Raw genomic sequence first — 108,716 nt, 5'->3', positions numbered from 1 at the left:
CTTTTTTTCGGCAACGAGGCAACAAGGCCATTATGTTAAGCTTGACTCCTTCTCAAATCGAACAACTCATCACCCACGCCCAGACCTGCTATCCGGAGGAGTGTTGTGGTCTGTTACTGGGGCAAAATAAAATAGTCCGGGAAATCTGGCCCACGGAAAATACTTGGACGCTGGCGTTCAGCCAAGCAATGCCGGAATTGCTCCCCCCAAATCCCCAGTCCCAGTCCCAGTCGCGCCATGACCGGTTTGCGATCGCCCCTGCCGCAATTCTCAAAGCCCAGAAATACGCCCGCGCCCAAGACCTAGCAATCATCGGCATCTACCATTCTCACCCTGACCATGCCGCAATTCCCTCTGAATATGACCGGGCGATCGCCTGGGACATTTACTCTTACCTCATTCTCTCTGTCCACCAGCGGCGTGTCGCTGACTATCGCAGTTGGCAACTCGATGGCGATCGCCAATTTCAAGAAGAACCGATCCAGATTCAGCATTTAGATTCTGAATTCTTACAATAGAGCTAACTTTCCCCAGAGGCTTTCCCATGAGACACCAGCGTTGGTCACGTTTTGTGGTTCCCATCTTGTTTTATTTCGGTGCCCGTTTCGTCTTTCAGCAGACAGAACGACCAACCATTTCCTCGACAGCGAATCAGCCGGTCGCCCAACAGGAACAACCCGTCACCCCCCAACCCGTCAAAAATCCCAATACCGAAACCATCGAACGGCAGATTCATACCCAAATCAACGCCTATCGAGCCAGTCTGGGCCTAGAACCTTTAACGTTGGACTACCGGATTACGAATGAGTCCCGCAAATACAGTGCCAAAATGGCCTCCGGTGAAGCTAGCTTTTCCCATGATGGTTTTGACGAACGGGCCGCTAGCCTTGAAAAACAAGCTTTAAAATATGCCAGTGTTGCCGAAAATCTCGCGCTTCTCCAAGGCTATGATGACCTTGCCACCGTTGCCGTAGAAGGTTGGATCGACAGCCCTGGCCACCACAAAAATATTATTGGCGACTTCGATCTCACAGGCATTGGTGTCGTTAAAAATGAAGAAGGTGTCTACTACTTCACGCAGCTGTTCCTCAAGCGCCGCTGAACAATCCCGTTGGAGTGGCTAATTACTGCTGACTTCTATCGATTGATCCTGGACATGGTGCGGGTTGTCGAGCAACTGTAATTCCGGCGTCCCTTGGGCAACGTTCAGCTCAAACCAAAACGTGGTACCAATGCCCACTTCACTGATGAGGTGAATCCGACTATTGTGTTTATCAATAATATTTTTCACAATTGATAACCCAAGCCCCGTGCCTTCGAGGGTATGCACACGATTTTCCACCCGAAAGAAACGGTCAAAAATTGCCTCTTGATCCTCTGGATCAATCCCAATCCCTGTATCTGAAATTTCAATGCGCACCCGCTCTGGATCGTGGGGAACAGGATAGGCTCTCACACTGACACAGCCCCCTGCTTGGGTGAATTTGAGTGCATTCCCCACGAGATTTGTTAGTACCTGTAACAACAAATCATAATGACCCAAAATCATCGGTAGATCAGTTGCTAACTCATGGGTCAGGGTAATTTCTTTATCCCGGGCGTTAAGTTGGTGGGTTCTCAGGGTTTGCTCAATGGGCTGGGAAATATCCACTTCATCAAGGCGATAAACACGGGAAGATTCAAGGCGCGATAAATCTAAAACATCATTCACTAGACGAGTGAGGCGATCGGTCTCGTTATTGGCGGTTTCGAGGAAATCTTGCCGCTGCTGTTCCGTCAAATCATCCCCATATTCATGGAGGGTCTCAATAAAAGACTTGATGTTAAAGAGTGGGGTGCGCAATTCATGGGAAACGTTACTGATAAATTGGCTTTTGGCCTTATTGAGCTCCGCTTCTTTGGTGATGTCTTGGACGGTAATCGCAATGCCCCGCACATTGATTTTGCTCTTATCCAGCACTTCAGTCAGCAAAATCCGAATCGTTGTGGCTTCTGCCACATTGTCCACCATATCTTCGAGGGTGATTTTAAATTCATTTCCCCGAATAATTTCTTCGGCATTGCCTTGGACAGCATGGTGCTCAATCAGGAAGTCTGAATCTAGGTTTTCACCTGCGGCAATTTGGTGGAGTGGGCGGGTAATTTGGGTGGTGACAGAAGCGGGTAAGTGGTGCAGGACAGTGGTGCCAATGATTGATTTTTCGTCCCAGTGAAAAATCTTGCGGGCCGTTGGGTTGGCCAAAATAATTTTTAAGTCTGTGTCGAGGAGGATGGCACCGTCGGCAATGGTGGTGACGAGGGTTTCGAGCTTGGCTTTTTCAGAGGTGAGTTCTTCGATATTTTGCTCTTCGTAGCTAGCAAGTCGTTCGGCCATTTCGTTGAAGTTTACGATCAGTTCACCGAGTTCCCCGCCAAAGGGAAGATCGATCCGTTGCTCGAAATTTCCGGCGGCAATATTTTTCACGCCATCGAGGAGTTCTTTAATGGGGCGCGTAATGGTCAGGGCGTTAAAAACACCACCAAGGATGACCATGACCCAAATAAAGACAAACACGGCGAGGGTGACATCCCGCGTCAGATTAGAGGAGGCAACAACGGTGGCATTGGGATTGATGCCCACCACAAGAATGCCTAGGTATTCGTCATTTTGGTGGAGGGGGACAAAGACGTCTGTGATTTCACCATTGGGGGTCAGATGTTGCTTGGCAACGGGAAAAAATCCGGCGGGATTGTAATCGTCTGGCGGGGTGATGCGCCGTTCGATGGTGAGACTGTTTTGGACTTCGGCTTCGGAGTAGGGAATACCGTAGACAATTTTGCCGTTGGGGTCGGCATAGATGAGGTAGCGGACGTTTTCGGTGCTGTTGTAAAAGCGATTGGTGAAGAGGGCGAGGTCAGAAAGATTGTGGTCGGCGACAAGGGGCGCGACATTCGCTGCCAGTAAAAGGCCCAGATCGCTGCCGAAACGGGTGTCATTCAGGCGGGCATCTTGCTGGATTGAGTTCACCGCCCAAAAGGTAAAACCACTCATCAGCAGGGACACGGCGAGGGTGGCTGCAGCCATCAGTTTGGTCTGCAATGTGAATTCTGACCACCAGCGGGAAAGGATATTGCGGAGTTTGGTGATGAGGGTTAGCAAGGTGTTTTCGGGGGTGAACTTACCAGATCAAGTTTGCTTTATTAAATACAATGTAACGTTTTGTTGCAAGTTACGCTTTTTTGAGGCGATGGCCAATGTCGCGACGATAGTACATTCCTGGGAACTGAACCTTGGGAACGGCCTGGTATACGTTGGCGATCGCCTGCTCAAAACTGTGACCACGGCAAACAATGCCAAGGACACGACCCCCATTGGTGACGAGGGTATCTCCTTCTAATTTAGTCCCTGCATGGAAAACTGTCGCACCTAGAGCTTCAGCTGCTTGGATACCTGTGATAATCTTGCCCTTTTCATAGGCACCGGGATAGCCTGCCGCCGCCGCCACGACGCAAACTGCACTACCGTCATACCACTGCAAAGGAGGCAGTTCAGCCAGGGTTTGATTAATGCAGGCGAGCATAATCTCATCGAGGGGTGTTTCGAGGAGGGGTAAAACCGCCTGGGTTTCTGGATCGCCAAAGCGACAGTTAAATTCCAGCACCTTAACCTCGCCATCTGGTGCAACCATGAGACCTGCGTAGAGAATCCCCCGGTAATCAATGCCGCGATTTTGTAAAGTTTTGAGAGTGGCCTCCAGAACATCGGTTTGGACTTGGGCCATGATTTCGGTGGTGGCGATGGGCGTTGGGGCGTAAACCCCCATGCCCCCGGTATTTTCCCCGGTATCTCCTTCGCCAATTTGTTTGTGGTCTTGGGAGGGCAGCAAGGGGCGGATCGTCTTCCCATCGGTGAGGGCGAGGACAGAGACTTCCTGACCCACGAGAAATTCTTCGACGACCAAGGTTTTGTACCCTTCGGCCCAGAGGCGATCAACGGCGTTTAAGGCTTCTTCTAAGGTTTCCGCGACGATCACCCCTTTTCCAGCAGCGAGACTATCGGCTTTGACAACGATGGGGGCGCCTTGGGTTTTGATGTAGTCCTTTGCGGCTTGGGGATTGTTAAAAGTGCCAGCGGCGGCGGTGGGAACCCCTGCTTCGTTCATTAAGTCCTTGGCCCAAGCTTTACTGGCTTCAATGATTGCGCCATCTTTTTTCGGGCCGAATACGGAAATCTTGCGTTCTGAGAGAAAATCAGCGAGGCCGAGGGAAAGGGGGACTTCTGGGCCGACGGCAACAAAGGCAATGTCGTGGTCAGAGCAGGCTTGGGCAATCCCCGCAAAGTCATCCACGGCAATAGGTAGATTTTGGCAATTTTCTAGGAGAGCTGTGCCGCCATTGCCAGGGGTGCAAACGACTTTTTGGACGTTGGGAGATTGGAGCAGTTTCCAGGCGATCGCATGCTCTCTGCCGCCGTTACCCACCACGAGTACATTCATTGTTACTAATTCAACCTTTGTTAATTGATCAATCTTTTATTCTATCGGAAGAGATTCCCCCATTGGAGGCTATGGTAAAGTTCTGGCAATGGTGAGGGCAGACAAAATGAACTTTGGCAAAATATTTTTGGGTTAGCCCAGTGATAGATCGTAAAAGTGACCGTCAAAGATTTTTTAAAAAGCATTTTCTATCGGGCATAAGTCTCGTCATTTGTGCAGTGGCAGTGGGGGTGATTTGGCAGGAATTTCGACGTATTGATTGGCCCCTTGTCTGGGAAAATTTGAATCACCTTTCTGGAGCTCAGTTAGGACTAGCAAGCTTTTTTGTGGTGTGTAGTTACGGGGCGATCGCCAATTATGATCTTTTGGCATTTCGATATCTCCAAAGAACTTTAGATGCCTATAAAATCGCCTTTACAGGGTTGATCACCTATGCCATTAGTCCAAACGTGGGTTTTGCGTTTCTGTCGGGGAGTATGTTGCGCTACCGCCTCTATCGTCAGTGGCAAGTGTCCCATTTAGAAATTGCTCAGGTTATTGCCTTTACGAATTTAAGTTTGTGGGTCGGGTTATTGCCCATTAGTGGCATTATTTTTACGATTTTTGAGTTTCCCCTACCAACGGGGATTCAACTGCCTTTTTTTGCACAATCACTACAGGGATTTGGCATTCTTTGTTTAGGAATTAGTGCTTTATATGTGCTGGGTTCTTGGGTATTTAAAAAGCCATTGCAGTGGCGTAATTATCAGTTTAAATTTCCTTCATTAAAACTTTCTCTTCAGCAGGTTCTTGTATTTAGTTTGGATTGGGGATTTGCCGCTCTAGCACTGCATTCTCTGTTGGCGCCACCCCTCAATTATCCTGTTTTTTTCGGAGTTTATGTACTAGCGATGGTCGCCGGCTTAGTGAGTACAATTCCCGGTGGTTTGGGGATTTTCGAGACGGTGATTCTCTTTTTCTTGCAAGACACCCAGCCAGAGGAAGTCATTTTAGCCACCTTAATTGTTTTTCGGGGTCTGTACTATCTGTTGCCCTTTGCGATCGCCGTTGCTGCTTTACTATTGTTTGAATATCGCCAAACCCGTAAACCTAAGCAGTTCTAGGTAGGGAATCTGGTACTGCCCAGGCAGCTAGGTCTAAATTTTGGGTGAAAATCTCGTCAATGGGTAGCAGTTCCCCGGTGGTGGTCAGGAATTTATGGTCTGGGGTCGCCCGAATCATTTGGCCATTTTCCAGTTCATATTCATACAAAAGGCGATCGCCCCGTTGGTGCCACTGTTCAATGGGTTGCGTGTAAATCAAGCCCTGGGCATCAACACTGTACACATGGCAGAGCAATTCCTGTTCCACAATGGTCTGGATTGGCAGTACCCCGTATTCCACCGTAACAACAGGCGTGTCCCCGGCGAGGCAATATTCCGCAAATTTCACCATTTGGTCGAACAAATCCCTGGCGATCGCCTCCGAAACCCCATTGGTCGCCGCCCCCTCCACGAACTTGGCCTCGTGTTTTTTCATTTCATCAATTTTCTTTTTCCCCATCGCCCGCCGCAGCAGGTCCGCTTCCCCGAGGGAATAGCCCGCCAAATCCTGGGCCATTTTCATAATTTGTTCCTGGTAAACCAAGACCCCATAGGTTTCATTCAAAATCGACTGCAAAAGCTCGTGTTGATATTCGATCTTTTCGACGCCGTGTTTGCGGTTAATAAAAATCGGAATTAGACCCGCATCCAAGGGGCCAGGTCGATAAAGGGCAAGAACAGAGGAAATATCCTCAATGCCAGAAGGGCGCAGATCCTGCACAATTTTTTTCATGCCGTCGGATTCCAGTTGGAAAATCCCCTCTAGATCCCCCCGACCAAACAGATCATGGGTTTTATCAATATCACCCGGTAACTTTTTCGCATGGCCTTTACTAATAATTTCTAGGGCCTTGCGTTCATCGAGGGGCAACTGATCGAGATCCAGTTCTACGTGGCGATATTCCTTGATCAAATCCGCCGCTTTTTTAATCGTGGTGAGATTTTTTAGGCCGAGAAAATCCATTTTCAGCAGCCCCATTGCCTCCACATCTTCCATGTAATATTGGGTGATCACCGCCCCTTCATTGTTACGCTGGAGTGGTACCGCTTCATCTAGGGGCGTTGAAGAAATCACCACCCCGGCGGCATGGACGCCAAAGGTTTTGTTCGTGCCCTCAATGCGGATCGCCATATCCACCCAGCGGCGCACCTGGGGATCAGTTTCGTAGCGACGCTTGAATTCTGGTTCTGGCGTATCGTCGGAAATCATCACCTTCAGCTTTGCCGGTTTGCCCCGGGCCACGGGGATCATTTTTGCCATCATGTCCGCTTCTCCGTAGGGAATATCCAGCACCCGTGCCACATCTTTGAGCACGGCTTTGGAGGTCATGCGGTTAAAAGTAATAATTTGTGCGACCCGGTCTTCACCATATTTTTCGGTGACATATTTGATCATTTCATCCCGCCGCTCGATACAAAAATCCGTATCAACGTCCGGCATGGATTTCCGTTCGGGGTTGAGGAACCGCTCGAACAGCAGACTGTGATGAATTGGGTCAATATTCGTAATGCCAAGGGAGTAGGCCACGAGGGAACCAGCCGCAGAACCCCGCCCTGGCCCGACAGGAATATCATTGTCCCTGGCGTATTTTACGTAATCCCATACCACGAGGAAGTACGTGGAAAAGCCCATCTGCTGCATCATTTGCAGTTCGTATTCGAGGCGTTCTTTATAGGTGGGATCGACTTCGGCCTGGGTTTTGCATTTGAGACGTTTAAGGAGTCCGTCCCAGGTGACTGCTTCGAGGTAACTGTCGGCGGTGTGGCCCTCGGGGACGGGGTAATCGGGAATGCGGGGTTCCCCCAGGATTTTGTAGGGTTCGACCTTGGCGGCAACTTCGAGGGTATTGGCGATCGCCTGGTCAATAATCCCTGGGTCGAGGTGATCCCGAAAGAGTTTACGCATCTCATCGGCGGATTTGAGATATTCGGTGCCGCTGTAGCGGAGGCGCTTATCTTCGGTGATTAATTTTGCGGTTTGAATACACAGGAGGGCATCATGGGCCTCCACGTCGTAGCAAGAAATGAAGTGGGAGTCGTTGGTGGCGATGATTTTAATGTCGAGTTCCTGGGCAATTTTGACGATCTCCACATTGACGATGCGGTCTTCCTGGGAGCCGTGGTCTTGGATTTCGAGGTAATAGTCATCGCCAAAAATATTTTTGTACCACTTCGCCACTTCCCGCGCCCGCTGATATTCGCCCTTGAGGATACATTGGGGCACTTCGCCACCGAGGCAGGCACTGGTCATAATCAGCCCTTCGTGGTGTTGCTCAATGAGTTCTTTATTAATGCAGGGGCGGGCGAAAATCCCTTTGCCTTGAAAGCCCTTGAGGTGCGAAATAGTGGTCAGTTTCACCAGGTTTTTGTAGCCCTGGGTATTTTTCGCCAGAACGACCTGATGGTACTTTTTAAACCGTTGGGTTTTGTCTTCGATGTCGCCGTTGATCACGTACATTTCGTTGCCAATGATCGGCTTGATCCGTTTATTGCGACAGGTTTTTAGCAGTTCGATCGCCCCGTACATTACCCCATGATCCGTTAAGGCGATCGCCGGCATTTTCAGTTCTTCGGCCCGTTTAATGAGGGGTTTAATCTGGGACGCGCCATCGAGCAAACTGTAATCACTGTGGATGTGGAGACCGACAAAAGACATGGCGAGGGGGCACTCTAGTAGGGGAAGTAGACCCTCATTTTAGGCGATCGCCTTTCACTATGACGGGGGAAATGCCGGGATTATTCTAGGGGAACATCACCATAGATTTCCTGGAGGGGGGCATTCAGATTTAGGGCTTCGATGTGGGCGATCGCCTCTAGACCTTTATAGGTTTGTAGAAGCCAGATATCAGCTTTTTGACGACGAAAACATTCCACCAGGTATTGATCCACATTGATGAGGAGATACTCTTGCAGACTGGGAATTTCCCGGTAAAACTCGAACTTGCGCCCCCGATCAAAGGATTCTGTTGAGGGGGAAAGCACTTCTACAATCACCGTGGGGAATTGAATATAGCTGAGTTGTGGCTCGTCTCGCTGGTCACAGGTGACAACTAGATCTGGATAGAAAAAACGACGGCGATCGCCCACATTAACTTTCATATCCGAGATGTAAGTCCGACAGCCCGCAGCCCGGAGTCCATTTTTCAAGAGAATTAAGAGATTACTACTGATCAGATTATGATTGCCCGTGCCCCCAGCCATGGCGTAAATTTCACCATCGATATATTCATGCTTAATTTCGCTCGTTTGCTCAAGGGCTAAATATTCTTCTGGAGTGAGGGGTTGGTAGTCAGAAAGGGCAATCATGGCAAATCTCAGTCAGCGCACCATTCCATTGTGGCAGATGGTTATGAACCTTCACTCTGGGGCGCGAGGCGTAACAGTTGACCCGAATTTGCATCCGTCAGAACGTAGAGGTAACCGTCGGGGCCTTGGCGCACATCCCGCACCCGTTGGCCAATGGGAATCCGCGACTCGGCGATCACATTTCCCCGTTCGTCAACTTCTAAGCGGCGAATATCCCGGGAAACCAAGCCCCCTGCAAATAAATTCCCTTGCCAATCTAAAAGGCGATCGCCTGTATAAATCGCTAACCCAGAAGGGGCGATCGAAGGTGTCCAAACCCGCTGGGGATCCGTAATTCCTGGGGCTGTCGTTGTGGGAGCCACGGGTCGTCCCGTCGCATATTCCGCACTAAAGGAAACCTTGGGCCAACCGTAATTGGCCTCGGCCTGGATCAGATTCACTTCATCACCGCCCCTAGAGCCATGTTCAGTCGCCCAAACCCGTTGATTCATTGGGTCAAAGGCCAGTCCCTGAATATTGCGGTGGCCGTAGCTCCAAATTTCCGGTAAAGCGCCCGGCTCATCTACAAAGGGATTATCGTCAGGAATTGAGCCATCATCGTTAATGCGAACCACCTTCCCCAGATGGCTATCGAGGTTTTGGGCCTGATTACGAATGAACTCGCCATCCTGCTCTAGGGGCGGATTTCCACCGTCACCGATAGAAATCAGTAAGGTTTGATCCGGGAGCCAAGTCAGCCGAGAACCGAAATGCTGTCCCCCTTGTTTGGTACGCGCCACCTGAAAAATCACTTCCCAATCCGTCAATTTTTCCCCGTCAAATTTGGCCCGGGCAACCCTTGTGCGGTTTGCATCCTGGGTGCCAAAGGCATAGGTGAAATAAACCCAATTGTTTTGTTCAAAGTCTGGATGAAGGGCAATATCTAACAATCCCCCCTGTCTCGAAGCAAACAGTTGTTGGGCTTCGGCGGCGGAGACTTCTGCAACCCCGGCGATCGCCTCTGGTTCTAACACCCCATCCCGCACCAGGCGCAACCGTCCCGGCCGCTCTGTGATCAACATATCTCCATCGGGTAACCACGCAACCCCCCAGGGACGTTCCAAACCCTCAACAATTGGCGTCACTGTCACGGCATCCACCGCTAAATCCTCCGCCTGGGGACTCCTGAGCGTCGGCGTTGCTTCGGCTAGAGGTGAAGTTTCATCGGGCATCGACACGGATTGGGACGAACAACCCACCAGAGGCAAGGCACTCCACCATAGGGCCATCACAACCAGCTTAAGTCGAGTGTTCATGGGTAATAGATACTCCGCGAGAAATATCCCTAGGGTAGATCATCACTCTGATTTTTGGCTGGCGGCCTCTTCCTTCCAACGCTTGAGGGGAATACAGTCAATCTCAAACTGATCCAAGGCCCTAGCAACAACAAAATCCACCAGATCATAAATCGTTTGCGGTTGGTGATACCAAGCCGGGATTGCTGGGACAATTTTTACGCCCACCTCAGCCAGTTGGGTCAAATTCCGCAAGTGAATCAAACTAAAAGGTGTTTCCCTGGGGACAACCACAACTTTACGACCTTCTTTAATAGAGACATCTGCCGCCCGTTCGAGGAGATCAGAGCTGAGGCCATTGGCAATTTTCGCAACGGTGCTCATACTACAAGGGATGACCAGCATTCCTTTGGTGCGGTAGGAACCACTGGCAATGCCCGCCCCCACATCACCCCAACGATGACAACGCAAAATGCCTTTTTCTGGAACACTTGCCTGGTCACGCCAAAACTTAGCTTGGTGATCGGGATCAGCGGGCATAGTAATGCCATTTTCGGCTTGCCACACCATAAAGGATGCTTTTGAGGCGACGACATCCACTGTCAAGTTGGCTTCAAGTAAATATTTGAGCGTCCGCACCGCATAGATAAGCCCCGATGCACCACTGATACCTACCGTGAGGGGTCGATCCATAGAAAATTTTGACTGTAAGGTTTGTAAAGTTTTTTTAAATCAAACCTTCAAATTCTAACGCTTCGATCATTTGCAGGCCATTGGGATCACCAATACGCAGCAGGGCAGCCCGGGCATCTTCTTTCACGCCGACATCTTCATCTTCAACGAGAGCTTCAATGAGGGCATCAACGGCGGTGGCGTAGATCACGTTGGAGGGCATTTCGCGACAAAGTTGCCCTAATGACCAGGCGCAGTTACTGCGGACGGCGGCCATTTTATCGCGGCGCAACCCCCGGATCAGGGGCGGAATTGCCCGGGAAATGTCTTCGTACTGGAGTTTAGCCACCTGGGCGAGGCTGCTGGCAGCCCATAAACGGACAGCAGAAATATCAGTTTGGAGGGCATGGACTAATGGATCAACGGAGCGGCGATCGCCACAGTTTCCCAAGGCCCAAACAACCCCCTTGCGCACATAGCCATTCCAGTCTTGTGCAAGCACATCGATGAGAGCCGGTACCGCTGTTTCTGAGGCGTTACGACCAAGGGCATAGGCAGCACTGACACGGGTGAGGGGACAAACATCTCCCTGGAGCAGTTCAATGAGGGGATTTACCGCTCGCGCATCCCGGTGATCACAAAAATAGCGGGCAGCGATCATGCGTTGGTTTTTATCGGCAGCAGTAAGCATCTGGAGCATCGATTCTGCCGCCATTGCTCCGTCTGGGGTGCCTTCCTGAAGCGGCTGTTCACCCAAGGTTTCGTCAATTAGGTTAAGGTCGTTTGGACTTGGCATAATTAATTACCCTACTACCGTTGTTGTTCTAGGGGCAACTGTTGGGTGGGTAGCGGATCTCTCCGAGATCGCCAACATTATCGCCTCAAAGTCTACTGGAGAGCATTTTCTTTGCAAAGGAATAAAACGGAAACTTTATAATAGAAGGCGATCCCTTCGTTCACCAAAAAAATTATGGCATTAGCACTCACGACCGAAAACGTCGAAGCAACCCTTGATGAATTACGTCCCTACCTCAAAGCTGACGGCGGCAACGTTGAGTTGGTAGAGATTGATGGCCCTGTGGTTAAACTGCGTCTCCAGGGCGCTTGTGGGTCTTGCCCCAGTTCAACCATGACCCTACGGATGGGCATCGAACGGCGTTTACGGGAAAATATTCCGGAAATTGCAGAAGTAGAACAGGTTTTCTAAATCGTTTTTCACTTTCTTTAGGATTGTAGGGGTTTGCTATGGTGAACCCCTACTTTATGTTTACAGGGCTGTTTGAGATCAACCCGTATTCCGCATGCCGGCGGCGATGCCATTGATGGTTAAAAGGGCGCCCCGCAGGAGTTCTTCTTTGCTATAGCGGAAGTGGACGATACTGGCTTGGGTTTCTCTGGTGTATTGACGTAGCCGTTTGAGGAGCGAGACTTGCAGGAAACCGAGGGGGACAATGGTGCCATTTCTCAGTTGGACAGAACGCTGGAGGGGGCGATCGCCATCGAGGAGGGCTTCATTTTCCGTAATTTCGAGGATTAGCCGCTTCGTGAGGTTATATTCCTGGGAAATCTGCTCTAGAAGCTTTTCAAACCGGGGAATATCTTCTTTTTCCGCCAGTTCATGGACATAGTGGCTTGCCATTTGTAAGTCCACCTTGGAAAGGGTCATCTCTACCTTTGAGATCACCATCCGGAAAAAGGGCCATTTACTGTAGAAATAGCGCATTAACTTCAGGTTCTCGACGGGATCCTCTTCAAAAAAGCCCTGGAGCGCCGTGCCCACACCATACCAAGCGGGCACGAGGAAACGGCTTTGGGTCCAGCTAAAGACCCAGGGAATCGCCCGGAGACTGCTCAAATCTTTATTGCCTTTTTTGCGACGGGCTGGACGGGAACTGATTTGCAGTTGGCTAATTTCCGGAATCGGCGTTACAGACATGAAAAAGTCTAGGAAGTCGGGTTCTTCGTAAATTAACGCCCGGTAAGCCGCCCGCGATCGCTGGGAGAGGTCTTCCATAATCCGATTCCAGGGCTGAATATCATCAAAGCCACTGGCCAACAAACTCGATTGAATCACCGCCGTAGAGACGCTTTCGAGGTGGTATAGCGCCAAGTCTGGGAGGGAATATTTAGACGCCAGCACTTCCCCCTGTTCGGTGATTTTAATCCGGCCATTAATGGTGTTGGGCGGTTGGGCCAAAATGGCGGCGTAGGCAGGGCCGCCACCCCGACCAACGGAACCACCGCGACCATGAAAAATGCGGAGGTCAATGCCGTAGGGATCGGCCACTTGTTGGAGATTTTTCTGGGCTTTGTGGATTTCCCAATTACTACTCAAGAAGCCGGAATCTTTGTTGCTGTCGGAATAGCCGAGCATAATTTCCTGGAGATTCGGCACCAGGCGATCGCCAAAGGTTTCATCACAGCGGCCATCGGCGGGGGGTTCATAGCCACCAGCTAAACAAGCGCGATAGAGGGGGATTTCAAACAACGCCTGCATGATTTCCGGGGCGTTACGCAGATCATCCACCGTTTCAAAGAGGGGGGCAATGCGGATAGTGGTCATCCCTGTGAGGGGGTCATACAAACCCGCTTCCTGGGCCAAGAGCAGCACTTCTAAGACATCACTGACTTCGTTGGTCATGCTGATGATGTAGGTCTGGCAAATGCCGATGCCAAATTCCTGCTGGAGACGACGTAACACTTGGAGCGTTTGGATCGTTTCTACAGTTCTTTCCGAAAAGTGCATTTCCTTCGGAATCAGCGGACGACGGGTTTTCAGCTCCTGTATCAGCCAAGCGGTTTTTTCTTCGTCGCTCAGGTCGTTATAGGATTTGGGCAACACCCCTAGGTAGTCAACAATTTCGGCGATCGCATCGGAGTGGCGCGTTGATTCTTGGCGAAAATCGAGGCGCGTTAAAACAAAGCTAAAAATTTCGACTTGGCAAATGAGTTTATCCAGGGCCGCACAGTTGATTTCCGTCTGTACAAGGCTTTCGCGAATCAGTTTTAGGTCAGCGAGAAACTCCTGGCCACAGATATAAACCTTGTCATCGGCCGCTTCTACTTTGTTTTCCCAGGCGGGCATATTCGCTAGACGGCGGTTGCGCTCCAAGGTATTTTCCAAGCGCCGCTTGATGTAGGCCAACTTGAGGCGGTAGGGTTCTTGGCGGTAACGAATAGCTAGGGTTTCGTAGATGTCGGGGAAAATATTTTGATCCTGCTCCAACGAATCCAACAGATCCGGCAGTACATTACTCCAGTGCAGCGATAAACTCAGTACATCCGAGAGGGATTCCACCGAGGCAATGTAGCGTTCCAGCACCAAACCCCGTTGATAGCAGGCTGTCTTCCAGGTGACATCAGGAGTAACAGAAGGATTACCATCGCGATCGCCCCCAACCCAAGAGCCAAAATTGCAAAAATTGGTGGTGGGCACCTTGAGGGTCGGGAAAGAAGCTTTTAGGGCCTGTTGGAGCCGTACCGATAATTCGGGCAGGGTGTCAAACAGAACTTCCTCAAAATAATGCAACGCATAGTCCACCTCGTCCAACACCTGGGGTTTAAATTGGTGCAGCTCATCGGTGCGCCACCAGAGCCGAATTTCTTCGGTGAGTTGCTGTTGAATATTTTCGATTTCCCAAGAATCGCTCGTCCCCAAGCTTTTCAGCCCTTCTTCGGTTTGATCTAGTTGCCGTAGGATCCCCGCAATCCGCCGCTGTTTATTGCGAATCGTGTGGCGGACAATCTCCGTGGGGTGGGCCGTAAATACCAGTCGAATATCCAACTGATTGAGAAGACGCTGGATCGTCTGGGGCGGCATATTCTGGTGCTTGAGGTGGGGAAACAGCCAATCAAAGGTGCCGGCTTGGGTGGGGGCAATTTCTGTGTGGACGCTGTTACCGTTGGCTTCGCTGGCATTGGCAGAAGCTAGATTACGACGAAATTGTTGTTGTTCGCGCTGTTCGTAATGTTGCTCGACGCTATTGATTAGCTGGAAATAGAGGGCAAAGGCCCGCGCTGCCCGGATCGCATCTTCTAGATCTAGGGTTTCGATCAGCTCCGAAATACTACGGGGGGAAAAATTGAGGCTTTGGCCATCGGCGGTTCGGGTTGCCCGGAGATGATTGAGCCGTTCGACGAGTTTTTGACCACATTCTTTCTGCAACACCGCCTGCCAAATGTCTTCAACCAGCGTGAGGCGTTGCCGGAGGAGAGATTGGGAAGTGGACAAAAGTTCAGCTTCGGCACTGGGGGGATGCATGACTTGGTTCATGGTACTTAGACGTTTGGGGCTAGGAAAATGGGCTGTCTGCTGTGAAAGAAGATCTTGATGATTGTAAGGGCTAAGGTTCGATTGGGGTAGTGCGGTGGAACACGGAACGGGCGATCGCCTTTGGGGGGTGGCGGTGGCGGTGCAGGCTAATCGGACGTCTCAACATCGGGAAAGGGTAAAGATGGTAGGCGATCGCCCCGGAAAATTTCTTCACTCCAAACCCCTGCCTGCGTTAGAGTCTGGGCGAGATCTTCACCCCAACGGTGGGTCAATAAATAGGCTGGGGCTAATAACCCAACCAGAAGATTAGAGGGCACAGGTAACTGAACTTTCATCGGGCTACAGACACGACAGGGCATCCTTATCCTACTAGTCTATTTATGGGAGAACAATTCTGGGGACTTTCGTTTATCTTAGGGGTGAATTGTCCCCACCCAGCCACCCTAAAAACGCTCCATTGTTACTGTGACAACTGCAACCTCCACGGATCTTCACTTTCATTTAGCGCCCTGGCTCCAGGATGCCATTCGTCTGGCAGTGCCCCTGGGAGGGTATCTGCGGTTGCGGGTGCGACTGCGGGGGAATACGCTCCACATCCTCTGCGAAACCAGTTGTCCCACGGAAAAAGAAGAGATTACCCAAGCAATTTTACGGAGAATGCGCCGTCAACTGCCCCCTGTGCAACTCCTAGAGCCGACCCCTGGAATCACAATTCACCGTCTCATTGTCTATGGTCGCCTCCGCCAAGAGAAAAAAAGCCTCTGGTTAAGCCTAATTCCCCTGGGTCAGTCGTCCCCATCGTCGAACCCGGAGACGTTCCAGCTCAATCGAAAAAATCAGGCCCGCCTCGGTTATCCCCAGGCGATCGCCCAATATTTAAGTCAAAATCTCAGTCAGTTGGGCATTAGTATTCGGGTTGAAACCCAGACCCTAGCGAATACAGCCCCCCACCAAGGGCAACAGCGTCTCTGGATTACCTGTGAATGTGACTACAGCCCGGACTATGGCTTGCTGACAGAATCTCTGGTGCAGCGACTCCGGGAACTGGAAATCAAAGGTTTTCGCGATGGGGCAATCCGCTGTCAAATTCGTGGGGAAGAAAAGCCAGAATGGTTGCTATGGGTTGATCTGACGCCCCCCGATGTCATGTTGCGGCAGTGGGGCCAATGGGGAGATCCTGAGGCGATCGCCCAGATTTTGACCCAGGCATTCCAAGCCCACCCCCTCACCATTCGGGCGGCTGTAACCGATGCTGTGTTGTCCCTGGAGTGCATCCTGGCCCCCAATATTTCCCTAGCCCAGGCCCACATTCTCAAGACCATCCAAGACATTCTCGACGTCCTCGCGCCCCAGGGGTTACAGCGCGCGCTAATCCGGGCGAAATCAGCTCCCCACAATGAAGAACTCTGGCGCAGTGAATGGCGGTTGCCGGGGGATCAGCCAGGGGTACACCATGATTCTCCCGGACAGTTGGCCCAACAGGGGGATTTGGAGGCGTGGCGGTTTTTGCTCCAACGCTGCCTGAATCCTGATCTGACGAGACGTTTGGCCACTGGCGGCATCCACATTACCCTCCGCCAAAAGGATGACACCCTCTACATCATGACGGAGGCGATCGCCTGTCCACCCCAAATGGCAACACTCAAGGCGATCGCCACTCTTTTTCGGCATTTAGAACCCCATCCCTTTAGTCGTCTAAAGGTCTATGGCCGCCGTTCGGGCCAAAGCAAAGCCCTCTGGCAACAATCATTAAAATTCAACACCATTACCCCAGCCAGGACATCACCACAGACGCCAACGGAAACCGCCCTTCCCCCCGTCGAAACTGACCCCAGTCTTTCTCCCCTAGAACGCTTCAACCAAGGTGCCCGTAATCTCCTCCAGCGTAGTCGCCTCTGGCAGCCAATACCGGATAATTGTGGTCTGGTTTTACACCAGGGTGAATCCGAGCGAAACGTCTTTTCCCCGCAGCAGCGGTGGCGAGTGGCTTGCCTGTGGCTGCTGGGCGGCATTTTAGTCACGGCCCAAACCGATTGGTTGGCGGGCCAATGGCTCCGGCGGGATCTGGTTCAACCTCAACCTGTGTCCATATCCCAAACCGATCCGGCAACCCGCTCAGAAGTCTTAGATGCCCAGCTTCCAGTCACCAATTGGCCAACCACGGCCCCAAAGGCGATCGCCCCTCCCCTAACTAGCCCCTATCCTTCCTTTGATAATCCGCTCCTAGACGAAAAACTCGCCCTCTACCAAAAGCGCATCGCTAAAAATGGTGTGCCTGACGTTCTCATTATTGGTAGTTCCCGTGCCCTGCGTGGCCTCGATCCCCTGGCCCTGCAAATGGCCCTCACCGAGAAAGGCTATCCGCCCCTTGATATTTTTAATTTCGGGATTAATGGTGCCACTGTCCAGATCTTTGATCTACTGCTGCGGCAAATTCTCCCTCCGGAGCAACTGCCCCAGTTAATTATCCTTGCCGACGGAGCCCGTGCTTTTAATAGCGGTCGGCAAGATTTGACCTACGAACTGATGACCCGTTCCCCAGGTTTCCAAGCCCTTGAAGCAGGTACATTTTCCCAACTGTTGTCTCAAGATCTCCCCAAACATCAGGCAATAACTTCTTTTGTTCCTGATCTAGAACAAATCACCACCCAATGGCTGAGAAAAATCTCCCAGGTCTATGACCAGCGACAATTTTTCAAAGAACGCTTTTTTGACGAAACCCTAGCGCCATTCCACACCTGGGTGTCCACAGCAGAGGCAGCATCCCCAATGACTTCTACTGAGTCAGGGCAGCAGTTTAATTTAGATGGTTTTTTGCCCCTCGACCGTCGCTTCATTCCAGAAACTTACTACCAAAATCACACCCAAGTAACGGGAAATTATGACGGGGATTATGCGGCGTTTAATCTCCGAGGAACGCAACATGAAACCTTCCTGGAGTTGTTAGACCATTTCGAGTCTCACCAAATTCACTTGGTCTTCTTGAATCAGCCCCTGACGGATTACTACCTCGATCCGGTACGTCTGGATTATGAACGGCAGTTTCGCCAGTATTTTCGTCAATTGGCTAATCGAGACAAGCTTGATTTTGTTGATTTTGTCCACCAACAAGCCTGGCAAGGCCGTTATGAATGGTTTTCGGATCCGAGCCATCTCAATCAGTTTGGTGCGGCGCAAGTGGCCCAAGAACTAGCTAAAGTTTCGACGATTCCCTGGCCACAACGTACTTCAGACTAATTTTCTTCTGATTTTTTTCAGGACAAGGCTTCGGTCTCTGTCAATGCTCGACGATGGCGCTCAACGACCTGTTTCACCTGGGGAGCTAGCCACCCATCATAGGCCGGATAAACGGCGAGCCGGGGTTGTAATTGCCAGCCTTGATTCGCGAGCAGGAGTTGCAATTGATCGAGGTGGAGATGGGAATAGTCGGGGTTGACTTCATCCTTGGGGACAATACCGCCGAGATCCCTCGCCCCAGCCTGGAGACACCCTAAAAGCCATTGGGGATCGGCCACAAGATTAGGGGGAATTTGAATCGTGATCTCCGGTGGCAAAATGTCACGGGCCAATTGAATAACCGCTGGGAGTTGCTCAGGCAAAAAGGCTTCACTTAGATAGTCCTGGGTTTGCCCAGGACGGTGGGGCTGCAAAATCACCTCTTGGATATGACCATACTGATGCTGAATTTTGGCGATCGCCTCTAATGTATCCCGCCAATCCTGGGGCGTTTCACCGATGCCCAACAGCAGCCCTGTTGTAAATGGGATTCTTAATTCTCCGGCTAGAACCAATTGTTGTAGGCGCACCTGGGGATCTTTGCTGGGGGCGCGACGATGGACGGGGAGATCCGGACGCATTTGTTCTAACATCAGCCCCATGGAACCATTTACATCCCTTAACAATTCCATTTCAGTACGACTCAGGGGGCCAGCATTGGTGTGGGGAATAAAACCGTAATCTAAGGCCAACTGACACAGATCATGGATGAGCTGGATCAAAGGCGATCGCCGCCCTGAAGCCGGATGCACCTCTCCACTCAAAATCAAAATTTCTCGGACGCCTTGCCCCCGGAGATTTTCTAGACGAGCTTGGGCAGCCGCTAGGGTCAACCAACGATCCTGACCTGGGTCAACACGAAAATTGCAATATGAACAGCGATTGAAACATTCGTAAGTTGGCACCAAGGTGAAAGCTGGACTGTAGGTAACAACAGCGTTTGCCTGGTTACTGCCGCCGCCTACCGGGCGATCAACCCTTGACAGATCCAGCATGGCCCCTCCGCAAATCAAAACATTTCCTTAAAACACTTTACAAAAAGCAATAGTTTCATTAATATAGCTACTAAGGTTAAGCACCTTGATAATTTCATAGCAATCATAACGATATGACTACTACACTACAACAGCGCGGAAGCGCTTCCTTGTGGGAGAAGTTCTGTCAGTGGATCACCAGCACCGAGAACCGCATCTATGTCGGTTGGTTCGGCGTCCTGATGATTCCTACCCTTCTCACTGCTACTACCTGCTTCATCATTGCGTTCATCGCAGCTCCCCCCGTTGACATCGACGGTATCCGTGAGCCCGTCGCAGGTTCTCTTCTTTACGGTAACAACATCGTCTCTGGCGCAGTTGTACCTTCTTCTAACGCAATTGGTCTCCACTTCTACCCCATCTGGGAAGCTGCTTCCTTAGATGAGTGGTTGTACAACGGTGGCCCTTACCAGTTGGTAATTTTCCACTTCCTCATTGGTGTTTTCTGCTACATGGGTCGTGAGTGGGAACTTTCTTACCGCCTTGGTATGCGTCCCTGGATCTGTGTTGCATTCTCTGCTCCCGTAGCAGCAGCAACTGCAGTATTCCTCATCTACCCCATCGGTCAAGGTTCCTTCTCTGATGGTATGCCTTTGGGTATTTCTGGTACGTTCAACTTCATGATCGTATTCCAGGCAGAGCACAACATCCTGATGCACCCCTTCCACATGCTTGGTGTGGCTGGTGTATTCGGTGGTTCTTTGTTCTCCGCAATGCACGGTTCTCTCGTAACCTCTTCTTTGGTACGTGAAACCACTGAAACCGAATCTCAGAACTACGGTTACAAGTTCGGTCAAGAGGAAGAAACTTACAACATCGTTGCAGCCCACGGCTACTTCGGTCGTTTGATCTTCCAATATGCATCTTTCAACAACAGCCGTTCCTTGCACTTCTTCTTGGGTGCATGGCCTGTAGTCGGTATCTGGTTCACTGCTCTTGGTGTATCCACCATGGCATTCAACCTGAACGGTTTCAACTTCAACCAGTCCATCCTTGACTCTCAAGGTCGTGTAATCAACACCTGGGCGGACATTCTGAACCGTGCGAACCTCGGTTTTGAAGTAATGCACGAGCGTAACGCTCACAACTTCCCCTTAGACTTAGCAGCTGGCGAGCAAGCTCCTGTGGCTCTGCAAGCACCTGCAATCAACGGTTAATAACCGCTTGAGTCTTCGGGCTTAGTTGAAAAAAAGATGATTGCTTTGACAGTAAAACTGAATAAGTAATGATTGGCGAGAGCCCCTACCAGAGATGGTGGGGGTTTTTGCTTTTTTTGGGAAAATTACTCTCTGTCGATATCTTCAGCTAAGGAAAATTGGGATTTTAGCTAGATGTTGCTGAGCAAATATTTTCATCATTCACGTTTGTAATGGCTGAGGCGTCAAACTCGCCACCACTGAATTCTCCTTCTAGCGTTAGCTCGTCGCCGACTGAGATGTTCTGTCTGGTGTTGTCGCCACATACGCTCCAAGAATCGACTCGGATGCTGCGATCGCCTGTGTTGATACTAAACCCATCTTCCCAGACTCGTTCCACAGTTCCTGTTAGAACACCATTGTCCATCTGGGTAGCGCCCGTACAACCAATCAAGCCCATTAAAACCAGGGGAGTCTTAACCGATAGTTTCATGAAAATTCTTCCACTCGGTAATATAAATGCTTCTATTTTAGGTTTTATAAAATCGAAATTTCGCTATAACTATGGGGGTATGCATGAAAAAATCTAATAATAATGAGCAATATTTATGATCTTTCAGTTTTTTTAGAACCCCAAGAAAAAATTCTCTGGCAAGGCATGCCCCAGGCGGCCGGGTCATCGCCCTGGAGTCTGAAAATTATTCAAGCTTTTGGCTATTTTGGTTTATTTGCGTTTGGCTTCTTTTTATTAATTGGGCTGGCAAATTGGGATGAACTAGGGGAAGCACTCGGCATTTGGCTTACTTTTTTGGGATTAAGCTTGGCGATCGCCTTTGCTTTTCTCATTGTCATGCCGAAGGTTGTTCGTTCTTCCCTCAAGGCGACGAATTATATCGTGACCCCAACCCACGCCGTCATTGTGCAGCATCTATGGCAAACCCAAATTAGTCGGATTCCGGTACCAGAAAACGAAGAAATCGTGATTTATCGCGACCAAAATTTCCATACGGTGCGGTTTTATCATTACGATAATCGAGCTGCAAATCCGGAGAATCGCGTTTACCGTGTTTATCAATTTGAGCGACTCACCCCGACCGATGCTGCCACTGCCGCAAAGGTACTAGAAACAATTCGCGGTCAAGCGGGGCCTGATGCGCAACCCGTATTTTCGAGCCGTCCCAAGTCCACCTAAAAACTGCCAGAATAAACTTGTTTTGTTGAGTTAAAAACCAACTAAGATTGTTCGATTTAGGCGATCGCCCAGATATTTTCTGGGTAAGTTACACCGATTTTCACGAAAGAAAATACAATACAACTCAACATGGGTTCAGCCTTTGCCAGTAAATTTCCTCTGTCTATCGAAAGGAGTATGGCAAAATGAACAGGTTAAAAACATTGTGAACGGAACGGGTATCGGTTAATGGCTAAATTTATCTTTGTCACCGGTGGTGTGGTCTCCAGCATCGGGAAAGGCATTGTGGCGGCAAGTTTGGGGCGTTTACTCAAGTCCCGTGACTATTCGGTGTCGATCCTGAAGCTCGATCCCTACATTAACGTCGATCCTGGCACCATGAGCCCGTTCCAACATGGGGAAGTTTTTGTCACCGAGGATGGTGCAGAAACAGACCTCGACCTCGGCCATTACGAACGATTTACCGATACCTCCATGTCTCGCCTTAATAGTGTGACCACTGGTTCCATTTACCAAGCGGTGATTAATAAAGAGCGACGGGGCGATTATCAAGGGGGGACGGTTCAAGTCATTCCCCACATTACCAACGAGATTAAAGAACGAATTTTTCGCGTGGCGGAGAATACGAATCCTGATTTTGTAATCACAGAAATTGGCGGTACCGTCGGCGATATTGAATCTTTACCGTTCCTAGAAGCGATTCGTCAGTTCCGCAAAGAGGCTGGCCGGGACAATGTTTTGTATATGCACGTAACCTTGATCCCCTGGATTCCGTCGGCGGGAGAAATGAAAACGAAGCCCACCCAACATTCTGTGAAAGAATTGCGCTCTATCGGGATTCAGCCGGATGTGCTGGTGTGCCGTTGCGATCGCCCTTTACCCCAGGGACAACGGGAAAAAATTTCGGAGTTCTGTAATGTCCCCGAAGAACAGGTGATCACCTCCCAGGATGCCAGCAGCATTTATGAAGTACCGTTGATGTTGGAACGGGAAGGCTTGGCAGAACAAACCCTGAAACTGCTACGGATGGAACCCAGGCAACCGAATTTGGCGCAGTGGCAAAATCTCATTGAACGGATGAAGCGCCCCAGCCGCCACATGGATATCGCCATTGTCGGTAAATATGTCCAGCTCAATGATGCTTATTTATCCGTGGTAGAATCCCTCGGCCATGCGGCGATCGCCAATGACATGGACATCAAACTCCATTGGGTCAACGCTGAGGATATCGAAAAACACGGCGCGTCCATGTATCTTGCGGATATGGCGGGGATCGTCGTTCCCGGAGGATTTGGTTTACGGGGCGTTGATGGAAAAGTAGCGGCCATTGAATATGCCCGGCTCAATCAAATCCCGTTCCTGGGCCTTTGTCTTGGGATGCAATCTTCAGTGATTGAATGGGCCCGTAACGTTGCCAAATTAGAGGATGCCCACAGCGCCGAATTCAACCCCGAAGCGAAAAACCCCGTGATTAATCTTTTGCCAGAACAGCGGGATGTGGTGGATCTTGGTGGCACCATGCGCCTGGGTTTATATCCCTGTCGGCTCACCCCTGACACCCTGACCTATCAACTCTATGGCCAAGAGGTGATCTACGAACGTCACCGTCACCGCTACGAATTTAACAATGCCTACCGGAGTTTGTTCTTAGAAACGGGCTATCAAGTGAGTGGAACTTCCCCCGATGGTCGCTTGGTAGAAATTATTGAATATGCTGACCATCCGTTCTTTATTGCGACCCAGTTCCACCCCGAATTTCAATCTCGTCCGAACCATCCCCACCCCCTCTTTTTCGGGTTTATTCAAGCGGCGGGAAACCACAAGTCCCAACCGATTTCTGATGAGCTAGATAACCAGAGTACGGAGATGTCCGTTTCTCTGTCCTAGGGCGAAGCACCTGTAATGAATTAACTTGATCACAACGATAAAAACCATGGCAAATTCCGTACATCATATTGTTCTGTTTGAATTGGCAGCAGCAACTGGGACTGCTGAAACCCAAACGATTATTGAAGATGGCCTGACTCTCTTGGGGGCAATCCCTGGGGTTTTAAAAGTTGATCTGGGGTTAAAGGCCAGGGCAGATCGGGATGTCCACATTAAGGATTATCAATTGGCTTTGTATGTGCAGTTAGAAAGCAATGCAGCCCTTGATACCTATGGGCCTCACCCCAACCACCAAGAATTTCTCAAGCGACATAAGAGCAAATGGACGAAAGTTCAGGTGGTTGATTTCTTCGGACAGTAGATGGTTAACTTTGTTTATTTATCATGCGTTAGTGCGAGGGCAATTCCTTGAATTCCTATGAAAGTCGCGGCCATTTACTTACAGAACAGGTCAACCCCCAGAGTCAAAATTTAGATCAAATGTCGGCTTTGGAATTGGTCGATCTCTTTAACCAAGAGGATCAAAAAACCCTGGAGGCGATCGCCAATGCCCGCGAGGCCCTAGCCCAAGCCATCGAGATCACCAGCGACGCTTTGATGCACGGTGGCCGATTATTTTATGTGGGGGCCGGCACCAGTGGCCGTCTCGGTGTTTTAGATGCTGCGGAATGTCCGCCGACCTTTTGTACACCCCCCGAACTCGTTCAAGGCATTATTGCCGGGGGAGCCGGTGCCCTCGTGCGCAGTTCAGAAGATCTCGAAGACCGGGCCGAAGATGGTAAAAAGGCGATCGCCCAACGACAGATCACCGAATTAGATGTCGTTGTTGGCATTACTGCGGGGGGAACTACTCCCTATGTCCAAGGGGCCCTGATTGCCGCCCAACAGCGGGGTGCCAAAACAATTTTCATCAGTTGCGTTCCGGCCGAGCAAGTGCCCTTTGCTGCCGATGTTGATATTCGTCTACTGACTGGCCCCGAAATTCTGGCAGGCTCGACCCGTCTTAAGGCTGGAACTGTCACCAAAATGGCCTTAAATATTCTCTCGACTAGCGTCATGGTTAAGCTCGGTAAAGTTTACGGTAACCGCATGATTGATGTTGCCGTCACGAACCATAAACTCCATGACCGAGCGCTCCGCATCCTTCAAGACCTCACAGATTTAAGCCGTGAGGAAGCGGCTATCCTTTTAGAAAAATCCCAGCGTCGCGTCAAAATAGCATTATTAATGCATTGGAAAAATGTAGATGCCTCAGAAGCAGAGCATTTATTAAAAGTCCATCAAGGAAACCTCCGAACAGCATTAAAGTCCTAAGTTAATAAAAAATCACTCTTGCTATAGAAATAATAAATCATCCCATGGAAAGACTTTTTGTATGAATAAAAAACGAAAAGTCTTGCTGTTTATCAGAGGTTGATATTTTTATTTCAAAAATTCTGCCGCTATTCTCCAAAAAAAACAAAACACTTTAGATGTCTAATTAATTGATTAAACATGACCAATAAATTGCTAGAAAAAACTGGATTAAATAGACAGGGTTTTTCTTCTTTTTTTCTGATATTGACCGTCGCCATACTAACTCGTTTACCTTATTTTTTTGAAACTGATATTGACTGGGACGAATCAACTTTTATTTTATTAGGTCAATCTGTATTGGATGGTCACCTACCATATACAGATCTATTAGACGTCAAACCACCATTACATTGGTATATTTTTGCGAGTATCATTTGGTTGGCACAACACTCATTTGTATTCTTACGCTTTTTAGGAGCAATGATTGTTGCCCTTATTGGTTTAATTAATTATGAGATTGCTAGTAGGATTTGGAATAAAAAAACAGGGCTCATTTCTGGAATATTAGTCATTTTTTTGATTGATTTAAACCCAGGTGGGCAGTCCATCATGTCTGAACATCTAGCTTTAGTGCCAATGATGCTCAGCTTTGCATTAATTCTCTTTTGCCCGAAAAATAACTCCGCGTTCATAGTTAGTGGCCTGTGCATGGGGTTGGCGATTATGATCAGGCTTAACCTTGCTTATGTTGGTCTATTTACAGGACTATATATCCTATTTTTCTCTATTGAAAATGACTTTCCTAAGTATAAGCTAATCTTACTGCCCGGTGTTTTTTTTGCTTTGGGAAATTTAGCGAGTATTTTGGTTACTTTACTTCCTCATCTTATTACTGACAACTTAGAAGCATTAAATATTGGCTTAATTAAAGCCTCTTTAAATTATTCACAACAAAGTGATTTTCTGAATGTTATTGTGAATCAACTAGGTTTTGTCGCAGATATTTTAGTAATGACGATATCTATTGCTTTTAGTGTCGTCTTTGGCCCAACGCTATTTTTTGCAATTTCACAGCTCATTCAGGTACAGAAACAAGAACAAAAGCTAAATTTTTTTGAAAAAAGATTCTACACAATTGGGATCTTATTTGGTTTGTCTATAGAATTTTCCATTTTGAGAACAAGTGTTTTTTATAAACATTATGTTATTCAGTTTTTACCTATAGCTGCTTTACTGGCGGCTCCGGCGATCGCCAATTTTTTGGATCGTAAAGACAATCTCAAAAAACAACTCGTGGCGATTGTTCTTTCTGTTTTACTTGTACACTTTTCCTTGCAATATTATAAAACAGGTTCTTATTGTCTCAATAGTCCTAGTTGTCTCCATGGAACATCGATAACAGTCAAACACTATTTGGCAGAGCATAACCCCCTAAATGGCAATATTTGGTTGACTAGAGGACACCTGGCCTATTGGTTTGCTGGCGTGACTCCAATCACACCATTAGTTACTCACCCCAGCAATATTAATAAGCGATTCCTTTTAGAAAGTTGGTACGGACAAGAAGCAACTCTTTCCCAAGAAATTGATAAGATTTTTGCGAAAAAACCTGTCTTGATTATTGGTGCTAGTCTCCAGGATTATTTACATGATTCAACAGCCCAAGCAAGATTAGATGATTTTATTCAATCAGACTATGTAGAACTTCCAGCTTTGGGAAAATTACATATTTATCAGCGGCAAGGGTAGATAACGAGAAATGCTAAACTTTACAAAAGTTAACGCTAACAGATTGCCCCTATGGTTTCCGCAACAAAACAGCTTTCCTATCATCAAGCCGCGTGGCAAAAAGGCTATGAATCCCAGCGACAGGAACTTGCCTATGAAGTCACAGATATTGACGGCGAGATCCCTGTCGAATTGATGGGAACCTTGTTTCGTAACGGGCCTGGGCTCTTAGACATTGGTGGCACGCCGATTAAGCATCCTTTCGATGGCGATGGAATGGTCTGCTCAGTCAGCTTTCAGGAAGGGCGGGCCTATTTCCAGAATCGTTTTGTACAGACAGCAGGGTTTGTGGCGGAACAAAAAGCTGGTCAACCTGTTTATCGAGGCGTATTTGGGACGCAAAAACCGGGGGGCATTTTCAATAATATGTTTGACTTGCGGTTGAAAAATATCGCAAACACAAACGTGATCTATTGGGGAAAAAAACTGTTAGCCCTCTGGGAAGCGGCGGAACCCCACAGTTTAAATCCTGAAAATTTGGAAACGCGCGGCCTGGATTATTTAGGGGAAACGCTCAAGCCTGGGGATAGTTTCTCGGCCCATCCACGTATTGATCCGGCGAGTATTTGGGATGGGGGCGAACCTTGCTTAGTCAATTTTGCCGTAAAACCAGGTCTCCCGACGCGCTTGGTGATCTATGAAATTAGTCCGGCAGGCAAATTACTGCGCTATCGAGAACATGAAGCTAAAGGCTTTGCATTTATCCATGATTTCGTGATTACGCCCAATTACGTCATTTTTTTCCAAGCGTCGGTGAAGTTTAATCCTTTGCCCTATGTTTTGGGGTTTAAGGGAGCTGGTGAATGCGTGAAATTCGAGGCGAATAAACCGACACAGATGATTGTGATTCCGAGGGATCCAGCGCGGAATGATGTGCAAACCCTAGAGGCAGAAGCCGGGTTTGTCTTCCACCATGCCAATGCCTTTGAGCGGGACAAGCAAATTATCGTCGATTCGGTTTGTTATCAGTCAATTCCCCAGGTGCAGGCGGATGTGAACTATAAAAATGTTGATTTTGATGCACTAGATCCAGGGCAGTTATGGCGCTTTACTCTAGATTTAGAGACAAGAAAGGTGACGCGGGAACTATTGGCTACCCGCTGTTGTGAATTCCCGGTGGTGCATCCAAAGCATGTGGGACGGGACTATCGTTATGCCTACATCGGGGCGACCCACGCCAAAACAGGCAATGCACCGTTGCAGGCGGTGTGGAAAGTGGATCACCAAGGGGAGGATTCTCAAGTTTATTCCTTTGCGCCAGACGGATTTACGGGGGAGCCGATTTTTGTACCCCGTCCAGGAGCTACGGCAGAAGACGAAGGCTGGGTTCTCTTGATGGTCTATGATTCGGCCCAGCATCGCTCGGATGTGGTGATTTTTGATGCGCAAAATTTTGCTCAGCCTTTGGCAACCCTACATTTAAAGCAGCATATTCCCTATGGCCTGCATGGCAGTTGGACACCAGAAGTGTTTGTGAATTTCTAGTCAGCGGATTCTTTGGGGTCAGGCGATCGCCAAATCCACCAGGCCCCTAAACACAGGGTGCAGTTACCCACGAGAGTGAGAGCGGCTTGGATCGTGACGAGCCATTCGAGGCTGGGCGCATTGTCGAAAAAGTGCCAAGTGCAGGCACACATCGCGCTAACGAGGGACGGCAACATTCCCCAGGCGAGGGCTGACCAGCTTTTGTCTTGGGTCAGATTGCCGTAGGTTTGGATCAGCCAAATGGCCAAAATCCACTCTAAAACGCTAGAGATGTGGACAATCCAAGTGGGAAAGGAAAGGGCATTCATCGCAGGGGCAGAAATTTTTGTTTAAAGTTGCTTGATAAAGTCTAGTAGATGATGGGCGATCGCCCCCTTGCTGGCCTGGGGAATTGTCGCCTTGCGACCCTCTTTATCGAGAAAAATCAGTTGATTGGTTTCACTGGCAAAACCAGAATTAGCTTGATCCACGGCATTGGCGGCGATCGCATCGAGTTTTTTCCGTTGCAATTTAGCGAGGGCTGGGGCGGTAATTTCTCCCGTTTGGGCGGCAAAACCGATCAGTTTTTGGTTGGGGTGCTTGCTTTGACCTAGTTGAGCGGCAATGTCCGGAATTTCTTCGAGGGCAAGGCTTTGGGGCAGTTCGGCTTTAGCGAGCTTGTAGTCGTAATTGACCGTGGGCCGCACATCGCCGACCGCTGCACACAGAATGAGCCAATCGAATTGTTCTGCCTGGGACAACATTTCCCTTTCCATTTCAGCGGCGCTCGTAACGGAAAAACGGTTGATGTTTGGCAAATTTTCCAGCAAACGGCTTTCGATTGGCCCGTGGACAAGGGTTACAGTCGCCCCCCGGTAGGCCGCTGCCTCGGCGATCGCCAAACCCATTTTTCCCGTCGAAGGATTGCCAATAAAGCGCACAGGGTCAAAATGCTCCCTGGTTCCTCCGGCGCTGACGAGAATTTTTTTGCCTGCGAGATCCGCTTGGCCCCGACTGTGGATCAGTGCTTGAACCGCTTTAATAATCTGTACGGGTTCTGCCATGCGTCCTTTGCCTTGGCGATCGCAAGCCAAAAGACCACTATTGGGGTCAAGGATGTGATACCGCTGATCCTGTTGGAGTCGCCGCCAATTGGACTGCACCGAGAGCTGTTGCCACATATCCGTATTCATCGCCGGGGCAACTAAAACTGGGCAAGTGGAGGCCAGGATGATATTGGTCAGCAATGTATCGGCCAATCCTAAACTCACTTTCGCGAGGGTATTCGCTGTTAGGGGGGCCAGCAAAATTAAATCGGCCCATTCCCCCAGGTCGATATGTACCGGGCGGGGCCAGTGACTATCCCAAAAATCTTCATCGGTGTAGGCTGGGTGACGGCTGAGAGTGGCGACCGTGAGGGGCGTAATAAAACGTTGGGCCGAATCTGTCAGAACGACCCTGAGCTCTGCCCCTGCCTGAAACAGTTGGGAAATGACTTCACAAACTTTGTAGGCCGCAATGCCCCCACTAATGCCGACGACAATCTTTTTTTCGTTGAGCATTTACGATTCGTCGTAGGCTTCGATGTCTAACAGGTGCCAGTAGGGTTCGACTAATTCTTGTCGTTGAAAGGCGATCGCCCGCAACAAATGCCAATCCTGGAGGGCTTCAAAGGGAGTCCCATAATCGTCCTGTTCCAATCGTGCGGCGAGTTGAGCCACATCCGTTTCGTCCATGTGGGCGATTTCCTGGGGGGTTTTTGTTAAGACTGTCATAATAAGACCTCCCTGACGCTGCACGTTCTTTTAAGTTCTGTTCATTCTTTATTCTACTCTTAGAAATCCCCAAAACAATGGCCTGTCACCGTTCTTATTGTCGGCTTGATTTGTCGAGTAAACTAGACGTATCTTAAGGGGAGATTCTGTTCCCCAAGGAGTCAGCCTCCCATGTTAATTGAACCCAGCGTGTTGCGAGCTGCCCAGCAGATCTATAACCAATATGTTGCTGTTCATCCCGTGCGCTCCCAATATGTCACTGGGGTTTCGGTAAATCCCAAAACACTCCAGGGATTTGTCAGCTTTCGTGAACGGTCTATTCTCTTGCCCAGGGAAGTTTTTGTGCCCGTCGAACAGCTGATGAGCTACGATGTTTGACGCTAAAAATTAGGCATTTACTTAGGGAACTGCCTTTAGAGAAAGAGTTTTAAGTGTCCGTTACTGACGTTTCGAGACGACAGCGATCGCCAGCACCACAGGCTTGTCGTTTTTCCCGGTTTTGGATCAAAGTGATTAAATCGGGACGACCCGTCAGTTGGAGACGATATTTCGCCCAGATGCCATAAACCCAATCAGCCAATTGCCCAATGCCAGGAAGTTTGGTGATGCCATAGACCCAGCCCATCCCCAGAACTTCGTAAACATACCGAAAAACCGCCACATTTTGGAGCACTGTCCCGTCGGGTAGCACGCCATGGATTCGCTCCATCGCTGCCCGGAAAGTCACACCACCATGGCGACTGGGGTCGTAATCATCGGCTGCCACATCCACAAAGCAAATTAACCCACGGCCATTATCCTTGCGCCGCAGAAAGTTAACCTCCCGCAGACAAAGGGGGCATTGACCGTCATAGAGCAGTTTAATTTTCCAGGATGGGGTGGAGGACATGGTGCAATTTTCAGGTAAGAGATTCAATCTATATTGTAAAAATTTTTTTCGGGTGCCTGGGGAATCACCAAAAGGGCGTTTTTAAGGCTGTGTTCTTTTGGCGATCGCCCCAGTCTTTCACTCTCCAATTACCAAATAGAATCCCACCAAGCCTCATCTGTTGGCGTTGGGCCATTGGTTTCGATAAAGTCAACCTTGCGGCGAATGTCTGCTGGCTCCCAACCTGTCAACTTTGCCAGGGTTTGTACCGCCGCTTCCTGGCGTTGGTAGGTGCGCTCTCGGTAATCCTGGGCGGCACTACAAGTCATTTCCTCACGGTAGGGATGACGAATCACATAGCGCCCTTGGAAAAATTGACGATTGGCCGTTTCTTGGAAGCGCAGATCTTCTGGGAACTCGTCGCGGCCATAGCGCACATGGAGCCTAGTGATAAATACCCTCGGTAGATATTGATCTTCATCCCAAAAGACTCCGGCCTGTTTAAGCTCTGCCTTCGTTAAATTAGGCGCAGAACAGGGATCACAACTGCTCATATCCCAGGCATATTCCAAGAAAATATCATCCCGGCCCTGACGCTGGTAATCTTGCTCAAACATGGTGGTATAAAAATCCCCAAACTCTGCTTCGACAAATTCAGGAATTTCCACATTCGAGGGAATTTTTACGGTGCGATAATTGGTCACTTCCGCCTGGCCTTTAGGAGAAAGGATATAGACAATGAGATCCTGGGCTTGTTGGGCGTTCATCATCCCTAGGCGAATCGGCAACATATATTTCGGTGATTCAAAAGCCATCATCAGGGGACGCAATTGGTTCACGCCGCTCCGGTCAAATTCTTCGAGGTTCACCTTGGCCACAAAAAACTTCAGCTTGTTGCGGATATAGGGCCGCAGTAACTCACTGGCCCCCTGGGGCAATTGGTAATCATTTTGGCGTAACCAGGTTTCCAATCCATCGGATTCTTTGGCGCTGAGAATGAGGATGTCGTATTCGCCAACGCTAAATTGTTCTTCAATGGTGACCCCTAGATCGGCTGCTGTTTCGCGCATGGATTCTGCGGCCATGGGCATCGGCGGCCTCGCATTTTGTAGGAACCCAATGCCGTCATCAAACATCCGCATAGCACAGGGATTTTCATCGAAATATTCCACCAGCCGGGGGGCGCTAAAGTCATCGAGACGTTTGATAATGTTTGCTTCGCCCACATGAACCTGTTCTTCTTTAAGAACGACGGGGACGGGCACCACCAGGGCAAAATCTGAGACTTCCCCTTCATAGTCATTGGCCATGGTGAGTACGGTGCGATCGCCATCCCGGGCAATGATCACCTGGGATGCTTGGTTATAGAGATTGGTATCGGCCTTGGCGACATAGAAACCACAGAAGGCCCAGGCGGGTTGGGTCAGTAGTAGTAAACCAATACAGGTTATGGCCAAACCGCGCAAATATTGCAGGATCGTTTTAAACATGATTTTCCTTAGATAACGGGGCGAGTTTGTAGGGTCAAAGAAGAATCGTCAATAGGGGCTTTCACCTGAGCTTTTTCTTGCCACTGGAACCGGGGCGATCGCCAAATTTTATCGATCACAATGGTGCTGGGAGCCAGACAGAATAACGCCCAGAAAATTGCCGTCGAAGTATAGAGGCCATGTTGCAAAACAAAGGTCAGCAGGGCGATACTAATGGCCCAAAAAATTCGTCCTTGTTTCCCATTGGGGATCGAGCGCGGATCGGTCAGCATAAAAAATGCAAAGAGCAGCAACGAACCGCTGGTGAGCTGATGGGCAACCACATCCCAACTCCAACCCAGCCAAAAATTACGGAGAATCTCCAAACCGCCATAACTCCCTAGAAAAGCAATCGACGTATCCCAGCGACCAACTCGGTTGAGCACAAGGCCAGCCGCACTAAAAAATAGCAATAGATACCACCAATCAGTGCCCCATTGACCGGGAGAAACCCAAGCCCCATCTGTCCACAGGAGAGCCATAATGATGCCGAAATTGGCAGGGTTGAAAAAATGTTTTTCTTGATAACGGAATAAAAATTTACTGGCGATCGCCCCGACCGCTGCCCCCACTAAAACAAGGGGATGATTTACCCGCAGGAGCAGGGAAAGGCCCAATCCGGTAATCGCCGCACTCCGCGCCCCGGAAATAAGTAGCGGTTGCCATTGTAGAGGAGTTTCTTGTCGGCAACGGTAGGCTTGCCAAGCACAGAGGCTCCATTGGGTCAAAATACAGGTGGCGATCGCCAGCAAAACCCAGGTTAAATTTAACGTCCAGTCTCGCGTGTAAACTCCCAGCAGGAGAAACGTCGTCAGAATTGCAATTTGATAATCACGGGCATCACTGAAGGGCATTGAAAATCCTCCCTGACTAAGCAAGAAATAAGTTGCCTAAAGTATGAAAGACAAGTCCAGGGATGACGAAAAGGTTTCTTTTTTGTAACAGAAAACCTTGAGACTTGTGGCAGTCGTAAACTAGAGTCAAAGCAGGATTCCAGGGGCTGTTTAATATTAAAAAATGTGAATTTGATTGACTAATAAATTTCTAGAGCGTCAAACACAATTGTCTCTGTGATCTTGCACCTGTGTGTAGGAGTATGAAAAAAAATGCAACTGAAAAAACTGTTTGTACCACTGTTGGCGGGAATGTTGTTCTTGGGGGGAACCTCTGGGGCGATCGCCGAAGAACTATTGCGCACGATCACTGTCACGGGGCGCGGCGAAGAAGCCATTGCCACGAGTCTTTCTGAAGTACGCCTTGGGGTCGAGGTGCGGGGGGCGACGGCAACCCAAGTCCAGGCAGATATCGCCAAGCGCAGTAACCAAGTGGTGGATTTTCTCAAGTCCAAAAATGTCGCCAAGCTCACCACCACGGGCATTAACCTCCAGCCGGAATATGACTACAACAATGGCGATCGCCGCCTCATCGGTTATCTCGCCACCAATACAGTGAGCTTTGAGGTGCCCACCGCCCAAGCCGGGAGCCTGATGGATGAAGCTATCAAAGCCGGAGCAACCCGCATTGATGGAATTTCCTTCCGGGCCACCGAAGCCGCCCTCGCTGAAGCAGAAAAAACCGCCCTCGCTGAAGCCGCCCAGGATGCACGCACCCAGGCCCAAACTGTCCTCAGTGCCTTGGGTTTGAGTCCCCAAGAAATTGTCCAAATCCAGGTCAATGGGGCGACGCCGCCAACCCCTATTTTTAAAACCATGGATACGGCACGAATCGCCTTCGAAAGTGCAGCGCCTTCTCCGGTAGAAGGGGGTGAACAGACGGTGAATGCTTTCGTAACCCTGACGATCCGTTACTAACACTCTGCTTTTTGGGCTAAATTACGCTTAAATCTAGGGGCGATCGCCTTGTGGGATAGGGGCGAAACTTGAGGGAATGTTAGATCTAATCAAACTTGCGGGACAACTGCCAGGCATGGGGGCGCACCTCCAGGAACAGGCTGCCACGGGACGAGAACGAATCGAGCGGGGAATTTCTCTACTCCGGGAAGCCCAGGCGGATTTCCAGACCCTCCAGGCCCACCAACAAACCTGGGGCGATCGCCTCATTTTTAACCATGGCATTCCCCTCGAATCCCTGGAGACTCGCGTTCCCATTTCGCCCCCTTCCCAAGCCCACACCGTTTTTGCCACGGATGGCTCCCAGATTGCTCCGTCCCACCATGAAATTGCCTATTGTTATTTGATTAATATTGGTCGGGTGATGCTCCATTACGGCCAAAGCTTGCACCCATTGCTGGATCATCTGCCGGAGATTTTTTATCGCAGCGAAGATCTGTACACCTCCCGCAAATGGGGCATCCGCACCGATGAATGGCTCGGTTATCGCCGCACCGCCTCCGAAGCTGAAGTGCTCGCTGAGATGGCCTGTAAATGGGTGTTACCCCCCGGTGCCCACGGCCATATTCCCAATGTGGCGATGGTGGATGGCTCTCTGGTCTATTGGTTTTTAGAAAATTTACCCGCCGAAGCCCGCCAACAAATTCTCGAACCCCTCCTAGGGGCCTGGCAACAACTCCGGGAAACCCGCATTCCGCTGATTGGTTACATTAGTTCCACTCGCAGTGTAGAGGCGGTTCATTTTCTGCGACTCCAGGCTTGCCCCCACGACAAACCCGATTGTCAAAGCCATTGCCTCGACGGCGAAACCAAGGAACGCAAAGCAGAATTTCGCGAGACGCTCCCCTGCCAAACCATTGAACCGTTGCGGGATAGCACTCTTTTTGAGCAACTGTTGCAACCGGGCGATCGCAGTGGGCTTTGGCTCAGTCAGGCGCGCATTTTAAATCATTATCCAGAAGCGGATCAGGTTTGTTTTTGTTATCTCCACGTGGGGACGGAGGTGGCGCGGATCGAGATGCCCCGCTGGGTCGCGGCAGATCCTCAACTCCTCGATCAAACCCTAGGGATTGTCCTCGGCCAAGTGCAAAAGGGGTTTGGGTATCCCGTGGCGATCGCCGAAGCCCATAATCAAGCTGTGATCCGGGGTGGCGATCGCGCCCGATTTTTTGCGCTCCTCGAACAACAACTCCTCAAAGCAGGCTTGACTAATGTAGGTGTCTCTTACAAAGAAACTCGCAAGCGGGGTTCCGTGGCTTAAAGAGCATGCTCTCCCCCCACAAAGACTTTTCAGGAGAATTCTTAAACTCCCCTAAGCCAGTCCCAATCCCCCATCGGAGAGCATACAATAAACAAGCATCAGCACTTTTTCTCAGGCAGGCACAATCGTCGTCACCATCACGTCGTGCATTCTGCCGCACAATTTTCTTTTAGTCACTTCTGCGCGAACCGATAATGCCCGAAAACTCTCAATCTCCCGTTGAACCGACCAAGCAGCCCAGTGGCACGGAGCAACAGCATGAAGAAAACCCCTGGGTAGAGACCATCAAGACCCTTGTGACCGCTGGTATTTTGGCCATTGGGATCCGCACTTTCGTCGCCGAGGCCCGCTACATTCCCTCCGAGTCGATGCTGCCGACCCTAGAAGTGAACGATCGCCTAATCATTGAAAAAATCAGCTATCACTTCAAAAATCCCCAACGGGGCGATGTGGTGGTCTTTAACCCGACAGAAATTCTCCAGCAGCAAAACTATCGAGATGCTTTTATTAAGCGGGTGATCGGGATTCCCGGTGATACCGTACAAGTCAGCGGCGGCACCGTTTTTATCAATGGGGAAGCCCTCGAAGAAGACTATATCAACGAAGCCCCAGAATATGACTACGGCCCCGTGACGATTCCAGAAGATCACTACCTCGTCCTTGGCGATAACCGCAACAATAGCTATGACTCCCACTATTGGGGTTTTGTCCCCCGTGAAAAGCTTGTGGGGAAAGCCTTTATTCGTTTTTGGCCCTTTAATCGCGTGGGCATCCTCAACGAAGAGCCGCAATTTGCCGACGAAGAACCGATTACACCCTAGCGTCCCATCCCAGAGACCGCTAGGATATAGGGCGACTCCCTATCCCGGCAACCATGAGTGAACCATCCCCTCTGCTGCAAGCATCAGGTCTCCATAAAAGTTTCGGTGGCATCCGTGCGGTGCAAAATGCTTCGATTACGGTGCCCCGTGGACAGATTACGGGTTTGATTGGCCCCAATGGGGCGGGCAAAACGACGTTGTTTAATTTGCTCTCGAATTTTATTACGCCGGATCGGGGGACAGTTATTTTTAACGGCCAGGAAGTGCAGCACTTACCGTCCCATCAGATTGCGGCACGGGGTTTTGTGCGTACCTTCCAAGTGGCGCGGGTGTTATCACGGTTATCGGTACTAGACAATATGTTGCTGGCGGCCCAACAGCAAACGGGGGAAAACTTCCTACGGGTGTGGCAACAGGGGAAAATTCGTCGCCAAGAAAAGGCAAATCGGGAAAAGGCGATCGCCATCTTAGAATCCGTCGGTCTAGGGGAAAAAGCCCAGGATTACGCTGGGGCTCTGTCGGGGGGACAACGCAAACTCCTGGAAATGGCCAGGGCATTGATGAGCGATCCCCAGTTAATTTTGTTGGATGAGCCTGCGGCGGGCGTGAATCCTACTTTGATCAACCAAATTTGTGAACACATTGTCCGCTGGAACCAGCAGGGAATTTCCTTTTTGATCATTGAGCACAATATGGATGTGATCATGTCCTTGTGTAACCACATCTGGGTACTGGCAGAGGGGAGTAATTTGGCAGACGGAACCCCCGAAGATATCCAGTGCAATGAACAGGTATTAGAGGCTTATTTGGGATCGTAATGCGCGTTTTATTAACAAATGACGACGGGATTGATGCGCCTGGAATTGCAACCTTACAAAAGGCGATCGCTCCCCATGCGAGAGAAGTAGTGACGGTGGCCCCCCAAACACAGATGTCGGAATGTGGCCATCGGTTTACGGTTTATGCGCCGATCCCGGTGGAGCAACGGACGAAAAATGCCTATGCGGTGGCAGGTACGCCAGCAGATTGTACACGCTTGGGTCTCACGCAGTTTGCGGCGGATGTTGATTGGGTGCTGTCGGGAGTGAATGCAGGGGGAAACCTCGGCGTGGATATTTACACTTCAGGGACGGTGGCGGCAGTGCGAGAAGCGACGATCCTCGGTAAGCGGGCGATCGCTTTTTCCCATTTCATCCAGCGGCCTTTAGAAATCGATTGGGATCTTGTCACCCACTGGACGGGAAAACTTTTAGCGCAATTATTGACCCAGGAACTGCAGGAAAAGCATTTTTGGAATGTGAATTTTCCCCATTTAACGGCAGACTCTGACCCGGAAATTATTTTCTGTGAGCGCAGCACTGACCCGATGCAAGTGCGCTATGAAGCGCGGGATCAACAGTTCCATTATGTCGGCTCCTACCCTGAGCGCCCCCGGGCCGCTGGTACCGATGTGGATGTTTGTTTTTCAGGAAATATTGCCGTAACCCAAATTTCGATCTAGGCAAGGGCATTAAACACGAGCTTCAGCAGCCACAGGGTCAACAAACCGCCCAAAAGAATCACCAAGGCGATCGCCCCTAAAATTAAAATCAGGGGACGCCAATCAATGGAGGCATTGTCGAGGTCAGTCTGGTCGGGCAAATCCTGTTCTAAAAGCTTTAAATTCGCCTCGTTGGCTTTCCAGGCCACATCAAAGAGATCGCCGGCCACGGGCACCGTCCCAACAACGCTATCCACAAGAAGATTGAGGGCCATTTTGACGAGGGTATCCTGTTTTGCCCCCAGTTTGGCCGCCTCGAAAATCACATAGCCAGAGAGAATTAAACTCAGGTAATCCCCCACCGCTGGCACCAAGCCGATGATCGGATCGAGGCCGATTTTGTACTTTGTCCCCGGAATGGCGATCGCACTGTCGAGTAGCTTACTCAGGGTGCGGATGCGTTTTAACGTCTTCGGGTTCGGGGTTTTGGTGGCAGTCATGGGTCAATGGGGAAAGCCAGAACATTGCGCAGCAGCCAGTGGAGCATGGTTTCAACGTCCCGCAGGATTAAGGGTCGATTGGCCGCCGTGAGCAGAGGCACATGGAGAAATAAGGCCCGTGCTTGAGATTGCTGCCGCTGGAGATGCTTTAACACTTGAAAATATAGCCCTTCGCAGACAAATTTACCGGCATCGTCGCTAATCTCCGTAAATTCTAGGGGAGTCGTGAGAGCGCTGAGATCCAAGCGCGTTTGTAACTGCTGCCCCTGGTAAAAAGCTTGGGATTCTACCGTGAGGCGATCGCGTTTTTCGGCCATGCCACAGCAGAGCACCAGATCCGGCTGATAAGCGGCAATGGCTTGAATGGTTTTTGCAGAGGCGATCGCCGTTTCCACAGGCAGATGGTGCAGAAATAAAAAATCCGCAAAGGCTAACTGTCTCGCCTTAAGCTGACAGAGGAGATCATCCGAGGCATTGGAAGTGTGATGTTCTAGCCAGGGTTGAAAGGAAGTCAATAAAATTTTGCCGCGCACGCGTTACGAATCACTAAGTCTGTCGAGGCTATATTGGGCTGCTTCTCGCACTTGAGGATGATCATCTTTGGCGAGGAACTTGACCGCCGCAAGACTCTTTTCACAAGGTAACGCTCCTAAGGCTTCTGCGAGCCGTTGCCGTACTAGCCAATTGTCTGAGGAAACAAAGGTTACAAGGCGATCCACGGTTTCTACGGCACCAATTTCTCCCAGGGCGGCGATCGCTGCTTGTTCTAAAATGGCTTCCCCACTATCGAGGGCTTGAACCAGGGCATCCTTCGCTTCCGGACGACCGAGATTCCCCAAAGAAACCGCCGCACTAAAACGCACTAACCAAGAGGTATCTTCATAAAAAGCCCGCAGCAGTGGTTTTAAAGCCCGCTCATCCTGGAGATATCCTAAAGCACCCGCTGCATCAGCCCGAATACCATAATCGCCGTCAGTTTCTAGGAGTTTAATCAAAATTGGATAGGACTCTTCTGTCTGCTTAATCCCCAGGGCAAAAACCGCCATCGAGCGAATTTGCAGCACCTCATCATCTAATACTTTTTTAATGAGGGGCATCGCTTCTAGGGGGGCTACATCCCGCAATTGGGCCAGGGCAATCATGCGATCCTTGGAGTTTTCACTTTCGAGTTGTTGGGAAAGTGTCGCTAAGCTGGGGTGAGACATAACCAAATTTTGTAAAAGTTCTTAATAAAATTGTAATCAAGATTCTCAGGATTTTTCAATAAACCATGACCCATCCCCTCAATCCGGTGTTGTTAATCCATGGCTTTTTAGACCGCCATACAGTGTTTAAACCTTTAACCCGGTACCTTGGTCAGCAAGGTTGGGAGATTCATGCCCTTGATCTACAGCCCAATGATGGCCGTCAAGCACTGCCCGTTTTAGCCAGCCAAATTGAAACCTATGTCCACCAACATTTTGGGGCGACCCAACGGTTCGATCTCGTGGGATTTAGTATGGGGGGCATTGTGACCCGTTACTATTTGCAACGGCTCGGCGGCAATCAACGGGTAGAACGTTATGTGAGTATTTCGGCCCCCAATAATGGCACGTTATCAGCCTATGGTTTGCCCTTTCCGGGGATTCGTCAGATGCGCCCGGATAGTGACTTGCTTCAGGATTTGAACCGTGATGTGGCCACTGCCCTAGAACCTGTAAAAGTCACTTGGCTATGGACTCCCTTTGATCTCATGATTCTCCCCGCCAAGAGCACGAAGCTCCCCATTGGCACCGGCGTGCAGTTGCCCGTACCTTTACATCCTTGGATGTTGTCTGATCCCCGTGCCCTCAAGGCGATCGCCGAGGCATTGCAGCAATAGCAAACCTCAAAGCGTATGTCGTTCTGGTTGGTAGGATTGAATCGCCCGCATATATTGCGCCCGTTCAAAGGTACTTTCATCAGGACAATTAATCTGGCTCATGCTGCCCCGCAGTTGCTCTAAGGAAAGATATTCATGTTCTTCGAGCCATTGCACCATTTCCGTTTCAATGGTTTCAATGTGATGAATGTCGTGGCGCAATAAAGTTGCCACTAAGGCTGTCACCTTTGCCCCTGCCATTAACATTTTGATCGCATCGGTTCCCCGTTGAATGCCACTGGTCGCCGCAAAATCCACATCTAAGCGGCCATAGAGCATTGCAATCCAGCGCATTGGCAGGCGCATATCCAACGGGCTACTCAGGATTAAATTCGGGGTGACTTCGAGGTTTTCGATATCAATATCCGGCTGATAAAAACGGTTAAATAAAACTAAGCCACTCGCCCCATTATCAACTAACCGTTTCGCCATATTTGCCATGTTGCTAAAGAACGGACTCAGCTTTACGGCAACGGGAATATTTAAATTTTCCCGCACTGTCCGCACGATTTGAATATATTCATACTCCACCTCTGAACCATTTTTATTAATATCCGTCGGGACATAATAAATGTTCAATTCGATGGCATCGGCGCCGGCTTGTTCCATCAGTTTGGCGGTGTGTTCCCATTCCCCTTGGTGGGAACCGTTGAGGCTGGCAATAATCGGCATATCGACGGCGGATTTAGCAGTCCGAATATGCTCTAAATAGGTTTCAACACCTACATGGAAAACATCGGAAGCATTCTCTGGGAAATAATTTAAGGCTTCGGCAAAGGAGTCTGTGCCGTAGGTGAAATGATGGTGCAATTCGAGTTTTTCTTTACGAATTTGTTCTTCAAAGAGGGAATGTAAAACGACGGCTCCGGCTCCAGCATCTTCCATCCGTTTAATGTTGTCGATGTCCTCAGTTAAGGGAGCGGCTGCACCAACAATTAATGGCGATCGCAGGGTCAGACCTAAATATTGTGTGGTTAAATCCATGATGTTTCTCCGGTAGGGTAATGGTTTTACATCCCCTAAATCCCCCTGAAGTAAGGGGGACTTGAGGCGTTAGGCTTCGGGACGGTTGGCAAGGTATTCGTACATCTGCCAGCGGGTATCGACATCGCTCTGGGCTTGTTTGAGCAGTTCCTTGGCGGCTTTGGGTTTGGTCATGGTGAGCATCTTGAAGCGGTTTTCTTTATACATGGAGCTTTCGACGCTGCCTTTGGGGGTACGGCTATCGAGTTGGAGGGGGTTTTTGCCCTCTGCCTTGAGGTCGGGGTTGTAGCGGTACAGTAGCCAGCGTCCGCTTTCGACGAGTTCTTTTTGGTGACTCATGGCGGTTTGCATATTAATGCCGTGGGCGATGCAGTGGCTGTAGGCGATGATCAGGGAGGGGCCTTCGTAGGCTTCGGCTTCGAGGAAGGCTTTCAGGGTATGTTCGTCTCTGGCGCCCATTGCCACGGAGGCGACGTACACATTGCCGTAGGTCATGGCGATTAAACCGAGGTCTTTTTTCGGGGCGGGTTTCCCACCGGCTGCAAATTTGGCAACGGCGGCGCGGGGGGTGGCTTTGGAAGATTGTCCGCCAGTATTGGAATAAACCTCGGTGTCCATCACCAAAATGTTGATATTTTTCCCGCTGGCGATCGCATGATCCAGACCACCGAAACCGATGTCATACGCCCAGCCGTCTCCACCGACGATCCAGACGGATTTTTTCACGAGGTAATCGGCGAGGGACGCTAGCTGTTTCGCATCGGGGGAATTGAGGCTTGCGAGTTTATTTTTTAGTTCTCGCACCCGTTGCCGTTGTTCCCAAATGTCGGCTTCGTCGGCTTGGCGGGCATTTAACAATTCACCGACAAAACTATCACCGAGTTCACCGCTTAAGCGTTGTAATAATTCCGCTGCAAATTGGGCTTGTTTATCAATCGAGAGGCGGAATCCTAAGCCAAATTCGGCGTTATCTTCAAAGAGGGAATTTGACCAAGCGATGCCCTGTCCTTCGGCATTGGTGGTGTAGGGGGTGGTCGGTAAGTTGCCGCCATAGATGGAGGAGCAACCTGTGGCATTGGCAATCACCGTGCGATCGCCAAACAGTTGGGACACCAATTTAATGTACGGGGTTTCGCCACAGCCGGCACACGCACCGGAGAATTCAAAGAGTGGCTCCTGTAATTGTTGTTCACGAATTTGATTCAGTTTTAATTCGCGCCGTTCCGGTAAAGGCAAACTGAGGAAGTAATCCCAATTGGTGCGCTCTTGTTCCCGCAGGGGCAACTGTTCCACCATATTGATTGCTTTCTTGGCGGGTTGCGCCTTGTTTTTCGCGGGACAAACATCCACACAAACGCCACAGCCGGTACAGTCTTCCGGAGCCACCTGAATTGTAAATTTCTGCCCCGAAAAATTCTTGTCTTTCGCATCAATGGATTTAAAACTTTCCGGCGCATTTCCTAACAGATTGGGTTCATAAACTTTGGCGCGAATCGTCGCGTGGGGACAGACCATCACGCACTTACCGCATTGAATACAAACCTCTGGATCCCACTCTGGAATGAATTGGGCAACGTTGCGTTTTTCCCATTTAGAAGTGCCAGTCGGGTAAGTGCCATCGCAGGGCAGACAACTCACCGGCAGGCGATCGCCTTCTTTGATCAGCATCGGCGCTTGGACATTGCGCATAAAGTCGGGCGCATTGGGAGACACCGCTGGCGGTTTACGAATGGGACTATTTGCTTCGCCAATCCTGACCTCAAACAAATTCGCCAAGGTGTTATCCACCGCCTGAATATTCATGGTGACCACATCCGCGCCTTTCTTGCCGTAGGTCTTCTGGATATATTCCTTAATTTTGGCGATCGCCTCCTCTTTTGGCAGGACACCAGAGAGAGCAAAGAAACAGGTTTGCATCACCGTATTAATTCTTCCGCCCATGCCACTTTCCCGTGCCACCTTATTCGCATTAATCACATAGAATTTCAAATTTTTGCGAACAATTTGTTCTTGCACTTCAAGGGGCAATTGATCCCACACTTGATCCGGAGCATAGGGACTATTTAAAAGAAAAATTGAACCATCCTTTGCGCCACTGAGCACATCTAATTTTTCGAGGAACAACCATTGGTGACAGCCCACAAAATTCGCCTGATTAATTAAATAGGTTGAGCGAATTAAATTGGGGCCAAAGCGCAGATGGGAAACCGTCACTGCCCCTGATTTTTTCGAGTCATAGACGAAATAACCTTGGGCGTAATTACCCGTTTCTTCGCCAATAATTTTGATCGAATTTTTATTCGCGCCCACCGTCCCATCGGAACCTAAGCCATAAAACATCGCCCGTACCACGCTATCCGGCTCACTAGAGAAACTCGGATCATAGGCAAGGGAAGTGTGGCTAACATCATCATTAATGCCAACGGTGAAATGATTCTTTGGTTTGGCTTGATCTAATTCATCAAAAATCCCCTTTACCATCGCCGGGTTAAACTCTTTAGAAGACAAACCATAACGTCCCCCAACAACTTTCGGCATTGTGCCTTCCCAAGCTTCCATCAACGCCGACACCACATCTAAATAGAGCGGTTCACCATTCGCACCGGGTTCCTTCGTGCGGTCTAAAACCGCAATTTTTTCAACAGATTTTGGTAGCGCAGCAATTAACGCAGCAGGATCAAAAGGACGATATAAACGCACTTTTAAAACGCCAACTTTTTCCCCTTGGGCATTGAGGTAATCCACCGTTTCATGGACGGTTTCACAACCGGAACCCATTAAAATAATGGTCCTTGTCGCATCCGGCACGCCCACATATTCAAATAATTTGTAAGCGCGTCCCGTCAGTGCCCCAAAGCGATCCATCATTTCCTGCACAATGGTGCTGCATTTGTCATAGAACGGATTCACCGATTCCCGCGCTTGGAAAAAGACATCGGGGTTTTGGGCTGTGCCGCGCGCCACTGGATGATCGGGGGTTAAGGCTCTGGCGCGGTGGGCAAAGACATCTTCATCGTCGATCAAATCCCGTAAAACCGATTCATCGAGTAATTCAATTTTTTGAATTTCGTGGGAGGTGCGGAACCCATCAAAAAAGTGGATGAAGGGCACACGGGCTTTCATCGTCGCCGCTTGGGCAATCAACGCCATATCGTGGGCTTCCTGCACCGAGGCGGAGGACAACAGGGCAAATCCCGTCCCCCGCACAGACATCACATCGGAGTGATCACCAAAAATGGAGAGGGCTTGGGCTGCAACAGAGCGGGCGGCAACATGGATCACCGCTGAGGTGAGTTCCCCTGCAATTTTGTAGAGGTTGGGGATCATTAACAGTAGCCCTTGGGAGGCGGTGAAGGTTGTCGTTAAAGAACCCGTTTGCAGTGCGCCGTGGACGGCTCCGGCAGCACCACCTTCACTCTGCATTTCGATAATGCTGGGCACGGTTCCCCAGAGATTTGGCTGTCCTTGGGAGGCCCAGGCATCGGCCCATTCGCCCATCGGTGAAGCGGGGGTGATGGGATAAATGGCAATGACTTCGTTTAGTTTGTAGGCAACTTTGGCGACGGCTTCATTCGCATCGAGGGTGGCAATTGTGTTGGTAGCCATAATCTCAAAATTCTAATGTTTTGCTGGTGACTGGGTGGAAATCGTAGGTGATGATCTGTTCTGTGAGTCGAGGCAGTGGAAAAAGTGATTGATGTTGGCTATTTTTTGAGCCTGATACTTTGTTGACTTTAACAACAAAATACTTGCTAAAAGTTATAAGAAAAAATAGAATTTGATTGGCCTAATCCAGAAAATCAAGGAAATATTTACACTTCTAATTTTAGAGACATTTCTTGCTGTCTTGGGTTGTTCTGCTGTAGAAAATGATAAAAATCAGTGAAGGTTTAAATTTCGTTGAAATCCTAGGGGAAGCTAAATAAGAAAAGTTATTTTTTGCTTTTTTTTGTAACGATCTTGGGCATGGTTTCGGTGCCAACTTTTTTAGTAGAGATTGATTATGACACCTTCGGCAATAGAGAAAAACTGTCGGTGGTTGGCCAAGAAGCCGGGCCTATTGCCAGTATAAAAATCTCGTCGGTTTAGCGATCGCCCACGAGAATTCAAAGAATTAAAGAATTACCTAGGAAAATTGGCCTTGGGCTGAAGTTTTCGCGCGTAAACCCCAATCTTTCGCCTATACCTAGTCAATCTAGAAGATTGTAGAGATTTCAATCTCAACGTCCATTTGGTTGGTTAAAGCAAAGGACTAAAACACAAGTAATAATCAAACCAAGAAGGAGAACTATTACAGAAATATCTGTGGAAGTTCCCAATTAGAGTCTTTTTCGACGTTGGGAGGACGTACAGGATAGACTGGATAAGCAGCAAAAACATTAATCAATCCAGAATCTTTTGGAATTTCCCAAAATGCTAGATTATTGCCAGCAGGAAAGATATAAGAGTGATTAGTAACCATAAAGCTGTACTTTGAGACGAAGAAATGGTTATTGCCGAGGATAAAGAGGTCTTGGCAAGGAGTAAGTAGATCGCCACTAGGGAAAACGGTTTAGCTCACGCTCATCGCTATGGCGATCGCCCTCTTGATCTTTAGCAGGTAGAAACTGAGATATCTCCCGATGAGAAATAGGCGCAGTCACCATCGGAGACATAGGAACCGTAGCCCCCAGCCCCACCAGTGCTGTAGTAGGAATCATAGCCGCTAGAATCATTCCCATAGCTGCCGTCGTAATTATTACTGCCAGCGCCAAGGTAACCTTGCACCGTGTAATCGCCTGCATAGCCCCACGCACCAGTGTAGTAATCCAGCCAGTAACTCCCCGCAGGAATCGAGCCGCCAGCCAGATACTCAAGGATCATCAAATCTTCGCCCTGGATATATTCGCCATTGACATAGACCTGGGCTTTTACGGGTATCGAGGCACCCGCGAGCAGGAGAAGAGAAGACAAGACCGTCAGAGAAACTTTTTTCAGAAACATGGAACAAACCTCCCGTGAGGGAAAACTAGAAAAGTTAGAGACTGAAGCATTCTGGAACGATTAGGTCAGGTTGCTGGGGATAAGTAGTGGCCACAAAATTTTACTGATGCAGTTTGTCTAAATTTTTGACGCTCACCCTGGATTTATTATCTACTGATGTTTGAATTTTTCAGCGGTCTTTAGCCTTACATTTCCCCCAAGCTGCCGTAATCCTCAGTGCAAATAAGCCATAGAGAAACTTTATTATCTAGGCTTTTTCCATGAAGGTTTTCTCATGGAATCTTCACCAGGGGTTTAGGGAAGCGGGTCAAGATATCCATAATCGTCAAGAATCTGGCGAGCAGTGTCGAGGTCAGATCCCAAAGGAGAGGTCTTTGCCCATGGAACCCGCCCAACGACAACGGAATGTTCAATGGCGATCGCCCCAGGGGATCTCTAGCCCAACCTCTGTTTCTGGGAAACGAGCTCCCCGATCTAGGCCGCCAGCTCCTCGCCACCGCATCGTGCTATATTCCCACGACACCATGGGCTTGGGTCACAAACGGCGTAATGTGTTGATTGCGCAGACCCTACAACGATCAGCTTTGCCCCTGGATATTTTGCTCATTAGTGGCATGGGCGATGGCAATGAAGGGCTTGCTACTGCGGGGATTGATTGTTTAAGTTTGCCAGCCTTGAAAAAAAGCCGGGATGGTTCCTACAGAGCGCGTCATTTAGCTTTGCCTTTACGGGACATCATTGGGTTGCGATCGCAGCTAATTTTAAACGCCGTTCAACAATTTCAACCGGATGTTTTCATCATCGATAATGTCCCCAGGGGGGCAGAACGGGAACTAGACCCCAGCCTGGAATATATCCGGAAACAGCCCCAGATGCGCTGTGTTTTAGGGCTAAGGGATGTGTTGGACGACCCGGCAGCGGTGCGGCGGGATTGGCAACGGGCGGACAACGAAACGGCCATTCGTCGCTACTATGATACGGTGTGGATTTACGGCGATCCCCAGGTTTACGATCTGCGGCGGGAATATGATTTTTCCCCAGAGGTGGTCGCAAAAATGCTGCCCCTCGGTTATTTCAATCAATGCGATCGCCTCCAGTATTTAGGGCAACCCTGGCAAGAAACCTTAAAAGCGTGGGATTTACCAGCCCAGTTCGTCCTCGGTGCGGTGGGTGGCGGCCAAGATGGGGAAACCCTGGCGATCGCCTTTGCCCAAATTCCCTTCACCGCCGAGAATCCGGGGGTGCTACTCACGGGGCCTTTTATGCCGGAGTCCGTGCGCCAAACCCTAGGGGCGATCGCCCAACATAATCCCCACCTGACGATCTTTCCTTACTGTCCCGAACCGACGATTCTCATGGCCGCCGCCGAACGGGTGATTGCCATGGGCGGCTACAATACCACCTGTGAAATTCTTTCCTTCCAGAAACCCGCTTTGATTATTCCCCGGATAAAACCCCGCCAGGAACAATGGCTGCGGGCGACCCGTTTAAAACAATTGGGTCTGGTGGATGTGCTCCATCCCCACCAGGTTAATCCCCAAAATTTAGCGGCTTGGCTCCGTTGTGATCCAAAATTCCCCAAGCGCAGTGCTGGTCTCAATCTCCAGGCCACCGAACAATTGCCCCTCCTTTTGGCTCAGATGCTCAAGATCTCTAGCGGTTTTACTGCCCAAGCTTCCTAGTCCATCACCTTATTTTTATTATTTGTTCAATGTGCCATGGCCATTGCCTACGTTGTTAAACGCTATCCCCGCTATTCAGAAACCTTTATCGTCAATGAAATTCTCGCCCACGAAGCAGCGGGTTTAGACATCAAAATTTTTGCCCTGCGGCCCCCGGTGGATAGTCATTTTCAAGACAAAATTGCCAGGGTCAAAGCCCCTGTCACCTACATTCAAAAACCCAGCCAAGGGCGATCGCACCCCGATTTATTGGGGCAAAATCCCACCGCCGCCAGTTACCTCTGGGCAGAAATCCAAGCTACCGCCGCCCTGATCCCCGACCTCTGGAAAAAATTAGCCTATGCCGCCGGAGAACGTTCCAGTGTTCTGTATCAAGCCCTCTGGCTCGCCCAAGCCGTTCGCCACCAAGGGATCACCCATCTCCATGCCCATTTTGCCAGCGTCGCCACCAGTGTTACCCGGTTAGCCGCCCATTTTGCGGAGGTTCCCTACAGCTTTACGGCCCACGCGAAAGATATTTTCCACGAAAGCGTGGATCCAGCCGATTTCGCTCGCAAACTCCAGGACGCCGCCGCCGTGGTGACTGTTAGCGACTATAACCGTACCTATTTACAGCAACAGTATGGGGAAGTTGCAACTAAGGTCAAACGCATTTACAACGGCATGGATTTAACGGAACTTCCCTACCAACCTCCTTTAGAAAATCCACAGCCACCGTTAATTGTGTCAGTGTCGCGCCTCGTGGAAAAGAAGGGCTTGACCTATCTGATCGCCGCCTGTGATCTGCTGCGCCGTTGGGGTTGCGAGTTTCACTGTCACATCGTGGGGAGTGGCCCCCTAGAAACGACATTGCGATCGCAAATTGCCCAGCACCAACTAGAACCTTGGGTGGAGATCATTGGCCCCAAACCCCAGGGAGAAGTATTTCAACTCCTAAAACAGGCGACAGTTTTCGCCGCTCCCTATGTCATTGGGAAAGATGGCAATCGGGACGGTTTACCTACAGTTTTGTTAGAGGCGATCGCCTTGGGAACTCCCTGCGTGGCAACGGATGTCACAGGAATTCCCGAAATTATTCAGCACCAGGAGACAGGGTTGCTGGTGGCCCAAAATGATCCAGAACAACTCGCCAAAGCCCTCCAAATTCTTTTAAACCAAGCAGATTTACGGCACCACTTCACCCAGGCAGCCCGCCAGCGTTTAGAACAAGCCTTTGATCTCCAGCGCAATGCCGCCCAACTCTGCCAACTGTTCCACCAAGGGGAGGCCCAACGATGAAAATTGCCTATGTCTGCGTCGATCCAGGCATTCCGGTCTTTGGCTGCAAAGGTGCCTCGATCCATGTCCAGGAGATGATTCGCGCCTTTCGACACCAGGGGGCAACGGTGACGTTATTTGCAGCGAGGCTTGGAGGTGAACCGCCCGCAGATTTGGCCGATTTACCCGTTTACTGCTTGCCCAAAGTTCCCAAGGGTGATTTGGCAATGCGGGAGCAGGGACTCTTTCAACAAAATCAGATATTGCAAAATTTATTAACCCAGGCGGCCCCCTACGATCTCGTCTACGAACGTTATTCCCTCTGGAGCCAAGCGGGGATGACCTTTGCGCGACACTGGCAGATTCCCGGCATTTTAGAAGTGAATGCGCCCCTAATTGAAGAACAGGCCACCCACCGGGGTTTAATAGACCGGGATTTAGCGTTGCAGGTCGCAGCGACAGCCTTTGGGAAAGCAACGGCTTTAATCGCCGTATCCGAGGGGGTGAAGTCTTATTTACAGCAATGGGGGCTGGGCGATCGCCTTTTTGTGCTGCCCAATGGCGTGAATCCAGACCGATTTTCGGAGGTTTTCAAGCCGTCCGCCGCAAAGCCGTTTACGGTGGGTTTTGTGGGTTCCCTCAAGCCTTGGCATGGCCTAGATTGCCTCATTGAAGCCTTTGCTCAACTGCGACAAACTGTCCCGGAAGCCCAGTTGTTGATCGTCGGCGATGGCCCCCAACGGCAAGCCCTTGAACAGGCGATCGCCCAGCGCAAGTTAACGGCCCAGGTGCAATGGACAGGTGCTGTGGCTCCAGAGGCAGTCTCCCACTGGTTAAGCCAGATGAGCGTGGCTGTGGCCCCCTATCCCGCCAGTGAAAATTTTTATTTTTCGCCCCTCAAGGTGGTGGAATACATGGCAGCGGGGCTGCCCGTGGTGGCGAGTTGCATCGGTCAACTGCCGGACATTATTGAGGATGGGGTGACGGGCATTTTGTATCCACCGGGAGAGCCAGCCGCTCTTGCCCAAGCCCTCGAACATCTTTGGCGATCGCCCCAGTATCGGGAACAGTTAGGTCTGGCTGCCCGTGGTTTCGTGCTTAAACACCATACCTGGGATCACATTGCCGCCCAAATTTTGGCGATCGCCCAAGCCTCGTTTTTTAACGTTGAGGTTAAAAGTTAGAAAAATATGCACCGTGCCTCTCCCATGACCCAAGCTGTTCCTGGCCTCTGGGCCGTGATTACGACCTTTTGGCCCCAAATTCGCGCCCAGTGGCGACTCTTGCTGGTGGCGATGGTGACCTTGTTGGCAGATGTGGGGTTGCGACTATTGGAACCTTGGCCCCTCAAGCTGCTCATTGACGGGGTACTGATTCCCGCTCAAACCCAGCCGGCTCTTTCTTTTCTCGGCTTTAGGAACCTCGATCCCGCCTGGCTGTTAGTTTTAATTGCCGCTGGGGTGATCGTCATTGCCGTCAGTCGGGCGATCGCCACCTATTGGAATACCGTCAGTTTGGCGATCGTCGGTAGTCGCGTCATGGCCCAGGTGCGGGATCAACTGTACAGTCATTTGCAACGGCTTTCTCTGCGCTACCACTACCAAGCCCGCAGCGGCGACCTGATTATCCGCGTCAGTAGCGATGCCAATCGTCTCCAGGAAATTTTGCTCACGGCGGCGTTGCCCCTTGTGGTGAGCCTGTTAACCCTGGGGGGAATGGTGGGAGTAATGGCCTGGCTTGACTTGAAACTCACCCTCTTATCCCTCGTAACTTTCCCCCTGTTTTGGTTTGCTGCCAGCCGTTTAAGTGCCAAAATTCGCCGTGCTTCCCTCACCCAACGCCACCGGGAAGGAGCCGTCGCTGCCACCGCCGCCGAATCCCTCGCCGCGATCAAACTGGTGCAAGCCCTTTCCCTAGAGCAGGCCTTTGCGGATCTTTTTAGTCGCCAGAACCAACAAAGTCTCCAGGAAAGCATTGAAACTAAACGGTTAGCCGCCAACTTGGAACGGGTGGTGGACGTGCTGATTGCCCTGGGAACAGCCTTGGTGATGGGCTACGGGGCACATCTGGTGATCGAAGATGCCCTCACTCCGGGAACGGTCTTGGTGTTTTTAACCTATCTGCGCAATGCCTACAAACCGGTGCAGAATTTCGCGAAATATACAGGTCGTCTGGCGAAGGCGGCGGCATCGGGGGAACGGATTTTAAATATTTTGGCGGAAACCCCCGATATTCAAGACAAACCAGGGGCGATCGCCACGCCATCTCTCCGGGGGTTGATTGAATTTAAAGATGTCTCCTTTGGCTATCATCCCGACCAAGGAATTCTTAAGGGGCTAAATTTATCGGTGCAACCCGGCGAAAAAATTGCCCTTGTTGGCGCTTCCGGCAGTGGAAAATCGACCTTTCTCAGTTTGTTGTTGCGCCTCTATGACCCAACAGCAGGAAAAATTCTTATTGATGGTCAGGATCTGCGGGATTATCAACTGACGAGCTTACGGAACCAAATGGCGGTGGTGTTGCAGGAGAGCTTACTGTTTGCGGCAACGATCCGGGAAAATATCGCCTATGGCATCGAGGACGCAACGATGGCCAAGATCGAAGCGGCAGCCCGTTTAGCCAATGCCCATGACTTTATCTTGCAACTGCCTCAGGGCTACGACACAGTGGTGGGGGAACGGGGTACAACCCTTTCTGGTGGGCAGCGGCAACGATTGGCGATCGCCAGGGCTGCGATGCGACAAACCCCCATTTTGATCCTGGATGAACCCACCAGTGGCTTGGATAAAGTCAACGAACAGTTGGTTTTTGAAGCCCTAGAACGGTTAGCAGAAAATCGCACCACATTTCTGGTGACCCACAATCTCCAGTTGGCGATCGCCGCCGACCAAATCCTTTACCTCGACCAAGGGCAAATCCAGGAACAGGGCACCCACGCCGAATTACTGGCTCGTCAGGGCGTCTATGCCGACCTTTTCCAACGGCAAACCCTCGCAACGTTCAGCGAATCCTTGCAACATTAACGATGACCGAACTTTCCCCTGATCCCAAAATGCCCTGGCTACCGTTTGCCCTCGACCTCCAGTTAGCCCAGCCGCATTTCATTACCATTTTTCCCACTGTACGGAGGGTGATCAAGGCCGAACTGCTACGCCATAAAATCGGACGCCGGGCCTTGATTGCTTATCATCTGGAAACCGACGCAGGGGAACAGATTATTCTCGGCAAAATTCGCGCCAAGGGCACAGATCACAAAAGCTATGGCTACCAGCGAGCGTTATGGGAAAACGGCTTCCATGGCCAGAGTGAAGATGGCTTATCGGTGCCGGAACCTCTCGGTATTGTTGAACCCTGGCAGATGTGGCTCCAAGGATGGGTTCCCGGTCAACCTGCGACAACTTTATTGATTACCCGACCCGACTTGCCGGAAAAAATTGCCGCCCTAGCCTATAAAATCCACAGTCATTCTGTCCCTACCACCAAAACCCACACCATTGCCGCTGAATTACAAATACTGGGCGATCGCCTCCGGGATTTTGCCCAACAGCAACCTCAGTGGCAAACACAAATTCAACATTTCATCGCCCAAAGTGAACGGCTGGGACAAATCTTAGAACAGCATCCCCGCCCCTCAACGACGATTCACCGGGACTTTTACGCCGATCAGATTTTGGTAGAAGGCGATCGCCTTTGGTTGGTGGATCTCGACCTCTACTGTCAAGGAGATCCCGCCGTTGATCTGGGGAATTTCATCGCCCACATGACCGAGCAGAGCCTCCGCACCTGGGGTGATCCCGGTGCCATGGTTAGTCAGGAACAGGATTTAAAGACGGCTTTTTTGTCAAAACAACCCCCAGAAAGCTCCCATCTGAGTCAAGCTATTGATATCTACGCTAACCTCACTCTCCTGCGGCATATTGCCATTAGTTGGCGTATTTCAGAGCGTCGCCCGAATATTCCCACCCTGATCGAACTTTGTGGCGATCGCCTTGCCGAACAACTGCAACAGGTTAGATGAGAAACTTCTCATGGAATTTTCAATGTTGTTTCATTGCTCTCGGTCATCCTTAGAGTTGAAGCAATCTGCCCGACAATCCCTATCCCTTAAAAGTTAGCTATTTTCCCATGGGTCAGTATCAGCATTATTTACAATTCCCGTTTTGCCGACTGGGACTGGGCGTGGCCTTTGCCATGGGGGTTTTCGGACTCTTCCCCGTACTCGCCCAAGCGACCCAATGTAAAGGAAGTTTAGGGGCGATCGCCATTGGGGATCTCGAAGTCCCTTCCGGAGCCACCTGCATTCTCCGGCAAACCACCGTACGGGGCGATATCATCGTCCAACCTAGGGGAACCCTCATTGCCAATGGCGCAGTGATTCAAGGTAATATTTGGGCAAAACAAGCCCTGAGTCTTAATCTCAATGCCGCGACCCAAGTGGCCGGTATTATTGAACGCCCCCTACCCCAACGCTCCCTCTTCCAGCGTTAATGGTCGTCTTTTCCCCCAAACAATGGCTTAAACTGCTGCGAATCCATTTTCTCTCGGTTCGGGGTCGCGTTTTTTTCTGGTATTTACTACTGTTATCAGGGTTCCTGGCCATTTCCTTTCCCCTGATGTTGCACTTGGTATTTAGCAACATTAACCAGCGGGTGAGAAATGATCTCAAGGAAGATGTGTATTTGTTTGAAGGGTTGCTTAACAACGATCCCCAAGTGAAACAACGGCTTGCCCTCCGAGAAACCGAGATTTTGCCCCTCTCTACCCCGGCGGATTTGATTTCTTTGTTTAATCTGTATCTGGCCCGTCGGGTACCGGAGGACGACACTTTTATCGTTGGCGTGATTGCCGAGGAATTTTATCGCTCTAGCCCCGAAGCACTACCGCCGACCCTCCAGGCAGATTCTTCTCTTTTGCAACGCTTGGCCCAGGTAAACCGCTGGGAAGAGGGAGTTGATCCGCGTCCTAATTCGGAAACGGGGGATATTTTGTATGTGGCGCTCCCCATCGAAAATGAGACAGGGGATATTCTGGGGCGCTTTATTGCTGTCCATGCTGTGGCGGGGGAACACAATGAAACTCTCACGTCTTTAAAAATTGTTTTTGCGACGTTGATCGGGGTTTTTTGTTTGTCCATTGCGGTGAGTGCCGTGATTGCAGGGCGGGTTTTAGCGCCCCTAACTTTAATTTTGAAAACGGCAACAAGCATTAATGAATCCAACCTGACGCGACGGATTCCCATCACCACCCAGGGGGAATTGGCCAATTTAGCCCAGGCTTTCAACTCGATGCTAGACCGACTGGAAACGGCCTTTGAAAATCAGCGGCAATTTCTCAATGATGTGGGCCATGAACTGCGTACGCCGATCACGATTATTCGGGGTCATTTGGAATTGATGGCGATCGCCAATCTTTCCCTCGAAGAACAAAAAACAGTGGAATTGGTTGTAGATGAACTAGATCGCATGGGCCGACTGGTGCAGGAGTTGATCCTGTTGGCGAAGTTGGAGCGGCCTAATTTTTTGCATTATGAGCCGATTGATATAGAGTCGTTTTTAGAAGAGCTCTACACGAAAATTACGGCTTTAACGTCTAGTCCTCGCCAATGGCAACGGCAGGGAATGGTGACGGGGATTCTCTGGGGCGATCGCCAACGGTTAACCCAAGCACTGATTAACCTCGCCCAAAACGCCGTTCAACATACCCAACCCCATGACGAAATTTGCCTAGGGGTCACTCGCACCGGGAAAAATTTACAATTTTGGTTACAAGATAGTGGGCAGGGAATTGCCGCCGCTGACCAAACACGGATTTTTGAACGGTTTGCCCGGGGCCGCCAAGTACGGGGCACAGAAGGCTCAGGCCTGGGGTTAGCCATCGTTAAACAGGTGGCGATCGCCCATGGCGGCAGCATTACCGTCGAAAGCGAACTCAACAAAGGCAGTACATTTACCCTGACGATTCCCTATGACCCAGATTCTGATTATCGAAGACGAACCTAGAATCGCTTCCTTCCTTCAAAAGGGGTTTAAAAGCGAAGGCTTTACGGTGACCATCGCCAGCACCGCCAAAGAAGCCCTAGACTGGGCCTTGCAATATCCCTTTTCCCTGTTGATCTTAGATTTAGGCTTGCCTGATGCCGATGGTTTAGAGGTGCTCCATGATCTGCGCGGTCAGGGGGTTACGGCCCCAATTATTATCCTCACGGCCCGCGATGACCTCGATGACAAAGTAACTGGCTTAAACCTTGGTGCCGACGATTACTTGGGTAAACCGTTTAGTTTTAAAGAACTCCTGGCCCGTGTCCAAGCGCGGTTACGCACCTTTACCCCAAGGGCGACCCCGGAACCGATGTGTCTGAAAACCCAGACGTTGGAGCTAGATCTCAAGGCGCGGCGGGTCAGGCAGGGGGATGTTTGGTTAGAGTTGCCCACCCGTGAATTTATCCTATTAGAAACGTTGCTCCGCCATCCCGACCAAGTCCTCAGCCGTCAGCAGCTCTTGGATCAGGTGTGGGGCTATGATTACGATCCAGGTTCGAATATCGTCGATGTGTACATTGGCTATCTCCGTAAAAAGTTGGGCAGTGATCTCATTGAGACGGTGCGGGGCATTGGTTATCGCCTCAAGACCTAAACGCCAGGGCGATCGCCTGGTACAGTTGAAAAATTCCGTCGTGGGCAATGTATGATCAGCCGTTTTAATCTGCCAGCAATTTTAGAAGGATATTCCCAGGGCTATTTTCTGATGGCGGATGAGCAACAGCATTTGGGTTGGTATTCGAGTCGGCAACGGACTTTGATTCCCCTAGATGGTCGGTTTCGTTATCCCAAATCCCTGAGGCGATCGCTCAATCAACAGATTTTTACCCCCAAAATTAACCAAGCCTTTGAGGCGGTGTGTGCCGGCTGTGCCAACCGGGATGTGACCTGGATTTCGCCGGAATTGCTAGACATTTATCGGGCGTTGCACCGGGCGGGGTGGGCCCACAGTTTTGAAACTTGGCGGGGGGATCAATTAGCTGGGGGGATTTTAGGCATCGCCATTGGTGGGGCCTTTATCGGGGAGTCGATGTTTTTTCAAATTCCCAATGGTTCAAAGGTGGCAATGGTTCTTTTAGTCGAACATCTGCGGCGGCAAGGCTTTATCCTGTTTGATGCCCAGCTACAAAATCCGCACCTAGAGCGATTTGGTTCCTACGTTATTGATAACCAGGATTATCGACGGTTGTTAGCCCAGGCGGTGCGTTTGCGGTGTCAGTTTGCGCCGGATTAAAGAAGGGGAAAGATCTTTTTATAATTAAGGTGAGATTTCTTCGGCAATGGATTGAACGATGGCTTCCCTTGATGATTTGCTACGGGATTTAGAAAATCAACATCGCGCGGCAGCACCACAGCCACCGGACAATGGCCTGGATCAAACCCTAGCGGCGCTCCAGCAGGAATACCAAGCCCGCCCGCAGCCGACTGGGGAAAAGTCATCCCAGGGCGATCGCCTTTCGTCCATGTTGCAGGCCCTCGAACAGGAAACGACCGCCAACAAACTCAAAGATTGTGAAAAAAATCACCGTCTGTACCAAGACATTAACCAACTAATCGCCGAACAGCAGCAGCAAGCCCAACAGCCCCTCCCGGAAACAGACCTCAAGGCGATCGCCGCCGCTGAAAAGCAAAAACAGGCCCAGGCTAAATATTGGCGTACCAAAGCCGAAACTTGGCTCAAGCAACTGGATCCCCTTTCCAATGAAGGGCTCTGGTTTATGGACTTTGCCGAGGGCTATGACTCCCAGCTTGCTGCCGCGATCGAGTATCTGCAGGCATTAGAATGAGGGGACACAATTATTTTTGGCAACCCTGGCAGTAACTATGGATTGGTGGCGCAAACTTCGAAATAATACCCTGGCGCGTTTGGGCGCAATTATCCTGATCACCTTTTATGTCCTCGTCATTGGTGCTGATTTTTTTGCTCCTTATGACCCCTATGTGTCCCAGGCCGATGGTTCTTTAATGCCGCCCACAGCGATCCACTGGCGCAATGGCACCCCCCATGTTTATCCCACCAGCCAGGGGCCGACGGATCTCGACACGGGCGATCGCCAACTGATTGTTGATACCGATAACCCCCAACCGCTGCGCCTCTTTGTGAAAGGCGATCCTTACCAACTGTTCCAGATCAAATTGCCCGTGCCCCCGACCTTCGAGGAAAAAATTATCTTTCCGGGTATCCGGGGCGATCGCCATTTATTTGGGGTGGTCGGCGAGGCCCGCTTTAATCTCCTCGGCACCGACGAACAGGGGCGCGATCAATTTAGCCGCTTACTCCATGGGGGCCGCATTAGCCTCTTTATCGGCCTGGTGGGGATTGTCATTTCCTTTCCCTTGGGGATGCTCATCGGTGGCATTTCTGGCTATTTTGGCGGCTGGATCGATGCGGTCTTGATGCGCTTTGTGGAAGTGTTGATGACCATTCCAGGGATTTATCTCCTCGTTTCCCTGGCGGCAATTCTGCCCGCGAGTTTAACCAGCGCCCAGCGATTCCTCTTGATTGTGCTGATTACCTCGTTCATTAGCTGGTCTGGCCTGGCGCGGGTGATCCGGGGTCAAGTACTCTCGATTAAAAACCAAGAATTTGTCCAGGCGGCCCAAGCAACGGGGGGGCGATCGCTCTACATCATCACCAAACATATCCTGCCCCAAACGGCGAGCTATGCGATTATCTCCGCAACCCTCGCCGTACCAGGATTTATCATTGCCGAATCGGTATTGAGCTTGATTGGCCTCGGCATTCAACAGCCCGACCCCAGTTGGGGCAATCTGCTCTCTTTGAGTACCAATGCGTCTATTCTGGTCTTGCAACCCTGGCTGGTGTGGTCACCCGCAATTTTGATTATCGTGACGGTGCTGGCCTTTAACCTGCTCGGTGACGGGCTACGGGATGCCCTCGATCCGAAGAGCCTCCAAAACCGCCAAGATTAAACCCTGTTGCAACTAGCCGCTGGGGTGTATTGATTTAAGAAAACTAAAGACTGTTGTGAATCCTGGGGTGATTGTTCGTAGCGATGTAACCCTGGGATATTTTTGTGTTGGGCACAGAAAAAAGACCGGCGACTTTCCGTGTTTCGTCTCGGTCTTCTTTCTGGTTCGCTCCTCACACACCTGTAAGTGTAGACCATCTTTTCTCAAACTGCCATGTTTTTTTCAAGTTTTGTGTCGAAAATTTTAAATAGACTAATCAAAAAAAGCGTGAAAGCTAACGTCCCACTGCCTTTGAGTCTTGTGAATTAATTTTCTAATTGTGGAAGATAGCAGGCTAAAAATTGGGCGAGATAGGTAAACCACTGCCAATAATGATGGCCTTGGGTGGGATTTTCACGGAGAAAATAAAATAGAGGGCAACGGCGCTGTAATTCCCAGAGAGTTTGTTCGAGGGCGGCAAAAAGATGGGGTTTGGGTGAGCGATGGAAACTCCCTAGGGCACAACGGGCGATCGCCTCTAGGAGAGCTTGCTCCCAGGCGGTCAAAAGAGTTTTTTCAAAATTCCATTGGGGCGTATCTGCGGTGTAGTCAGCGGCGAGGCGACTGAGGTCTTGGAAGCGTTGCTGTAGGTAATGGCAAGAGAATAAAAAATCTGAGGGCAACTGAGGGAAAATCTGATTTTCTCGCTGTAATATTTGATCTAGCCAGCGGCCGATCTCCGTCGGCATCAAAAAGAATTCTAACCAACCCTGGGGGGTGGCGATCGCCTCATAGGTGAATACCGTCGTTGCAGTTCGGTGTTTTGAATCTGATTGCGGCGTTGGGGCAGTGAGCCGAGCGAGATATGCCTGGGCAATGGTCTGGGGAGGCTGGTGGCTGTGGGCGGCCAATTTTAAGGCGATCGCCGACCGAAAACCGATGCCTTGCCGTTGGAAACAGAGCTGGAGTGGAATTTCACTGGCTTTGGCAAGATCTCCCGCCTGGGCGAGGTGTACGCGAAGATCGTTGGTTAAATTGCCATCCTGGGTTATGACTGAAATGGACGCCATTGCAGCTTGCCTGGACTAGGGGGATCTTTTAGGATGATAGAGCTTTCCGCAGCTTTTGCCCGTATTAATAGCCCCTAAAACCGACCCAAGATCAGCTCACTCATATTCACTCTTTTTTTGCGTATTTTTGTGTATCTATTAAGTAATGTCTCAGTTCTTTGCCCTTGACGAAATTAAGCCCCACTCGCCTTTAATCACAGAGTTTTTGCAAGAATGGGCGATCGCCCACTGTCGGAGTCGGACGTTTTTCCAGGAAGAAACCATTCCCACCCGGCCCGGTTTGCTCTACTTTGTCACGAAAGGATTTGTGCGCATTGAAAGTCGTCTCCGGCATTTCCAGCCTTCCCTTTCCCTGGATGGGCAGCCGGTAATTTTGGCGTTTATCGGGGCCGATCAACCCATTGATATCTACCGCAGTCCGATGATCTCGTTCCAGGCGATCGCCCAGGTGGATCAAACAGAAGTCTTCTGGCTCTACTGGGAAGATCTCGATCAGTGGCCCACCCTAAAAAACAACGTATTACAAGCGCTCCGGCACCAGCAGCAACACCAGCGCCTAGAGCAGACCCTCCTGTGCCAACGCAAAACTATTGATCGGCTGTGGCTATACCTAGAAATGTTGGGGCGTACCCACGGCAACCCTTCCCCGGAAGGAATGATGATTCCGTTTCCCCTCACCAGCAAGCAATTGTCTGAGGTTCTGGGGGCCACCCAGGTAACGGTCAATCGCCTCCTCAAACAACTCATGCAAGCGGATAAAATTCAACTCACCCAGGCGGATCGGTTTCAGGTTCGCCTCAGCCACTGACCATAAAATTGAAAGGGTTAAAGGGCGAGGATTTGACGCACCTGTTCCATGGTTTCGGTGTAGAGAACATCTTTGCCCCAGCGTTGGAGCTGTTGCCCCAGGAGATGCTCGGTTGCTTGATCAGCCAAGGGGGTGACCTGTTCAATGCGGCAGGATTGCGCACCACCACCCGATTCCATGTGCATACAGCCAGAGGTTTCTGAACAAATCACGGTGCAACAATCGGCATCAAGGTTATTGGAGGTGAGTTTGAGGTTCACGAGATCGCCGACGATATCCCCCACATCGGCCATGGGTAGACCTACTAGTTCAGCCGTAATTGCTTTTTTGTGGCGATCGCCAAAACGAATGCGGTGAATCTCATAATCCCCTGATTCCCGTTCGATGTCTGTCGGATTCCAGCCGAGGCGACTGGCGAGCCAGCCTAAAAACAAAATCGCTTGGGTGGCATTCCCTTTTTCGTAGTTGAGGGTCACATGGTCTACATCCCAGATGGCTTCCCGTCGTTCTGGGGGGTCAAAGGCAGCGGCAGTTAACTCTTGCCAAGCTGCTAAACGACTCCAATTGAGATCGGCGGTGTTGGTGCCCTGCTGCAACAGTTCGCACACAACCTTGAGATCTGCTTCGGCATCCCGGAAACCACTGGAGTCGAGGATGAGGGTATCTGCTTCGGCCATCAACCGTTGAAAGAGGCCATAGTTGCTATCTGGCACTGCCTTCCACCAGATGAATTTTGGCAAATCCCGCACCATCAAAGCCGTAATTAGGCCCCCAATGCGCTCTAGGGCTGCCGCTGTGCCACTCAGGGTAATGTACTCGCAACAAACAAGGGTGCTACCGCCCCGTTTATTAATCGGACAATAGGCGGAAACCTGGGCGGAAACGCCTTCATCTTCACCGGTGGTGGGACAAAGGGTAATGATTCGACAGGGATTCGCAGCGGCGATCGCATCGGCCACCCCAGAACTACTCAGATCGGCCGAATAGGTCAACGGTTGGCAGCCTTGATCCTGACTCTGGCACTCCCACATTTCCCGGAGCTTCGCGAGTAATTCCGGTGAAATCTTACCGGTTTCCTCAAAACCATAGGCTTTTTGAGCAGCCCGGATTGCTGCCACCGTGCGCGAACCAGCGATCCCATCGATTGGCCCCGAATAAAATCCTAAACTTGCCAACAATGCTTGGGAATCGTCCGGCTCATAGACCAAAAAACTAAAGGTGGTGGCCCGGGTGGCACTCATGCCCTCATCGGAGCGGTAATTTTGCCAGAGTTGTGCCAGTTCCGCTTCAATCTCCTCAATCGAGACATCCTTCGGAGCTTGCAAAGAAACAAGGGGTGCTGAAATAGTCATAATTTTTCCAGAGATTGCTTAGAGAGTTTTTTGCGAAATTTGCGTGCGAAAAGAATTAAGAGATCAAAAATAAACAAACACTGAGAGCCGATATCTATTCCCTAAAATTGGAAATTCGCCTCTACAACCGACGCCAACGGCGACCATCCCGATTAATCAAAAATTCCGCTTCTGTCGGTTCCCAAGTCCCCGCCTCATATTGGGGCACATTGCTAGGATCCGCTGGCCCATCCCACGCCGCTAGAGCTGGTGTCACCACACGCCAAGCCTCCTCCACCTCATCGGCCCGGGTAAAGAGAGTTTGATCACCGACCATACAATCCAAAAGCAGTCGGGTGTAAGCATCCTGGGTAGCCATGGCAAAGGATGTTCCATAGCTAAAATCCATATCCACGCTGCGGGTTCTAATATCTGCGCCGGGCATCTTGGCCTCAAAGCGTAGGGAAATGCCCTCATTGGGTTGAATCCGCAGGGCCAGGGTATTGGGATTCGCCTGTTTTGCTGCCGATGGGAAGATCGCCAGGGGCACCTGCTTAAATTGAATCGCAATTTCTGAAACTTTCTTGGGCAAACGCTTACCGGTACGCAGATAGAAAGGTACCCCTTGCCAGCGCCAATTATCTACCATAAATTTCATCGCCACATAGGTGGGCGTCGTTGATTCGGGATTGACGCCGGATTCTTCCCGGTAACCGGGGACGGGTTTGCCTTTCATCCAACCGGCTTTGTATTGCCCTCGAATCGCTGATTTATCAAGATTATGGATATCGGCGAGGTAGGTAGCCTGTAATACCTTGGTTTTTTCGCTGCGAATACTGTCGGCATTTAAAGCATTGGGCGCTTCCATCGCCGTTAAACAAAACAGTTGCATCAGGTGATTTTGCAACATATCCCGCAGGGCGCCGGAGGTTTCGTAATAACCTGCACGATCTTCGACACCCACCGTCTCGGCGACGGTAATTTGCACGTGATCGACGTAATGGCGATTCCAGAGGGGTTCAAAGATGGCGTTGGCAAAGCGAAAGACCAACAGGTTTTGGACAGTTTCTTTACCGAGGTAGTGGTCGATGCGATAAACCTGTTCTTCGCGGCAGACATTTTTAACGACATTATTTAAAACTTGGGCGGAACTGAGATCTTTGCCAAAAGGTTTCTCAATGACGAGGCGGTGCTTGAGGGGATCATTGAGCATCCCAGCCGCCCCCAGATTTTTGATGCCAGGCGGGAAAAATTTCGGAGAGACCGCAAGGTAAAAGACACGATTACCCCTGGTACCTCGTTTTTGATCGAGTTCGTCTAAAAAGGTTTTAAGTTTCTGGTAACTGTCGGGGTCGTCCATATTGCCGGAACAATAAAAAAGCCCTTCGGCAAAGTTGTTCCAGAGGTCTTCGCTGCCGATGCCGTCGGAAAATTCCTCAATGCCCTGGCGCATTTGTTCGCGGAAGTAATCGTGGCTCCAGTCCCGCCGGGCAACACCGACGATAGTGATCTCCGGTGGCAATAAATTATCTTTTTTGAGGGCGTAGAGGGAGGGAACGAGTTTACGCTGGGTGAGATCGCCGGAAGCACCAAAGATAACGATGATCAGGGGGTCTGGGGTGCGTTCTTGGCGGAGTCCGACTCTGAGGGGATTTTCTTGTAAGGCAACCATAGGGCTGGGTTTGAAGGAGCAATGGGGTAATCAGAAAGGGATTTTTGACATCTCCCTAAAATCCCCTATGGAGGAGACTTTAGGGGTGGGTTTGGTTAGACAGTGGCCAATTGTTTGACTTTGGTTTCGAGGGAGTCCATGAGGGATTCGAAGGGCTTGATAAATTTTTCGATCCCTTCTTCGAGGAGTTCGGCCATTACAGTGTCAAGATCGATCGCCACATCTGCGTCACCGAGGGCGGCAATGATTTGTTTGGCTTGGGCGACGTTGGCAGTAATGCGGTTGGCGGGATCGCAGTGGTCGGCACAGGCTTCGATGGTGTCGGGGGGCAGGGTATTGACGGTGTCAGCGCCGACGAGTTCATCGACATACATTACATCGCTATAGTCGGGATTTTTGGTGCCGGTGCTGGCCCAGAGGAGTCGTTGGGGTTTCGCGCCTTTCGCAGCGAGGGCTTGCCAACGGTCGCTACTGAAAATCTCAAGGTAATGTTGGTAGGCAATTTTTGCGTTGGCGATCGCCACTTTTCCTTTGAGACCGATCAGCTTGCTGGCGACATCTTCGCTGACCCCGGATTTAATTTTGGCATCAAGTTGATTGTCGATATTCACATCAATGCGGCTGAGGAAAAAGCTGGCAACGGAGGCAATGTTGCTGATATCTTCTCCGGCGGCGGCGCGTTTTTCGAGTCCTTCAATGTAGGCCCAAGCGGTGTCGATGTAGGCTTGTACAGAAAATAGCAGGGTGACGTTGACGTTAATGCCTTCGGCGATCGCCTGGGTGACGGCGGGCAAGCCTTCGGGGGTACCGGGGATTTTGATCATTACGTTGGGACGACCAATTTCCTTGAAATAGCGGCGGGCTTCTTTGATCGTGCTTTCGGTGTCTTTGGCAATGTTGGGGGGAACTTCGATGCTCACATAGCCATCGAGGGCGTCGGTTTTTTCGTAGACCCCCGCAAAAATATCGCAGGCGTTACCGATATCCTCAAACACAATGGATTCGTAGATTTCGAGGGTGGATTTTCCGGCCGCAATGCCCTGCTTGATCGCCTCGTCGTAAATTTCGTTGCCGGCGATCGCCTTTTCAAAAATTGCTGGATTAGAGGTAATCCCATGGATCCCCCGACTGTCGATCAATTGTGCCAATTCCCCAGAGGTGATTAAATCCCGACTGAGGTTATCCATCCAGATACTTTGACCATAGTCTTCAATATCAATAATCGGGTTTGCGGTAGCCATAGGTCATTACTCCTTTTGTGTGCGGCGATCGCCCCCAAGCAGTGGGTATTAATGTTTTGATACAGTGCGTGGGGGCACTACTCTCAACTTACAAGATCTTTTTAAAAGTGGCCGGGGATTGTTGAGGAAGTTTTCACTTTTTGAAAAAATCTTGACCTGATTTGTGAGGATTACCTCACCTCAAGGGCCGGGGTCTGGATTACCGGGACGAAAGAATTCTTTTAAAGGCTGTTTTTAAACAGGTTAAATTTTCCCTAAAGCGTTGCTTTGCTCAGTGTTGTGACCATAGAAAAGCTCTTTTTGGCGGCTAATCTCCCCCAACCCTTGGCATTTCTTAAACAAATATAAAATTACGTCTTCAGTGAAAATTTTTCTTTAGAAAAAACATTAAAACTTAAGATTTCACCACCTTGATTTTCGCTAGCTAAAAAATGCCTATTGGAAGGGTTGGATTTCGATGGCGTCCCCATCTTTAAGATAGGGGGCTCCTTTTACCACTAGGCGATCGCCCGCTTGCAACCCCCCTAGCACTTCGATCTGGTCATCGTCTAAAAGCTCCCCAAGTTGGACGGTGACGGCGGTAACAGTGTTGTCATTATTCACCCGGAAAACCGTTGCTTGCTCGCCATCCTGGGGAATCACAGCCTCCGTGGGCACCCCTAAACCCTGGGCCTGGGCCAGAATGATATTGCCCCGTAAAAACATTCCTGGCTTGAGGTCTGTCCCTAGGGGCAAACTAATTTTTAGGGTCGCCTGGCGGGATTGTCGGTCAACGGTGGGGACAATCTCTTGGATTTGCCCCGTGAGCTGAAGATTGGGATCGCGATCGCTGGTAATTTCAACGGTTTGACCAATTTCGACCTGATTCAGTTGGGTTTCGGGAATGTTTGCTTCGAGTTCTAATTGCCCTGCTTCTAAAAGATTAAATAACGGCTCATTGGCAGCACTGAGATCACCGAGTTGAGCGAATTTTTCGATAATTTTACCGGAGCGCGGTGCCCGGACTTGGGTCTCCCGCAACCGGGTGGTCACTAGGCTAACCTGGGCCTGGGCCTGTTGTAGTTGGGCTTCTGCCTGGGCCAGGGTTTCAAGACGGGGGCCACGGCGCAATTCTTGCAAGCGTTGTTCGGCTTCCCGTAATGTGGCCTGATTTTGACTGACACTGGCGGCGGCACCATCACGACGGGTGCGGGTTTCATCGAGGGTATCAGCGGCGATCGCCCCAGCTTCAAATAATTCTTGGTTCCGTTGTAGGCGTTGTTCGCTCAGCTTGAGATCTGCTTGGCTCCGTCCCAGGGCGGCCCTGGCTTGGTTTACTTGTTCTTGGGCGCGGGCAAGTTCTTCGGAGCGGGCTCCGGCTCTGAGTTCGGCGAGGCGGGCTTGGGCTTGGGCGACCTGGGCTTGGGCTTGGCGGAGTTCTGCCTGGAGGGTGGCATTATCCAGTTGGGCCAGCAGTTGACCGGCTTGGACATTGTCCCCTTCATCCACCAGGAGATTAGTGATCTGGAGACCCGAACGGGCCGCCGTAACTGCCACAATCTCAGCGGGGGTAACGGTGCCCACAATCGCCATGGTTTTGGCGATCGCCTGGGGTTCGAGGGTCAAGGTCGTGACAGCTCGCCCAGGGGCTTGATTGGGATTTGTCGTTGGGGCGGATGAGGTTTCTTCCGGTTGGGAGCTGGAAAATTGCCCCCCCACATAGGTGGCGATCGCCCCGATCAAAATTCCGACCACCAAACCAAGCCAGGGTAGCCGCTTCGATTGAGAGGCGATCGCTGGATTATCAGTCGGATCCGGTTTCGGGGCGAGTTGGGTCACGATGGGATATTTGTAATATTGCTTAATAATTATCTTAAAAAATTTTGGGCTGATTTGGTGGCTTTCGCCAGAAGTCCCCAGAAACTTGGGTGACAACCCACCCCGAAAGTTACAGTGGCGGCCCCCGTCCGCCGAAAAGGAGTGTCAAAATATAAACATTGTCTTAAATTTTCTCCATGACCCTTGAGTTGATTTCCCTAGAAACCCTGCAAACCCTCGTCACAGAATATGGTTATTGGTCTGTTTTTATCGGCATCGGCCTGGAAAATATGGGCATCCCCCTCCCCGGAGAAGCGTTAACCCTGCTGGGTGGCTTTTTTGCCGGGAGTGGCGAGCTGCAATATCGCTGGGTTTTGTGTGGGGCGATCGCCGGATCATTCATCGGCAATAATATCGGCTACCTAGCAGGGAAGTGGGGTGGGTTGCCGTTGCTCCAGAAAGTGGCCCATTTTTTTAAAATTAGTGACGAAAAGCTCGCCGAAACTAAGCAAAAGTTTTTAGAAAATGCCCCTAAAGCTGTTTTTGTTGGTCGGTTTATCACCTTTTTTCGGATTTTTGCCGCTCCCTTCGCCGGCATTGTGGGGATGGCCTGGCCGATCTTTCTGCTGTGCAACTTAGCGGGGGCGATCGCCTGGGGAACAGTGACGGTGACGCTCCCCTATTTCCTCGGACGCATCATGCCCCTGGCGGATGTGTTGCGGTTCATGGCGAAATTCGGTCTCCTTGTTTTTGCCCTCGTCGCGGCCTGGATTATTGTTCCCCTGTGGTTGGAGTATCGCCCCCGCAACCAACCGGAAAAATAAGCCGCGAAATCTTCAAGTTTTCTCGTCTACCCCAGCAAGCCGCAATCTGACCGGATTAATTAGCAGAAAAATTGCGCGCCAGTCACCTCTAATGATTCAGTGGATAGTCTCTTAGCTCAAAGCACCACCACAACTCGAGCCACTTCCCGCTGTGCAACCATAGCAATAGGGTTTCGTCGCCACCGTTTCAATGACATCTAAGGATTCTGCTTCTAGGAGGTGCCGCACCGTTACCGGTTGGCCGTCGGGAGTGCGGGCTGGTAGAGCTTCCATCTGGTTAAAATCACAATCAAAAATATTGCCTTCATAATCCACAGAAAGCTGACTACGACACATAAGATTAGGCACTGTCGTCCCGTTGTGATGTGCCGCCAAAAAGCTGAGATAGGGTTTATAGAGCGCATGGGCCTGGAGATAATTTTTTACGCGGCCAATGGGTAAATTTGTGATCGTAAACAGGTGATTAAACCGAATTTGAAAATGGCGTGCTAAATAGGCTTTGTAATCCTGCTCTAGGGCCACCTGATTGGGCGTGAGGGAAAAGTCCTGGTTCCGGGGCACGGGCGGATTGTAAACCAAATCCAAGACTAGGGCGGGATCTCGACCATAACCCAAGGCATTTAATTTTTGTAGGGCCGCAATGGAATCTTGGTACACTCCTGCACCCCGTTGGCGATCGACGTTATCTTCTAAATAACAGGGCAGGGAAGCCACCACTCGCACCTGATTTTCCGCAAAATAGGTGGGTAAATCTTCGTACCCAGGCACGAAAAAAATGGTTAGGTTTGAGCGCACAATCACATCTTTCCCTGTTTCCCGTGCTGCAGCCACCAGTTGCCGGAACCCATCGTGCATTTCCGGCGCTCCCCCCGTGAGATCCACCGTTTGAATTTGGGGAAAGGTGCGAATCAGTTGGATTAATTGGGCACAAATTTCTGGGCTGAGTGCCTCGGTGCGCTTCGGGCCGGCCTCAACATGGCAATGGGTACAGGCGAGGTTACATTTTTTGCCGAGGTTAATTTGGAGAGTGCTGATGGGGGTTTTGCTTAGGGGTTGACCCAAGGTTTTCTGAAAAGCTGGGATTGCAGTTTGGGTTGGGGTTTGAACCATGGTGATTGGGATAACAGAACAGGGATGAATTTTTAGTTAGCAACAACTGTCAGTGCGACAACAGGGGGCGTCTTCGGTTAGTTGGGTGAGCTGGTAATCTGCGCCCTTGGTCTCCTGGGGATCACGGCGGGCCTCTGGGTGACAGTTAAATGGGGCGGCTGTTTCCGGGGGAATTGCTTGGTAGGGGGCAACGGGAATAAATTGCCCGGCATAGGGGCCATCGGGATTCGTCAGGCGCTGAAAGGTTTGATCACAAACGGCCATTCTTTCACCTCGAAAATAGGTGCGACCTGCATCATCTTGGATCTGCTTCCAGGGGCCTTTGTAAATGACGGCTTGGTGCTGTTCGCGACCAATTTCTTTTTCGCCTTTGTAAGCCCGGACGGTCATAGAGCGAAATTCGATGCCATCAATAGTCTGCCAGGGTTCAGCCCCGTAATTAAGGATTTCAACGCTAGAAAAACCCGCCGCCTCAAACATTTGCAAAAATTCGGCTTCCAGAAAAGCGCCAGCAATACAACCACTCCATAGCTCTGGATCATTGAGGATTTTTTCGGTGGGTGGCTCATCACAGACGATATCCGAGATGACGGCGCGGCCCCCTTTTTTCAGAACCCGGTGAATTTCCTGGAACAATTGTTGTTTATCGCTGGGTTTGACGAGGTTTAAAACACAGTTAGAGATCACGAGGTCAATGCTCTCGTCGGCAATTAGGGGGGACTCTGCCCGGAGGCGATCGCCTTCTATTTCATAGCGGGCAATATCTTCTAAGATGATAATGGGATTTGCCTGGAGCCACGCCTGGAGCGGTTCGAGGGGGAGTTTGAGGTCTTGGATTTTCCCTTTGACAAATTCGGTATTCTGGAAGCCAATTTTCGTGGCGATCGCCCCTTGATATTTGCGGGCGAGATTTAACATCACATCATTAAAATCAACGCCAATCACCTTCCCTGTCGGCCCCACTTTTTGGACCACCATGTAGCAATTTTTGCCAGCTCCACACCCCAGATCAAGGACGGTATCCCCTGGGATTGCATAGCGAGTCGGATCACCACAACCGTAATCCTTCGTCAAAATTTCATCGGGAATCACATCCAGATAATGGACATCCTGGTATTCCGTCGGGCAACAGAGACTGGGTTCGTGGGTCTGGGCTCCCGCTTGGTAGCGACTGAGAACCGCATTCTCCACATCGTAAGTCGGTGTAATACTTTGTTCGGGCATTGGTGAGTTTCGACCCCAGATCAGCGCGTATGTGTTGATCATCATATCGATGATTTATGAAAATCACCTGAGTCAATGGCGCAAATACAGCTAAATCACCTGAATTTCTCCACCATCGGTTAACCTTTGACCCTATGTTTGCCCCTCGGTTCTTGCCTACAATGGGAAAGAATTTTTAAGTTTAAATGTTGCCTTCCCCCATGACCTCAAACGCTGCCCCCGTTGGAACTGACTTTGATCGTGCCATGATGCAACGCTGTATTACGTTAGCAAAGCAGGCAGCCGGAAAAACCGCCCCAAACCCGCTGGTGGGCGCTGTGGTCGTTCAAGATCAAAACATTATTGGTGAAGGATTTCATCCGGGGGCAGGTCAACCCCATGCAGAGGTGTTTGCACTCCGGGAGGCAGGGACAGCCGCCAAAGGCGCAACGCTCTATGTCAGTCTAGAACCCTGTAACCACCACGGCAGAACCCCCCCCTGTAGTCAAGCTGTGGTCAAAGCGGGCATCGCCAAAGTGGTAGTGGGCATGGTCGATCCGAATCCTTTAGTGGCAGGGGGCGGTTTAAAAACCCTCACGGATGCGGGCATCGAAGTTGTAACAGGTGTCGAAGAGGCTGCTTGTCGGGCCTTAAATGCGGGTTTTATTTGGCGGATGTTGCATCAGCGTCCCCTTGGTATTTTGAAATATGCCATGACCCTCGATGGAAAAATTGCCACGACCACGGGCCACAGTGCTTGGATTACTCACCAGGAAACCCGCAACCAGGTCTATGACCTCCGTTCCCAGTGTGATGCGGTGGTTGTCGGGGGCAATACAGTACGCCTTGATAATCCTTATTTAACGACCCATGGTACCGCTGACCATAATCCTTTGCGCATTGTTGTGAGCCAAACTTTAACCCTGCCCCGCGATCGCCATTTGTGGGATGTGACCGCTGCCCCGACGGTAGTTTTGACCCAGGCCACAGCGAATCCAGAGATGCAGGCTTTCCTCCAGCAACGGCGCGTGGAAGTGGTACACCTCGATCCGGTTTCCCCTGAAGGCGTGATGCAATATCTCTATGATCGGGGTTGTTTGCAGGTGTTGTGGGAATGCGGCGGCACCCTCGCGGCGGCGGCGATCGCCTCTGGCAGTATCCAAAAGGTGATGGCTTTCATCGCCCCGAAAATTATTGGTGGCCAAGGGGCACCGACCCCCGTGGGGAATTTGGGTTTGACGCTCATGGACGAGGCGATCGCCCTCGAAAATGTCCAGCTTCAATCCATCGGCCACGATTTTCTGTTAACTGGCGATCTCCCCAATTTGAAGGAATAATTTGTCGCCCTAAGCTTCACATGAGGCGTAACCAGGAAAATAGCTCTGTGGCGGTGAGTTGCCAAGGGGCGATCGCTGGCAAAACGGGAAGCGGATCATCCTGTTCTTTAAATTCAGCGAGTTTATCGGGGTAAAAAATGGTAACTGAGTAGTCCTCTGGGGCAATGAGCCAACCGAGTTTTGTCCCTTGTTGCAGAGAAAAAAGAATTTTTTCGATGACTCTGGGGGGATTTTGTTCTGGAGAGAGAATTTCAATCACCCAATCTGGGGCAACAGAAAACCGATTTTGGATTTCGCCATTTTCGTCTACAGGAATATTGGGCCACTCGAACACCGCAATATCAGGTACAAGGGAGCGATCGCCGAAGGTACAGCGCAATTCAGGAAAAGCATAGGCTAATTTTTCAGGCTGTCCAACGCGATTAATTTCCGCCACTAAACGACCTTGCAATGTACTGTGCTTTCCTTGGGGCATTGGTTTTTGATGAATTTTCCCGTTGATATATTCGCTTGCTGGTTTGGTTTCAGGTAACTCCAAAAATTCAGCTAGGGAAGATTCCTGGGAAACTGCTGTGACCATCGCCATTACAACTGCTCCTGTTCACTATGAAACCATTTTAGACTTCATTCTCAGTGCGTTAGTGTCAATAGTATCAACAAAAAAGGCGATCGCCGTTTATTATTTCTTCGTTAATAGCGGTTTGAGGAATTGACCTGTGTAGGATTCTTTGACTTTAATTAAATCCTCTGGTGTGCCCGTCGCAATAATCTCGCCGCCGCGATTCATTAGTTTACATTAGATAATCTTAGGAAGATTGTAGCAATAGTTTTTGCAATTAAGTCATTATCAAGATTAATCTAAGAAAGATTTTCGTTCTCAAGCATGAGTTGAATGCAAGTTTGGAGAGGATTTAATTTTGTTTGTATAATGCTCCAAACAATTTTAGTATTCACACGGAAATAAGTGTGGGCAATAATATCCCTCAAGCCAGCAATCTTCTTCCACTCAATTTGTGGATATTGATCGCGTAGAGAATCGGGAATTTGTTTTGTTGCTTCGCCAATAATTTGCAAATTGTGGGCGATCGCATCAAGGCTTCGACTGTCCTCACAAAGCTCTTCATAGGTTAAATTCTCGGCATAGTTTTGGATTTTTGTAATGCTCTTGAGAATATCGGTGAGATAGAGACGAAGACTACGGGACATAAATCGCTTGTTTAAGGATATTTTCTCTAATTTGGGGTTTGAGGTCTTCTTTGATGACAAGATCTACTTTGCAGTTAAATAGCTCCTCAAGAAAAAATTTAAAATCCATATAAATATCAAATGTGAGTTCAGTATCAAACTCTACTAAAAAATCTAAATCGCTATCGATAGTCGCTTCATCACGGGCAGTAGAACCAAATAGAGCGAGTGACTTTACCCCAAATTTTTCAAGCTGATCACGGCATTTTTCGAGGCTAGAAAGGACAAAACTTTGCTTAAGTATTTCGGGCTTCATAAAATCACCTGCCGACAGCAATACACTTTTTTTCGTGCTACTCGTTATTGTACTGAATGTGTTGGCGATCGCCGTTTATTATTTCTTCGTTAATAGCGGTTTGAGGAATTGACCTGTGTAGGATTCTTTGACTTTAATTAAATCCTCTGGTGTACCCGTCGCAATAATTTCTCCGCCGCGATCGCCACCCTCTGGCCCCAGATCAATCAACCAATCACTACAGCGAATCACATCCAAATTATGCTCAATCACCAGCACCGAATTTCCCTTATCCACCAGCCGTTGCAACACATTTAACAGGTGATGCACATCGTAAAACGATAAACCCGTCGTCGGTTCGTCAATCAGATAAAGGGTTTTACCCGTTGCCCGCCTGGATAATTCCGAAGCCAGTTTCACCCGTTGCGCTTCCCCACCGGAGAGGGTCGGCGCCGGTTGCCCCAAGCGAATATATCCCAAACCCACATCCACCAGAGTTTGCAAGCGATTTGCCGCCGCCGTAATGTTTTCAAAAACTTCCAAGGCTTCCTCCACCGTCATGTTCAGCACATCCGAAATGGAATAGCCCTTAAATTTCACCTGAAGCGTTTCGCGGTTATAGCGTGCCCCCTTGCACACCTCGCATTGCACATAGACATCCGGCAAAAAATTCATCTCGATCACATTCACCCCTTGACCACCACAAGCCTCGCAGCGTCCCCCTTTCACGTTGAACGAAAACCGCCCTTTTTTATAACCTCTGGTTTTCGCCTCTACCGTCTCCGCAAATAGATTCCGAATCGGGTCAAAAATGCCCGTGTAGGTCGCTGGATTAGAGCGGGGTGTCCGGCCGATGGGGGATTGATCAATGACGATCACCTTATCGATGGATTTTAGGCCTTTGACATCGCCCAATTCCTTCGGAAAAGGTACGTTGCGATTCAAGCTATGTTGCAACGCTGGATAAAGCAATTCATTCATCAGGGTCGATTTTCCCGAACCGGAAACCCCCGTCACCGACACCAATTTACCGAGGGGAATTTCTACATTGATGCCCTTGAGATTATTTTTCGTGCAATTTTCAAGGCGTAGTCTGCCGCCGTTGCCTTCCCGTCGCTCTGGGGGCATTTCAATTTTTTGTCTGCCGGAGAGATAGGCGCTGGTGAGGGATATTTTATTTTTGAGAAATTTATCAAAACTGCCTTGAAAGACAATTTCGCCGCCATGTACCCCCGCTTTTGGCCCAATATCAACGATGTGATCGGCGGTGCGGATCGTGTCTTCGTCATGTTCCACGACAATTAAAGTATTGCCGAGATCCCGCAATTTTTTGAGGGTTTGCAACAGTCGCTCATTATCCCGCTGGTGGAGTCCGATACTGGGTTCATCGAGCACATACAAAACCCCCGTTAACCCGGCACCGATCTGGGTGGCAAGGCGGATGCGCTGGGCTTCGCCGCCGGAGAGGGTCATGGCAGCGCGATCAAGGGTGAGGTAATCTAAGCCGACATCCAGCAGGAATTGTAACCGCGCCCGAATTTCTTTGAGGGCTAATTCCCCAATCAATTTTTGGCGATCGCTTAACTCTAAATTTTCGACCCGTTCGAGACAGTCGCGGATGGCAACGCTGGTCAATTCGTCGATATTATATTGCCCTAAACGGACGGATAATGCTTCTGGTTTAAGGCGTTTTCCGTGGCAAATTTCACAGGGTTGATTAATTAAATATTTTTCCAGTTTATCTTTGATCGCATCGGAATTTGTATCTTCATAATTGCGTTCTAATAGTTTTAAAATTCCCGAATAATGGCGATAATAACCTTTGCCGCCCCCATAGCGGGATTCCTCCTCAAACCAAATGGGTTCTTCGGTGCCATGTAGCAAAATCTCTTGGTGTTCTTTTTTAATTTTTCCCAAGGTGTTTGGATCTCAAAACCGAAGTTTTGCCCAAGGTTATACAGCAACGATAAATAATAGGTATTTTCTTTTTCCGACCAAGGGGTGATCGCCGCATAGAGGGGTTGTTTTGGGTCAGGAATGACGAGATCAGGGGAAAAACGCCGATGACTGCCTAACCCGTGGCAAGCGGGACAAGCCCCATAGGGGGAGTTAAAAGAGAACAAACGGGGCGATAATTCTTCCATGACTGCGCCATGTTCAGGACAGGCAAAATTTTCGGAAAAAATAATCTGTTCACCCGTCTCAATTAAATCAACAATTGCTGTCCCTTCGGAATGTTTCAAACAGGTACTTAAAGAATCAACTAAACGCTCCTGAATCCCCTCTTTTTTCACCAAACGATCCACCACAATTTCAATGGTGTGATAGTGATTTTTATCGAGGGAAATATTGTCACTGAGTTCGCGGGTTTCCCCATTAATTCTGACCCTTGCAAACCCCTCGGAGGCAATACTGGAAAGGGTCTTTTTGTGGGTTCCCTTTTGGTGGCGCACAATCGGGGAAAGCAACTGAAATTTTGTCCGATCCGGCAGTGCCAACACCCGATCACACATCTCATCGATGGTCTGGGGCGCAATCGGGCGATCGCAGTGGGGGCAGTGGGGTTCACCCGCCCGCCCGAAGAGTAACCGCAGATAATCGGCAATTTCCGTGACCGTGCCGACGGTGGAGCGGGGGTTATGGGAGGTGGATTTTTGGTCAATGGAGATCGCTGGACTCAAACCTTCAATCGCGTCCACATCGGGCTTGTCCAACTGCCCCAAAAACTGCCGGGCGTAAGCGCTAAGGGATTCCACATAACGGCGCTGCCCCTCCGCAAAAATCGTGTCAAACGCCAAGGACGACTTCCCCGAACCCGACACCCCCGTAAACACAATCAACTGGTTACGCGGCAAATCGAGATCCACATTTTTTAAGTTGTGCTGTCTTGCGCCACGGATGCGGATTTGGTCAGATTTGCTCATGGGGGCGATCGCCAATTTTGAGAAAAGTGCCTAAACATTATAAATAGACCTGTCGAGAATTTCAGAACCCTTTCCAGGCCAGATCCTCAACAGCAAAACCACAGTTGGGTTTTAAATGAGTCAAAAAGAAAACCACAGCCCGATGCCGTGGTTTTACAGATAACCTAAATAGTTGTGGTGTTAAATCACTATGCTGAGATCAACCTAGAGATTCTCGCTAGTTTCACTAGATGTTTCCAATTCTGCCATTAATGCAGGGGGCACAATCACGGTATCGATCACATGGACAACGCCATTACTAGCTTCGATATCTGCCATGACAACATTTGCATTGTTGACTTTCACGCCATCATCGAGGGAGATCACCACATCACTACCTTCAACGGTGGTGACAGCCCCAGCACTGAGATCAGTGGACATGACATTACCGCTGACCACGTGGTAGGTCAAAATTTGAGTGAGGATTTCCTTATTTTCAGGGAGTAAAAGGCTTTCGAGCACGCCATCGGGCAGGGCTGCAAAAGCATCATTGGTGGGAGCAAAAACAGTAAAAGGGCCTTCGCCAGCAAGGGTCTCGACGAGGTCAGCCGCAGAAACTGCCGCCACAAGGGTCGAAAAAGCATCGTTGCTAGCAGCAATGTCCACAATGGTCGGTGCTGTCATTGCCGCTGCAGGTGCAGGCGCTTCAGCCTCGGTCATGGGCTTGGTTTTGTCTCCGTAGCTACCATAGTCCCCTGCTTGGGCAACGGTACTAAAGCCAAGGGTGCTACCAAGGGCGAGACTGAGGGCGAGGGTTTTTGTAAAACGCATAGATACTTCCTGTCTGTGAGCGAACAATAAAGTTGTTTCTTTTCGTAGTGTTTTGTAAAGAAAACTTTACAATCCTCCTCACTGTAGCAAGTATTTTTCGTTTTGGCAGGAATTGTCTGGAAAGGTCTATTTATCGGGAAATGGCGGAACTTTCTGGGGGAAACGACAGTCTAAGAACAGTTATTTTTGAAATTTGTTGGCGATACCACAGCCACAAAGCTTAGAGCAGACTTGACTTTTTAAGAAAGAACACGCAGGGGATAAATCGTCCACATTTGTCCCGTAACTGTGGGGAGATGAATTTTAAAATTACGGCCATCGGTTGCCAGTTTGGTCACAACTGCAAACAAATCGTTCACAAAGGGAGAGACATGGCGGAGGCGATCGCAACCACTTTGTACCAACTTTAAACACCAGTGGCGCAGCATATCATACAAAACTTCGAGGCCAATGTAGATGGCGACTTGCTGGAGTTGACTAAGGTTGAGGGTCAGGGGCGAAAGGCAATAAAGCCAGCATAAGAAACCAAAGATTGCGAAGGTAAGGGCGAGTTTGAGGGAGTGGTGACGGAGAAAAGTAGTGATAATCATCGGACTGGCCTGCTCTGTTGTGGTACTGCTTGATAGTTGCCACGTCCCAGAACAGATGCAGTATTTTATTTATCTACTCACCGCAAAAGCCCCCTAACAGATTAGCCATGTTAGGGAGAAGATTGTGCTGGCAGGTTTTGACCAAGGCAATGATGTGCTTTGTGCCATCACACCACCACCTTGGCGATCGCCTTTTTTAAAAAGAGAAGAGAGAGCTCTGGTTTTGGAAACTGTTCTGGAAGCTGCTGTTGCTAACGTTGTTGCCGAAACCAATTCCCGCACCTGTTTGGCTTGCACCCACCTGGGCAACACTGGCATTATTGCCAAACCCAAAGGCATCGGATTGGAGCTGGGTGCTGGATTGACCGAGGTTGTTATTGACATTGTTGAAAAAGCCATCAGCCACGGCAGTCTGGGAACCGACAATCGTTGACTGGGAACCGTTGTTACCACCACTAAAGAAACCGCTTTGGTTTTGGAAATTCGATTGGCCCATGGTGTTAGAAGTAGAGTTGCCGACGCCAACAGCGGCACTGGTCTGTTCAGAAATCATTGTGCTGCTAGAAACATTATCGGCTTTAGCGGGTTGAGCGATACTCAGGACACCGAGGGCAAGGAAAGCACCAGCGGCAGCAAGTTTGAGGGACTGGGGGCGGGAGAAAGCGAAAGTAGTCATGGGTCAGTTACCTGTTGATTGATTGTTGTGTGTTGCCAGGTGATAGTGACCGAAAATTTTGCTTATGCAGTTTTTGAGCGCAACTTTTTTGAAAATCCTTCACCATCAAGGGTTACAGCGTTCTTGGTAAAAGCTGGCCATCTGCTTGAATCGTTAAAGAAGTCTCCGGAAAATCCCGCTGGGTCAACTGTTGCATCCGCTTAATCGCTGTCCCCGTGGCATCGTAAAACGGAAATCCCTGACCGTTGAGGCGCACAGGATGAAGTTTCCCCTTCAGAAAACGCCCCTCACTACTCATCGAAACCTCTAAAATGACGCTTTCGGCGAGGGTACTGGCCACTGATAGGGCACCATCGGCGACGAAATTACCGAGGGAATAGGCGATCAAACGACCTTGGTAAAGCTCCACTGCCCGGAGCACATGGGGGCCATGGCCAACAATTAAATCTGCTCCGGCATCAATCAGAGTCCGGGAAAATTTGTGGAGGTCGCCACGGTTTTCCCCAAAAAACCATTCCGTACCAGGCCGGACGCGATTTGCCCCCATACCTTCGGCACCAGCATGGACAGAGATCACGATAATGTCGGCTTTGGCGTCGGCTTCCTTGACCAGAGCGACGGCGGCATTCAGATCTTGAACCGTATTGTGATATTGGTAAGTGCTAAAACCGATGAGGGCGACGGTGAGGTCTTTGTGTTGGTGGTAATGGATTTGGTTTTTAACGCCAATGGGGGCAATGCCAGTGTCTGTAAGAGTCGTTTGGGTATCTTGAAAGCCTGTTTGTCCGTAGTCGAAGGTGTGGTTGTTCGCAATGCTAAGGGCTTGGAACCCTGCATCCTTGAGGAGATTGGCGTAGCTAGGGGCCGTCCGAAAAGCAAAGACATTGGGGCGACTGATATCTTTTGCGGCGTAGGGATGATTGGTAAGGGTTGTTTCTAGGTTGCCGATAAGGAGATCGCTCCAACCGAGCTGGCCTTCGACCCCGGCAAACATTTGCATTTTCTGTTCGACTTGGGGCGTTTTAGAGTAGCGAGTCCCTGGGGCCATATCCCCAACGGCTTTAAGGGTGATGACGGTCGTTTTGGTTTGGGGGACGGGGGCGATCGCCTTGGCTGCATCAGTGGCAATTGTGGCGAGGGTGCTGTTGCTAATGGCGACGGAAGTGCTGATAAAAGAGACTTGTTGGCGTTGATAATGCCTAAATCCGAGGATGCCAAGGGAAGTGATAATTGTTAGGCCACCTAAACCCCAGGGCAACCAACGGCGCAGGGAAACAGTAGACAAAGGAAACTGTGCCATAGCAACGGACGCAAAAGTACCGCTTTATCGTACTGGATTTTTGGCGCTTCGATGTTTAGGAGACACAGAAAATAAATCACCGGTGGCGATCGCCTTTTTTTGCCCTGATTCTTAACTCTTAATTGTTGGCGAACTTTTAGGGCCGTTGAAAGTTTATTTACCAGCGGGTGTCGAGGTAGATATTTTGGTCGTTGTGGTAGGTGGGCCGTTGCCAGGGGTTACGCTGCCAATAGGTGCTGAATTGGGGTGATGAACTAGGCTCTTTTTTCCAAGGCTGTTGCCAATAGGGTTCATATTGCCAAGGGCGACTTTTCTTGCTTTTGAAAGTATTACTAAAAGAATAAGTATGGTGGCTAGTCGGCCGTCGGTAGTGGGCTGGTTTCCAGGGGCGATCGCCTGGTCGTCGATGGGCGCTAGACCCAGGGTAGCTATGGTAATAGGGCGAGCGGGAGTAGTAGGAATTGCCGTTGATAAAGGTATTGGGGCCAAAGGTCTGGATACTGTATTGATTGCCCCGACCATCTTGGCAGGTGGTATAAAAATCGCTAATCCGGAGACAGGTTCCCTGGGCCGCGACGGGGATCGCCAGACAGGAAATCCCCAGGGCCAAAATTAAAGCTTTCATTGGGTTGATGCAGAGCGCTGAAACTTGCCTTCAGTATAGCCAAAGGATTTGAATTTCCTGGTGCTTACCAGTTCCATAGGAGCGGATTTTCGTCTAGAGGATCGGTTACTGTCCGTCCGATATGGTCAATGGCTTCGAGATCTTTAGCTGTTAACTCGACATCGATGGCCTGGGCATTGGTGATCGCCTGTTGAGCATTGCGCGCGCCGACGATGGCATTGGTTTGGGGCTGCCGAATCAGCCAGGCGATCGCCAGTTGGGCTAAGGTGCAATTTTTTGTCGTGGCGATCGGTTTCAGGAGTCCGAGGGCCGTTTGTACCCGTTGATAATTTTCTGGGTCAGCATAGAGACGGTTGTGGGAGCGGTGATCCCCCGCCGCAAACTGGTGATCGGGGCCAAATTTCCCCGTGAGCAGACCCTGAGCCAAGGAAGAGTAGGCGAGGATCGAAATCTGCTGGGCCGCACAGAAAGGTTGAATTTCCCGTTCAATGGCCCGCCAGAATAAAGAATAGGGCGGTTGAATACTATCGATTTGGCCGTGTTCCATAGCTTCCTGGAGTTGCGCCAAGGAAAAATTAGACACACCAATGGCGCGAATTTTGCCCTGTTCTTTCAATTGGTTCAGGGCGGCCATGGTTTCAGCGATGGGCACCAGGTCAGAATTCCACGTTCCCGCTGGCCAGTGGATTTGGTACAGATCGATGTAGTCTGTCTGGAGCCTGTTGAGGGAATTTTCGCAGGCGGTGATCACCTGGTCGTGGTGGAGGTGATTGGCAAAGACTTTCGTTAATAGGGTCACTTGATCCCGTTGGGGGGCGATCGCCTCGGCGACCCGACGTTCAGAATCTCCATCGCCATAAATTTCAGCGGTATCGATGGTCGTAATGCCTGCATCTACGGCGGCACGGATCCCGGCCACAATTTCTTGGTCGTCAATATCCGCCCAATTGCGCTTGCCCGCTTGCCAAGTACCGAGAATAATCGGGGTGATTTGGACGGCACTTTGGCCTAGTTGTCTTGTTTTCATAAGCTCGTTTTTCTGGCGGGTCATTGGTTCCACTGTAGCTTGTTCCGCTGGGGAATTAATCTACTCCGTCAGATTCGATAAGCTGGGGGAGCAAGGGTTGGAGGAAAATAAACATGACCATCCAGGAACGTTTGATTTGGTTGCAAGAACGCACCAGTCTCGGTTGTCTGTCGCTGGAAACCCTAGGGGCGATCGCCACGGCACTCCAAAGGCAAACCCTCCCTCCCCAACAGACCCTCAGCGAGATCGACCAAGCTCCCCAAGGTTTGTATATCCTGATTTCCGGGGAGGTGATCAGCCACAAAAGCGCGGCTGCACCAGAGACCAACCCCCTAACCAGAGGCAGTACGATCAATCTGCGGCCTTTACTCCTTAATGAAGCTTCCCAAGAGGCGATCGCCACCGTCACCGACACAGAAGTGTGGTTTATGCCGCGCCAACAGTGGCAAGACCTGATCCAAAACTATCCTGAAATTACCCAGGCCTTTTCCCAGGATCTCGCCCAGGAGCTGGCAGAAGTCGCCCAAGCTCTCCAACAGGAACAGCAACAGCAGGAAATTTTGCGCCCCTACCTTGTCACCAAAGCAAAACGGGGGGTTGTGGGCAAAAGTCGCTACGCTAAACGCCTGCGGCAACAAATTCGTGAGGCGGGCACCCATGATCGATCCATTTACATTTTTGGGGAACCGGGTTTAGAAAAAGATAATTTAGCCGCCTTGATTCACTACGGTTCGCCCCGACGCCGACAGCCGATTATTAAAATCGATTGCAGCATTCTCCAAAAAAGTGGTGCTGAACTCTTTGGCCGCACCGATGGTAAAAAAGGTCTCTTGGCATGGCTGGGAAAAGGCACCCTAATCCTCAACAAAATTGAAGAATTGCCCCCGGAACTGATCGATAAAGTCGCCATGTTAATCGAAACCCAGACCTATACCCCCATCAGTCGCCCCGGTGATCCAGAACCTGTCCCCCAACAAACGGCGGCAAAATTGGTGGCGATCGCCGAACGACAACTCCCCGCCGTGGCCCGCCATTTTTCCGAAACAATTAAAGTGCCACCGCTGCGGGTGCGCAAAGCAGATCTCGCGGCTCAGGTGGAATATTACACCAGCTTATTTTGCCGGGCGAAGGGCCTCGATAAACCGACCCTCACCCCCGAAGCCCTCCGTCGCCTCCAGTCCTATGATTTCCCGAACAATATCCGCGAACTGCAAAACCTGGTAGAACGGGCCATTGTTCAATCAGATCAAGGGTCAATACTCACCGAAGAAATTTTTTGGTCAGCCCAGGGGAAACAAAAACGCTTTCGCCTCAATTTACTTAATGCCTATCCTGCTTTCCGCCGCTTTCTCCGGAGTGCTTGGTGGCCCGACCGCATTAACTATGGTTTTACGGCGATCGCCTTTCCGTTGATTATTGCCGTTCTGTTTCTCGCCCCCCAAACCCGCGACCAAAATTTTGCGCTGAATTTCTTTTGGGCTTGGTGGTGGCCCCTGGTGCTCCTCGCCTTTCCCTTTGTCGGTCGTCTTTGGTGTGCCGTTTGTCCGTTTATGATCTACGGGGAAATTACCCAAAAAATTACCACTGAACTCCTAAAGCGCGACCTCAAACCCTGGCCCCGTCAGCAGGCAGAAAAATGGAGCGGTTGGTTTCTCTTTGGCTTATTTGCCCTGATTTTCCTTTGGGAAGAACTGTGGGATTTACAAAATACGGCTTATCTTTCGGCTTGGTTGCTGATTATTATTACTGCCGGGGCGATGATCTGCTCGGCGATCTTTGAGCGGCGGTTTTGGTGTCGCTATCTTTGTCCCATCGGCGGCATGAATGGCCTCTTTGCAAAACTCTCGATGACGGAGTTGCGGGCGCAACAGGGCACTTGTTCAGCGGAATGTAGCACCTATCAATGTTATAAAGGCGGCCCCCAAAAGGGTGAAGGCTTAGAAACGGCGGGCTGTCCCCTCTATTCCCACCCGGCCCAACTGGAGGACAACCGTGATTGTGTACTGTGTATGACCTGCCTCAAGGCCTGCCCCCATCGGTCAGTCGCGGTAAACTTGCGGCCCCCAGCCATTGAACTCTGGACAACCCACCGGCCTCGCACCTATGAAGTAGCCCTTTTATTGTTACTACTGGGGGGAATCTTTCTCCATCGGCTGCCAGAAATTAATCAAGTCCTGGGTTTAAATTTAGACCTCAGCCAATTTTGGCCCCACCTGGGATTGGCGATCGCCGCCTTGGGAGTACCCGCTGGAGTAGTCCTATTAACAGGGGCTGTGGTGCAATTTTTAAATTCTCCCCCCAAGGCAAAACCCTTTTTACAATTGGCCTATGGCTATCTGCCCTTGGTTTTGGGGGGGAGCCTCGCCCATTATCTCCGTCTCGGTTTAGGGGAAGCTGGCCAAATTTTACCCGTAACCATGGCCACCTTCGGTCTCCAGGGCAGCACCTTACCGATTGTTGTCGCCCATCCCGCCGTGATTGCCTTTCTCCAGGGTTCAACCCTGATCTTTGCAACGCTCTGTACTTTTGTGCTCACGAAAAAAATGAGTAAACAATCCTGGCGATCGCTGTTGCCCCAGTACCTAACAAGTCTTGGTCTCGCCTGGGCGATGGCTCAGATTATTGTCGGTTTGTAACAGAGTTTTGTTACAAAACCCCAAGGCTTAACATCGTTTTTTCAACCGTTATTGCTCTACCCCGATCCCCTAATAAGGATTGGGGTTACTACTGTTTGGGGCAAATAGGACTTTGACGGCCTTTAACCCAGAAAAATATTTTTTCGTCAATAACTTGCAACATTTGTTTACACTCTGTTATATTTATTCATGTAAGCAAGCACGAGGTTCCCTCAATGGCTACTGGTTATACTTCCAACGAATTCGGTCAACTCAACAGCTTTGCAATCGAGCCTGAAGTCTACGTTGATACAGAACATACCGCCGGCTGGACAGCCTACGCCGAAAAGTTAAATGGCCGCCTGGCAATGATTGGTTTTGTGGCGCTCATCGCAACGGAATTGATTGGTGGCGACACCCTGATCAATCTCTTGTTCCAACTCTAATTTTTTAGTTTTTTCCCAGTTATTTGTCGTTTTACGAGGCTAGTTGCAATGTTTGGTTCCCTGGTTATCTTGATTCGCAAAGTCATGGGTACAGCCCGTTTTAACAAAACCCGTGGTAAAGTCATTGGTCTTCATTGCAAGACGATCACCAACTTTTGCAACACCGTCGGCCTCGACGCAAAAACGCGACAAAATCTAATTCGCCTCGCGAAATCCAATGGCCACCGCCTAGGTTTCATGGCCTAACCTCCGTTGCATTCTTAGGTACTCACTATGTCCCGTCAACCGATCACCAAAAAACAAACCCCAGCTTCTCAAAATGCGGGTATTGTTGCGATTCTCTTTTTCCTAGCTGGTGCGCCCCACATCTACAGTTTTCTCAAACGACGTTCCCAGCAGGGGGCAAGTCTTGGGGCCTTAGGGATGAAGATCTTAGGGTTGCTCGGGACGGGTACCATCGGGGCGATCGCCGTGAATGCCCTCTAGGGTTATCTATAAGTTTTCTACAAGTTTGTCCAAGTTTTATTCTCCTCTACACGAGCAATCGTGATCATCAACTCTAAAACTCCGGTGGGATGGGGTTTTAGGGTTTTTTTATGGGAGAGATTAAAAGGCGTTCTCAATGAATATGGAGAGTTATGCCTTGAACTGGGCGATCGCCTTTTGCACCGCACTTTGAAACTCATGCCAAGACTTCTGACACCCTTCTGCGAGTTCTTGCCAAGCATTATCTGTACTGTGTTTCAGGTGATTGACCTGTTCTTGCAACTTAACTTTCTGGGATTCGAGGGCGGCAATGTTCGCTTCAAAGGCAGATCTCGCTTCCGCCTTGGCAAGATTAGCTTGGAGCTTTAATTCATCGATATTGCGAGAGGCTTCGTCAATTTGCTGGTGCAGTTGGGTGACTAGCTCGTCTTTATTGCTGGGTAAATTCATTGTTTTCTCCTCTTGTTCGACTGCGCTTCAATTGTTGATCAAGGCCGGGTAAACAAAGTCCGCTTATTTGCTGAAATTTGTTACGTCATGTTCATATCGTGCTGTGTAGATCGCTCCACACTAAATCAAGTATAGAAAAAATATTGAAGTTTTTGGTTATTCTGAACCAAATTTTCATGTCAGGCTGATTCGTTTTAAATATGACTCCAGGAAGTGCGCCAGGTCTGCATTTTTTCTAGGGGTTAATTGTTTAGTTGCAGGGGAGAAATTTATAAAAAATCGATAAATTTAGGTTAACAACTTGTCATCAAAGTCTTCAATGAGCCAGAAAATGGCCTTAAGAAATCTTAATCTTGTCTTTTGGATTTTTATAGGCAATTGCCTTGCGGCTTTCGAACTTATGTCACAAAAAATGTAACCGTCGTTGAGGCCAGAAAAATCCTGTTTAAGCTGGGGGCATTAGTAAACGAGAAAAACTTTTTTGGCTTGGGATCGTCGGTGTAGATAAATCTCCGAATTTTAAATCTGTTGAAGTCAGAAGGTTATCGGCAAAGGTGTGATGATGAACAAAAAATTAGTTGGCAATTGTTTAATGATCGCTGGGGCGATCGCCCTTGGGGGAATTGGCATTTCACGACAGCTACCACCGGCCACCAGTCAAGGGGTGTGTCGGAATACGAATGATTTAAGCGCCGTTGATGCAACCCGTATTGTTAAGTTCGAGCAATTTGGTATCCAACTGGAAATTCCCCGAAATTTCCGGACGATGCTCCGCAATGATGGCAGCATTTCAATCCTCAGGCCGGGAGATTTTAATTTGATTCGTTGCCTTGCCCAAGGAACGCCCGTGCTAGGGACAGATGCGATTTATCCCCAGACCCTCCGGCGGCAACCCAACCCCCAAAATTTAACCCTCCAAGAATTTGCCCAGGGGCGCACCGTGGGGCCAAATCCGAAGGTCAGTCGGGCATCAATTAATGGCATTGATGTGGTTTTTGCGGAAATTCAAAGCCAGTTTGATGTGGCCTATGGTTGGTACGAAGCGCCGGATGTGCCGGGGATCGTTGAGGTGCAAAGCGTGAACAAGGCGTCTTTGGTGAATTTATTTGATCAGGCGACGTTATTGGCCCAGGCGAGCGAGCCACTCCTATTTGCTAACAACCAGGGGGCGGCCCAAGATCCGCTCATGGTGGCTTTGGCAACGGCAAAAGGCCTTGGTTACACTCCAGAGAGTTTTCGGGTCAGCATCGAACGACAAAACGATACGGTGGAAAACCCCCAACGCTCTACGGTGACGATCACCCAAGAAGGTCTGTTGGATGATTCGGTGCGGGGGCAACGGTTTACGATTTCCCTCAATAAAAATGCCAATGGTATCTGGACAGTCCGCGATCGCCAAGTGACCTGGCGCTGTCAACCGGGTCGGGGTTCCCAGACCTATTCCGCACAACTCTGTCTCTAGCGTTTTTTTTGGCTGGAATGTTTGACTGAAATTTAAAGTGATTACCCAGGAGCCCTGTCCACCATGCAAAAATTTTACTATTACACCCTCCCTGCCACGGCCTTTATTTTTAGTGCGATCGCCGCCTATCAGTTTTTCGGGAACCGCACCACCGCCAGTATTGAGCCTTCCATATCCCAACCGGGCTTCGGGGCTGTTTTAAAGCAGATCCCAACCGAACCTGAGCCGAGTCTTCCTACCCCAGAGCCGGGGATCACCCCACCGATCCCAGTGGCGATCGCCCGCACGGTGACTGGATCAGAAAAAGCCAGTATTTTCCAGCGGGTCGTGGATCAGCAAACCAGTCTCGGTCTCTGCCTGGATAACGATAATTTGGCCGCTAATCTCGATGACACGACGGTGTATCAACAGGGAGATGATCAATACTTGGTGAGTGTGCTGTGCTTTATGGCGGCCTACCAGGGGGCCTATGAATTTGTTTATGTTGACGGCGAAACCATCACCCATTCCCGCTTGGCCCTCGCTGGCTTTCCCACCTTTGACCCAGAAACTAGCATTCTCAGCAATGGCTATAAATTTAACGGCGCAGGGACTTGCCTAGAGGACTCTGAATATTATTGGGATGGCTATAGCCTGCGGCTTGTTTCTGCTAGTTTGATCGATGGCGTCCCCAATGGCTGTGCGGATCTCGGTGTGCGATCGCCCAGTGCAGATTATCTAATTACTGCCGAGGGGGTCGGGCCTGCCCGTCTAGGAATGACTTTTAAGGAGTTCAAAGCCCAACTTCCCGAAGCAGCCACCTTGGAAGCTGTACCTTTGGGGGTCGATCTGCCCGCCGGCTGGCAAGTGAATCTCTACGGTGCAGCCCAGTTTGTGGTGGCCTTTGATGGGGACAGCGGTGACAATCTCCCCAGCGACCAGGACAAAATTATTCGGATTATGGTGGACAATCCCAGTTACCGTACCGCTGCAGGGGTTGGCCCTGGCACTCCCCTCTCCGAGGCGATCGCCGCCTATGGCCCCGCGACCCTCAGCTACAGCACAGAAAATGAAAGTCGAGAATTGATTCAATTTGCCGACTCCCCTTTCAGCACTGACCAAACATCCTGGCTCTTCTTCCGCTCTAATCAATGGACCCTAAGCGATTACGCAGGTATTTATCCTGATCGCCAAGATAGCTATCAAACGACCACCCAATACGAAGACCATGCCGCCATCGGCTCCATTTGGCTGACCCAATATTGATCAAAAGATTACTCTTGAATTTTTAAGACGGTCACTAAATTCAGGGCCTGAAGCTGGGAATAAATGAGCAGATTGGAGATGAGAGACGTGACAATGACGATCAAAGCCGTCAGCCTATAGATACCGGAATTTAGGGTTAACGGTAGACGATAAAGCTCCGTATTGTAAGCTTGCACCAGTAGCCAGAGCAGCAGCACCCCCAGCCCCAAACCCAAGGGAACGGCGATGAATGTGAGCAGAGTTTGTTCCCCCAGGAGGATAAAAGCAATTTCGGTTTGGGTAAATCCCATCACCCTCAGAGTGGCTAACTCGTGGTTTCTTTCGGACAGGGCAAGGCGCGCTGAATTGTAAACCACACTGAAAGTGATAATGCAGGCAAAGAGGACAATAATACCGGTCATAATCTGGAGGCTTTCGCCGCTAATGGCTTGGAAACTTTCTAACAGAGCTTCCCGAAACGCAATGCCTTCAATGGCTGGTAGTTGTTTGAGGGCTTGGTAAAGTTGTTCTTTCATGTGGGAGTCAATGAGAACATAGGCCCCGGAAATGACCTGGCCTTCACCCAGCATTTGATTCAGCGCTGCTAAATTCATGTAGGCCGATAGGCCAATCGGTTCATCCACTAAGCCCATCACCCAGGTTTGTGTTTGTTGGCGCTTCCCCTCAAGGACTTCGACTCCGAGGCGATCGCCGGGTTGAATATGAAGGATTTCCCCCAACTTTGTGCCCAAGACCAGACCTGCTGGTGGTAAAGATACAGGTTGCAGTTGACGGTTAACGAGTTGTCGTAATTCCCCTTGGGGTTCGAGGCCGGTAATCGCCAGGCGATATTGATAGTGGCCGTGGCGTAACCGCACTGGCACCGACCGAAAAACCTCTGTCTTGAGAATGCCTGGGAGGTGGCGCAGGTGATAGCGGCTGCGATAGGGCAACAGTTGATTAAACGTTAAGGTCATGTCTTCGCGCTGCACGGTTTGGAATTGGATATCCATTAAAGCCGTCATGGATCCTTGCAGGCCAAACCCCGTTAGTAAAATAGCCACAGCCACAGCAATGCCGAGGATCGATAAGCTAGCGCGGAGGGGACGACGTTCGAGATTGCGGAGAATAATCCGTCCGGCTGGCGAAAAAAACCGTTGTAAGCCCAATCTTTCGACCATGGTGGCGCGAAATGTCACGGGTTGTTTGGGTCGCATGCCCTCGGCTGGGGGTAAGAGAATCGCTTCCCGTACCGCCATCAATCCACCAATACAGGCCGCACCGCCACTAATAAGCAAGGTGGTGATGATAAGCAGGGCACTGGCTTCATAGCGCAGGAAGGGAAAATGGAAAAAGTCTGCGTATAGTTGGGTTAAACCTTGTCCGAGCCAAAGCCCGCAGGATAACCCCAAAACAGCACCACCACTAAAAACCAGCAACATGAATTTGAGGTAATGCCAGCCCACTTGGACATTGGTATAGCCAAAGGCCTTGAGCACGGCAATTTGTCCCCTTTGGATGGCAATCAGGCGGGAGATTAAAATATGGAGCAAAAAAGCGGCGATCGCCAAAAAGATTGTCGGTAGGATCGTGGCAGAAACTTCTAAACTCTGAATTTCATCGCTCACAATCCGGTGAGAAAATTGATCACGGCGACCATAGGCCCCCAAGCCGCCATACCGTTCGAGGAGGTGATCTAACTGGGTAATCACGGCCCGTTCATTAGCCCCAGGAGTCAACGTGAGCACCACGCTATTAAAAGCACCATCAAGGCCAAAAGCATGACTTAAGGCGGTTTCGTTGGCCCAGAGAATGCCAAAACGTTTGTCGTCTGGGTAAATATTCCCCCCGGAAACCGCATAGATATATTCAGGGCTGAGGGCAATGCCCGTGACCCGGAGGTTTTGCCAGCGACCATTGAGAATTGCCCCCAGGCGATCGCCCACTTGGATCTGATTGGCGATCGCAAAGGCTTCACTGATTAGCACTTCCTCTGGTTGTTGAGGATCGGGAAAAGTGCCTGGACTGCGCAAAAACAAACCATTGAGCATCCCCTCGCGTTTAGGAGGCAAGGAAATTAACCGCGCTGTGGCCGGTTCTAAGAGTCCCGGTACATTGAGGGTGACATCGGCAACAATCCGGGTTTGTACTTCCTGAACTGCGTTGATGGCAATTTGTGATTGTAGGCTTTGGGGCGCACGCTTCAGTTCCGCAAACACTTCGCCAAACCGATAGCGTTCATAGTAGGCCGTTTGGGTCAGCACCAGGGAATGGTAAGCACTGAGCATCATCACAAAACAAGCAATGCCACAGGCCACCACGAGGGCGATCGCCAAAAGTTGACCCCACTGGGCCTGTAGGTCTCGCCATAACTTCCGATCCAGCGGTGCAACCATTCCTACCACTCCAAAAGCAATGGTGATTGTTTAATCGCGTTCGTTTCGACGGCGACAATTTCCCCACTACGCATCCGCAAGACCCGGTCAGCCATGGCCGCAATCCCGGCATTATGGGTAATTACAGCGACGGTAGTACCGAGGTCGCGATTAATCTGTTCAAGCACCTGCAGCACCCGTTTCCCGGTTTGAAAATCTAAAGCGCCCGTCGGTTCGTCGCAGAGCAAAACCTCTGGTTGTTTGGCGATCGCCCGGGCGATCGCGACCCGTTGTTGCTCGCCCCCCGATAGTTGAGCTGGGAAATGATCGAGGCGATTCTCTAAACCCACTAAGGTCAAAGCCTCCGTTGGTGCCATGGCATGGGCCACCAAATCCGTCACGAGAGCAACGTTTTCTGACGCTGTCAGACTTGGGATCAAATTATAAAATTGGAACACAAAGCCCACATGGTTGCGGCGGTAACGGGTGAGTTGCGCTTCATTAGCGGTGGTGAGATTTTTGCCCCGAAAAAAAATTTCGCCCGTACTCGGAATATCTAAACCCCCCAAAATATTTAGCAAGGTTGATTTGCCGCTTCCCGAAGCGCCCAACAGCACGACAAATTCCCCCTCGTATAATTCTAAATCGATATTTTTTAGGGCTTGTACGGCCACATCGCCGATGTAATAGGTCTTGGAAAGGTGTTGAATCCAAAAAAGAACAACGGGTGAGTCGGTCATAATTATCGCCCCCTAGTTTGTCGGCGCTGCACGGTCTGCTTGGGGCTGTACTCGACGCCCAGTTTGAATATCTCCAGAGGGATAAAGGATCACTTGATCATTGGCAGCTAAACCGCTTTTGACCTGGGCATTCTGTTCCGTTTTGTGGCCAATCTCTACCGCCACTGCTTGGGCCTGTCCCGCTTCCACGAGAAACACACACCATTGCTCATCGCATCGAAATAGGGCGCTAAGGGGCACCTGCAATACATTTCTGGCTTGCCAAACCACGATCTGAGTTTCGACCCGATATTGATCGCCCAGGTTGGCGGGAATGTCATCGAGGCTAACCACCACATTCACCCGTTGTTCTTCGACACCGAGGGCCGACACTTTGGTAAAAGCCGCTGGTTCAAGGCGTTTCACTTGGCCTGTCAAAGGGCGATCGCCACCCCATTGGTCGATGATGACGGGATTTCCGGGTTGAATCTGGGTCGCTTCACTAGAGAGTACATCCACCATCACCGCTAAGTTTTGTAGATCTCCAAGCTCTAGCAGGGGCTGTCCCGCCTCCAGATATTGGTAATTTTTTTGGTAGAGACGCAGCACTTGACCACTGATGGGCGCTTTGATCGCGGTGCGTTGGACTTGGTCGGTGCGGTTGGCAAGCTCTGCCTCTAAACTGCGAATTTGGGCATCATAAACTTCGAGCAAATAATCAGGATCCTGTTGGGTGGCCCGCAGTTCATCCCGTGCGGCGATCGCCTCTTGCAGATTCGCCTGGGCTTGGTTCAGTCTTTGTTGTGCCACTTCTAAATTTTGGGCGATCGCCTTGGTATTCAGTGCCAATGTTTCTAAAGCCTGTTTCGAGATGGCCCCATTGCGGTAGAGAAATTCCCCCCGTTGCTGTTCCTGTTGCGCTTGGATGAAACGAATTCTCAATTCCGTGGCGATCGCCTGATCCGCTGCAATTTCCGCTTCAACCGCCTTGATCTTGGCTTCTGCTTGGGTCAAACTCTCTGTCTTCGGTCGGAGGGTGGCAACGCCTGTTTTTTCGGCTTGGAGGGCATTGATTTGGGCCAAGATTGCCGACACACCATTATCAAATTCGAGGGGATCAATCTGGGCGATTACTTGATCCTGGCTCACCGGATCACCAACTTCAAAATCCAGCCGGGGCACATAACCCGCAACGGGGGTAGACACCAGGTAGCGCTCCTCAAGGTAGGTCTGTCCTTCCTCAATGACCATCACTTGCAAAGGCCCCGGTTTAATGGTGACCACTTCTACCGGAATCGGTTTTGGGCGGAAGAGGACAACACAAATTCCAGCAACGGCGATGATCCCCAAACCATACAGCCATGGTTTGAGCTGGTGGTCTAAAACTTTTGAGGATATGACAGCGTTTGTGGCCACGACGCAATGAAACCGATGGAGTCAGGTTATAAGTCTGGGAGCCTACTTCCATGGTAGCCATTGCCACTTACATCAGCCCGGGATAGTAATGTTTCGCTAAATCATACTGCGTCAATTATTTGGCGATCGCCTGATTCTGGGCCAGATTCTCTTTGCAAAACCTGAGGACGACAATCATTGCTGTTCCCTAGTAAAACCCTATTGGCTTTAATTTAAAATTATCAACACAAATTAATATTTATTGACCAAAAAATTAAACCCTAAAGTAAAGTCTAAAACATTACCTATGGCCCTGAAATTCCTTTGATACAATGAAAATAAGGAGAGATCTAGAAAAAAAGCAACAATTTAATTGTTAAAGTCGCAACAAATTTAGCCAGTAGTCAAATAGATTGACTATTCCTAAAAAGAAGCTTTTTCTAAATCTCAAAGCAATGTCCCCATTCTCAACACAGGGGGAAGGCAAATGAAGATTCAACAGGTTGCTAATTTTAGTGGTCGGACTGTTTTTCTCGGAGCCCTACTGATGTTCCAAGGGGCGACCCTCACCGCAGCCAACCCCTTCGATAATCTCGAAAATCGCTGTTTTGAGCAAGTTTGTGACCAGTACAACTGTCGCCTTGTGGAAGTTCCCTGTAGTCAGTCCAGTTCCCAAAATACGTCCCAGGAAGATGGCGGTGATGTGGCCCTTTCCTGCGGGAACTATGGTTTACCGTTTCAGGGGCCTTTAGAATGGACGCCCTACCAAGAAGCTCTCAATGATGGCCCCCAAAACCCTGGGCCTGTGTACGTCATTTTTTCAATGATCACCTCAGAAATGCGGCCTAACTGGACTCAAAATAATGGGATCTGGGAAGTTGCTGGCCCCTTTGATCTCAGGGCGGGCAAGGGTTATCTGCTAGAATTTGGCCCCCAAACGCGCCAAGTGCGGATGATTGAAGGCCCGCTGCCCTACTATGTCGAAGGAACCGCCAGTTGGGTACAGGTGCGAAACACCGACACGTTCCGCAACAGCTACGCCTATTGCATCGTTTCAGCCAATAAATATAACAGCGCCACCCAGTCATCTACACCGAGCCAGACCCAAACAGGCGCAAATTCAAGGCAATGGCGAGGCACCTTAACGAGGAATAGTCGGGTTTTTGACGATGGGACATTTTACAATGCGCATCTATTTACGGGGCAAGCCGGAGATACGATTCAAATTACCCTTGAAACCCAAGCTTTTGATGGATTGTTGATTTTGGTTGATCCCCAAGGAGAAGCAATCGCACAAATTGATGACAACTGGAAAGGCGAGAAGGAAACATTAGTCATTAAACTACCCGATACGGGGGAATATACCATCGTTGTTAATAGCTATGAAGCCGGCGAAACAGGGGACTATCTTCTCAGTCTCAATCAAAATAATTCCGCTGCCCAAGCACCAACAGCCTCCCCAGAAGTGGCCCTTCAAGAAGTAACTCTTTTTGATAACAATAATATTTATGGTGTTCGTAATAGCCCAAGCGGTGCCACACAGTTTTTTTTACCGAATGCGGCACGGTTGACCTATTTCATGAACTACCATTGGAACGATGCCCGGGGTCAAGCTCCTGGAACAATGTGGCTGACCCATCAGGACGGCACCACCTATGGCCCCTGGCAAGCGACGACCCAACCGGGTCAAGGGGGCGTGCCCAATGCCTATTGGATTGTGCGCCCGAATGTCACCCTCAAAGCAGGCAACTATACCATTGGCGACAGTCATCCGAGCAGTTGGGCGAATAATCAACAATCGGGATTTAAGGGTATGTCTCTGCTCAAAGGCGTTTCGCTCGGTAGTGCCAATGGTTCTACTGGGAATGCTGGGAACGGCACAATCGATTGCAGTCAACTGGAAGGACTAGACCGCATTTTATGCGAGCATGACCCACGGAATTAACCATCGTCGTTAGTCTGGGATCGTCAATGGACAGTTGATCAGCGTTTCAGAAGTCTCCCATAATTGCTTGGCGATCGCCTCGTCCTTGGCTTGGTCTGATTTCTCAACGCGTCCTGGTTTGCCGGACATCTCCCCAAAGCCCTGGGGGCCAAAATAGTCGCCTCCGGTTGCCGTGGGTTCGAGGGCAGCCATCAGGGTGGGTAATGCGCCTTGTTCGACGGAATTTGCGAAAAAAGGTACAAAAATCAAACGGATTAGGCCCGCTAAAAATGCCGGAATGTAGCGGCCAAGTTCCGTGGGGGCGATGCCTGGGTGAGCCGCCACCGAGAGAATGTTTTTATTTTTTGCTGCTAGCCGCCGTTGCAACTCCACCGCAAACAGTAAGCAAGCCAACTTGCTCTGGCCATAGGCCGCTGTCGCCGAATAGTTTTGCTCGGACTGTAGATCTTGAAAATTGATTTTGCCGAATTTATGGGCGTTGCTACTGAGCGAAACAACCCGTGATTCTGCGGTGTCGGGCATCAGATCAATTAAGAGCGCCGTTAAGAGAAAATGGCCTAAATAATTCACACAAAACTGACTTTCAAAACCATCTACCGTTTGGCTATAGGGAGGGAACATAATGCCCGCATTGTTGATGAGGAGATTTAAAGTTTGATGCCGTTGACGGTAGGCCGTCGCAAATTCTTTAACAGAGGCTAATTGACTCAGATCTAACGCCATTGTCTCCACGTTAGCGTCGGGGATCTGCTGACGGATCTCAGTTGCGGCCGCCGCTGCTTTGTCCATGTCCCGACAGGCCAAAATCACATGACAGCCTGTTTTTGCCAAACCGAGGGCTGTTTCAAAGCCAAGCCCTGTATTTGCGCCGGTAACGATGGCTTTTTTGCCTTGTTGTGAAGGCAGGCTATCGAGCTTAAAGGTCATTCAAAAATATCTCCATTAAATTTTGCTGGAACGGCACTGGTTCAAAGTCGATTGTAACGGGTTGAATTTCTGGGGGGTGGGCATCGAAACGGGTGTGGGGTGAAAAATCCACCAGGCGATCGCAGCTTATAATCCCCTGGTCGGCTGCCCTTAACAATGGGTCTGGGTGATAAGTCTGCAAAAAATCCATCAAGGTCGTTTCTAGCTCAGTCTGTAAAACCTCTTGGTGCCAGAGGGCGTGGTTCAAAAAAGGCACTAATAATGCCAGCAAATCCCGCGTGACCACCACGGCCATCTTGGTCTCATCCTTTAGGCAAGCAAAACTTTTGATCAATTGACCGTCTGTTCCTATTTCACAGCCCGTTTGACCCCGGTCCCACACCTGATCATCGATTAATAACGACCCACCACCAAAATCTTCCTCAAAGGGAAAATGGGTGTGGACACAGCCTACCGAATAGCCAGAAGGTTCATTGCGGCCGAAGTAGGCAAAGCGATAACTACAAATATCTTCGATGAGCCATGTGTCCGGGTGTCTTTGGGTATGGGCCTTAGAAAAAGAGTCTTGCAGAGTATGGAGGGCGGCCCCGATAAATTTGAGACCCGTCATTTTTCGGTGTCGCTGCTCGAAACTTTCGGAGTCTGGCGGCGGAGACAATGGCCCGGCCATGGAAGCAACGCCATGGATAATTGTGTCTTTGATGAAATTATGGGATAACCCACAGGATTCATGGGCGCTGACGGATTCTTCTTGGGCGTTCCCCTGATAATTGCGCGTGAAGTTTGTAATTTGGGAGCGATTGTCATCGTGGCGAATCATGCCCGCTAATAATTCATCCCGTTCCGCTTCAGATAGAACTTCCCAATCTTCTGGCCCGACTAAAATTTGCATCAACTGCTCAGCAAAGGGACGATCTAGCCCCGGAAAATCTACCAGGGTATTGCCATTAAATAAAGGATGGGCTTGACGATCAATGGAGCCGACGGGCGTGCCATAGAAGTTGCGCGTCAGGGGATCGGGACTTGTTTGCAATTGTTCAAGGGCAAAAAGGGTGAGGTATTCGTGGCCGGGAATTAAGTGGGTCATAAAGGCTGCGGCTTTGGTCCCCTGGGCAAGCCAGACTAGCACCAGACCCCCAATGAATCGATTCAATAATTTCATTATCTCAAGCTATTTTTGCCCCAGGATGGAGAACTTATTCTTCACTTTCTACTAGGATACGCTCTGGCTCTCCTTTTACATGCACCCGAAAGACAATAGCTCGCCCACCTTCTGGGCCTCCTTGGGGAGCGTGCTGGGCATAGGGCGGGATCACATAGGTATCGCCTGCTACAAGAATTTGGTTGGGTTTTCCGGTTTCGATATGAATCACAGAGCCTTCGAGCAGATAGATAAATTCTTCACCGGGATGGTAATGGAGGGGCAAGCTTCCCCCCGGCGGAATAATCACGTCTGAGATAATCACTTCGAGGTTTTCTGCCATGCTCACCGGTGCCCGTAACATTGTATTTGGCCCCGGTGGTAAATCTACACCAGTGCTTTGTTGGGCAATCTCAGATGGATGGGAGAAATGTTCAGGGGGATGGGCTTTGACTAGAGCTTGCTGGGTGAGCACACTGGCGATCGCCAAGGCAAAACCGGCACAAAATTTTCCACGAATTGTCGCCATCGAATTTTTCTCCCAAGCATTAGGACTATGGCCAAAGGATAGAAGAAAAAACTTTTCCCAGTAGCAAACTGAAATAACAATTTAAAGTTGAGTTGCAAAGCGCCCAGAAACAGACACCCTATCAGTGCTTTTTCTGTCGGTTATGATCGAAACAGACCCACACCAGATATCACCAAGCAGTTCTTTTCACTTTACGACTCCCTGCCCCCTTGAAGCCACTTGTCGCTGGGTCATACTGCATCGGGATTAATACGCCGCAACTAATCCCCAGTATCGACTGTTTTACAACTGAATAAAAAGAGGTAGCCTCTGATGAAAACACTCACTTTCCTAATGATTCCGGCAATGGCCTTGTCCTTAATGCCGCAGTCCGTTTTAGCCTGGAACGCTTATCATCTCTATAACAAAGATGGGAGAGATATCTGGGCCATTGAATGCGCAGACGGCACACTCCACAGCTATGCAGGCAGCTCCAGTGGCCTCGGCACCGTGGGGCCAGCCCTTTGTGAGGATCATGGCGGCATTGCCAATCCTGGTGGTGACCCGCAACCAGTCCCCGCAACAGTTCACGAAGTAGATTCCTCCTTGGGTGATCCAAAACCAGAACCGACTCCCCCCAATTCACGACCCCAAACCTTTGAAAACTGGCACTTTACACCATAATCAATAGGACGTTTCTGAAGATTTTTTAACTCAACTATCCACCTTCTCATCATGCGTGGATAGTCTGTTTTTTAGGGGGCAATCCACCATTTCAAAGACATATATCAACCATAAAAAACCGCCCTCAAGGGACGGCGCTTTTTATTACCTAGATGACCGAACTCTATCTAAGCCGAGGCGGAATATTTTGTCGGGTATCTGCACTCTGAACAGGATTAGCACACTCAGGATTTGGATTATTCAAACAAAGATGATTTTCAGACAAATGACGATGCTTGCCTGGCCCATGTTGTTCTGCGGCTTGTTCCCTGTCTAAGGCATGCATTTGCCCTCCCATACCCATTGTCAGAGCTTCCATGGGGAAAGCACATTGTGGACTGGGATTGTTTACACAAACATAACCAGCAGGCTGCATATACAGGAGTTTCCCCTTTGCCTCTTTTGTCCGTGACATCTCGTTAGCTTGTGCCATATTTCCCAAAAGAACAAAAATACTAGCGCCGACAAATAAGAACATTTTATTCATGTCAATTCTCCTTTATTTGTACTCGAACTAATAAGCTGCATCTTAAAAAAATGCATTGCATAAAGAGTAATCAAGTCAATTAATTTCGGAGACGCAGCAAAGTATGGACGTAACAAGCTACCTTCGTTTTTTCTTCCACTTAACTTCAGAACACAGATTAGATCAAAAATTAAGTGAGATCCCCAAAAACGAAATATTAATTTTTTTAACTGTACCAAGGGACTGGCCTTTGCATACATTCATTTTACAGGCTAAATTTCAAAAAAAAGAGAATCCAATATTAAAAAAAGTAATTTTTTGTTGAATTAATAAGTCTTGAATAAAGTTTTGGTTAGATATCTGAGCCATAGCATCTTTAGATATATAAATAAAATACTTTATAGTTATATAAAATAAGCGTTTTTTTGACTTTAAGAATGATGATCTAACCTCTTGTGGAGATGATCGTCGTCATTGAGATGAGAAACGTGGCGATCGCCTTAGAAAGAGTCCTAGGTAGAACAGGTCGCATGGAAATCGCGGAGCCAAAGTTTAACAGCTTGGCCCACGGAACCTCGGGACGCATCACGGGGAGGGTTAGCTGGTTGGCTAGGATCAGGATTGGCAAGGCTAGAAACGACATTGGCGATCGCCCAGCCATTTTTCGTAGGGGTTAGAAACAACCAATAGTAGTTTTCAAAGCTGATTTTTTGACTGTTGTTGTATTGGGTTTCTAGAGTGGTGAAAAAAATCTGCTCTGTGGTGTCAGGAACCGTCGGCGTATATTGACGATTTTTGAGGGGCAGAGGAGTTAAATTTCCTGGACTGGCGATGACAATATAACTAAAACTATCTTCAGTACGGTCTAAATTACGCGCCCGTTGAATGACCCGATTACCATAGCTGGGTAGATCTTCCAGGAGTTGGGGCACAATTTCTGTTAAGGGGGCGTTGCACTGGGGTTGGGCGATCGCCTTCGTGGAGTAGATCCCGAAACTGCCGCAAATTAATGTGAAATAAATGGCGAAGGAGCGATTGAACATCATATTTTCAGTAGTGCAAAGGCGTTAGCTCGGCAGTGAACCCAGGCAGAGCAGGGAGAAATATTTCATCTTCCCTGTCTGTTTAGTTTAACCTTCGGCTTGGTCGGCAGCCTCAGCCCAGGTTTTCGCCCAGGTCAGGATTTCTCGTACGGCTTCAGGATTGGCCGCTTCACTATATAACCGCAGTACAGGCTCGGTACCACTGAAGCGAATCAGCAACCAACTTTGATCAGCAAGGCGGAATTTATAGCCATCTTTGGGGTCGCAGTGAATTACGTCACGATTGGCGATCGCCTTGGGGGGATTTGTCGCGAGGATTTTTAATAGGCGATCGCGGCTGGAGAAATCCCGCAAATGTAAATCAATGCGGTCGTAAGCTCCATGAAAATCAGCTTTGGTTTGCAGAGAATGGTAAAGCTCGCCGAGGTCTTGATCGAAGGTGGCGATCGCCTCTAGGAGATACAATGCCGCCAGCAGCGCATCCCGTTCGGGAATGTGGTGGCCGTAGCCAATGCCGCCGGATTCTTCGCCACCAAGAAGCACCTGGGTCTGTTGCATTCGTTCGGCAATGTATTTGTAGCCGATGGGTGTTTCAAAGACTGGCAAACCGTAGTATTCGCTCAAACGGGGGATTAAATCAGAGCCGCTGACGGTTTTTACCACTTCCCCTTGATATTGGCGATTTTGGGACAAATGGGCCAGCAAAATTGGGATTAACTTTTGGGAACTGAAAAACTTACCATCCCCAGCCACAGCAGCAATGCGATCGCCATCACCATCAAAGACAAATCCCACCTGAATTGCCTCTGCATTTTGATCATGGGCGGCGCGAATGGTGCGTTGCAGTTGAGACAAATGTTTTTCTAAAGGCTCTGGTGGGCGGCCGCCAAACAAAGGATCTGGCTCACAATGGATTTCTTGGATCGCCGCATTGAGTAACTGTGTCAAACCGCCCGCCGCTGCGCCATACATTACATCGGCAAAGACCTGGAGACGACCAGCGGCGATCGCCTGGCGAATTTTTTCTAAATCAACCAGTTGCTGTAATCCGGCGCAATAGTCCTGCCAGGGATCGAAATAATCTAAACTGCCCGTCGTTGAATGTTGAGGATCAATCCCGGCTTCCAGTCGCGCTTCAATCTGAGCCGTAATTTCTTCGGAAACCGAGCCGCCAAAAGCCCCTTTCACTTTTAATCCTAAATAACCCGCTGGATTATGGCTGGCCGTTAAGGCGATCGCCCCTAGAGCCTTGTGGTGGTGGGCGGCATAGCTCAGGGCTGGGGTTGGCGCAAAACTATTGGCTAGAAGTACGTGAAATCCTTCCCCCTGGATCGCTTCGCCGGCGGCGAGGGCAAATTCGTCTGCGAGAAACCGCCGATCATAGCCGACGATTACCGTGTTATCAATGGCTTGGTCTGCGAAATTTTCTTTTAAAACATGGGCTGTGGCGATCGCCACCCGTTGCACCCGTTCAAAGGTAAAATCCGCCGCAATAATGCCACGCCAACCATCTGTGCCGAACCGAATCGGCTGTTGATTCCCAAACGCCAACACAATCTCTGCCTCAAAAACTTAAAAACGTCCTTTAGCAGTTTAATTGCTGGGGAAGTCTTGACCAACATAAACGGTGCGCGTCTGACCAGCCCGCTCCAGGATGACTTGGTTACTCTGGGCGCCAATCAGCTTCCAACTGCCACTACCCAACTCTTCACCGAGACGGAACCGTTGGGTGGTGCCATTGATTTTGAATAAAGCTTCGGAGCGATCGCCCGCTTCTAAAACCCCCACGAGGCTATACATCGTCTTTGGCGCTGCGGGGGGCGCAGGTACATCGTTGACGGTTGGGGTCACCGCACGGGGTGCAGGGGGCGGCACGATGGCTAAGGGAGCTGAATTTTGTTTTGGCGGTGGTGGTGGGGCGATCGCCACGGGGGGTTCAACACTTGGCGGTGGCGGTAAGAGGGCTAAACCCTGGGATAAGTTTGCGCTGCCATTGGTGCCCGCATTCGGTGGATAGACCGGAATATAAATGCGTTCAATGACCTGTGGCCCGGAATTCGCCTCTGATGCTGGTGCTTCTGTATCCGCTTGGCGGTCAATATTGTCGAGCGCTCGCTGAATATAGTTCGCAAATTCTGTCCCCGGCTCTGGGCTTTCTGGGGGGACTGTCTCCGTCGCCGGAGGGGTAGAACGACTGAGGAATTGCGGCATTTTTAACTGGTCATTCGCCGCTAACCACAGAATACCGCCCACCAAAGAGGCACAGGAACAAATGAATAGAAGTCGCTCTGTGTAATAGCCCCAGCCCCGTTTGACCACCAATTCTGCGTCGATTTCCTCTGGTGGAAAGGGGGGTTCTTCAGGAGGCGGCCCCATGAGGTCTCCCTGGGTGACTAATACCGATTGCATCGGTCTGATTTCTGGCTCTGGCGATCGCCTAAAAGATTGGGGCGGCTGGCGATCGCCTAAGAGCTGATCGATATCCGCAAACACATCATCCATGAGACGGTTAGCCTCTGCTTCAGCAGACCAAGAATCAGATTCTAGGGAATCCAAGGAAGTTGTGCGCAGTTCGTTCATATCACCAAGAGGGGGGCAGAAAAATTGCTTTTAATTGTAATCAGGATCTCGCCACCTAACCGTGCCGAAATTAGCGATCAGCCCATGGTGCAGCGTCGAGATTGATGCCACATGTTCAAGATGTGGAAATATCTCTACAATCCTAATGCCCTTTGGCCAGGACGCAACCCCAAGCTTGCTTTTTTTCACAATTAGTAGCTGTAGGCCGTCGGCGGCAACAAAAGACAATCCCGAAAGAAGCGGCTGATCTGGTTTAGAACGCGCCACAGTGAGGAGATAAATTTCAAAAAAACCCTTCTCCCATTAAACTGTTTATGTTTTGTTTCTGAGGGAAAAAAGTCACATGGAGCATCGTGGCGTCACAGTTTGGTTCACCGGTCTAAGTGGTGCAGGGAAAACCACCATTAGCCATGCCCTAGCGGAACGTTTAAAAGCGGCTGGCTGTAAGTTAGAAATCCTGGATGGCGACATTGTCCGGACAAATCTCACCAAGGGCCTAGGCTTTAGCAAAGAAGACCGCGATGAAAATATTCGTCGAATTGGCTTTGTTTCCCATCTGCTCACCCGCAACGGCGTGATTGTCTTTGTTTCTGCTATTTCTCCTTACCGGGAAATTCGCGAAGAAGTGCGGCAACGAATTGGTGATTTCGTCGAGATTTTCGTCAATGCCCCCCTCGAAGAATGTGAACGGCGGGATGTCAAAGGTCTTTACCAACGGGCAAGAGCGGGTGAAATTAAAGGTTTTACCGGGATTGATGATCCCTATGAAGCCCCCACGAATCCTGAAGTGGAGTGCCGCACTGACCTCGAAGAACTTGAAGAAAGTATCGAAAAAGTGATGGCGAAGCTCACTGAACTGGGCTACATCACCCCTTAATTTTGATTGCAGTCCCACAATTGCATAATCTAAAGGTGCAGTCCAGGATGATGCTTGGCTGCATTTTTTTGTGTTTCGTGGCTAGTGCAGTTGCGATCGCCCCCACTCGATCGCTTCGGCTTTGGTGTGAATTTTTCCTTCGACATGGGCCACTTGGATTTCGGTGAGTAGATGGCCAATTTGGGGACTGGGGGAAAGGTGCAACTCACGGATGAGATCCTTCCCTGATAAAAGCGAAACCGGATGGGCGACGGGATCGTGGGCGGTGAAATACCGTTGCAGTAATGGCGCTAACGAGTCACTGCCGAGGCCAAAACTCCGGGCAACCAGGGCAAGGATCGGAAAAGCACCCTTAACCGTTTGGAAGAAAAAATATTGTTCTCGCAGGCTCAGGGGTTGCGCTTGGCTGGCCAACAGTTGGGGGAGCATTTCGATGACGGTGCTGACCGTGCGCAGTTCGTACCGGGGATATTTCAAGCGGGCGATCGCCTGTTGGGCTTTTTCGGGATCGCTGCCCACCAAACAGGCCAATTTCCCCAGGGCGAGCCAAGCTGTCTCCGTGGCAAATTCGGGGTAGACTGCGGCGAATTCCTGACCAATGGCCGTTAACCTTTGCATGCGGTCTAAGCTCGTCTGATCCGCTGCGGGCAACCAATGGGCCAACAAGCCATCCTGGAAGGCCAACTCTAGCCAGCGATCGCCTTGTGGGTGGTGCAACAAATAGTTCAACTCATGCTGAATTCGTTCCGCTGCAATATTTTTAATTAAAGGGGCCAATTCCCGGATTTGTGCCCTGGTGGCCGCATCTAAGGTAAAGCCCAACTGCGCCGCCTGGCGATAGGCCCGCAATAACCGCAGGGGGTCGTCGGCCAAATTTTCCGGCGTCACCATCCGCAACACCTTATTTTCCAAATCAGCGAGGCCATTGAGGGGATCGACTAAGCAATCAGAACGGATATGGTAGGCGATCGCATTTACGCAATAATCCCGCCGCCGCAAATCCCGCTCTAGGCTGTCCCCTTCCTGTTGGGCAAAATCCAACGTTCCCTGCCGGAAGACCACCCGGGCAATTTGGCGCATCTCATCGAGTACCACAAAACCCGCTTGATATTTTTTTGCAATGGCACGGGCCGTTTCCACTGCCTTTTTGGGAACGACGAAATCAAAATCAATATAATCACTTTGGCGCTGCAAGAGGGCATCCCGCACGGCACCGCCCACCAAGCAAGCCTCCGCTGGCAATTCCGCCACAGAAAATGGCAAAAGGCGTAAAAATTCAGCTAAACGCTCCTTGGGAGAGTCCAAAACCATCAATGACGAAACCCGATTAGAATAAGCACGATTAATGAGAATATCATTCCCCCTCCGATTATGGGTGGGGAAAATGAACTACTCCAGTCTAAGAGGCATGGAGTTTCCGTCGTTTCATCGTCCCAAGTTGCCTCATGCTTCCACAATCAGTAGTTCTTGGCGGCTCCGCGACTAAAGAGGCCAGTTCCTGACCCCTTGCCCAGGCTAAATTGACCTGAGCAGCATTGATATCTCTATCTTCTACATGGCCACATTTCGGGTTTGAGCAAATATGTACCCTATTCGCCAATGTCTTTGGCGTTAACTCCCAACATTTAGCGCAACGCTGTGAGGGCTTTAGTTTCCGGGTAGGAGACTCTACATAGAATCCACCCGCCTCTGCCAGCTTGTATTCCAGCATTGAACCAATCATGCCGAAGCCAACCGAGAGAATGGAGCGGTTAAGCCCTGTTTTTTGAGCTTTCCGTTTGCTGCCTTTTTTGGCTTTGCGGGTCATGTTTTTGACGTTTAACTGCTCACCTGCAACTAGGCTATTACCGCTGACTATGTTGCTTGTGATTTGATGCAACCAATCTTCGCGCTGACGGGTAATTTTGCGTTGCCGCATTGACACTTGTCGTCTCGCTTTCCGCCACCGCCGCGATGCTTTAACTCGCTTATTTCGGTTTGGTGCACGCTTCCGTCTGAGTTGCTTGGATGCTTGCTTTACGGCAATCTCACCGACTTTGATAAAGTCAGGCTTTGATATTTGCTCCCCTGTAGAAAGGGTAATCGCTTCCTTGCAACCCAAATCAATGCCAACAGACCCACCCTCGGTTTCCCGCTTGGGTTCACATTTGACGGTGATTGAGGCATACCATTTCCCCTGACGGCAAAATATCGTACAGGTTGTTGGTTTCCCCCAGGTACGCGCTTTTCCTCTCATCGGCATTCTGCCTAAGTTGCTTAACTTGAGGAAGCCATGCTCACCGTCTGTTTCTACCTGCCAACCTGCTCCACAAGGATATGTCCACCCCGAATATCTCCGAGATGCCTTGAACTTTGGATATCCCCCCAATCCCTTGAAAAATCGGTTGAACGCAAAGTCCACTCGCTTTAACGTTGCCTGCAACGCATGGGAACCTAGTTCCTTAAACTCTGGCCACACTTTCTTGAACTCCGGCAGACTATTTTGCTGCTCAAAGTAATCGACTGCATGGTTGAACTTTTGGTACTGGGTTTTTCGATTGGCAATTGCTGCGTTGTACAAACTGCAATGTAAACGCCGCCAATAATGCAGCTTCTTTTCCTGCTGGCGATTTGGGTAGATTTTGTAAGTGACGCGGCGTGTTAGCATGCTCATACTGTAATGCAAACGTCATTATATGACTACCAAAAACCTAAATGTCCGAATTAGTGATCGCGAATGGCAACTGTTGGAGCAATACTGCAAAAAACATCAAAGAAGCAAGACTGACGTAATCAGGGAATTTATTCGTTCTCTAAGTTCGCATTGATAGACTGTTTCCGCTACACTTCAACAGTCGCGCTATCCTTCCCCACCCTAAGAAGATAGAGACTGCCGCACTTTAGTTCAAAAGCGCAAAAACACAGGCTAAAATAGGGTCTGCTGTTTGAGGGCACCGACCAAATGAAGGACTTTGTTGTCATCACCTTTTATAAATTTTTCGACTTTCCTGACTACAAAGAACGGCAACAACCCATTTTTAACTTTGCCGACGAACAAAACATCATTGGCACTATTCTGTTGGCCCACGAAGGCATCAATGCCACCATTGCAGGGACCCAAACAGCCCTCGATGCCATGGTGAACTTTTTGCATCAAGATCCTCGCCTCGCAGATCTCACCTACAAAGTTTCAACGGCCCCCAAGCAGCCCTTTAAACGTCTCAAGGTCAAACTCAAACAGGAAATTGTCACCCTAGGCCAGCCGAACGTTGATCCGAACAATACCGTCGGCACCTACATTGACCCCAAGGATTGGAATGACTTGATCCAAAATCCGGATGTGACCCTCGTGGATACCCGCAATGATTATGAAGTGGGCATCGGTACGTTTAAAGGGGCCATTAACCCCAACACCAAATCCTTCCGCGAATTTCCCGATTATGTCGCCGAAAATCTAGACCCCCAGAAAAATGCGAAGGTGGCGATGTTTTGCACGGGGGGGATTCGCTGTGAAAAGGCGACTTCCTACCTTTTAAACCAAGGGTTTCAGGAGGTTTACCATCTCAAGGGCGGTATTTTAAAATATCTCGAAGAAATCCCCGTTGCAGAAAGCCTCTGGGAAGGGGAATGCTTTGTGTTTGATGAGCGGGTCACGGTTAAGCATGGTCTAGAAACGGGTCACTATGAACTGTGCTATGCCTGTGGCCATCCCATTGATGCTGAGGATAAAACGTCGGTGGATTATGAGATTGGCGTGTCTTGTCCCTATTGTATTGAAGCTCTGACCCCGGAACGACGATCACGCTTTGAGGCAAAATGGCAACAACGGCAACAGATGAAAGCCTGCCAAGCCAGTTAGATCGTTAGGGAATCCACAGCAGAATTGGGGAACTTCTCGACTACAATGGGGCTAATTCTTTGCCAGCATTCATGACGTAACGACATTGACGCGTTGATTTTTGGTGATTCCTAAAGGTATCGAATCTTTGGCGATCGCCCCTAGTCAACCGCACCATTTACTAAATCACCCTTACTTACCCGTAAAAGTATGCCACAACTGCATCTTTCCCACCTCAACCCCCGCGCGCAAACCGCCAACCCCCAAGCACAATCAATGCCAATGGGAGATGTTCAAATGGGTGGGATGATGCCAGATCTTGATTTAGCGACCGTTAACGAAAAACTCAGCGAAGCTAATGCCGTTGAAGTCGTCCAATGGGCGTCCCAAACCTTTCCTGAAGGACTGATCATGAGTACCAGTTTCGGGATTCAGTCGGCGGTAATGCTCCACCTCGTCACCCAGGTCATCCCGGATATTCCCGTCGTTTGGATTGACACTGGCTATCTCCCAGAGGCCACCTATCGCTTTGCTGAAGAATTAGGCGATCGCCTCAACCTCAACCTCAAAGTCTATCAGTCCCCCCTCAGTCCCGCGCGGATGGAAGCCCTCTACGGCAAACTATGGGAACAAGACAACATCGAAGCCTTTAACCGCTACGATTACATCCGCAAAGTCGAACCCATGCAACGGGCCCTCAAGGAATTAAACGCCAAAGCCTGGCTCGCCGGACTCCGCAAAGGCCAAACCGACCACCGCAAGACCCTCGGTTACGTCGCCAAACAAGGCAAGCAGTACAAAATTCACCCAATTTTGACCTGGACTTCTAAGGACGTTTATGAGTATCTAATGGCCCACGATCTTCCTTATCATCCCTATTTTGATAAAGGCTATGTCACCGTTGGGGATTGGCACTCTAGTCGGCCCTTGATGGCAGGCGATGAAAGCGAACGGGATACCCGTTTCCGGGGCCTAAAACAAGAATGTGGCTTACACCTTCCCAGCACCTCCGAAGAAGCCCAGAGTTTAGACTCCAGCGGCCTCTGATCAATCAAGTGGCGGTAGTCGAGTTTGCCATGGCAAGCCCTAGACAACAGAGCAATTGTCCATCCCAGAGACTAAAAAAAGGCGAATCATTATTGATTCGCCCTTGGGGTTAATAATTTGATTGGATGACAAAAAATAAATGCCGCAATCCTTTGGTTTAAAGCTATCTAGAGGGGGATTACGTCGAATTGAACCGTTGCGGTCACTTCGGGGTGCAATTTAACCTGGGCTTCGTAGCTACCAGTTTTGCCAATTTCAGGGAGCGTAATGCCACGACGATCTACATCTTGGCCTGCTCTTTCTTTGATGGCGTCGGCCACATCCTGGGTGGTTACGGTACCGAAAATTTGATTTTCTTCACCAACTTGCTTGCGGATAATGAGTTTACCCACGGTTTTGAGGGCAACTTTACGCGCTTCGGCGTCCTGGAGTTCTGCAAGCAGACGTTGACGTTCTTTTTCGCGGCGCTGTTCAACTTGGCGAAGAATGCCGGGGGTGGCGAGGGAGGCAATGCCTTGGGGGAGGAGGTAGTTACGGGCATAGCCGGGGGCAACTTCAACGAGGTCACCATTGTTGCCTAGCTTGCGCACGTCCTGATTTAGGACTACCTGTAAACGCTTACTCATAATATTGACAGAATAATTTTTTCTATAGAAATCTGTTAGCTTCCAGAACTTTAAATTCTACAAGTTAAGGGATTGTTTAGGCAAATAGTCCGGATCTGTGTTCTGTTTTGTGGTATTGGGGCGGGGGTTGTCGTCACCGGCAGATTGTCGCCCTTGTTTCCGCTGCCGCTTATTCCGATACATTTTCTCGTCAGCCTGTTTCAACAGGGTGCGTAGGGAAGCATTGGCTGGAAATTCGGTATAACTGGTGTAACCAGTACTAATAGAAAGTTGGTAGGGGCGCTGTTGTTGTTGGTTGAAGTTGGCGATCGCCGCTTGGAGACGTTGGCAAATCAGATCCGCTTCTGCTTGGTTCACCGGCGCAAAACAGGTAAATTCATCGCCCCCCAGCCGGGCCAGAATATCTGCCCTCCGGAAGCTGTCCCGCAGAATCTGGGCTGCATCGACAATGACGCGATCGCCTACCCCATGGCCCAGGTGATCATTAATCATCTTTAGATTATCCACATCGAAGAAAAAGAGCGAAAAAGGCAACTTTTGACGCTCCAGCAAGGATAATTCCTGTTCGACGAGCATAAAGAAACCCCGACGATTGTAAACGCCTGTCAATTCATCCGTGAGAGACAGTTGACGAATGCGATTTTCAGCTTTTTTCCGTTCCTGCACCTCTTGACGAAGTTTTTGATTGAGGCGGTCTAGTTCCTGGGTGCGCTCTTTGATTTGCTGTTCTAAAAAACTCACAAGCCCGTACATCTCATTTTGGTTCATCGCCTCCAGCAAATTCGATTGGGTCACCAACCCCAGGAGTTCGTGGTGCTCCCCAACCACAATCAAGCGGTGGGTTTGGTGCCGTTCCATCAGTTGTTTAGCCTCGATCAAAGAACGATGCACCGCAATTTTGGTCGGCCGGGTCATGGTCTGTTCCGCTGTGATTTGTTGCAAATCCACATCCAGGGAACGTAAATGTAAAATATCCTGTTCCGTGACAATTCCCAGGGGAAACCAAGCCTGTTCGAGGGTCGGATGGGGTTTAACAATGACAATTGAACCCACACGGCATTCCATCATCACCTTAGCCAAGTGCCACATGGATTGTTGGGGGGCACCGTAGACCACGCGACTCACCATCACTTCTGTGACAAATCGCAGGCGCAGCAAATGCACCGGTTCAATGACACCACGCAATAAGCGGTGGGTGATTAAACCAAATAGCTTACCTTCTGTGTCTAGAACTGGTAAGTGACGAATCCGATGTTTTTGCAACAGTTGAGAAATATGCAGGGGTGTTAAAGACTGATCCCAAGTCAGAGAGATGACAGGGGTCGTCATAATTTGCTTTAGGGTGATCTGCTGCCAATTTTGATCCAGGATGACCCATTTCAAGAGGTCGCGTTCGGTCACAATCCCCTGTAACTGTTGGCCTGCCATCACGAGAATACAACTGGCGCGGCTACTATTGACCTCTAGGGCATCGCTTGTTTTGTCTTGTAACTCACAGGTGCGCTTTAAACTCGCCATGGTGTTTGCCGCTTCAAGCAAGGTGGTCTCCGCCGCGAGCATAATGGGGTCTTTAATGAGGCATTTTTCAACGGATTTGTAGGAAGTGAGATCAAGCATAGGTAAAACGCGACAAAAGTTTGCCCTGAAGAAAAAATGACCTGTTGCAATGGGCCACAACGACTCAAGCAACTGGAATGAAGGTGCCTAGAAGTATTTATGACTCTTTTGTCCATCATAGGCGGGCTATGGATCGGTTGGGGGTTTTCAGCAACGAATCTTGAGCGCTGTTGAGTAGTACCCTGTTTTGTGAATTGCTCTGCTTGGGTGTTGCTCAAGTGCAAGTGTAGAATTTTCCTCGGTCCAAGCTGTTCCCCAGAAAAAACTGAAAATACAAATTTCCCCTCCTGGTGCGAGAGGGTTAATGCAGAAATCATAACGATCAGTGGGCGATCGCCTAGAAAGACAAATAATTATTGACGTTTCTTGGACTGGGAACCGTAGTAGGAATAGGAATAAGAACTGC

Annotated in this window: 98 protein-coding genes and 1 pseudogene; 44 read left to right on the top strand and 55 right to left on the bottom strand. The window is 49.9% G+C overall.

The window, feature by feature from the left end; translation table 11 throughout:
• Together AACR41_RS07520 and AACR41_RS07515 are read left to right on the top strand one after the other, a co-directional pair.
• On the top strand, positions 1-518 hold a 518-nt coding region (locus AACR41_RS07520), incomplete at its 5' end, for a Mov34/MPN/PAD-1 family protein (protein ID WP_228657514.1).
• A gap of 26 nt (positions 519-544) precedes the next feature.
• Complete coding sequence (locus AACR41_RS07515) at positions 545-1,102, top strand: CAP domain-containing protein (protein ID WP_030007215.1); 558 nt, start codon at positions 545-547, stop codon at positions 1,100-1,102.
• Positions 1,103-1,120: 18 nt separating this feature from the next.
• Here the strand turns inward: AACR41_RS07515 and nblS are convergent, their stop codons facing one another.
• Both nblS and purD read right to left on the bottom strand, forming a co-directional pair.
• Positions 1,121-3,139 carry a two-component system sensor histidine kinase NblS gene (gene nblS / locus AACR41_RS07510; RefSeq protein WP_012307019.1) on the bottom strand — a complete coding sequence of 673 codons (2,019 nt, stop codon included), beginning with the start codon at positions 3,137-3,139 and terminating at the stop codon, positions 1,121-1,123.
• 70 nt (positions 3,140-3,209) lie between these two features.
• A complete protein-coding gene (gene purD / locus AACR41_RS07505; protein ID WP_030007214.1) occupies positions 3,210-4,475 on the bottom strand; it encodes a phosphoribosylamine--glycine ligase in 1,266 nt (421 codons plus the stop codon).
• Positions 4,476-4,615: 140 nt separating this feature from the next.
• On the opposite strand from purD, the gene AACR41_RS07500 reads away from it, so the two are divergent.
• A complete protein-coding gene (locus AACR41_RS07500) occupies positions 4,616-5,578 on the top strand; it encodes a lysylphosphatidylglycerol synthase domain-containing protein (RefSeq protein ID WP_030007213.1) in 963 nt (320 codons plus the stop codon).
• On the opposite strand, the gene AACR41_RS07495 is transcribed toward AACR41_RS07500, so the two are convergent.
• From AACR41_RS07495 to AACR41_RS07475, 5 genes are all read right to left on the bottom strand, one after another.
• Positions 5,565-8,213: a trans-splicing intein-formed DNA polymerase III subunit alpha N-terminal partner DnaE-N gene (locus tag AACR41_RS07495; protein WP_030007212.1), complete on the bottom strand. Its 2,649-nt coding sequence runs from the start codon at positions 8,211-8,213 to the stop codon at positions 5,565-5,567. The genes AACR41_RS07500 and AACR41_RS07495 overlap by 14 nt on opposite strands.
• 80 nt (positions 8,214-8,293) lie before the next feature.
• Entirely contained in the window at positions 8,294-8,863 is a 570-nt protein-coding gene (locus AACR41_RS07490) for a Uma2 family endonuclease (protein WP_030007211.1), read from the bottom strand.
• 41 nt (positions 8,864-8,904) lie between these two features.
• Positions 8,905-10,158, bottom strand: coding sequence for a PQQ-dependent sugar dehydrogenase (locus tag AACR41_RS07485; RefSeq protein WP_030007210.1), 1,254 nt, complete (start codon positions 10,156-10,158; stop codon positions 8,905-8,907).
• A gap of 42 nt (positions 10,159-10,200) precedes the next feature.
• Positions 10,201-10,830, bottom strand: a complete 630-nt coding sequence (locus AACR41_RS07480) for a flavin prenyltransferase UbiX (protein WP_030007209.1) — start codon at positions 10,828-10,830, stop codon at positions 10,201-10,203.
• Between the two features lie 34 nt (positions 10,831-10,864).
• Positions 10,865-11,605 carry a HEAT repeat domain-containing protein gene (locus tag AACR41_RS07475; RefSeq protein ID WP_030007208.1) on the bottom strand — a complete coding sequence of 247 codons (741 nt, stop codon included), beginning with the start codon at positions 11,603-11,605 and terminating at the stop codon, positions 10,865-10,867.
• A gap of 174 nt (positions 11,606-11,779) precedes the next feature.
• Between AACR41_RS07475 and AACR41_RS07470 the strand changes: the two genes are divergently transcribed.
• Positions 11,780-12,016, top strand: coding sequence for a NifU family protein (locus AACR41_RS07470; RefSeq protein WP_012307027.1), 237 nt, complete (start codon positions 11,780-11,782; stop codon positions 12,014-12,016).
• A 78-nt stretch (positions 12,017-12,094) separates the two neighbouring features.
• Here AACR41_RS07470 and ppc read toward each other — a convergent pair whose 3' ends face one another.
• Together ppc and AACR41_RS07460 are read right to left on the bottom strand one after the other, a co-directional pair.
• A complete protein-coding gene (ppc, locus tag AACR41_RS07465) occupies positions 12,095-15,082 on the bottom strand; it encodes a phosphoenolpyruvate carboxylase (protein ID WP_030007207.1) in 2,988 nt (995 codons plus the stop codon).
• Between the two features lie 146 nt (positions 15,083-15,228).
• The gene (locus tag AACR41_RS07460) at positions 15,229-15,417 is read right to left on the bottom strand and encodes a hypothetical protein (protein ID WP_143589350.1); all 189 of its coding nucleotides are present in this window, start codon (positions 15,415-15,417) and stop codon (positions 15,229-15,231) included.
• 130 nt (positions 15,418-15,547) lie between these two features.
• Between AACR41_RS07460 and AACR41_RS07455 the strand changes: the two genes are divergently transcribed.
• Positions 15,548-18,319, top strand: coding sequence for an SGNH/GDSL hydrolase family protein (locus AACR41_RS07455; protein WP_030007206.1), 2,772 nt, complete (start codon positions 15,548-15,550; stop codon positions 18,317-18,319).
• A 17-nt stretch (positions 18,320-18,336) separates the two neighbouring features.
• Here the strand turns inward: AACR41_RS07455 and cofG are convergent, their stop codons facing one another.
• On the bottom strand, positions 18,337-19,353 hold the full coding sequence (gene cofG, locus AACR41_RS07450) for a 7,8-didemethyl-8-hydroxy-5-deazariboflavin synthase subunit CofG (protein ID WP_030007205.1): 1,017 nt from the start codon (positions 19,351-19,353) through the stop codon (positions 18,337-18,339).
• 113 nt (positions 19,354-19,466) lie between these two features.
• Here cofG and psbA point away from each other — a divergent pair, with 113 nt between their 5' ends.
• The gene (gene psbA / locus AACR41_RS07445) at positions 19,467-20,549 is read left to right on the top strand and encodes a photosystem II q(b) protein (RefSeq protein WP_012307032.1); all 1,083 of its coding nucleotides are present in this window, start codon (positions 19,467-19,469) and stop codon (positions 20,547-20,549) included.
• Positions 20,550-20,715: 166 nt separating this feature from the next.
• Here the strand turns inward: psbA and AACR41_RS07440 are convergent, their stop codons facing one another.
• Positions 20,716-21,021: a hypothetical protein gene (locus tag AACR41_RS07440; protein ID WP_030007204.1), complete on the bottom strand. Its 306-nt coding sequence runs from the start codon at positions 21,019-21,021 to the stop codon at positions 20,716-20,718.
• 102 nt (positions 21,022-21,123) lie between these two features.
• Between AACR41_RS07440 and AACR41_RS07435 the strand changes: the two genes are divergently transcribed.
• The 6 genes from AACR41_RS07435 to AACR41_RS07410 all read left to right on the top strand — a co-directional run bounded on the left by AACR41_RS07435 (position 21,124) and on the right by AACR41_RS07410 (position 28,176).
• Positions 21,124-21,720: a hypothetical protein gene (locus tag AACR41_RS07435; RefSeq protein WP_012307033.1), complete on the top strand. Its 597-nt coding sequence runs from the start codon at positions 21,124-21,126 to the stop codon at positions 21,718-21,720.
• A gap of 228 nt (positions 21,721-21,948) precedes the next feature.
• Positions 21,949-23,607, top strand: coding sequence for a CTP synthase (locus AACR41_RS07430; RefSeq protein ID WP_030007203.1), 1,659 nt, complete (start codon positions 21,949-21,951; stop codon positions 23,605-23,607).
• Between the two features lie 46 nt (positions 23,608-23,653).
• Positions 23,654-23,968 carry a Dabb family protein gene (locus tag AACR41_RS07425; RefSeq protein ID WP_030007202.1) on the top strand — a complete coding sequence of 105 codons (315 nt, stop codon included), beginning with the start codon at positions 23,654-23,656 and terminating at the stop codon, positions 23,966-23,968.
• 47 nt (positions 23,969-24,015) lie between these two features.
• Complete coding sequence (murQ, locus tag AACR41_RS07420) at positions 24,016-24,921, top strand: N-acetylmuramic acid 6-phosphate etherase (protein ID WP_030007201.1); 906 nt, start codon at positions 24,016-24,018, stop codon at positions 24,919-24,921.
• Between the two features lie 180 nt (positions 24,922-25,101).
• Positions 25,102-26,652 carry an ArnT family glycosyltransferase gene (locus AACR41_RS07415; RefSeq protein ID WP_030007200.1) on the top strand — a complete coding sequence of 517 codons (1,551 nt, stop codon included), beginning with the start codon at positions 25,102-25,104 and terminating at the stop codon, positions 26,650-26,652.
• A 51-nt stretch (positions 26,653-26,703) separates the two neighbouring features.
• Positions 26,704-28,176 carry a carotenoid oxygenase family protein gene (locus tag AACR41_RS07410; protein ID WP_030007199.1) on the top strand — a complete coding sequence of 491 codons (1,473 nt, stop codon included), beginning with the start codon at positions 26,704-26,706 and terminating at the stop codon, positions 28,174-28,176.
• Here the strand turns inward: AACR41_RS07410 and AACR41_RS07405 are convergent.
• The 3 genes from AACR41_RS07405 to isiD are packed head-to-tail and all read right to left on the bottom strand — an operon-like array spanning position 28,173 to position 29,930.
• Positions 28,173-28,484 (bottom strand): DUF2499 domain-containing protein, encoded by a 312-nt coding sequence (locus AACR41_RS07405; protein WP_030007198.1) that lies wholly within the window; start codon positions 28,482-28,484, stop codon positions 28,173-28,175. The two genes, AACR41_RS07410 and AACR41_RS07405, sit on opposite strands and share 4 nt — an antisense overlap.
• A 21-nt stretch (positions 28,485-28,505) precedes the next feature.
• Positions 28,506-29,717, bottom strand: coding sequence for a bifunctional phosphopantothenoylcysteine decarboxylase/phosphopantothenate--cysteine ligase CoaBC (gene coaBC, locus AACR41_RS07400; RefSeq protein WP_030007197.1), 1,212 nt, complete (start codon positions 29,715-29,717; stop codon positions 28,506-28,508).
• Positions 29,718-29,930 carry a protein IsiD gene (gene isiD, locus AACR41_RS07395; protein ID WP_012307042.1) on the bottom strand — a complete coding sequence of 71 codons (213 nt, stop codon included), beginning with the start codon at positions 29,928-29,930 and terminating at the stop codon, positions 29,718-29,720.
• 171 nt (positions 29,931-30,101) lie between these two features.
• Between isiD and AACR41_RS07390 the strand changes: the two genes are divergently transcribed.
• Positions 30,102-30,308, top strand: a complete 207-nt coding sequence (locus AACR41_RS07390; RefSeq protein WP_012307043.1) for a hypothetical protein — start codon at positions 30,102-30,104, stop codon at positions 30,306-30,308.
• 49 nt (positions 30,309-30,357) lie between these two features.
• On the opposite strand, the gene AACR41_RS07385 is transcribed toward AACR41_RS07390, so the two are convergent.
• The 3 genes from AACR41_RS07385 to AACR41_RS07375 form a co-directional block, all read right to left on the bottom strand.
• Positions 30,358-30,819, bottom strand: a complete 462-nt coding sequence (locus AACR41_RS07385; RefSeq protein ID WP_045442008.1) for a thiol-disulfide oxidoreductase DCC family protein — start codon at positions 30,817-30,819, stop codon at positions 30,358-30,360.
• Positions 30,820-30,947: 128 nt separating this feature from the next.
• Positions 30,948-32,288 (bottom strand): DUF2330 domain-containing protein, encoded by a 1,341-nt coding sequence (locus AACR41_RS07380; RefSeq protein ID WP_030007195.1) that lies wholly within the window; start codon positions 32,286-32,288, stop codon positions 30,948-30,950.
• Between the two features lie 8 nt (positions 32,289-32,296).
• The gene (locus AACR41_RS07375; RefSeq protein ID WP_030007194.1) at positions 32,297-33,181 is read right to left on the bottom strand and encodes an RnfABCDGE type electron transport complex subunit D; all 885 of its coding nucleotides are present in this window, start codon (positions 33,179-33,181) and stop codon (positions 32,297-32,299) included.
• A gap of 252 nt (positions 33,182-33,433) precedes the next feature.
• Here AACR41_RS07375 and AACR41_RS07370 point away from each other — a divergent pair, with 252 nt between their 5' ends.
• From AACR41_RS07370 to surE, 5 genes are all read left to right on the top strand, one after another.
• Entirely contained in the window at positions 33,434-34,138 is a 705-nt protein-coding gene (locus tag AACR41_RS07370) for an SIMPL domain-containing protein (protein ID WP_030007193.1), read from the top strand.
• A 76-nt stretch (positions 34,139-34,214) separates the two neighbouring features.
• Positions 34,215-35,438 (top strand): DNA double-strand break repair nuclease NurA, encoded by a 1,224-nt coding sequence (locus tag AACR41_RS07365; protein ID WP_030007192.1) that lies wholly within the window; start codon positions 34,215-34,217, stop codon positions 35,436-35,438.
• 194 nt (positions 35,439-35,632) lie between these two features.
• Positions 35,633-36,259 (top strand): signal peptidase I, encoded by a 627-nt coding sequence (gene lepB, locus AACR41_RS07360; RefSeq protein ID WP_030007191.1) that lies wholly within the window; start codon positions 35,633-35,635, stop codon positions 36,257-36,259.
• Between the two features lie 53 nt (positions 36,260-36,312).
• On the top strand, positions 36,313-37,077 hold the full coding sequence (locus AACR41_RS07355) for an ABC transporter ATP-binding protein (protein WP_012307050.1): 765 nt from the start codon (positions 36,313-36,315) through the stop codon (positions 37,075-37,077).
• Positions 37,077-37,760, top strand: coding sequence for a 5'/3'-nucleotidase SurE (gene surE / locus AACR41_RS07350; protein WP_030007190.1), 684 nt, complete (start codon positions 37,077-37,079; stop codon positions 37,758-37,760). The genes AACR41_RS07355 and surE overlap by 1 nt, the downstream gene beginning before the upstream one ends.
• On the opposite strand, the gene AACR41_RS07345 is transcribed toward surE, so the two are convergent.
• The 3 genes from AACR41_RS07345 to AACR41_RS07335 are packed head-to-tail and all read right to left on the bottom strand — an operon-like array spanning position 37,757 to position 39,444.
• Positions 37,757-38,239, bottom strand: a complete 483-nt coding sequence (locus AACR41_RS07345; protein ID WP_030007189.1) for a DUF4112 domain-containing protein — start codon at positions 38,237-38,239, stop codon at positions 37,757-37,759. The genes surE and AACR41_RS07345 overlap by 4 nt on opposite strands.
• A complete protein-coding gene (locus tag AACR41_RS07340; RefSeq protein ID WP_339367631.1) occupies positions 38,236-38,754 on the bottom strand; it encodes a pyroglutamyl-peptidase I family protein in 519 nt (172 codons plus the stop codon). The genes AACR41_RS07345 and AACR41_RS07340 overlap by 4 nt, the downstream gene beginning before the upstream one ends.
• A 21-nt stretch (positions 38,755-38,775) precedes the next feature.
• Positions 38,776-39,444 (bottom strand): HEAT repeat domain-containing protein, encoded by a 669-nt coding sequence (locus AACR41_RS07335; RefSeq protein WP_030007187.1) that lies wholly within the window; start codon positions 39,442-39,444, stop codon positions 38,776-38,778.
• 65 nt (positions 39,445-39,509) lie between these two features.
• Here AACR41_RS07335 and AACR41_RS07330 point away from each other — a divergent pair, with 65 nt between their 5' ends.
• On the top strand, positions 39,510-40,100 hold the full coding sequence (locus AACR41_RS07330; RefSeq protein ID WP_030007186.1) for an esterase/lipase family protein: 591 nt from the start codon (positions 39,510-39,512) through the stop codon (positions 40,098-40,100).
• Between the two features lie 6 nt (positions 40,101-40,106).
• On the opposite strand, the gene AACR41_RS07325 is transcribed toward AACR41_RS07330, so the two are convergent.
• The 3 genes from AACR41_RS07325 to AACR41_RS07315 form a co-directional block, all read right to left on the bottom strand.
• On the bottom strand, positions 40,107-41,123 hold the full coding sequence (locus AACR41_RS07325) for a dihydroorotate dehydrogenase-like protein (protein WP_030007185.1): 1,017 nt from the start codon (positions 41,121-41,123) through the stop codon (positions 40,107-40,109).
• 69 nt (positions 41,124-41,192) lie between these two features.
• Positions 41,193-44,729 carry a pyruvate:ferredoxin (flavodoxin) oxidoreductase gene (gene nifJ, locus AACR41_RS07320; protein ID WP_030007184.1) on the bottom strand — a complete coding sequence of 1,179 codons (3,537 nt, stop codon included), beginning with the start codon at positions 44,727-44,729 and terminating at the stop codon, positions 41,193-41,195.
• A gap of 987 nt (positions 44,730-45,716) precedes the next feature.
• Positions 45,717-46,106 carry a hypothetical protein gene (locus AACR41_RS07315; protein WP_012307058.1) on the bottom strand — a complete coding sequence of 130 codons (390 nt, stop codon included), beginning with the start codon at positions 46,104-46,106 and terminating at the stop codon, positions 45,717-45,719.
• Positions 46,107-46,486: 380 nt separating this feature from the next.
• On the opposite strand from AACR41_RS07315, the gene AACR41_RS07310 reads away from it, so the two are divergent.
• The 11 genes from AACR41_RS07310 to AACR41_RS07260 all read left to right on the top strand — a co-directional run bounded on the left by AACR41_RS07310 (position 46,487) and on the right by AACR41_RS07260 (position 58,017).
• Entirely contained in the window at positions 46,487-47,788 is a 1,302-nt protein-coding gene (locus AACR41_RS07310) for a glycosyltransferase family protein (RefSeq protein ID WP_030007183.1), read from the top strand.
• A 36-nt stretch (positions 47,789-47,824) separates the two neighbouring features.
• Positions 47,825-49,066 carry a glycosyltransferase family 4 protein gene (locus AACR41_RS07305; RefSeq protein ID WP_030007182.1) on the top strand — a complete coding sequence of 414 codons (1,242 nt, stop codon included), beginning with the start codon at positions 47,825-47,827 and terminating at the stop codon, positions 49,064-49,066.
• Positions 49,063-50,229, top strand: coding sequence for a glycosyltransferase family 4 protein (locus tag AACR41_RS07300; RefSeq protein WP_030007181.1), 1,167 nt, complete (start codon positions 49,063-49,065; stop codon positions 50,227-50,229). Before AACR41_RS07305 ends, AACR41_RS07300 begins: the two co-directional genes overlap by 4 nt.
• Positions 50,230-50,253: 24 nt before the next feature.
• Positions 50,254-52,068 (top strand): ABC transporter ATP-binding protein, encoded by a 1,815-nt coding sequence (locus AACR41_RS07295; protein ID WP_223209925.1) that lies wholly within the window; start codon positions 50,254-50,256, stop codon positions 52,066-52,068.
• A gap of 2 nt (positions 52,069-52,070) precedes the next feature.
• Complete coding sequence (locus AACR41_RS07290; protein WP_030007179.1) at positions 52,071-53,063, top strand: phosphotransferase family protein; 993 nt, start codon at positions 52,071-52,073, stop codon at positions 53,061-53,063.
• A gap of 107 nt (positions 53,064-53,170) precedes the next feature.
• Entirely contained in the window at positions 53,171-53,533 is a 363-nt protein-coding gene (locus tag AACR41_RS07285; RefSeq protein ID WP_052349668.1) for a hypothetical protein, read from the top strand.
• The gene (locus AACR41_RS07280; RefSeq protein WP_030007177.1) at positions 53,533-55,044 is read left to right on the top strand and encodes a sensor histidine kinase; all 1,512 of its coding nucleotides are present in this window, start codon (positions 53,533-53,535) and stop codon (positions 55,042-55,044) included. The genes AACR41_RS07285 and AACR41_RS07280 overlap by 1 nt, the downstream gene beginning before the upstream one ends.
• Positions 55,010-55,678, top strand: coding sequence for a response regulator transcription factor (locus tag AACR41_RS07275; RefSeq protein ID WP_030007176.1), 669 nt, complete (start codon positions 55,010-55,012; stop codon positions 55,676-55,678). Before AACR41_RS07280 ends, AACR41_RS07275 begins: the two co-directional genes overlap by 35 nt.
• Positions 55,679-55,729: 51 nt before the next feature.
• Positions 55,730-56,317, top strand: coding sequence for a leucyl/phenylalanyl-tRNA--protein transferase (gene aat / locus AACR41_RS07270; protein ID WP_012307067.1), 588 nt, complete (start codon positions 55,730-55,732; stop codon positions 56,315-56,317).
• Positions 56,318-56,375: 58 nt separating this feature from the next.
• Positions 56,376-56,870 (top strand): salt stress protein, Slr1339 family, encoded by a 495-nt coding sequence (locus AACR41_RS07265; protein ID WP_045442003.1) that lies wholly within the window; start codon positions 56,376-56,378, stop codon positions 56,868-56,870.
• Between the two features lie 37 nt (positions 56,871-56,907).
• Positions 56,908-58,017 (top strand): ABC transporter permease, encoded by a 1,110-nt coding sequence (locus AACR41_RS07260; RefSeq protein ID WP_030007174.1) that lies wholly within the window; start codon positions 56,908-56,910, stop codon positions 58,015-58,017.
• A 305-nt stretch (positions 58,018-58,322) separates the two neighbouring features.
• On the opposite strand, the gene AACR41_RS07255 is transcribed toward AACR41_RS07260, so the two are convergent.
• Positions 58,323-59,066: a hypothetical protein gene (locus AACR41_RS07255; protein ID WP_030007173.1), complete on the bottom strand. Its 744-nt coding sequence runs from the start codon at positions 59,064-59,066 to the stop codon at positions 58,323-58,325.
• A gap of 145 nt (positions 59,067-59,211) precedes the next feature.
• On the opposite strand from AACR41_RS07255, the gene AACR41_RS07250 reads away from it, so the two are divergent.
• Complete coding sequence (locus tag AACR41_RS07250; RefSeq protein WP_030007172.1) at positions 59,212-59,874, top strand: Crp/Fnr family transcriptional regulator; 663 nt, start codon at positions 59,212-59,214, stop codon at positions 59,872-59,874.
• Positions 59,875-59,891: 17 nt separating this feature from the next.
• Here AACR41_RS07250 and opcA read toward each other — a convergent pair whose 3' ends face one another.
• From opcA to AACR41_RS07230, 4 genes are all read right to left on the bottom strand, one after another.
• Positions 59,892-61,229, bottom strand: coding sequence for a glucose-6-phosphate dehydrogenase assembly protein OpcA (gene opcA / locus AACR41_RS07245; RefSeq protein ID WP_030007171.1), 1,338 nt, complete (start codon positions 61,227-61,229; stop codon positions 59,892-59,894).
• A 118-nt stretch (positions 61,230-61,347) separates the two neighbouring features.
• A complete protein-coding gene (zwf, locus tag AACR41_RS07240; protein WP_030007170.1) occupies positions 61,348-62,877 on the bottom strand; it encodes a glucose-6-phosphate dehydrogenase in 1,530 nt (509 codons plus the stop codon).
• 95 nt (positions 62,878-62,972) lie between these two features.
• Positions 62,973-64,118, bottom strand: a complete 1,146-nt coding sequence (gene tal, locus AACR41_RS07235) for a transaldolase (protein ID WP_030007169.1) — start codon at positions 64,116-64,118, stop codon at positions 62,973-62,975.
• Positions 64,119-64,553: 435 nt separating this feature from the next.
• A complete protein-coding gene (locus AACR41_RS07230; protein ID WP_045442024.1) occupies positions 64,554-65,936 on the bottom strand; it encodes an efflux RND transporter periplasmic adaptor subunit in 1,383 nt (460 codons plus the stop codon).
• A 176-nt stretch (positions 65,937-66,112) separates the two neighbouring features.
• Here AACR41_RS07230 and AACR41_RS07225 point away from each other — a divergent pair, with 176 nt between their 5' ends.
• Positions 66,113-66,739 (top strand): DedA family protein, encoded by a 627-nt coding sequence (locus AACR41_RS07225; RefSeq protein WP_030007167.1) that lies wholly within the window; start codon positions 66,113-66,115, stop codon positions 66,737-66,739.
• A gap of 111 nt (positions 66,740-66,850) precedes the next feature.
• On the opposite strand, the gene arsS is transcribed toward AACR41_RS07225, so the two are convergent.
• Both arsS and AACR41_RS07215 read right to left on the bottom strand, forming a co-directional pair.
• Positions 66,851-67,849 (bottom strand): arsenosugar biosynthesis radical SAM (seleno)protein ArsS, encoded by a 999-nt coding sequence (arsS, locus tag AACR41_RS07220; protein WP_030007166.1) that lies wholly within the window; start codon positions 67,847-67,849, stop codon positions 66,851-66,853.
• Positions 67,850-67,885: 36 nt separating this feature from the next.
• Entirely contained in the window at positions 67,886-69,073 is a 1,188-nt protein-coding gene (locus AACR41_RS07215) for a methyltransferase domain-containing protein (RefSeq protein WP_030007165.1), read from the bottom strand.
• 185 nt (positions 69,074-69,258) lie between these two features.
• On the opposite strand from AACR41_RS07215, the gene ribD reads away from it, so the two are divergent.
• Entirely contained in the window at positions 69,259-70,389 is a 1,131-nt protein-coding gene (gene ribD, locus AACR41_RS07210; protein ID WP_445260567.1) for a bifunctional diaminohydroxyphosphoribosylaminopyrimidine deaminase/5-amino-6-(5-phosphoribosylamino)uracil reductase RibD, read from the top strand.
• Between the two features lie 16 nt (positions 70,390-70,405).
• On the opposite strand, the gene AACR41_RS07205 is transcribed toward ribD, so the two are convergent.
• The 10 genes and pseudogenes from AACR41_RS07205 to AACR41_RS07160 all read right to left on the bottom strand — a co-directional run bounded on the left by AACR41_RS07205 (position 70,406) and on the right by AACR41_RS07160 (position 79,821).
• Positions 70,406-70,975: a Uma2 family endonuclease gene (locus tag AACR41_RS07205; protein ID WP_030007163.1), complete on the bottom strand. Its 570-nt coding sequence runs from the start codon at positions 70,973-70,975 to the stop codon at positions 70,406-70,408.
• Between the two features lie 272 nt (positions 70,976-71,247).
• Positions 71,248-71,595 carry a HepT-like ribonuclease domain-containing protein gene (locus AACR41_RS07200; RefSeq protein WP_030007162.1) on the bottom strand — a complete coding sequence of 116 codons (348 nt, stop codon included), beginning with the start codon at positions 71,593-71,595 and terminating at the stop codon, positions 71,248-71,250.
• Complete coding sequence (locus tag AACR41_RS07195; protein ID WP_030007161.1) at positions 71,585-71,890, bottom strand: nucleotidyltransferase family protein; 306 nt, start codon at positions 71,888-71,890, stop codon at positions 71,585-71,587. The genes AACR41_RS07200 and AACR41_RS07195 overlap by 11 nt, the downstream gene beginning before the upstream one ends.
• Before the next feature lie 78 nt (positions 71,891-71,968).
• Positions 71,969-74,793: pseudogene (uvrA, locus tag AACR41_RS07190) on the bottom strand (excinuclease ABC subunit UvrA).
• Between the two features lie 204 nt (positions 74,794-74,997).
• A complete protein-coding gene (locus tag AACR41_RS07185; protein ID WP_030007160.1) occupies positions 74,998-75,603 on the bottom strand; it encodes a fasciclin domain-containing protein in 606 nt (201 codons plus the stop codon).
• Between the two features lie 239 nt (positions 75,604-75,842).
• Positions 75,843-76,193 carry a hypothetical protein gene (locus AACR41_RS07180; RefSeq protein WP_012307084.1) on the bottom strand — a complete coding sequence of 117 codons (351 nt, stop codon included), beginning with the start codon at positions 76,191-76,193 and terminating at the stop codon, positions 75,843-75,845.
• Between the two features lie 196 nt (positions 76,194-76,389).
• On the bottom strand, positions 76,390-76,869 hold the full coding sequence (locus AACR41_RS07175; protein ID WP_030007159.1) for a hypothetical protein: 480 nt from the start codon (positions 76,867-76,869) through the stop codon (positions 76,390-76,392).
• A gap of 112 nt (positions 76,870-76,981) precedes the next feature.
• Entirely contained in the window at positions 76,982-78,169 is a 1,188-nt protein-coding gene (locus AACR41_RS07170; protein ID WP_223209924.1) for a CapA family protein, read from the bottom strand.
• Positions 78,170-78,326: 157 nt separating this feature from the next.
• The gene (locus AACR41_RS07165) at positions 78,327-78,794 is read right to left on the bottom strand and encodes a hypothetical protein (protein ID WP_030007157.1); all 468 of its coding nucleotides are present in this window, start codon (positions 78,792-78,794) and stop codon (positions 78,327-78,329) included.
• Between the two features lie 64 nt (positions 78,795-78,858).
• Complete coding sequence (locus AACR41_RS07160; RefSeq protein ID WP_030007156.1) at positions 78,859-79,821, bottom strand: aldo/keto reductase; 963 nt, start codon at positions 79,819-79,821, stop codon at positions 78,859-78,861.
• Positions 79,822-79,934: 113 nt separating this feature from the next.
• Here AACR41_RS07160 and AACR41_RS07155 point away from each other — a divergent pair, with 113 nt between their 5' ends.
• The 4 genes from AACR41_RS07155 (at position 79,935) to AACR41_RS07140 (ending at position 83,368) form a co-directional block, all read left to right on the top strand.
• Positions 79,935-82,457 (top strand): sigma 54-interacting transcriptional regulator, encoded by a 2,523-nt coding sequence (locus tag AACR41_RS07155; RefSeq protein ID WP_030007155.1) that lies wholly within the window; start codon positions 79,935-79,937, stop codon positions 82,455-82,457.
• A 215-nt stretch (positions 82,458-82,672) separates the two neighbouring features.
• Positions 82,673-82,882: a chlorophyll a/b-binding protein gene (locus AACR41_RS07150; protein ID WP_012307090.1), complete on the top strand. Its 210-nt coding sequence runs from the start codon at positions 82,673-82,675 to the stop codon at positions 82,880-82,882.
• 48 nt (positions 82,883-82,930) lie between these two features.
• Positions 82,931-83,128, top strand: coding sequence for a cyclic electron transport protein PGR5 (gene pgr5 / locus AACR41_RS07145; RefSeq protein ID WP_012307091.1), 198 nt, complete (start codon positions 82,931-82,933; stop codon positions 83,126-83,128).
• Between the two features lie 27 nt (positions 83,129-83,155).
• Entirely contained in the window at positions 83,156-83,368 is a 213-nt protein-coding gene (locus tag AACR41_RS07140) for a hypothetical protein (RefSeq protein ID WP_030007154.1), read from the top strand.
• 150 nt (positions 83,369-83,518) lie between these two features.
• On the opposite strand, the gene AACR41_RS07135 is transcribed toward AACR41_RS07140, so the two are convergent.
• Positions 83,519-83,818 (bottom strand): hypothetical protein, encoded by a 300-nt coding sequence (locus AACR41_RS07135; protein ID WP_030007153.1) that lies wholly within the window; start codon positions 83,816-83,818, stop codon positions 83,519-83,521.
• A 559-nt stretch (positions 83,819-84,377) separates the two neighbouring features.
• Between AACR41_RS07135 and AACR41_RS07130 the strand changes: the two genes are divergently transcribed.
• Both AACR41_RS07130 and AACR41_RS07125 read left to right on the top strand, forming a co-directional pair.
• Positions 84,378-85,280: a hypothetical protein gene (locus AACR41_RS07130; protein WP_152550996.1), complete on the top strand. Its 903-nt coding sequence runs from the start codon at positions 84,378-84,380 to the stop codon at positions 85,278-85,280.
• A gap of 63 nt (positions 85,281-85,343) precedes the next feature.
• Positions 85,344-86,525 carry a DUF1176 domain-containing protein gene (locus AACR41_RS07125; protein ID WP_052349667.1) on the top strand — a complete coding sequence of 394 codons (1,182 nt, stop codon included), beginning with the start codon at positions 85,344-85,346 and terminating at the stop codon, positions 86,523-86,525.
• An 8-nt stretch (positions 86,526-86,533) separates the two neighbouring features.
• Here AACR41_RS07125 and AACR41_RS07120 read toward each other — a convergent pair whose 3' ends face one another.
• Genes AACR41_RS07120 through AACR41_RS07110 form a run of 3 tightly spaced genes read right to left on the bottom strand, consistent with a single transcriptional unit; the run spans position 86,534 to position 91,014 of the window.
• A complete protein-coding gene (locus AACR41_RS07120) occupies positions 86,534-88,900 on the bottom strand; it encodes an ABC transporter permease (RefSeq protein WP_030007150.1) in 2,367 nt (788 codons plus the stop codon).
• Between the two features lie 2 nt (positions 88,901-88,902).
• A complete protein-coding gene (locus AACR41_RS07115; protein ID WP_030007149.1) occupies positions 88,903-89,619 on the bottom strand; it encodes an ABC transporter ATP-binding protein in 717 nt (238 codons plus the stop codon).
• A 12-nt stretch (positions 89,620-89,631) separates the two neighbouring features.
• Positions 89,632-91,014: an efflux RND transporter periplasmic adaptor subunit gene (locus AACR41_RS07110; RefSeq protein ID WP_030007148.1), complete on the bottom strand. Its 1,383-nt coding sequence runs from the start codon at positions 91,012-91,014 to the stop codon at positions 89,632-89,634.
• A 466-nt stretch (positions 91,015-91,480) separates the two neighbouring features.
• Here AACR41_RS07110 and AACR41_RS07105 point away from each other — a divergent pair, with 466 nt between their 5' ends.
• The gene (locus tag AACR41_RS07105; protein ID WP_030007147.1) at positions 91,481-92,938 is read left to right on the top strand and encodes a PPC domain-containing protein; all 1,458 of its coding nucleotides are present in this window, start codon (positions 91,481-91,483) and stop codon (positions 92,936-92,938) included.
• Positions 92,939-92,947: 9 nt separating this feature from the next.
• Here the strand turns inward: AACR41_RS07105 and AACR41_RS07100 are convergent, their stop codons facing one another.
• The 3 genes from AACR41_RS07100 to AACR41_RS07090 are packed head-to-tail and all read right to left on the bottom strand — an operon-like array spanning position 92,948 to position 95,535.
• Complete coding sequence (locus tag AACR41_RS07100) at positions 92,948-93,865, bottom strand: oxidoreductase (RefSeq protein WP_030007146.1); 918 nt, start codon at positions 93,863-93,865, stop codon at positions 92,948-92,950.
• Positions 93,855-95,027 (bottom strand): hypothetical protein, encoded by a 1,173-nt coding sequence (locus AACR41_RS07095; protein WP_030007145.1) that lies wholly within the window; start codon positions 95,025-95,027, stop codon positions 93,855-93,857. Before AACR41_RS07095 ends, AACR41_RS07100 begins: the two co-directional genes overlap by 11 nt.
• A gap of 34 nt (positions 95,028-95,061) precedes the next feature.
• Positions 95,062-95,535, bottom strand: coding sequence for a cupin domain-containing protein (locus AACR41_RS07090; RefSeq protein ID WP_052349666.1), 474 nt, complete (start codon positions 95,533-95,535; stop codon positions 95,062-95,064).
• Between the two features lie 312 nt (positions 95,536-95,847).
• Between AACR41_RS07090 and AACR41_RS07085 the strand changes: the two genes are divergently transcribed.
• A complete protein-coding gene (locus AACR41_RS07085; protein WP_152550995.1) occupies positions 95,848-96,198 on the top strand; it encodes a hypothetical protein in 351 nt (116 codons plus the stop codon).
• A 163-nt stretch (positions 96,199-96,361) separates the two neighbouring features.
• On the opposite strand, the gene AACR41_RS07080 is transcribed toward AACR41_RS07085, so the two are convergent.
• From AACR41_RS07080 to AACR41_RS07065, 4 genes are all read right to left on the bottom strand, one after another.
• The gene (locus tag AACR41_RS07080; RefSeq protein ID WP_030007142.1) at positions 96,362-96,724 is read right to left on the bottom strand and encodes a hypothetical protein; all 363 of its coding nucleotides are present in this window, start codon (positions 96,722-96,724) and stop codon (positions 96,362-96,364) included.
• Positions 96,725-97,215: 491 nt separating this feature from the next.
• On the bottom strand, positions 97,216-97,749 hold the full coding sequence (locus tag AACR41_RS07075) for a hypothetical protein (protein WP_030007140.1): 534 nt from the start codon (positions 97,747-97,749) through the stop codon (positions 97,216-97,218).
• Between the two features lie 84 nt (positions 97,750-97,833).
• Complete coding sequence (locus AACR41_RS07070; RefSeq protein ID WP_030007139.1) at positions 97,834-99,297, bottom strand: phosphoglucomutase/phosphomannomutase family protein; 1,464 nt, start codon at positions 99,295-99,297, stop codon at positions 97,834-97,836.
• 42 nt (positions 99,298-99,339) lie between these two features.
• The gene (locus AACR41_RS07065; protein WP_030007138.1) at positions 99,340-100,326 is read right to left on the bottom strand and encodes a hypothetical protein; all 987 of its coding nucleotides are present in this window, start codon (positions 100,324-100,326) and stop codon (positions 99,340-99,342) included.
• A gap of 343 nt (positions 100,327-100,669) precedes the next feature.
• On the opposite strand from AACR41_RS07065, the gene cysC reads away from it, so the two are divergent.
• Complete coding sequence (cysC, locus tag AACR41_RS07060; RefSeq protein ID WP_030007136.1) at positions 100,670-101,203, top strand: adenylyl-sulfate kinase; 534 nt, start codon at positions 100,670-100,672, stop codon at positions 101,201-101,203.
• Positions 101,204-101,284: 81 nt separating this feature from the next.
• Here the strand turns inward: cysC and AACR41_RS07055 are convergent, their stop codons facing one another.
• Together AACR41_RS07055 and AACR41_RS07050 are read right to left on the bottom strand one after the other, a co-directional pair.
• Positions 101,285-102,514, bottom strand: a complete 1,230-nt coding sequence (locus AACR41_RS07055) for a CCA tRNA nucleotidyltransferase (RefSeq protein WP_030007135.1) — start codon at positions 102,512-102,514, stop codon at positions 101,285-101,287.
• An 88-nt stretch (positions 102,515-102,602) separates the two neighbouring features.
• Positions 102,603-103,856: an RNA-guided endonuclease InsQ/TnpB family protein gene (locus AACR41_RS07050; RefSeq protein ID WP_223209923.1), complete on the bottom strand. Its 1,254-nt coding sequence runs from the start codon at positions 103,854-103,856 to the stop codon at positions 102,603-102,605.
• A gap of 288 nt (positions 103,857-104,144) precedes the next feature.
• Between AACR41_RS07050 and trhO the strand changes: the two genes are divergently transcribed.
• Complete coding sequence (gene trhO, locus AACR41_RS07045; protein WP_030007133.1) at positions 104,145-105,041, top strand: oxygen-dependent tRNA uridine(34) hydroxylase TrhO; 897 nt, start codon at positions 104,145-104,147, stop codon at positions 105,039-105,041.
• A gap of 276 nt (positions 105,042-105,317) precedes the next feature.
• A complete protein-coding gene (gene cysH, locus AACR41_RS07040; RefSeq protein ID WP_012307111.1) occupies positions 105,318-106,067 on the top strand; it encodes a phosphoadenosine phosphosulfate reductase in 750 nt (249 codons plus the stop codon).
• A gap of 167 nt (positions 106,068-106,234) precedes the next feature.
• Here cysH and rplI read toward each other — a convergent pair whose 3' ends face one another.
• Together rplI and AACR41_RS07030 are read right to left on the bottom strand one after the other, a co-directional pair.
• Positions 106,235-106,693, bottom strand: coding sequence for a 50S ribosomal protein L9 (gene rplI, locus AACR41_RS07035; RefSeq protein ID WP_012307112.1), 459 nt, complete (start codon positions 106,691-106,693; stop codon positions 106,235-106,237).
• A gap of 57 nt (positions 106,694-106,750) precedes the next feature.
• Positions 106,751-108,310: a diguanylate cyclase gene (locus tag AACR41_RS07030; RefSeq protein ID WP_030007132.1), complete on the bottom strand. Its 1,560-nt coding sequence runs from the start codon at positions 108,308-108,310 to the stop codon at positions 106,751-106,753.
• Positions 108,311-108,716 lie beyond the last annotated feature (406 nt).

The organism is Picosynechococcus sp. NKBG042902 (assembly GCF_963864045.1).
Classification (GTDB): Bacteria; Cyanobacteriota; Cyanobacteriia; order Cyanobacteriales; family MRBY01; genus MRBY01.
The sequence above is the reverse complement of the archived record's forward strand: the minus strand, read 5'-3'. Positions and strand labels throughout refer to the sequence as shown.

Coding starts and splice junctions, on each gene's coding strand:
- cysH (WP_012307111.1), top strand. CDS start 105,318: ATGGGTGGGATGATGCCAGATCTTGATTTAGCGACCGTTAACGAAAAA.
- AACR41_RS07205 (WP_030007163.1), bottom strand. CDS start 70,975: ATGGCGATGGTCACAGCAGTTTCCCAGGAATCTTCCCTAGCTGAATTT.
- AACR41_RS07460 (WP_143589350.1), bottom strand. CDS start 15,417: ATGAAAGTTCAGTTACCTGTGCCCTCTAATCTTCTGGTTGGGTTATTA.
- psbA (WP_012307032.1), top strand. CDS start 19,467: ATGACTACTACACTACAACAGCGCGGAAGCGCTTCCTTGTGGGAGAAG.
- AACR41_RS07330 (WP_030007186.1), top strand. CDS start 39,510: ATGACCCATCCCCTCAATCCGGTGTTGTTAATCCATGGCTTTTTAGAC.
- aat (WP_012307067.1), top strand. CDS start 55,730: ATGATCAGCCGTTTTAATCTGCCAGCAATTTTAGAAGGATATTCCCAG.
- AACR41_RS07490 (WP_030007211.1), bottom strand. CDS start 8,863: ATGATTGCCCTTTCTGACTACCAACCCCTCACTCCAGAAGAATATTTA.
- AACR41_RS07375 (WP_030007194.1), bottom strand. CDS start 33,181: ATGCCCTTCAGTGATGCCCGTGATTATCAAATTGCAATTCTGACGACG.
- AACR41_RS07475 (WP_030007208.1), bottom strand. CDS start 11,605: ATGCCAAGTCCAAACGACCTTAACCTAATTGACGAAACCTTGGGTGAA.
- cofG (WP_030007205.1), bottom strand. CDS start 19,353: ATGCTGGATCTGTCAAGGGTTGATCGCCCGGTAGGCGGCGGCAGTAAC.
- AACR41_RS07030 (WP_030007132.1), bottom strand. CDS start 108,310: ATGCTTGATCTCACTTCCTACAAATCCGTTGAAAAATGCCTCATTAAA.
- cysC (WP_030007136.1), top strand. CDS start 100,670: ATGGAGCATCGTGGCGTCACAGTTTGGTTCACCGGTCTAAGTGGTGCA.
- AACR41_RS07165 (WP_030007157.1), bottom strand. CDS start 78,794: ATGAAAGCTTTAATTTTGGCCCTGGGGATTTCCTGTCTGGCGATCCCC.
- AACR41_RS07255 (WP_030007173.1), bottom strand. CDS start 59,066: ATGGCGTCCATTTCAGTCATAACCCAGGATGGCAATTTAACCAACGAT.
- AACR41_RS07200 (WP_030007162.1), bottom strand. CDS start 71,595: ATGTCCCGTAGTCTTCGTCTCTATCTCACCGATATTCTCAAGAGCATT.
- ribD (WP_445260567.1), top strand. CDS start 69,259: ATGTTGCCTTCCCCCATGACCTCAAACGCTGCCCCCGTTGGAACTGAC.
- AACR41_RS07495 (WP_030007212.1), bottom strand. CDS start 8,213: ATGTCTTTTGTCGGTCTCCACATCCACAGTGATTACAGTTTGCTCGAT.
- AACR41_RS07175 (WP_030007159.1), bottom strand. CDS start 76,869: ATGACTACTTTCGCTTTCTCCCGCCCCCAGTCCCTCAAACTTGCTGCC.
- AACR41_RS07325 (WP_030007185.1), bottom strand. CDS start 41,123: ATGGATTTAACCACACAATATTTAGGTCTGACCCTGCGATCGCCATTA.
- AACR41_RS07385 (WP_045442008.1), bottom strand. CDS start 30,819: ATGTCCTCCACCCCATCCTGGAAAATTAAACTGCTCTATGACGGTCAA.
- lepB (WP_030007191.1), top strand. CDS start 35,633: ATGCCCGAAAACTCTCAATCTCCCGTTGAACCGACCAAGCAGCCCAGT.
- AACR41_RS07410 (WP_030007199.1), top strand. CDS start 26,704: ATGGTTTCCGCAACAAAACAGCTTTCCTATCATCAAGCCGCGTGGCAA.
- rplI (WP_012307112.1), bottom strand. CDS start 106,693: ATGAGTAAGCGTTTACAGGTAGTCCTAAATCAGGACGTGCGCAAGCTA.
- AACR41_RS07090 (WP_052349666.1), bottom strand. CDS start 95,535: ATGGCGACAATTCGTGGAAAATTTTGTGCCGGTTTTGCCTTGGCGATC.
- AACR41_RS07285 (WP_052349668.1), top strand. CDS start 53,171: ATGGGTCAGTATCAGCATTATTTACAATTCCCGTTTTGCCGACTGGGA.
- AACR41_RS07170 (WP_223209924.1), bottom strand. CDS start 78,169: ATGGCACAGTTTCCTTTGTCTACTGTTTCCCTGCGCCGTTGGTTGCCC.
- AACR41_RS07050 (WP_223209923.1), bottom strand. CDS start 103,856: ATGAGCATGCTAACACGCCGCGTCACTTACAAAATCTACCCAAATCGC.
- AACR41_RS07080 (WP_030007142.1), bottom strand. CDS start 96,724: ATGAATAAAATGTTCTTATTTGTCGGCGCTAGTATTTTTGTTCTTTTG.
- AACR41_RS07100 (WP_030007146.1), bottom strand. CDS start 93,865: ATGACCTTTAAGCTCGATAGCCTGCCTTCACAACAAGGCAAAAAAGCC.
- AACR41_RS07415 (WP_030007200.1), top strand. CDS start 25,102: ATGACCAATAAATTGCTAGAAAAAACTGGATTAAATAGACAGGGTTTT.
- AACR41_RS07435 (WP_012307033.1), top strand. CDS start 21,124: ATGAGCAATATTTATGATCTTTCAGTTTTTTTAGAACCCCAAGAAAAA.
- AACR41_RS07120 (WP_030007150.1), bottom strand. CDS start 88,900: ATGGTTGCACCGCTGGATCGGAAGTTATGGCGAGACCTACAGGCCCAG.
- AACR41_RS07105 (WP_030007147.1), top strand. CDS start 91,481: ATGAAGATTCAACAGGTTGCTAATTTTAGTGGTCGGACTGTTTTTCTC.
- AACR41_RS07365 (WP_030007192.1), top strand. CDS start 34,215: ATGTTAGATCTAATCAAACTTGCGGGACAACTGCCAGGCATGGGGGCG.
- AACR41_RS07055 (WP_030007135.1), bottom strand. CDS start 102,514: ATGGTTTTGGACTCTCCCAAGGAGCGTTTAGCTGAATTTTTACGCCTT.
- AACR41_RS07150 (WP_012307090.1), top strand. CDS start 82,673: ATGGCTACTGGTTATACTTCCAACGAATTCGGTCAACTCAACAGCTTT.
- AACR41_RS07305 (WP_030007182.1), top strand. CDS start 47,825: ATGGCCATTGCCTACGTTGTTAAACGCTATCCCCGCTATTCAGAAACC.
- surE (WP_030007190.1), top strand. CDS start 37,077: ATGCGCGTTTTATTAACAAATGACGACGGGATTGATGCGCCTGGAATT.
- AACR41_RS07290 (WP_030007179.1), top strand. CDS start 52,071: ATGACCGAACTTTCCCCTGATCCCAAAATGCCCTGGCTACCGTTTGCC.
- AACR41_RS07185 (WP_030007160.1), bottom strand. CDS start 75,603: ATGCGTTTTACAAAAACCCTCGCCCTCAGTCTCGCCCTTGGTAGCACC.
- AACR41_RS07280 (WP_030007177.1), top strand. CDS start 53,533: ATGGTCGTCTTTTCCCCCAAACAATGGCTTAAACTGCTGCGAATCCAT.
- AACR41_RS07085 (WP_152550995.1), top strand. CDS start 95,848: ATGAAAACACTCACTTTCCTAATGATTCCGGCAATGGCCTTGTCCTTA.
- isiD (WP_012307042.1), bottom strand. CDS start 29,930: ATGACAGTCTTAACAAAAACCCCCCAGGAAATCGCCCACATGGACGAA.
- coaBC (WP_030007197.1), bottom strand. CDS start 29,717: ATGCTCAACGAAAAAAAGATTGTCGTCGGCATTAGTGGGGGCATTGCG.
- AACR41_RS07225 (WP_030007167.1), top strand. CDS start 66,113: ATGACCCTTGAGTTGATTTCCCTAGAAACCCTGCAAACCCTCGTCACA.
- tal (WP_030007169.1), bottom strand. CDS start 64,118: ATGGCTACCGCAAACCCGATTATTGATATTGAAGACTATGGTCAAAGT.
- AACR41_RS07485 (WP_030007210.1), bottom strand. CDS start 10,158: ATGAACACTCGACTTAAGCTGGTTGTGATGGCCCTATGGTGGAGTGCC.
- AACR41_RS07470 (WP_012307027.1), top strand. CDS start 11,780: ATGGCATTAGCACTCACGACCGAAAACGTCGAAGCAACCCTTGATGAA.
- AACR41_RS07250 (WP_030007172.1), top strand. CDS start 59,212: ATGTCTCAGTTCTTTGCCCTTGACGAAATTAAGCCCCACTCGCCTTTA.
- AACR41_RS07405 (WP_030007198.1), bottom strand. CDS start 28,484: ATGAATGCCCTTTCCTTTCCCACTTGGATTGTCCACATCTCTAGCGTT.
- AACR41_RS07135 (WP_030007153.1), bottom strand. CDS start 83,818: ATGAATTTACCCAGCAATAAAGACGAGCTAGTCACCCAACTGCACCAG.
- pgr5 (WP_012307091.1), top strand. CDS start 82,931: ATGTTTGGTTCCCTGGTTATCTTGATTCGCAAAGTCATGGGTACAGCC.
- AACR41_RS07215 (WP_030007165.1), bottom strand. CDS start 69,073: ATGCCCGAACAAAGTATTACACCGACTTACGATGTGGAGAATGCGGTT.
- AACR41_RS07440 (WP_030007204.1), bottom strand. CDS start 21,021: ATGAAACTATCGGTTAAGACTCCCCTGGTTTTAATGGGCTTGATTGGT.
- AACR41_RS07130 (WP_152550996.1), top strand. CDS start 84,378: ATGATGAACAAAAAATTAGTTGGCAATTGTTTAATGATCGCTGGGGCG.
- ppc (WP_030007207.1), bottom strand. CDS start 15,082: ATGAACCAAGTCATGCATCCCCCCAGTGCCGAAGCTGAACTTTTGTCC.
- AACR41_RS07265 (WP_045442003.1), top strand. CDS start 56,376: ATGGCTTCCCTTGATGATTTGCTACGGGATTTAGAAAATCAACATCGC.
- AACR41_RS07425 (WP_030007202.1), top strand. CDS start 23,654: ATGGCAAATTCCGTACATCATATTGTTCTGTTTGAATTGGCAGCAGCA.
- AACR41_RS07140 (WP_030007154.1), top strand. CDS start 83,156: ATGTCCCGTCAACCGATCACCAAAAAACAAACCCCAGCTTCTCAAAAT.
- AACR41_RS07275 (WP_030007176.1), top strand. CDS start 55,010: ATGACCCAGATTCTGATTATCGAAGACGAACCTAGAATCGCTTCCTTC.
- AACR41_RS07180 (WP_012307084.1), bottom strand. CDS start 76,193: ATGATTATCACTACTTTTCTCCGTCACCACTCCCTCAAACTCGCCCTT.
- AACR41_RS07125 (WP_052349667.1), top strand. CDS start 85,344: ATGCAAAAATTTTACTATTACACCCTCCCTGCCACGGCCTTTATTTTT.
- zwf (WP_030007170.1), bottom strand. CDS start 62,877: ATGGTTGCCTTACAAGAAAATCCCCTCAGAGTCGGACTCCGCCAAGAA.
- AACR41_RS07480 (WP_030007209.1), bottom strand. CDS start 10,830: ATGGATCGACCCCTCACGGTAGGTATCAGTGGTGCATCGGGGCTTATC.
- AACR41_RS07075 (WP_030007140.1), bottom strand. CDS start 97,749: ATGATGTTCAATCGCTCCTTCGCCATTTATTTCACATTAATTTGCGGC.
- AACR41_RS07370 (WP_030007193.1), top strand. CDS start 33,434: ATGCAACTGAAAAAACTGTTTGTACCACTGTTGGCGGGAATGTTGTTC.
- nifJ (WP_030007184.1), bottom strand. CDS start 44,729: ATGGCTACCAACACAATTGCCACCCTCGATGCGAATGAAGCCGTCGCC.
- arsS (WP_030007166.1), bottom strand. CDS start 67,849: ATGGTTCAAACCCCAACCCAAACTGCAATCCCAGCTTTTCAGAAAACC.
- AACR41_RS07380 (WP_030007195.1), bottom strand. CDS start 32,288: ATGTTTAAAACGATCCTGCAATATTTGCGCGGTTTGGCCATAACCTGT.
- AACR41_RS07315 (WP_012307058.1), bottom strand. CDS start 46,106: ATGTTTCTGAAAAAAGTTTCTCTGACGGTCTTGTCTTCTCTTCTCCTG.
- trhO (WP_030007133.1), top strand. CDS start 104,145: ATGAAGGACTTTGTTGTCATCACCTTTTATAAATTTTTCGACTTTCCT.
- AACR41_RS07260 (WP_030007174.1), top strand. CDS start 56,908: ATGGATTGGTGGCGCAAACTTCGAAATAATACCCTGGCGCGTTTGGGC.
- AACR41_RS07310 (WP_030007183.1), top strand. CDS start 46,487: ATGGAACCCGCCCAACGACAACGGAATGTTCAATGGCGATCGCCCCAG.
- AACR41_RS07115 (WP_030007149.1), bottom strand. CDS start 89,619: ATGACCGACTCACCCGTTGTTCTTTTTTGGATTCAACACCTTTCCAAG.
- purD (WP_030007214.1), bottom strand. CDS start 4,475: ATGAATGTACTCGTGGTGGGTAACGGCGGCAGAGAGCATGCGATCGCC.
- AACR41_RS07295 (WP_223209925.1), top strand. CDS start 50,254: ATGACCCAAGCTGTTCCTGGCCTCTGGGCCGTGATTACGACCTTTTGG.
- AACR41_RS07345 (WP_030007189.1), bottom strand. CDS start 38,239: ATGACTGCCACCAAAACCCCGAACCCGAAGACGTTAAAACGCATCCGC.
- AACR41_RS07355 (WP_012307050.1), top strand. CDS start 36,313: ATGAGTGAACCATCCCCTCTGCTGCAAGCATCAGGTCTCCATAAAAGT.
- AACR41_RS07300 (WP_030007181.1), top strand. CDS start 49,063: ATGAAAATTGCCTATGTCTGCGTCGATCCAGGCATTCCGGTCTTTGGC.
- AACR41_RS07390 (WP_012307043.1), top strand. CDS start 30,102: ATGTTAATTGAACCCAGCGTGTTGCGAGCTGCCCAGCAGATCTATAAC.
- AACR41_RS07195 (WP_030007161.1), bottom strand. CDS start 71,890: ATGAAGCCCGAAATACTTAAGCAAAGTTTTGTCCTTTCTAGCCTCGAA.
- AACR41_RS07065 (WP_030007138.1), bottom strand. CDS start 100,326: ATGAACGAACTGCGCACAACTTCCTTGGATTCCCTAGAATCTGATTCT.
- AACR41_RS07160 (WP_030007156.1), bottom strand. CDS start 79,821: ATGAAAACAAGACAACTAGGCCAAAGTGCCGTCCAAATCACCCCGATT.
- AACR41_RS07515 (WP_030007215.1), top strand. CDS start 545: ATGAGACACCAGCGTTGGTCACGTTTTGTGGTTCCCATCTTGTTTTAT.
- AACR41_RS07095 (WP_030007145.1), bottom strand. CDS start 95,027: ATGAAATTATTGAATCGATTCATTGGGGGTCTGGTGCTAGTCTGGCTT.
- AACR41_RS07335 (WP_030007187.1), bottom strand. CDS start 39,444: ATGTCTCACCCCAGCTTAGCGACACTTTCCCAACAACTCGAAAGTGAA.
- AACR41_RS07430 (WP_030007203.1), top strand. CDS start 21,949: ATGGCTAAATTTATCTTTGTCACCGGTGGTGTGGTCTCCAGCATCGGG.
- AACR41_RS07155 (WP_030007155.1), top strand. CDS start 79,935: ATGACCATCCAGGAACGTTTGATTTGGTTGCAAGAACGCACCAGTCTC.